Source organism: Micromonospora sp. CPCC 205558 (genome assembly GCF_036902955.1).
Classification (GTDB): domain Bacteria; phylum Actinomycetota; class Actinomycetes; order Mycobacteriales; family Micromonosporaceae; genus Micromonospora.
Map to the genome: position 1 here is coordinate 56,348 of NZ_JBAKHR010000009.1, position 113,031 is coordinate 169,378.

Annotated in this window: 112 protein-coding genes, 2 tRNA genes and 2 pseudogenes (2 of these 116 only partly in view); 42 read left to right on the top strand and 74 right to left on the bottom strand. The window is 71.5% G+C overall.

Going from position 1 to position 113,031, the window contains the following annotated elements; translation table 11 throughout:
* The 7 genes from V6U86_RS12760 to V6U86_RS12790 all read left to right on the top strand — a co-directional run.
* On the top strand, positions 1–406 hold the 3' portion of the coding sequence (locus tag V6U86_RS12760; protein WP_334502418.1) for a BlaI/MecI/CopY family transcriptional regulator. 68 nt of this gene lie to the left of the window's left edge; the window shows 406 of its 474 coding nt (coding positions 69–474); the start codon falls outside the window, past its left edge; its stop codon occupies positions 404–406.
* 11 nt (positions 407–417) lie between these two features.
* Positions 418–1,323 carry a M56 family metallopeptidase gene (locus tag V6U86_RS12765; RefSeq protein WP_334502421.1) on the top strand — a complete coding sequence of 302 codons (906 nt, stop codon included), beginning with the start codon at positions 418–420 and terminating at the stop codon, positions 1,321–1,323.
* Between the two features lie 256 nt (positions 1,324–1,579).
* Complete coding sequence (locus V6U86_RS12770) at positions 1,580–2,833, top strand: cytochrome ubiquinol oxidase subunit I (RefSeq protein ID WP_334502424.1); 1,254 nt, start codon at positions 1,580–1,582, stop codon at positions 2,831–2,833.
* 10 nt (positions 2,834–2,843) lie between these two features.
* Complete coding sequence (locus V6U86_RS12775; protein WP_334502427.1) at positions 2,844–3,851, top strand: cytochrome d ubiquinol oxidase subunit II; 1,008 nt, start codon at positions 2,844–2,846, stop codon at positions 3,849–3,851.
* Positions 3,848–5,524 carry a thiol reductant ABC exporter subunit CydD gene (gene cydD, locus V6U86_RS12780; protein WP_334502430.1) on the top strand — a complete coding sequence of 559 codons (1,677 nt, stop codon included), beginning with the start codon at positions 3,848–3,850 and terminating at the stop codon, positions 5,522–5,524. The genes V6U86_RS12775 and cydD overlap by 4 nt, the downstream gene beginning before the upstream one ends.
* Positions 5,521–7,296, top strand: coding sequence for a thiol reductant ABC exporter subunit CydC (gene cydC / locus V6U86_RS12785; protein WP_334502434.1), 1,776 nt, complete (start codon positions 5,521–5,523; stop codon positions 7,294–7,296). The genes cydD and cydC overlap by 4 nt, the downstream gene beginning before the upstream one ends.
* A gap of 68 nt (positions 7,297–7,364) precedes the next feature.
* The gene (locus tag V6U86_RS12790) at positions 7,365–8,039 is read left to right on the top strand and encodes a permease prefix domain 1-containing protein (RefSeq protein ID WP_334502436.1); all 675 of its coding nucleotides are present in this window, start codon (positions 7,365–7,367) and stop codon (positions 8,037–8,039) included.
* 22 nt (positions 8,040–8,061) lie between these two features.
* On the opposite strand, the gene V6U86_RS12795 is transcribed toward V6U86_RS12790, so the two are convergent.
* On the bottom strand, positions 8,062–8,400 hold the full coding sequence (locus V6U86_RS12795) for a PadR family transcriptional regulator (protein ID WP_091394524.1): 339 nt from the start codon (positions 8,398–8,400) through the stop codon (positions 8,062–8,064).
* Positions 8,401–8,560: 160 nt separating this feature from the next.
* Here V6U86_RS12795 and V6U86_RS12800 point away from each other — a divergent pair, with 160 nt between their 5' ends.
* Together V6U86_RS12800 and V6U86_RS12805 are read left to right on the top strand one after the other, a co-directional pair.
* The gene (locus tag V6U86_RS12800; RefSeq protein ID WP_334502444.1) at positions 8,561–9,520 is read left to right on the top strand and encodes a DNA primase; all 960 of its coding nucleotides are present in this window, start codon (positions 8,561–8,563) and stop codon (positions 9,518–9,520) included.
* A gap of 39 nt (positions 9,521–9,559) precedes the next feature.
* Positions 9,560–11,995: a transposase gene (locus V6U86_RS12805; RefSeq protein ID WP_334502856.1), complete on the top strand. Its 2,436-nt coding sequence runs from the start codon at positions 9,560–9,562 to the stop codon at positions 11,993–11,995.
* A gap of 244 nt (positions 11,996–12,239) precedes the next feature.
* Here the strand turns inward: V6U86_RS12805 and V6U86_RS12810 are convergent, their stop codons facing one another.
* From V6U86_RS12810 to V6U86_RS12825, 4 genes are all read right to left on the bottom strand, one after another.
* The gene (locus V6U86_RS12810) at positions 12,240–12,833 is read right to left on the bottom strand and encodes a GTP-binding protein (RefSeq protein WP_007455465.1); all 594 of its coding nucleotides are present in this window, start codon (positions 12,831–12,833) and stop codon (positions 12,240–12,242) included.
* Position 12,834: 1 nt separating this feature from the next.
* Positions 12,835–13,212 (bottom strand): DUF742 domain-containing protein, encoded by a 378-nt coding sequence (locus tag V6U86_RS12815; RefSeq protein ID WP_030329021.1) that lies wholly within the window; start codon positions 13,210–13,212, stop codon positions 12,835–12,837.
* 98 nt (positions 13,213–13,310) lie between these two features.
* Entirely contained in the window at positions 13,311–13,715 is a 405-nt protein-coding gene (locus V6U86_RS12820; protein WP_030329023.1) for a roadblock/LC7 domain-containing protein, read from the bottom strand.
* Positions 13,712–17,323: a sensor histidine kinase gene (locus V6U86_RS12825; RefSeq protein WP_334502455.1), complete on the bottom strand. Its 3,612-nt coding sequence runs from the start codon at positions 17,321–17,323 to the stop codon at positions 13,712–13,714. Before V6U86_RS12825 ends, V6U86_RS12820 begins: the two co-directional genes overlap by 4 nt.
* 502 nt (positions 17,324–17,825) lie before the next feature.
* Between V6U86_RS12825 and V6U86_RS12830 the strand changes: the two genes are divergently transcribed.
* Complete coding sequence (locus tag V6U86_RS12830) at positions 17,826–18,119, top strand: hypothetical protein (RefSeq protein ID WP_334502457.1); 294 nt, start codon at positions 17,826–17,828, stop codon at positions 18,117–18,119.
* 2 nt (positions 18,120–18,121) lie between these two features.
* Here V6U86_RS12830 and V6U86_RS12835 read toward each other — a convergent pair whose 3' ends face one another.
* Both V6U86_RS12835 and V6U86_RS12840 read right to left on the bottom strand, forming a co-directional pair.
* Complete coding sequence (locus V6U86_RS12835) at positions 18,122–19,195, bottom strand: adenosine deaminase (protein ID WP_334502460.1); 1,074 nt, start codon at positions 19,193–19,195, stop codon at positions 18,122–18,124.
* Positions 19,196–19,240: 45 nt separating this feature from the next.
* Positions 19,241–19,657 (bottom strand): PPOX class F420-dependent oxidoreductase, encoded by a 417-nt coding sequence (locus tag V6U86_RS12840; protein ID WP_334502462.1) that lies wholly within the window; start codon positions 19,655–19,657, stop codon positions 19,241–19,243.
* Between the two features lie 58 nt (positions 19,658–19,715).
* Between V6U86_RS12840 and V6U86_RS12845 the strand changes: the two genes are divergently transcribed.
* Together V6U86_RS12845 and V6U86_RS12850 are read left to right on the top strand one after the other, a co-directional pair.
* The gene (locus V6U86_RS12845; protein WP_334502465.1) at positions 19,716–20,204 is read left to right on the top strand and encodes a MarR family winged helix-turn-helix transcriptional regulator; all 489 of its coding nucleotides are present in this window, start codon (positions 19,716–19,718) and stop codon (positions 20,202–20,204) included.
* A gap of 3 nt (positions 20,205–20,207) precedes the next feature.
* The gene (locus V6U86_RS12850) at positions 20,208–21,194 is read left to right on the top strand and encodes a putative RNA methyltransferase (RefSeq protein ID WP_334502468.1); all 987 of its coding nucleotides are present in this window, start codon (positions 20,208–20,210) and stop codon (positions 21,192–21,194) included.
* A 2-nt stretch (positions 21,195–21,196) separates the two neighbouring features.
* Here the strand turns inward: V6U86_RS12850 and V6U86_RS12855 are convergent, their stop codons facing one another.
* The 14 genes from V6U86_RS12855 to V6U86_RS12920 form a co-directional block, all read right to left on the bottom strand.
* Positions 21,197–21,877: a DUF4272 domain-containing protein gene (locus V6U86_RS12855; RefSeq protein ID WP_334502470.1), complete on the bottom strand. Its 681-nt coding sequence runs from the start codon at positions 21,875–21,877 to the stop codon at positions 21,197–21,199.
* A 110-nt stretch (positions 21,878–21,987) separates the two neighbouring features.
* Complete coding sequence (locus tag V6U86_RS12860; RefSeq protein ID WP_334502473.1) at positions 21,988–23,268, bottom strand: thymidine phosphorylase; 1,281 nt, start codon at positions 23,266–23,268, stop codon at positions 21,988–21,990.
* A gap of 147 nt (positions 23,269–23,415) precedes the next feature.
* Complete coding sequence (locus tag V6U86_RS12865; protein ID WP_334502476.1) at positions 23,416–24,120, bottom strand: cytidine deaminase; 705 nt, start codon at positions 24,118–24,120, stop codon at positions 23,416–23,418.
* A gap of 139 nt (positions 24,121–24,259) precedes the next feature.
* A complete protein-coding gene (locus V6U86_RS12870) occupies positions 24,260–25,540 on the bottom strand; it encodes an ABC transporter permease (RefSeq protein WP_334502479.1) in 1,281 nt (426 codons plus the stop codon).
* Between the two features lie 3 nt (positions 25,541–25,543).
* Entirely contained in the window at positions 25,544–26,917 is a 1,374-nt protein-coding gene (locus V6U86_RS12875; RefSeq protein WP_334502481.1) for an ABC transporter permease, read from the bottom strand.
* 76 nt (positions 26,918–26,993) lie between these two features.
* Entirely contained in the window at positions 26,994–28,655 is a 1,662-nt protein-coding gene (locus tag V6U86_RS12880) for an ABC transporter ATP-binding protein (protein WP_334502861.1), read from the bottom strand.
* A gap of 192 nt (positions 28,656–28,847) precedes the next feature.
* Positions 28,848–29,915: a BMP family lipoprotein gene (locus V6U86_RS12885; RefSeq protein WP_334502863.1), complete on the bottom strand. Its 1,068-nt coding sequence runs from the start codon at positions 29,913–29,915 to the stop codon at positions 28,848–28,850.
* 278 nt (positions 29,916–30,193) lie between these two features.
* Positions 30,194–30,535: a hypothetical protein gene (locus tag V6U86_RS12890; protein ID WP_334502483.1), complete on the bottom strand. Its 342-nt coding sequence runs from the start codon at positions 30,533–30,535 to the stop codon at positions 30,194–30,196.
* An 18-nt stretch (positions 30,536–30,553) separates the two neighbouring features.
* A complete protein-coding gene (locus V6U86_RS12895; protein ID WP_334502485.1) occupies positions 30,554–31,963 on the bottom strand; it encodes a hypothetical protein in 1,410 nt (469 codons plus the stop codon).
* A 4-nt stretch (positions 31,964–31,967) separates the two neighbouring features.
* On the bottom strand, positions 31,968–32,378 hold the full coding sequence (locus V6U86_RS12900; protein ID WP_334502488.1) for a hypothetical protein: 411 nt from the start codon (positions 32,376–32,378) through the stop codon (positions 31,968–31,970).
* Complete coding sequence (locus V6U86_RS12905) at positions 32,375–33,094, bottom strand: glycosyltransferase family 2 protein (RefSeq protein ID WP_334502490.1); 720 nt, start codon at positions 33,092–33,094, stop codon at positions 32,375–32,377. The genes V6U86_RS12900 and V6U86_RS12905 overlap by 4 nt, the downstream gene beginning before the upstream one ends.
* Before the next feature lie 167 nt (positions 33,095–33,261).
* Positions 33,262–34,155 (bottom strand): sugar ABC transporter permease, encoded by an 894-nt coding sequence (locus V6U86_RS12910; RefSeq protein WP_334502493.1) that lies wholly within the window; start codon positions 34,153–34,155, stop codon positions 33,262–33,264.
* Positions 34,152–35,795 (bottom strand): ABC transporter permease subunit, encoded by a 1,644-nt coding sequence (locus V6U86_RS12915; RefSeq protein WP_334502495.1) that lies wholly within the window; start codon positions 35,793–35,795, stop codon positions 34,152–34,154. Before V6U86_RS12915 ends, V6U86_RS12910 begins: the two co-directional genes overlap by 4 nt.
* Complete coding sequence (locus tag V6U86_RS12920) at positions 35,795–37,042, bottom strand: sugar ABC transporter substrate-binding protein (RefSeq protein WP_334502497.1); 1,248 nt, start codon at positions 37,040–37,042, stop codon at positions 35,795–35,797. The genes V6U86_RS12915 and V6U86_RS12920 overlap by 1 nt, the downstream gene beginning before the upstream one ends.
* A 196-nt stretch (positions 37,043–37,238) precedes the next feature.
* Between V6U86_RS12920 and V6U86_RS12925 the strand changes: the two genes are divergently transcribed.
* Positions 37,239–38,285, top strand: coding sequence for a LacI family DNA-binding transcriptional regulator (locus V6U86_RS12925; RefSeq protein WP_334502499.1), 1,047 nt, complete (start codon positions 37,239–37,241; stop codon positions 38,283–38,285).
* A gap of 32 nt (positions 38,286–38,317) precedes the next feature.
* A complete protein-coding gene (locus V6U86_RS12930) occupies positions 38,318–39,952 on the top strand; it encodes a glycoside hydrolase family 13 protein (RefSeq protein ID WP_334502501.1) in 1,635 nt (544 codons plus the stop codon).
* 193 nt (positions 39,953–40,145) lie between these two features.
* Here the strand turns inward: V6U86_RS12930 and V6U86_RS12935 are convergent, their stop codons facing one another.
* The 6 genes and pseudogenes from V6U86_RS12935 to V6U86_RS12960 all read right to left on the bottom strand — a co-directional run.
* The gene (locus V6U86_RS12935) at positions 40,146–40,583 is read right to left on the bottom strand and encodes a hypothetical protein (protein ID WP_334502504.1); all 438 of its coding nucleotides are present in this window, start codon (positions 40,581–40,583) and stop codon (positions 40,146–40,148) included.
* A gap of 91 nt (positions 40,584–40,674) precedes the next feature.
* The gene (locus V6U86_RS12940) at positions 40,675–41,061 is read right to left on the bottom strand and encodes a GntR family transcriptional regulator (protein WP_334502506.1); all 387 of its coding nucleotides are present in this window, start codon (positions 41,059–41,061) and stop codon (positions 40,675–40,677) included.
* Entirely contained in the window at positions 41,061–41,987 is a 927-nt protein-coding gene (locus V6U86_RS12945) for a YihY/virulence factor BrkB family protein (protein ID WP_334502510.1), read from the bottom strand. Before V6U86_RS12945 ends, V6U86_RS12940 begins: the two co-directional genes overlap by 1 nt.
* Before the next feature lie 139 nt (positions 41,988–42,126).
* A complete protein-coding gene (locus V6U86_RS12950; RefSeq protein WP_442934930.1) occupies positions 42,127–42,708 on the bottom strand; it encodes a 2'-5' RNA ligase family protein in 582 nt (193 codons plus the stop codon).
* 13 nt (positions 42,709–42,721) lie between these two features.
* Positions 42,722–43,747 carry a tryptophan--tRNA ligase gene (gene trpS, locus V6U86_RS12955; RefSeq protein ID WP_334502514.1) on the bottom strand — a complete coding sequence of 342 codons (1,026 nt, stop codon included), beginning with the start codon at positions 43,745–43,747 and terminating at the stop codon, positions 42,722–42,724.
* A gap of 228 nt (positions 43,748–43,975) precedes the next feature.
* Positions 43,976–44,944, bottom strand: a pseudogene (locus tag V6U86_RS12960) (hemolysin family protein); the annotation flags it as partial.
* 196 nt (positions 44,945–45,140) lie between these two features.
* On the opposite strand from V6U86_RS12960, the gene galE reads away from it, so the two are divergent.
* Both galE and galK read left to right on the top strand, forming a co-directional pair.
* Positions 45,141–46,124, top strand: a complete 984-nt coding sequence (gene galE / locus V6U86_RS12965) for a UDP-glucose 4-epimerase GalE (protein ID WP_442934931.1) — start codon at positions 45,141–45,143, stop codon at positions 46,122–46,124.
* Positions 46,121–47,290, top strand: coding sequence for a galactokinase (gene galK, locus V6U86_RS12970; protein ID WP_334502516.1), 1,170 nt, complete (start codon positions 46,121–46,123; stop codon positions 47,288–47,290). The genes galE and galK overlap by 4 nt, the downstream gene beginning before the upstream one ends.
* A 270-nt stretch (positions 47,291–47,560) precedes the next feature.
* On the opposite strand, the gene V6U86_RS12975 is transcribed toward galK, so the two are convergent.
* From V6U86_RS12975 to V6U86_RS13010, 8 genes are all read right to left on the bottom strand, one after another.
* Entirely contained in the window at positions 47,561–48,889 is a 1,329-nt protein-coding gene (locus V6U86_RS12975) for a sulfate adenylyltransferase subunit 1 (RefSeq protein ID WP_334502519.1), read from the bottom strand.
* A complete protein-coding gene (gene cysD / locus V6U86_RS12980) occupies positions 48,889–49,800 on the bottom strand; it encodes a sulfate adenylyltransferase subunit CysD (protein ID WP_334502521.1) in 912 nt (303 codons plus the stop codon). Before cysD ends, V6U86_RS12975 begins: the two co-directional genes overlap by 1 nt.
* Positions 49,801–49,875: 75 nt before the next feature.
* Positions 49,876–50,706: an inositol monophosphatase family protein gene (locus V6U86_RS12985; RefSeq protein ID WP_334502524.1), complete on the bottom strand. Its 831-nt coding sequence runs from the start codon at positions 50,704–50,706 to the stop codon at positions 49,876–49,878.
* 131 nt (positions 50,707–50,837) lie between these two features.
* Positions 50,838–51,428 carry an aminoacyl-tRNA hydrolase gene (pth, locus tag V6U86_RS12990; protein WP_334502526.1) on the bottom strand — a complete coding sequence of 197 codons (591 nt, stop codon included), beginning with the start codon at positions 51,426–51,428 and terminating at the stop codon, positions 50,838–50,840.
* A gap of 94 nt (positions 51,429–51,522) precedes the next feature.
* Positions 51,523–52,221 (bottom strand): 50S ribosomal protein L25/general stress protein Ctc, encoded by a 699-nt coding sequence (locus V6U86_RS12995; protein WP_334502529.1) that lies wholly within the window; start codon positions 52,219–52,221, stop codon positions 51,523–51,525.
* A 333-nt stretch (positions 52,222–52,554) separates the two neighbouring features.
* Complete coding sequence (locus tag V6U86_RS13000; protein WP_030329105.1) at positions 52,555–53,535, bottom strand: ribose-phosphate diphosphokinase; 981 nt, start codon at positions 53,533–53,535, stop codon at positions 52,555–52,557.
* A 58-nt stretch (positions 53,536–53,593) separates the two neighbouring features.
* Positions 53,594–55,129, bottom strand: a complete 1,536-nt coding sequence (gene glmU / locus V6U86_RS13005; RefSeq protein ID WP_442934932.1) for a bifunctional UDP-N-acetylglucosamine diphosphorylase/glucosamine-1-phosphate N-acetyltransferase GlmU — start codon at positions 55,127–55,129, stop codon at positions 53,594–53,596.
* 110 nt (positions 55,130–55,239) lie between these two features.
* Positions 55,240–55,311 (bottom strand) — tRNA-Gln (locus tag V6U86_RS13010).
* A 313-nt stretch (positions 55,312–55,624) separates the two neighbouring features.
* On the opposite strand from V6U86_RS13010, the gene V6U86_RS13015 reads away from it, so the two are divergent.
* Together V6U86_RS13015 and V6U86_RS13020 are read left to right on the top strand one after the other, a co-directional pair.
* Positions 55,625–56,590, top strand: a complete 966-nt coding sequence (locus V6U86_RS13015; RefSeq protein WP_334502534.1) for an acyl-CoA desaturase — start codon at positions 55,625–55,627, stop codon at positions 56,588–56,590.
* 225 nt (positions 56,591–56,815) lie between these two features.
* Entirely contained in the window at positions 56,816–57,514 is a 699-nt protein-coding gene (locus V6U86_RS13020; protein ID WP_334502536.1) for a TetR/AcrR family transcriptional regulator, read from the top strand.
* Between the two features lie 6 nt (positions 57,515–57,520).
* Here the strand turns inward: V6U86_RS13020 and V6U86_RS13025 are convergent, their stop codons facing one another.
* The 6 genes from V6U86_RS13025 to V6U86_RS13050 all read right to left on the bottom strand — a co-directional run bounded on the left by V6U86_RS13025 (position 57,521) and on the right by V6U86_RS13050 (position 63,555).
* The gene (locus tag V6U86_RS13025; RefSeq protein WP_334502538.1) at positions 57,521–57,997 is read right to left on the bottom strand and encodes a DUF4383 domain-containing protein; all 477 of its coding nucleotides are present in this window, start codon (positions 57,995–57,997) and stop codon (positions 57,521–57,523) included.
* Between the two features lie 223 nt (positions 57,998–58,220).
* On the bottom strand, positions 58,221–58,676 hold the full coding sequence (locus V6U86_RS13030) for a DUF4383 domain-containing protein (protein ID WP_334502540.1): 456 nt from the start codon (positions 58,674–58,676) through the stop codon (positions 58,221–58,223).
* Between the two features lie 100 nt (positions 58,677–58,776).
* A complete protein-coding gene (locus V6U86_RS13035) occupies positions 58,777–60,582 on the bottom strand; it encodes an ABC-F family ATP-binding cassette domain-containing protein (RefSeq protein WP_334502542.1) in 1,806 nt (601 codons plus the stop codon).
* 120 nt (positions 60,583–60,702) lie between these two features.
* Positions 60,703–61,653, bottom strand: a complete 951-nt coding sequence (locus V6U86_RS13040) for a 4-(cytidine 5'-diphospho)-2-C-methyl-D-erythritol kinase (protein ID WP_334502544.1) — start codon at positions 61,651–61,653, stop codon at positions 60,703–60,705.
* Between the two features lie 86 nt (positions 61,654–61,739).
* A complete protein-coding gene (gene rsmA / locus V6U86_RS13045; RefSeq protein WP_334502546.1) occupies positions 61,740–62,609 on the bottom strand; it encodes a 16S rRNA (adenine(1518)-N(6)/adenine(1519)-N(6))-dimethyltransferase RsmA in 870 nt (289 codons plus the stop codon).
* 46 nt (positions 62,610–62,655) lie between these two features.
* Entirely contained in the window at positions 62,656–63,555 is a 900-nt protein-coding gene (locus V6U86_RS13050) for a TatD family hydrolase (protein WP_334502870.1), read from the bottom strand.
* Between the two features lie 128 nt (positions 63,556–63,683).
* On the opposite strand from V6U86_RS13050, the gene V6U86_RS13055 reads away from it, so the two are divergent.
* Complete coding sequence (locus V6U86_RS13055; protein WP_334502548.1) at positions 63,684–64,931, top strand: hypothetical protein; 1,248 nt, start codon at positions 63,684–63,686, stop codon at positions 64,929–64,931.
* Between the two features lie 43 nt (positions 64,932–64,974).
* Here V6U86_RS13055 and metG read toward each other — a convergent pair whose 3' ends face one another.
* Positions 64,975–66,777 carry a methionine--tRNA ligase gene (gene metG, locus V6U86_RS13060; protein ID WP_334502550.1) on the bottom strand — a complete coding sequence of 601 codons (1,803 nt, stop codon included), beginning with the start codon at positions 66,775–66,777 and terminating at the stop codon, positions 64,975–64,977.
* Between the two features lie 149 nt (positions 66,778–66,926).
* On the opposite strand from metG, the gene V6U86_RS13065 reads away from it, so the two are divergent.
* Complete coding sequence (locus tag V6U86_RS13065) at positions 66,927–67,826, top strand: hypothetical protein (protein WP_334502552.1); 900 nt, start codon at positions 66,927–66,929, stop codon at positions 67,824–67,826.
* Positions 67,827–67,857: 31 nt separating this feature from the next.
* On the opposite strand, the gene rsmI is transcribed toward V6U86_RS13065, so the two are convergent.
* Positions 67,858–68,697 carry a 16S rRNA (cytidine(1402)-2'-O)-methyltransferase gene (gene rsmI / locus V6U86_RS13070; protein WP_442934936.1) on the bottom strand — a complete coding sequence of 280 codons (840 nt, stop codon included), beginning with the start codon at positions 68,695–68,697 and terminating at the stop codon, positions 67,858–67,860.
* Positions 68,698–68,905: 208 nt separating this feature from the next.
* Here rsmI and V6U86_RS13075 point away from each other — a divergent pair, with 208 nt between their 5' ends.
* The 3 genes from V6U86_RS13075 (at position 68,906) to V6U86_RS13085 (ending at position 72,937) form a co-directional block, all read left to right on the top strand.
* Entirely contained in the window at positions 68,906–70,504 is a 1,599-nt protein-coding gene (locus V6U86_RS13075) for a dolichyl-phosphate-mannose--protein mannosyltransferase (RefSeq protein WP_442934937.1), read from the top strand.
* A 367-nt stretch (positions 70,505–70,871) separates the two neighbouring features.
* Complete coding sequence (locus V6U86_RS13080; RefSeq protein WP_334502558.1) at positions 70,872–72,155, top strand: VWA domain-containing protein; 1,284 nt, start codon at positions 70,872–70,874, stop codon at positions 72,153–72,155.
* Entirely contained in the window at positions 72,155–72,937 is a 783-nt protein-coding gene (locus V6U86_RS13085) for a peptidase (RefSeq protein ID WP_442934933.1), read from the top strand. The genes V6U86_RS13080 and V6U86_RS13085 overlap by 1 nt, the downstream gene beginning before the upstream one ends.
* A gap of 44 nt (positions 72,938–72,981) precedes the next feature.
* Here V6U86_RS13085 and V6U86_RS13090 read toward each other — a convergent pair whose 3' ends face one another.
* Complete coding sequence (locus tag V6U86_RS13090; protein WP_334502560.1) at positions 72,982–73,251, bottom strand: hypothetical protein; 270 nt, start codon at positions 73,249–73,251, stop codon at positions 72,982–72,984.
* A 192-nt stretch (positions 73,252–73,443) separates the two neighbouring features.
* Between V6U86_RS13090 and V6U86_RS13095 the strand changes: the two genes are divergently transcribed.
* Positions 73,444–74,100, top strand: coding sequence for a 4'-phosphopantetheinyl transferase family protein (locus V6U86_RS13095; RefSeq protein WP_334502875.1), 657 nt, complete (start codon positions 73,444–73,446; stop codon positions 74,098–74,100).
* Between the two features lie 45 nt (positions 74,101–74,145).
* Here the strand turns inward: V6U86_RS13095 and V6U86_RS13100 are convergent, their stop codons facing one another.
* Positions 74,146–75,231 carry a Gfo/Idh/MocA family protein gene (locus V6U86_RS13100; RefSeq protein WP_334502562.1) on the bottom strand — a complete coding sequence of 362 codons (1,086 nt, stop codon included), beginning with the start codon at positions 75,229–75,231 and terminating at the stop codon, positions 74,146–74,148.
* 69 nt (positions 75,232–75,300) lie between these two features.
* Here V6U86_RS13100 and V6U86_RS13105 point away from each other — a divergent pair, with 69 nt between their 5' ends.
* Complete coding sequence (locus tag V6U86_RS13105) at positions 75,301–76,050, top strand: hypothetical protein (protein WP_334502564.1); 750 nt, start codon at positions 75,301–75,303, stop codon at positions 76,048–76,050.
* 119 nt (positions 76,051–76,169) lie between these two features.
* Positions 76,170–76,769: a hypothetical protein gene (locus tag V6U86_RS13110; protein WP_334502567.1), complete on the top strand. Its 600-nt coding sequence runs from the start codon at positions 76,170–76,172 to the stop codon at positions 76,767–76,769.
* Between the two features lie 71 nt (positions 76,770–76,840).
* Here V6U86_RS13110 and V6U86_RS13115 read toward each other — a convergent pair.
* The 6 genes from V6U86_RS13115 to V6U86_RS13140 all read right to left on the bottom strand — a co-directional run bounded on the left by V6U86_RS13115 (position 76,841) and on the right by V6U86_RS13140 (position 83,552).
* A tRNA-Ala gene (locus V6U86_RS13115) sits at positions 76,841–76,914 on the bottom strand.
* A 315-nt stretch (positions 76,915–77,229) separates the two neighbouring features.
* Complete coding sequence (gene sepX / locus V6U86_RS13120; protein ID WP_334502877.1) at positions 77,230–78,012, bottom strand: divisome protein SepX/GlpR; 783 nt, start codon at positions 78,010–78,012, stop codon at positions 77,230–77,232.
* Between the two features lie 177 nt (positions 78,013–78,189).
* Complete coding sequence (locus tag V6U86_RS13125; RefSeq protein ID WP_334502570.1) at positions 78,190–78,840, bottom strand: GNAT family N-acetyltransferase; 651 nt, start codon at positions 78,838–78,840, stop codon at positions 78,190–78,192.
* 102 nt (positions 78,841–78,942) lie between these two features.
* Complete coding sequence (locus V6U86_RS13130; protein WP_030329151.1) at positions 78,943–80,256, bottom strand: molybdopterin molybdotransferase MoeA; 1,314 nt, start codon at positions 80,254–80,256, stop codon at positions 78,943–78,945.
* A complete protein-coding gene (locus V6U86_RS13135) occupies positions 80,253–81,215 on the bottom strand; it encodes a UTP--glucose-1-phosphate uridylyltransferase (protein ID WP_334502575.1) in 963 nt (320 codons plus the stop codon). Before V6U86_RS13135 ends, V6U86_RS13130 begins: the two co-directional genes overlap by 4 nt.
* A 9-nt stretch (positions 81,216–81,224) precedes the next feature.
* Positions 81,225–83,552 (bottom strand): diguanylate cyclase, encoded by a 2,328-nt coding sequence (locus V6U86_RS13140; protein ID WP_334502577.1) that lies wholly within the window; start codon positions 83,550–83,552, stop codon positions 81,225–81,227.
* Positions 83,553–83,637: 85 nt separating this feature from the next.
* Here V6U86_RS13140 and V6U86_RS13145 point away from each other — a divergent pair, with 85 nt between their 5' ends.
* Together V6U86_RS13145 and V6U86_RS13150 are read left to right on the top strand one after the other, a co-directional pair.
* Positions 83,638–84,315 carry a 5-formyltetrahydrofolate cyclo-ligase gene (locus tag V6U86_RS13145; protein ID WP_334502580.1) on the top strand — a complete coding sequence of 226 codons (678 nt, stop codon included), beginning with the start codon at positions 83,638–83,640 and terminating at the stop codon, positions 84,313–84,315.
* A pseudogene (locus tag V6U86_RS13150) lies at positions 84,312–84,518 on the top strand (FmdB family zinc ribbon protein); the annotation flags it as partial. The gene V6U86_RS13145 and the pseudogene V6U86_RS13150, both read left to right, overlap by 4 nt.
* A 14-nt stretch (positions 84,519–84,532) precedes the next feature.
* On the opposite strand, the gene V6U86_RS13155 reads toward V6U86_RS13150, so the two are convergent.
* Positions 84,533–84,739, bottom strand: coding sequence for a hypothetical protein (locus V6U86_RS13155; protein WP_334502894.1), 207 nt, complete (start codon positions 84,737–84,739; stop codon positions 84,533–84,535).
* A gap of 529 nt (positions 84,740–85,268) precedes the next feature.
* A complete protein-coding gene (locus V6U86_RS13160) occupies positions 85,269–85,451 on the bottom strand; it encodes a hypothetical protein (RefSeq protein ID WP_334502582.1) in 183 nt (60 codons plus the stop codon).
* A 141-nt stretch (positions 85,452–85,592) separates the two neighbouring features.
* On the opposite strand from V6U86_RS13160, the gene V6U86_RS13165 reads away from it, so the two are divergent.
* Positions 85,593–86,036, top strand: coding sequence for a hypothetical protein (locus V6U86_RS13165; RefSeq protein WP_334502584.1), 444 nt, complete (start codon positions 85,593–85,595; stop codon positions 86,034–86,036).
* Between the two features lie 22 nt (positions 86,037–86,058).
* Here the strand turns inward: V6U86_RS13165 and V6U86_RS13170 are convergent, their stop codons facing one another.
* A complete protein-coding gene (locus V6U86_RS13170; protein ID WP_334502879.1) occupies positions 86,059–86,541 on the bottom strand; it encodes a DUF2231 domain-containing protein in 483 nt (160 codons plus the stop codon).
* 201 nt (positions 86,542–86,742) lie between these two features.
* On the opposite strand from V6U86_RS13170, the gene V6U86_RS13175 reads away from it, so the two are divergent.
* Together V6U86_RS13175 and V6U86_RS13180 are read left to right on the top strand one after the other, a co-directional pair.
* Positions 86,743–87,171 (top strand): Fur family transcriptional regulator, encoded by a 429-nt coding sequence (locus V6U86_RS13175; RefSeq protein ID WP_334502586.1) that lies wholly within the window; start codon positions 86,743–86,745, stop codon positions 87,169–87,171.
* A 69-nt stretch (positions 87,172–87,240) separates the two neighbouring features.
* The gene (locus tag V6U86_RS13180; RefSeq protein ID WP_334502588.1) at positions 87,241–88,104 is read left to right on the top strand and encodes an oxygenase MpaB family protein; all 864 of its coding nucleotides are present in this window, start codon (positions 87,241–87,243) and stop codon (positions 88,102–88,104) included.
* 21 nt (positions 88,105–88,125) lie between these two features.
* Here the strand turns inward: V6U86_RS13180 and V6U86_RS13185 are convergent, their stop codons facing one another.
* The 11 genes from V6U86_RS13185 to V6U86_RS13235 form a co-directional block, all read right to left on the bottom strand.
* Entirely contained in the window at positions 88,126–89,076 is a 951-nt protein-coding gene (locus tag V6U86_RS13185) for a RecB family exonuclease (protein WP_442934934.1), read from the bottom strand.
* Positions 89,077–89,089: 13 nt separating this feature from the next.
* The gene (locus V6U86_RS13190; protein WP_130407029.1) at positions 89,090–89,704 is read right to left on the bottom strand and encodes a MarC family protein; all 615 of its coding nucleotides are present in this window, start codon (positions 89,702–89,704) and stop codon (positions 89,090–89,092) included.
* A 41-nt stretch (positions 89,705–89,745) separates the two neighbouring features.
* Positions 89,746–90,618, bottom strand: coding sequence for a PHP domain-containing protein (locus V6U86_RS13195; protein ID WP_334502597.1), 873 nt, complete (start codon positions 90,616–90,618; stop codon positions 89,746–89,748).
* A gap of 62 nt (positions 90,619–90,680) precedes the next feature.
* Positions 90,681–91,931, bottom strand: coding sequence for a hypothetical protein (locus tag V6U86_RS13200; RefSeq protein ID WP_334502600.1), 1,251 nt, complete (start codon positions 91,929–91,931; stop codon positions 90,681–90,683).
* Entirely contained in the window at positions 91,928–92,701 is a 774-nt protein-coding gene (locus V6U86_RS13205; protein ID WP_334502602.1) for a SigE family RNA polymerase sigma factor, read from the bottom strand. The genes V6U86_RS13200 and V6U86_RS13205 overlap by 4 nt, the downstream gene beginning before the upstream one ends.
* 103 nt (positions 92,702–92,804) lie before the next feature.
* The gene (locus V6U86_RS13210; RefSeq protein WP_334502605.1) at positions 92,805–93,680 is read right to left on the bottom strand and encodes a PH domain-containing protein; all 876 of its coding nucleotides are present in this window, start codon (positions 93,678–93,680) and stop codon (positions 92,805–92,807) included.
* Positions 93,681–93,686: 6 nt separating this feature from the next.
* The gene (locus V6U86_RS13215; protein WP_007455302.1) at positions 93,687–93,845 is read right to left on the bottom strand and encodes a hypothetical protein; all 159 of its coding nucleotides are present in this window, start codon (positions 93,843–93,845) and stop codon (positions 93,687–93,689) included.
* 116 nt (positions 93,846–93,961) lie between these two features.
* Entirely contained in the window at positions 93,962–94,708 is a 747-nt protein-coding gene (locus V6U86_RS13220; RefSeq protein WP_334502612.1) for a DUF6758 family protein, read from the bottom strand.
* 10 nt (positions 94,709–94,718) lie between these two features.
* On the bottom strand, positions 94,719–95,342 hold the full coding sequence (locus V6U86_RS13225; RefSeq protein ID WP_334502614.1) for a TrmH family RNA methyltransferase: 624 nt from the start codon (positions 95,340–95,342) through the stop codon (positions 94,719–94,721).
* Between the two features lie 51 nt (positions 95,343–95,393).
* Positions 95,394–95,930: a hypothetical protein gene (locus V6U86_RS13230; protein ID WP_334502616.1), complete on the bottom strand. Its 537-nt coding sequence runs from the start codon at positions 95,928–95,930 to the stop codon at positions 95,394–95,396.
* Between the two features lie 92 nt (positions 95,931–96,022).
* Positions 96,023–96,538, bottom strand: a complete 516-nt coding sequence (locus V6U86_RS13235) for a MaoC family dehydratase (RefSeq protein WP_334502619.1) — start codon at positions 96,536–96,538, stop codon at positions 96,023–96,025.
* Between the two features lie 548 nt (positions 96,539–97,086).
* Here V6U86_RS13235 and trxA point away from each other — a divergent pair.
* A complete protein-coding gene (gene trxA / locus V6U86_RS13240; RefSeq protein WP_030329190.1) occupies positions 97,087–97,449 on the top strand; it encodes a thioredoxin in 363 nt (120 codons plus the stop codon).
* A 97-nt stretch (positions 97,450–97,546) separates the two neighbouring features.
* Here the strand turns inward: trxA and V6U86_RS13245 are convergent, their stop codons facing one another.
* Positions 97,547–97,966, bottom strand: coding sequence for a thiol-disulfide oxidoreductase DCC family protein (locus tag V6U86_RS13245; protein ID WP_334502622.1), 420 nt, complete (start codon positions 97,964–97,966; stop codon positions 97,547–97,549).
* 83 nt (positions 97,967–98,049) lie between these two features.
* On the opposite strand from V6U86_RS13245, the gene V6U86_RS13250 reads away from it, so the two are divergent.
* Together V6U86_RS13250 and V6U86_RS13255 are read left to right on the top strand one after the other, a co-directional pair.
* A complete protein-coding gene (locus tag V6U86_RS13250; RefSeq protein WP_334502624.1) occupies positions 98,050–99,096 on the top strand; it encodes an Rv2578c family radical SAM protein in 1,047 nt (348 codons plus the stop codon).
* Positions 99,097–99,115: 19 nt separating this feature from the next.
* Positions 99,116–99,523: a CoA-binding protein gene (locus tag V6U86_RS13255; RefSeq protein ID WP_334502626.1), complete on the top strand. Its 408-nt coding sequence runs from the start codon at positions 99,116–99,118 to the stop codon at positions 99,521–99,523.
* Positions 99,524–99,534: 11 nt separating this feature from the next.
* Here V6U86_RS13255 and V6U86_RS13260 read toward each other — a convergent pair whose 3' ends face one another.
* A complete protein-coding gene (locus V6U86_RS13260) occupies positions 99,535–100,731 on the bottom strand; it encodes an acyl-CoA dehydrogenase family protein (RefSeq protein WP_334502628.1) in 1,197 nt (398 codons plus the stop codon).
* Between the two features lie 177 nt (positions 100,732–100,908).
* Between V6U86_RS13260 and V6U86_RS13265 the strand changes: the two genes are divergently transcribed.
* A complete protein-coding gene (locus tag V6U86_RS13265) occupies positions 100,909–101,445 on the top strand; it encodes a DUF4190 domain-containing protein (protein WP_334502630.1) in 537 nt (178 codons plus the stop codon).
* Between the two features lie 27 nt (positions 101,446–101,472).
* Here the strand turns inward: V6U86_RS13265 and V6U86_RS13270 are convergent, their stop codons facing one another.
* Positions 101,473–102,378, bottom strand: a complete 906-nt coding sequence (locus V6U86_RS13270) for an SDR family NAD(P)-dependent oxidoreductase (protein WP_334502632.1) — start codon at positions 102,376–102,378, stop codon at positions 101,473–101,475.
* Between the two features lie 118 nt (positions 102,379–102,496).
* Between V6U86_RS13270 and V6U86_RS13275 the strand changes: the two genes are divergently transcribed.
* A complete protein-coding gene (locus V6U86_RS13275; protein WP_334502635.1) occupies positions 102,497–103,051 on the top strand; it encodes a DUF4190 domain-containing protein in 555 nt (184 codons plus the stop codon).
* A gap of 37 nt (positions 103,052–103,088) precedes the next feature.
* On the opposite strand, the gene V6U86_RS13280 is transcribed toward V6U86_RS13275, so the two are convergent.
* Positions 103,089–104,045: an HpcH/HpaI aldolase/citrate lyase family protein gene (locus V6U86_RS13280; protein ID WP_334502638.1), complete on the bottom strand. Its 957-nt coding sequence runs from the start codon at positions 104,043–104,045 to the stop codon at positions 103,089–103,091.
* A gap of 127 nt (positions 104,046–104,172) precedes the next feature.
* Here V6U86_RS13280 and V6U86_RS13285 point away from each other — a divergent pair, with 127 nt between their 5' ends.
* The gene (locus V6U86_RS13285) at positions 104,173–104,997 is read left to right on the top strand and encodes an SDR family NAD(P)-dependent oxidoreductase (protein WP_334502882.1); all 825 of its coding nucleotides are present in this window, start codon (positions 104,173–104,175) and stop codon (positions 104,995–104,997) included.
* Positions 104,990–105,283, top strand: coding sequence for a hypothetical protein (locus V6U86_RS13290; RefSeq protein ID WP_334502640.1), 294 nt, complete (start codon positions 104,990–104,992; stop codon positions 105,281–105,283). Before V6U86_RS13285 ends, V6U86_RS13290 begins: the two co-directional genes overlap by 8 nt.
* On the opposite strand, the gene V6U86_RS13295 is transcribed toward V6U86_RS13290, so the two are convergent.
* Positions 105,280–106,668 carry a hypothetical protein gene (locus V6U86_RS13295; RefSeq protein ID WP_334502642.1) on the bottom strand — a complete coding sequence of 463 codons (1,389 nt, stop codon included), beginning with the start codon at positions 106,666–106,668 and terminating at the stop codon, positions 105,280–105,282. The two genes, V6U86_RS13290 and V6U86_RS13295, sit on opposite strands and share 4 nt — an antisense overlap.
* The gene (locus V6U86_RS13300; protein WP_279515046.1) at positions 106,665–107,189 is read right to left on the bottom strand and encodes a SigE family RNA polymerase sigma factor; all 525 of its coding nucleotides are present in this window, start codon (positions 107,187–107,189) and stop codon (positions 106,665–106,667) included. The genes V6U86_RS13295 and V6U86_RS13300 overlap by 4 nt, the downstream gene beginning before the upstream one ends.
* A gap of 236 nt (positions 107,190–107,425) precedes the next feature.
* On the opposite strand from V6U86_RS13300, the gene V6U86_RS13305 reads away from it, so the two are divergent.
* Positions 107,426–108,070: a hypothetical protein gene (locus tag V6U86_RS13305; RefSeq protein ID WP_334502647.1), complete on the top strand. Its 645-nt coding sequence runs from the start codon at positions 107,426–107,428 to the stop codon at positions 108,068–108,070.
* 7 nt (positions 108,071–108,077) lie between these two features.
* On the opposite strand, the gene V6U86_RS13310 is transcribed toward V6U86_RS13305, so the two are convergent.
* Positions 108,078–109,034, bottom strand: coding sequence for a DMT family transporter (locus V6U86_RS13310; RefSeq protein WP_334502650.1), 957 nt, complete (start codon positions 109,032–109,034; stop codon positions 108,078–108,080).
* Positions 109,035–109,139: 105 nt separating this feature from the next.
* Between V6U86_RS13310 and V6U86_RS13315 the strand changes: the two genes are divergently transcribed.
* Positions 109,140–109,859, top strand: a complete 720-nt coding sequence (locus V6U86_RS13315) for an HAD family hydrolase (RefSeq protein ID WP_334502652.1) — start codon at positions 109,140–109,142, stop codon at positions 109,857–109,859.
* Here the strand turns inward: V6U86_RS13315 and V6U86_RS13320 are convergent, their stop codons facing one another.
* Positions 109,860–110,390, bottom strand: coding sequence for a hypothetical protein (locus tag V6U86_RS13320; RefSeq protein WP_334502654.1), 531 nt, complete (start codon positions 110,388–110,390; stop codon positions 109,860–109,862).
* Positions 110,391–110,402: 12 nt separating this feature from the next.
* Positions 110,403–111,272 (bottom strand): PhzF family phenazine biosynthesis protein, encoded by an 870-nt coding sequence (locus tag V6U86_RS13325; RefSeq protein ID WP_334502656.1) that lies wholly within the window; start codon positions 111,270–111,272, stop codon positions 110,403–110,405.
* Positions 111,273–111,305: 33 nt separating this feature from the next.
* On the opposite strand from V6U86_RS13325, the gene V6U86_RS13330 reads away from it, so the two are divergent.
* Together V6U86_RS13330 and V6U86_RS13335 are read left to right on the top strand one after the other, a co-directional pair.
* Positions 111,306–112,592: a magnesium transporter MgtE N-terminal domain-containing protein gene (locus V6U86_RS13330; RefSeq protein ID WP_334502658.1), complete on the top strand. Its 1,287-nt coding sequence runs from the start codon at positions 111,306–111,308 to the stop codon at positions 112,590–112,592.
* Positions 112,585–113,031 carry the 5' portion of a DUF1003 domain-containing protein gene (locus V6U86_RS13335; protein WP_334502660.1) on the top strand. 204 nt of this gene lie beyond the right edge of the window, so the window shows 447 of its 651 coding nt (coding positions 1–447); its start codon is at positions 112,585–112,587; its stop codon lies off the right edge, out of view. The genes V6U86_RS13330 and V6U86_RS13335 overlap by 8 nt, the downstream gene beginning before the upstream one ends.

Genomic DNA, 113,031 nt, shown 5'->3' on the forward strand with positions numbered 1-113,031 from the left:
GGACGGGGTGACCGTGCGCGAGGTGGCCGACGCACTCGACGGCCGCGAGCTGGCGTACACCACGGTGATGACCGTGCTGGACCGGCTCGCCGGCAAGGGCATGGTGCAGCGGGAGCGGGAGGGTCGGGCCTGGCGGTACCGGCCGGCCGCCAGCCGCGAGGCGCACATCGCCCAGCTCATGCTCGACGCTCTCGACCTGGGTGGCAGCCGGGACGCCGCGCTGGTGCGGTTCGCCCGCTCGGTGACCGGCACCGAGGCCGAGGTGCTGCGAGCAGCCCTGGGCAGCGAGGCCGGCCTGACCGGGCCGGGCACCACCGGCGACGACGCGGGTGGCACCGACGCGTTGACCGATCGACTGGACGGGCCGGCGGGCCGACGACCCGCTGGCGAGGCAGCGGAGCGGTAGGAGCGCCCGCCATGGCCTACGCCGTGCACTTCGCCGCCACGATGCTGGCGTGCTATCTGACCGCGCAGGTGTTGGCCCGTTCCACCTGGACGTGGCGCAGCCCTCGGGTGGCGATCGTCTGCTGGCAGGCCGTCGGGCTGGCGTTGGGCCTCTCGGCGATGGGCCTGCCGATGGCGCTCGGGTTGAGCGCGTACGACCGGCCGACCGGCAGCGCACTGCTCGCCCTGGCCAACGACCTCGCCCACGGCGCCCTGCCAATCGGAGTGGGCACGTTCCACCTGGCCGGCGTCGGTGTGGGCTTCGGCATCGGGGCGGTGCTGGTCACCACGACCGTGCGCAGCATCCACGGCACCGTACGCGCCCAGCGTCGCCACCGGGATCTGCTCTCCCTGGTCGCCCGGAACGACCCGGCCGCGCCGGGTGCGCTGGTGCTGGATCATCCGAGCGCCGCCGCGTACTGCCTGCCGGGGGTGAAACCGCAGGTGGTGGTCAGCGCCGGCACGCTGAGCCTGTTGGACCGGGCCGAGCTCGCCGCGGTGCTCAGCCACGAGCGTGCCCACGCCAACGAGCGGCACGACCTGGTGCTGCTGCCGTTCACCGCGCTGTGCCGGGCGCTGCCGTGGTTCGGCTGGGTGCGCGACGCGCACGAGCGGGTCGCCCTGCTGGTCGAGATGCGCGCCGACGACAAGGCCCGCGAGTTGCACGCCGAGGCTCCCCTGGCGGGGGCGCTTCGCCAGTTCGCCGCCGCCGGGCACCGGATCACCCCGGCCGGCGCGCTGGGCATGGGCGATCGGGACCTCGACGTACGGATGCAGCGCCTGCTGGTCAGTGACCGGCCGCCCCGGGTGCTCGGTGCCACCGCTCTCGCGGTCGCCACCATGCTGGTCGCTCTCCCGGTGACGCTCTTCCTGAGCTGACACCCACCGGGCCCCCCACGTCAGGCTGACGCCCGCAGAGCCCACCCATCTCAAGATCGTGCTCGAACCAGGATCGAGTGGCATCTGAGGTGCCACGAAGCCACTACAACCAGGTTCAAGCGCGACCTTCTCTCGAGACCACAACTACTACGCCTTGTCGTAGAATTCCTACGACAAGGCGTAGTAGTACTTACATGTAGGCAGGCTACGTGTAGGGTAGCTACGACAAGGGAGCCAACGCTTTGGAGGGCTGGTCATGGACACCCTGCTCCTCGCCCGCCTGCAGTTCGCCACCACCACCTCGATCCACTTCCTGTTCGTCGTCGTCACGCTCGGGCTGGTCACCCTGCTGGTCGGCATGCAGACCGCCTGGGTGCTCACCGGCAACCCGAAGTGGGAGCGGCTGACGCGCTACTGGGGCCAGCTCTACGTGATCAACTACGTGCTCGGCATCGCCACCGGGATCGTGATGGAGTTCCAGTTCGGGCTGAACTGGAGCGGCCTGTCGCGCTACGTCGGCAACGTCTTCGGGGCGCCCCTGGCCATCGAGACGCTGGTGGCGTTCTTCCTGGAGTCCACCTTCCTCGGGATGTGGATCTTCGGCTGGCACCGGCTCCGCAAGAGCGTCCACCTCGCGTTGCTCTGGGGCGTGGCGATCACCGCGTACGCCTCGGCCTTCTGGATCATGGTGGCCAACTCCTGGCTGCAGAACCCGGTCGGATACGAGGTCCGCGACGGGATCGCCCACCTCACCGACTTCGGCGCGCTGCTCACCAACCCCAGCCTCAGCATGGCCCTCGGGCACGTGGTCTCGGCGGCGCTGCTGGTCGGCGGGATGCTGATGGCGGCGGTCAGCGCCGGGCACCTGATCCGGCGTACCCCGGACTTCGAGTTCTTCCGCACCTCGCTCCGGATCGGCCTGGTCACCGCGGCGCTGGCCATCTCGATGGTGCAGAGCTTCGGTTTCGCCCAGTTCGATCCGGTCGGCTCGGTGCAGCCGACCAAGTTCGGCGGCAACGGGCCGGAGAGTCAGGCGCTGATCGCCGAGTGGACCACCCGGTTCGGCCCCGGCGACTACACCCCGCCGGTGCTCGCCAGCGTCGGGTTGGGCTTCATGATTTTGATCGGCTTCACCCTGGGCTGCGTCTGGCTCCTGCTGCCCCTGCTCTTCCGGGACTGGATCATCCGACTGCGCTTTCCGCTCTGGCTGATCCTGTTCGCCCTGCCGCTGCCCTTCGTCGCGGTGATCCTCGGCTGGATCGCCCGGGAGGTCGGCCGTCAGCCCTGGGTGGCGTACGGGCTGCTCCCCACCGAGCAGGCCGTCTCCCCGGTCGGCGCACCGCTGATGCTGGCCTCGCTGATCGGGTTCAGCCTGCTGCTGGGCACCCTCGCCGTCACCAACTGGGTGCTGCTCGCCCGGCACGCCATGCGCGGCGCGGCCGACCCGGCGCTCGGGCGTCCACCGGCGGCGCCCAGCGAACCGGCCCACCCCGAACCCGCCCTCCTCTGAGGAGTAGACCGTGGACCTCGCCTGGTACGCCCTGCTCGGGCTCTTCTTCGCCGGCTACCTGGTGCTCGCCGGTTACGACTACGGCGTCGGGCTGCTGCTCGCCCGCGGCGTCGGCCCGGCCGGGCGACGCGAGACGCTCACCGCGCTCGGCCCGTTCTTCCTCGGCAACGAGGTCTGGCTGGTGGCCGCCATGGGCATCCTCTTCGGCGCGTTCCCCCTCCTGGAGGGTGAGTTGCTCGCCGGCTGCTATCCGGCCGTGGTCGGCGCCCTGGTCGGCGTCATCCTGGTCACCGTCGGGGTGCAGCTGCGCAGTCGGCCCAGTGACGAACGGATCCGCGCCCGCTGGGACCGCGTCGTGATGATCGGCAGCGCCCTCGCCGCGCTGGGCTGGGGTGTGGTGCTCGCCGCGATGTGGCAGGGCGTACCCCTGGGTGCCGACGGGCACGTCGCCGGGGTGACGCACCTGGCCACCCCGTTCGCGGCAGCCGCCGGGCTGGCCATGGTCACCCTGGTCGCGGTCCACGGGGCGGCCTTCCTCGCCCTGCGCCTCTCCGCCGAGGCCGCCGCCGAGGCCGCCCGTACGGCCCGCCGGCTGGTGCCGGTGGCGCTCACCACGGTCGCCGTGGCCACCGTCGTGGGCCTGCTCTCCGCCCGGGTACGCGACACCGTGCAGCGGCCGGCGCTGGCCGTACTCCTGCCGGTGTTGCTCGTGGCGGCGCTGCTGGCGGCCCGCGCGGCGCTGACCCGGCGGCGGCCGGGGTTGGCTCTGGTCGCGACCGGTGCGGCCCTGGCGCTGCCGGTTGTGCTGGTGGGTGCGGCGCTCTGGCCCTACGTGCTGGTGTCCACGACCGACCCGGACGCCTCGCTGGCGGTGGCCGACGCCGCCGCGAGCACACCGACGTTGCGGCTGCTGGGCTGGGTGGCGCTGCCGCTGCTGCCGGCCCTACTAGGCTTCCAGGCGATGTGCTGGTGGGTTTTCCGAGGACGGACCGACGGCAGGGCACCGGTGTACTGGTGAGGCGCCGTCCGTTCGACCCGCGTCTGCTGCGCCGGGTCCCCGCGGCCCGGCGCGATCTTGCTGTGCTCGCGCTCCTGGGCGTGCTGGCCGCCGGGTTGATCGTGGCGCAGGCCACCGCGCTCGCGTCGTTGCTGGCCACCGCGATCGACGGCCGACTTGATCGACCGGCGCTGGCCGGCTTCGTGGTCGCGGTCGCCGCCCGCTCGGCAGTGCTCTGGGCGCAGGGCACGGTCTCGGCACGGGTCGCCGCGACGGTCAAGGCCACCTTGCGCGCCGACCTGCTCGGCGCGGTGGGCCGGCACGGGCCGGGCTGGGTGGCCGGGCAGCGGGCCGGTGAGATCGCCACCCTGGCCGGGCGCGGGTTGGATGCCCTGGACGCGTACTTCACCGGCTACCTGCCGCAGCTGGTGCTCAGCGTGACGGTGCCCCTGGCGGTGCTGGCCCGGGTCGTCTTCGCCGACTGGAGCTCGGCGGTGATCATCGCGCTGACCCTGCCGCTGATCCCGGTCTTCGGGGCGCTGCTCGGCTGGCAGGCGCAGGCCGCCACCGAACGGCAGTGGCGGCGACTCGCGCTGCTCGGCGGGCACTTCCTGGACATGGTGGCCGGGCTGCCCACCCTGCGCGCGTTCGGACGGGCCAGGGCACAGACCGACGTGGTGCGCCGGATGGCCGACGGTCACCGCGTCGCCACCATGAAGACGCTGCGGATCGCGTTCCTCTCCGCGCTGGTGCTGGAGCTTGTCGCCACCCTCTCGGTGGCGCTGGTCGCGGTGCCGGTCGGCATCCGGTTGCTCGGCGGCGGGCTGGCCCTGCAGACCGCGCTGCTGGTGCTGCTGCTGACCCCGGAGGCGTACCTGCCGCTGCGCGCCGCCGGCAGCCGCTTCCACGCCAGCATGGAGGGGCTGGCCGCGCTGGACGAGGCGTTGACCGTCTCCGCCGCACCCGCCGCGCCCCGGGCCGCCGAGGGGGCTTCCACCCCGGACGCGCGGGCCGAGATCCGGTTCGAGGGTGTGACAGTGGCGTACGAGCGGACCACAGCGCTGCGCGACGTGACAGTGACCATCCGGCCCGGCGAGCGGGTTGCCATCATCGGGCCCAGCGGCGCCGGCAAGAGCACCCTGCTCGGCCTGTTGCTCGGCTTCGTGACGCCGACCAGCGGCCGGATCACCGTGGACGGGGTCGACCTCGCCACCGCCGACCCGGACGCCTGGCGTCGGCAACTCGCCTGGGTGCCGCAGCGCGCGCACCTCTTCGCCGCCTCGCTGGCCGACAACATCCGGCTCGGCGCGCCGGACACCCCCGCCGACGCACTCGCCGCCGCGGTGCACGACGCCGCCCTGGACGACGTGGTGGACGGCCTCCCCGACGGCCTGGACACCCTGCTCGGCGAGCGGGGTCACGGGTTGTCCAGCGGCCAGCGGCAACGGGTTGCGCTGGCCCGGGCGTTCCTCCGCGCCGCCCCGGTGGTGCTGCTCGACGAACCCACCGCCCGGCTCGACACGGCGGCCGAGGCGGTGGTGCTCGACGCCACCCGTCGCCTGGTCGCCGGACGGACCGCGCTCCTGGTCGCGCACCGGCCGGCGTTGCTGGCCGACGCCGACCGGATCCTGCGCATCGAGGATGGTCGGGTCACCGAGTTGACGCCCGAGCCGACCGGGGAGGCCACCCGATGAGCGGGGACCGCGAGCCGGAGGCGATGACCGGCCGGGCCGCCGCCGAGCGGGCCGTGCTGCGACTGGCCCGGCCATATCTGGGCCGACTCGTCGGAGCTGGGCTGCTGGCGGCCGCCACCGAGTTCGCCGGGCTCGCCCTGATGGCCACCGCCACCTGGCTGCTGATGAGCGCCGCCGGTCAGCCTCCACTGGACCGCCTCACCGTGGCGATCGTCGCGGTCCGGGCGCTGGCCATCAGCCGGGGCGTGTTCCGCTACACCGAGCGGCTCGCCGGGCACGACGCGGTACTCCGCATGATCACCGATGTCCGGGCCCGGGTCTTCGCCACCCTGGCGGCCCGCCGAGGTGCCACGCACCGCTCGGGGGACGTGCTGAGCCGCCTGGTGTCCGACGTGGAGGCCGTCCAGGACCTGTTGCTGCGGGTGTTGGTGCCCGGTTCGGCGGCGGCCCTGGTCGGTGTGCTGGCGGTCGCCGTGGCGGCGCTGATCTCACCACCGGCCGCCGGCGTGCTGGCCGCCGGGCTGCTGGTTGCCGGGGTGGTGTTGCCCGCGTTGGCCACCGCGGTCACCCGCCGCAGCGCGGCCGAGGTGGCCCCGCTGCGGGGCGCGCTGGCCACCGACGCGATCGACCTCACCCACGGCGCCGCCGACCTGGCCGCTTTCGGGGCGACCGAGCTCACGCTGCGCGCCGCCGAGCAGCGCGCCCACCGGCTGGCCCGGCTGGAACGTCGGCTGGCCGCCACCGGGTTCGCGGTGGACGCGGCCGGCGTGCTGACCGCCGGCGGGACCGCCGCGGCGGTGGTGCTGGTCGCGCTCGCCGCCGACGTGTCGGGGGTGCTGGTGGGTGTGCTGGCCGTCGGCGCACTGGCCGCCGTCGAGGTGACGTTGGCGCTGGTCGCGGCGGCCCGACAGTGGACGCAGCTGCGGCCCGGCCTGACCCGGGTGGCCGACCTGCTCGACACGGACCCGCCGACCCCGCCGCCCGCGACCGGTCCGACGGATCTGACCGGCCCACACGAGCTGCGCTTCGTCGACGTGACAGTGCGGTACCGGGCCGGCGCGGCGCCCGCCCTGGACGGGGTCAGCCTGGACCTGCCAGCGGGACGCCGGATTGCGGTCGTCGGCCCGAGTGGCGCCGGCAAGAGCACCCTGGCCGCCGTGCTGACCGGCACCGTCCGGCCCGCGTCCGGCCGGGTCACCCTGGACGGTGACGACCTCTCGGCGTACGCCGAGGAGGCGCTGCCCCGCGCGGTCGGCGGGCTGCTGGCCGAGGCGTACGTCTTCCATGCCACGGTGCGGGAGAACCTGCTGCTCGGGCGTGCCGGAGCGGACGAGGAGGAGCTGACCCGGGCCACCGCCGCCGCCGGCCTGCTGGACTGGGTACGCGCCCAGCCTGCGGGCTGGGACACGCTGGTCGGCGAGGAGGGCGGGCAGCTCTCCGGCGGGCAGCGGCAGCGGCTGGCGCTCGCCCGGGCCCTGCTCGCCGCGCCGCCGGTGCTGGTGCTCGACGAGCCCACCGAAGGGCTGGACCCGGCCGCCGCGGACGCGGTGCTCGCGTCCGCCCTCGCCGCCACCCCCGCCGGCCACTCGGTGCTGCTGATCACCCACCGGCTCAGTGGGCTGGCCGAGCTGGACGAGATCGTGGTCCTGGACGGCGGCCGGGTGATCCAGCGCGGTCGACACGCGGAGCTGGTCGCCGCCCCGGGCTGGTACCAGGACCAGTGGCTGCTCCAGGCCGCGGCCGAACGGGGTTACCTGGCGCTCGCCCCCTGACCCGACTCGGGGGCGGACCAGGGTTCTCCCGGACGTCGACCCGCCGGAGTCCGTGACAGGGTGGTGCCATGGCGTGCGGTGAGGACGTGATGGTCGACGAGCACCTGCGGGAGCTGGCCGCTCGGTTGCAGGGGCCGGCGCGCCTCAAGTCCGACCTGCTGACCGAGGCCCGGCACGGGCTGCTGGACGCCGTCGAGGCGTACCGCGAGAGCGGGGTGCCACCCACCGAGGCGCAGCGCCGGGCGGTGGCCGAGTTCGGCTCACCGGCGCAGTTGCTCCCCTCCTGGCAGGCCGAGCTGGCGGTGGGCGCCCTGCGCGGGCTCTCCCTGCGGATGCTGGCGGTCGCCGGGGTGGGGGTGGTCGCCGGCGATCTGACCTGGCAGGGGTCGAGCTGGAGTGGCGGCCCGAGGCCCCCGGCCGGCTACCTGCTGCTGTCCAACTCGGTCGACTGGATCTGGATGAGCGCGCTGCTGCTCTCGGCGGCCGGCCTGCTGGTCGTCTGGGCGAGCGCGCGGGCGCCCCGACCGGGCCTGGCCCTGGCACAGCGTGCGGTGGGCACCGGGCTGACCGGCATCCTGATCCTCGGCATAGTGGCCGGCTCCGCCCTCTTCGCCTGGTCACTCAATCTCTGGGACGCGGCGCTGCACTGGCCCCCGATGATCATCGGGGCGGTGTTGGTGGGCGGCGGATACTTCTCGCTGACCCGCGCGGCACGCGGCTGGCTGCTGGCCACCACCCGCTGATCGACGACCAGACCGGAGAGGGTCAGGCTGGGGTGGGCGGGCTGCCGGGGTCGAGAAACCGGCCCACGGTCAGTTGAAACTCGCGCCAACCGGCACGCTCGCCGGCCAGCGCCCGCCGGCCCGAGTCGGTGAGCTGGTACGTCCGGCGTTCCCGGCCGCTGACCGTGCTCCAGGTGCTCGCCACGTGGCCGGCGCGTTCCAGGCGGCGCAGCGCCGGATAGATGGTGCCGGTGGGTAGGTCCAGACTGCCATCGCTGCGGGCACGCAGCGCCTCGATGATCGCGTAGCCGTGCAGCGCGCCCTGTTCGAGCACGGCGAGCAGCAGAGCGTCGAGATGGCCGTGCAGCGCCTGGGCCTTCATGCGTAGCTACGCTACTTGTCAGACGGCCGCTTCGCCACCGGTGACCACCAGCAGGTCGGACCCGTGCGCCAACCGGCCACCGGGGTGCGGGCATCGGTCACCCAGGGCCGCCGACTAGGGTATGTGCCCAGAGTCACTCGCCGGTCAGAGACCCCGGTGGGTGGGCAACCCGAAGCACACGGAGGTCAGCGTGGCCCGCCAGTCGCCCCAACGGCCCGACGCCGACGAGCCCGAGCTCGACGACACCACCGGCGCGGCCGAGCCAGATGAGACCGAGGAGACCGACCGCCCTGCGGCGTCGATCGACCGTTCACTCTGGGACGAGCTGCGTATCGACCCAGTGGAGATCGCCCTGCCCGCCGGCACCGGCTTCACGCTGCGGGCGTACCGGCCGGCCAGCTCGCTGACCCCGACCGACGTGACCGAGCGCGACCAGGACGACCCGTTCCTCGCCCGCCGCCAGGCGATCGAAGAGGAGGAGGACGACGAGACCGTCGTCATCCTCGACGAGGAGCTGGCCGAGGAGTTCGCCGCCGAGGACGAGGACGACGAGTCCACGCGCCGCCGCCGGGACGGCGCTGCCGCAGACACCGACGACGACTCGGACGAGGCCGACACGGACGAGGCGGGCGACGAGGAGGTGCCGGTCTTCCTCAGCAACCAGGGCAAGCTGCTGCTGTTCAAGACCCCCGAATCGCTTGTCAGTTTCATCCGATCCGGTGCGCCCAACGATCTGTCCCAACTGGACAGCTGGAATGAATTGTCCGAACGGCTGGAGCCGGCAGATATCGTTCCGCTCGACGAGGACACGTACGAGCTCGACCTGGTCGTGGAGAACCTGCGCGGCGGGCACGACACGTGGGATTCGACCCTGCTGATCGAGGCCGGCGAGGTCGCACGTGACCTCTCGTACGCATTGCGGCTGCCTGCGGTACTCGACATGCTCTCGGCCGGCTCCAGCCTCGACGACCTGGACGAGGCGCTGCGTGCCACCGCCAACGGTGGGATCGGCGCGTTCATGGGTCGGCGGCGGCTGAAGAAGATCGGTGCGCAGACCGCAAGTTTGGGTTGGCGCACCATTGTCGGCAAGATCTCTGCGGTGGTGGACTGGCGCGACTGACCCGTACCGGGGAGCATCAGTTGCTGGCAGAGGAAAGACCTGTCCCGGGAGGAGGACGACGCCGTGGCGCTCGTGCGCGTTTACTGCGGTCTGGCCTCGGCGGATCCGGCTGACCGACCGGCCTCCGCCGGTTCGACGCTGACGTCCGCTGTGGTCGACGACGCAGGCCGTCTGCTGCATGTCTGCGAGATCAGCGACGACGCCGCTGGCTACGCCCAGCTCGTCGCGCTGCTCGTGGAGCGGTCGGGCGGGCCGAGTGGCGCGGCCATCGCCGCCGACAGCGACGACCACACGGTCACCTCGCTGCTGAGCGCGGCGGGGCGGCCCCTGGCGATCGCCGACGACGACTCGGTGGACGACTTCGCCGAGCGGTTCGCCGACGACGACTCCCTTGAGGAGATGCAGTCACCGCCTGCCGAACGACGGGCGGTCGGCCTGGCCCGCGCGTTGCAGGCGGGCGCGCTCTCCGCCGTCACCCTGCCGGCACCCCGGGACCTCGCCGGCTACAAGCAGGTGCTCTCGGCGCACGCCGCTCTGGCCAGCGGTCGCCACTCCGCCGCCGTGGCGCTACGCGAGGTTCTGCGGGAGCTCTACCCGGCAGCCCTGCGCGCCTACCCGGACCCGGCCGAGCCGGTCTCGCTGGCCGTGCTGGACGCGCTGCCCGAGCCGGGCATGCTCGGCGGCACCGTGGCGCGGGGCCGCGAGGTGTCGGTCGCGGCGGATGCCATCGCCGCACACCTCGCCGCGGACGGGGTCGCCGACGCTGAGGAGATCAACGAGGCGGTCACCGCCCTGCGGGTCGCCATCTCCGAGACCCCCCGACGCGCTGCGGTCAACCGGGCGCTCACGTCCGCGGTGGCCGAGACGGTCCGCCAGGCCGTCGCCTCCGTACGGGCCTGCGACGCCGGGTGCGAGGCGTTGGTCAGCGCCCTCAGCTCACGGGTCAGCACGCCGGTTCAGGCACCCGGGCGCCGTGCCGCTGCCCGCCGTGGCGAGTCCGTCGGTGAGCTGACCGGCCTGGTCGGCGTCGCCGCCGGGTTGGCCGGAGCCAACGCCGGGTTGCGGTCGGTCCGACCGACCCCGCCCGCCGTCGACCCGGCACCCGCCGGCGGGCGGCGCAGCCGTCCCGAGCCGGTCCCCGGCAACGCGCCGCTGGCATCGCCCCGCCCGCTCGGGCCACCACCGGTCGCCCCGGCACCGGTCACGCCGCCTCCGGTCGCGCCCGCGCCGATGACTCCGGCGGCGATGGCTGGTTCGCCATCGTCCACGCTGCCCAGCCGCACCGATCCGGCCTCCAGCCGGATCGACGGCCCGACCAACCGGCCGGTCTCCGCACCGCCGCCTCCGCCGCCCGGGATCACCCCGATCGCGCCGGCCCAGCGCGGCATGGTGCCTCCGGCCGAGGCCGGTGAGCCGTTCCGGCCGACGTTGACCACCGCCGCGATCAACAACGCGCGGGCCGAACGGCAGCGCACGGTCATTCCGCCCCGCCCCAAGACCAACGGCGAGCCCCGGCCGAGCCACCAGCAACGCCCGGTCGACGAGCCACCCACCGGCGGGTTCAGCGCCACCGACCTCAGCATTCCGGTGCCGACCCCCCGGCCTGGTCAGGAGACCGCCCCGCCCGGCTCCCGGGCCAACTGGCCGCTGGTCAACAACCCGGAGGACCCGTCCGACAGTTCACCGAACAACCCGGTGGCCTACCCGTACGGCGGCAGCCGCGGTGTGGACGCTCCGACCGACCCAGGCCGGGCCGACGGTCGGGTCACCCCGCCCTGGTTGGCGGACGACCTGCCACCGGAGCCACCGATGCTGCGGCTGGTGGAGCCGCCGCCGCTGGCCGACCGGGCGCTGCGCGAAGGGCTCAGCCCTCAGCCGGACCAGCACCTGGAGACGCCCCCGCTGCGTTTGGTCGACCGTGAGCAGGCCGCTCGCAACGGTCGGGCGCCAGCCCGCACCGAGCGCGCCGCCGAGCACCGGCCACCGCCCCCGGTCGAGCACCGGCCATCGCCCATGGAGCACCGGCCGCCGCCGGTCGCCGACGAGGGCGACGGCGATCTGCTGATCTTCGCGCAGGCCAAGTCGGCCTGGTTCGTCGGGCAGGCCGAGGAGTCCGACCTGGACTGGTCGACCACGGCCGACACCGGCTGGCAGGCCGCGGAGCAGGCCGCACGCCCGGCGGTGGGCGCCGAGACCAACGCCGGGTTGCCGAAGCGCGTGCCGCAGGCCAACCTGGTGCCGGGTTCCCCGCTGCGCGAGGAGCGTCCATTGCGGATAGTGCGTGATGCGGCAAGCCTCGCGGAGAACACGACCGGCTACTTCCGTGGCTGGCGTCGTGGTCAGGAGATCGGCGGTTTCGCGGTGGGTGGTCGGCCCGGCCGCGAGGCGGCCGGCGGTTGGGACTTCAGCCGCGACCACGGTGACCGCGACGATGACCGGGAGTACGAGTACCGCTCGGCGGGCTACCAGTCCTGATCCTTGGCAGATACGTGAGAGCGCCCTCAGTCAACTGACTGGGGGCGCTCTCACGTATGCCGAAAAACCCCGGACACAACGACGCCGCCTCCTGGCCGATCCCGAAGAGCCACGGCCCCGACATGCGGGGGCCGCGAGCTTCCACGATCGTCCAAGAGGCGGCGTAGCGGACGCGGTAGCGCGGCGGGCAGGGTGCAACGCCCGGTGGCGGCCGGAGCCACCACCGGGGCGTGCAGCGCCGCGATCAGGCCGGGGCGACGGCGCGCGTACGACGCATGGTCAGCACGTACTCGACCAGCGAGATCAGCACGTGCTTCGTCGACTCCCGGTTACGGGCGTCGCAGGCCACCACCGGCACGTCGCTCGAGATCGCCAAGGCGTCCCGAACGTCCTGCGGGTCGTGGTACTGCATCCCGTCGAAGCAGTTGATCGCCACCAGGTACGGCAGGCGTCGGTGCTCGAAGAAGTCGATCGCCGCGAAGCAGTCGGCCAGCCGGCGGGTGTCCACCAGCACGACCGCACCGATCGCACCCCGCACCAGTTCGTCCCACATGAACCAGAAACGGGTCTGACCCGGCGTACCGAACAGGTACAGGATCAGGTCACGGTCGATCGAGATCCGGCCGAAGTCCATGGCCACCGTGGTCGTCGTCTTGCCCGGCACCTGCCGGGTGTCGTCGACGCCCACGCCAGCGGAGGTCATGATGGCCTCGGTGGTCAGCGGCGTGATCTCCGAGACCGAGCCGACCAGCGTCGTCTTACCGACGCCGAATCCACCAGCGATAACGATCTTCGCCGACGTCACGCGGCCGCTCGGGTTCGGCGGGCGGTGCGACATGTCAGAGCCTGCGAAGTCCACTCAGCACCCTCTCCAGCAGTTCAGTGCCCACCGCGTCATCGGAGTCGTCCAAAATGGTCGGCTCATGGACCGCGACCAGGCCGTCCGTCGCCATGTCGGCGATGAGCACCCGGGCCACACCGAGCGGGAGCTGCATCCGCGCCGCGATCTCCGCGAGCGATTGCACGCGTCCGTCACACAGCGCGGCGATGTACTGGTGTTCGCGACCCTGGCCGCCGTTGCCATTGGCAGCGGCCCGGCCGCGCACCGTCGTCTCGACGAGCGCCTCCAGCGCGATGTCGAGCCGAGGACGGGTGCGACCACGGGTCACGGCGTATGGACGGACCAACGCTCCGGTCGGTTCGTCACGATCGGCCATCTCGCCGCTCACCTCCTTCGCACCCGTTACCGGCTCCCACCGGTGAAACCCGTCGTTGTCGTTGTTGCAGTCGTGCCGACCTCACGATCGGCGGAACGTCAACCCAGCATGCCCGCAGCCGCACGCGGCTGCGGGGTCAACGCGTCGCCAACCCGGTCGACCAGCAGCGCCATCTCGTAGCCAACCTGGCCCACGTCGGAGCTGCGAGCCGCCAGCACGGCGAAGGACGAGCCGTCCGAGATGGACATCAGGAACAGGAAGCCATTGTCCATCTCCACGACAGTCTGCAACACCGCGCCTCCCTCGAAGCAGCGTGCTGCCCCCTGGGTCAGGCTGACCAGACCCGATGAGATCGCGGCGAGCTGGTCTGCCCGGTCGCGCGGCAGATCCCGTGACGACGCGAGGAGTAGGCCGTCCGCCGATACGGCGACCGCATGCGCGACGCCGGGCACCCGGTCGGCGAAGTTGGCCAGCAGCCAACCAAGATCCTGCGTAGTTGTCATCCTTCTTGCTCCTTCTGCCCGCTCCCGGCCACCGGGCCTGAGCCAGACTGCGAGGATTGCCCTCCCGGAGTCGCCTCCGGGCTGGTCGGGTTGTCCGAGGTGCTACGCCCTCGCTGCACGCCCCGGTGGTAGGCGGAGAGCAGGCCACGGACCGCCTCCGGGGAGCGCCGCTGGACCGAGGTGGTGGGCTTCTCCACCGCGCCGGGCACCAGCTGCGCCATCGGCTTACGTTTCGGCAGACCGGTCGTGGTGGTCTCGCTGACCGGCACCGCGCCGGCCGCCGCGGAGGCAGCACGCCAACCGTCGTCGGCAGCGGTCTGCCAGCCGTTGCTCTGCGGTTGGGGCCGGCGGTTCGGCAGGCTCTCGGCGAGGCTGGGGCGGGTGCCCTCGTTCGCTGTGGAGCCGTTGTCCCGCGGCGCTCCTCCGGCCGTCGGAGTGTCTGCCATCGGTGTGTTACCTGTCGTCCCGGGTGCTGTCGTGTGGCCTGCCCGACCGGTGGCCTCGACCGTGGCGAACTGCTGGGTCGCGGAGTCGCCGTTCGTCGCCGGCTGGCCGCCGGCTGCGGTCTCCTCGGAGCCCGGGCGACGGGTGCGGAACCAGGCCGACTCAAGCTCCCGGAAGATCGGCAGCTCCATCGTCTCGTCCGCGTACCGCTGGCGGTTCTGCGCCGGTGGTTGCTGCGGCGCCGGCCGAGTCTGCGCAGCCGGAGCCGGAGCCGCAGTCGGGGTCGGCGCTGGAGCCGGCGGCTGGGCTGCGGCCGGCTGCTCGCCGGGCCGCGGCACCCGCGGCAGCTCCGTGGTCATGTCCAGCGCGGCGGCGAGCCGCTCGGGCACCGGCGGGGTGGCCGTGTCCCGCTCGCTGGCCGGCACCGGCGGCCAGGCCGGCGGCGCCGGGGCGCTGGCTGCCTGCGCGGGCGGCGCGGATCGGGGCTCGAACCCGCTGAACGACTGGCCGGAGGCGGGCGGCGCCGAGTACGGCTGACCCGAGTACGGCTGCCCGGACGCCGGCGAGGCCGAGACCGGCGACGCCGACACCGGCGGACCGGCGTACGGCTGCCCGGAGGCCGGCACGGCGGACACCGGGGCGCCGCTGTACGGCGCACCCGAGTAGGGCTGGCCGGAGGCCGGCGCGGCGGACACCGGGGCACCGCCGTACGGCGCACCCGAGTAGGGCTGCGCGGAGACCGGCGGCGCCGAGTACGGCTGCGTTTCGGGGCTGCTCGGCAGCTGACGCGGAATGGTGGGCTGCTGGCCGGTGGTCGGGGGCTCGTCCCCGGCCCGGCGCTGCGGCAGCGGGTCGATCCCCTGGCCGTTGGCCGACCTGGGGGTGAACCCGTCGCCGCCGTTCGTCCCGGCCGCACCGGTCAGATCGGACCAGGCCGGCATCGAGCGGTACGCACCACCGTTGGCGGGAGTGCCGGCACCGTTGCGCGACGCGGGGTCGAATGGACGACCCCCCAGGGTGACCTGGTTGCCTGACGATTCGCTCGGGCGAGGGCCGTTGCCCAGGGCGGGCAGCGCGCCGAAGACCGGCGCGGGCCCACCAGACTGCGGACCACCGAACTGGGGAGCACCGGCCGCCGGCAGCGCCGGAGGCTGCTGCACCCGACCGGACAGCGCCCGGGGCACCAGCACCGAAGTGGGCAGTGTGACGTCGGCGACGGTGCCGCGATCGTTGCCGGGGCGCAGCTCGACCCGGACCCCGTGCCGGGACGCCAGCCGGGCGACCACGACCAGGCCCATCATCCGGGACACGGCCACATCCACCTGCGGCGGCGTCGCAAGCCGCTCGTTGAGGTCGTGCAACTGCTCGGCGCTGATGCCGATGCCGCGGTCCTCGACGTACAGCGAGGAGCGGTCGCCGACCCGGCGAGCCTCGACCATGACCTGCGAGTCGGGCGGTGAGAACGCGGTGGCGTTGTCGAACAGCTCCGCGACGAGGTGCACCAGGTCGTTGACCGCGTGCGCGGCGACCTCGATGTCGCGATCGATGACACCGAACTCGATCCGGGTGTAGTGCTCGACCTCGGACTGCGCGGCGCGCAGCACGTCGATGAGGGCGGCCGGCTCACGCTGCACACGGGTGGAGTCGGCACCGGCGAGCACCAGCAGGTTCTCGTCGTTACGGCGCATCCGGGTGGCAAGGTGGTCCAGCTGGAACAGCTCGGCCAGCCGGTCCGGGTCCTCCTCGCCGCGCTCCAGCCGGTCGAGGTGCCCGATGAGGCGGTCGACCAGGATCTGTGAACGGCGGGCCAGGTTGACGAACATGGTCGCGACGGAGGCGCGCAGTGCGGCCTGCTCGGCGGCGGTGCGGACGGCTTCCAGGTGGACGGCGTTGAACGCCTCGGTCACCTGGCCGAACTCGTCCTTGCTGCGCACCGGTAGCGGTTCGGCGATCTGGTTGGCCAGCTGCACCGGAGAGAGCTGCCCGACGACCTGTGGGTCGCGCAGGCGGGCCACCGCCTGCGGCAGACCGTACTGGGCGACGGAGAGCGCGCCCTGCCGCAGCTCACGCAGTGAGCGGGCCATCGAGCGGGCTACCAGGTAGGCGAAGAGGATGGCCAGCAGCAGCATGCTGAGCAGCAGGCCGGTCTCCAGGAAGACCTGGCGCTGGACGTCCGAGCGGAGGACGTCCGCCTGGTCGACCACTTCACCGTCGAGCCTCTTCTCGACGGTACGGATCAGCTTGGCGTTGGCCGTCATGGCGGCTTCCCACTGGTCCGGCCCGAACGGCGCACCGCGCATGTCACCGGTGGTGTTGCCGTCGATCCAGCCGGTGTAGTTCTGGGCCTGCCGGCGGTCGCCGCCCGCGATCGTCTGGTCGTGGAACTTGGCGTCTTCCTCGGTGGCGACGGCCTTGAAGCTCTGCAGAGCCTGCTGCTGGCCGGTGTCGCTGGCGATGTAGTCCCTGCGCAGTGCCGGGGTCAGTCGCTTGCCGCCCTTCACGCCCAGCGCGCGGTGCACCACGACGCGGCGTGCGGCGAGGAACTCCTTCTCCCGGGCGACCGCCGCGGCGGCGCGCATCCGGTCGCTCAGCTGGTTGTCACCAGCGAGCTGGGTGGACGAGTCGCGGATGGCGAGCAGGTCACTGATCAGACCCTCGTACGCCTGCACGGTCTCGGTGAGCGCGAGCTTCCCGTTGTACACCTGGCTGCGGATGCCCGACAGGTCCTGCAGGTTCTGGTCGATGTTGTCGAGCAGAGCCTCAAGGCTGTTCGGGAGGTCCTCGATCTCGGCCCGCTGCTGCCGGTAGGGGATCGCGTCCTGATCCACCAGGGAGTTGACCCGGTTGTAGGCCTCCTGGTACTGCGCCGTCGGCTGCGTCCCGTCCGCGCCCAGCAGCAGCACGGCGGCGGTCCGCTCGTCCTGCAGGGTGTTGACCAGGTCACCTGAATAGCTCGACAGGTTCGCCAGATCGCCAGCTCGGTTGGCATTGTTGAGCGTCTCCACGTGGTCGACAAGACCACTGGTGCCCACCACGACCGTGGCGATGGTCGGCACGATCATGATGAGACCGAGCTTGGACCAGATCGGCATGTCCCGGAGCCGGCTGGCCGGCCGGCGCAGCCGCGACAGGAAGGAGCCCGCCGTCTTTGGCCGTTTGCTCACGTCACCGCCCTCGCGATTACAGCATCAACGCGTTGCCCCGGGCAACGCCCAGCGACCGACCCGGCGGGTCGGACCCCCGAGATTCCATCACGCCGGTCGACAAGAAGAAAGCCCAGGTTGTCCCCAACCGAAGGTGTGATGAGATGTTGATGCGATTTGATAGCAGTCTGTCTGGCCGGAGTAACTGAAGGTAATGGAACATCCGCACCGAGTGGTCTTGCTCGCCGGCCCTTCTGGGTCCGGAAAGTCGTACATAGCGCAGCAAACCGGCTTGCCGGTGCTCTGCTTGGACGACTTCTACAAAGACGGCGATGACCCTACGTTGCCGCAACGAAACGGCCAGGTGGATTGGGAATCGCCACAGTCGTGGGATGCCCTCGGCGCGGTGGAAATCATCGCCCGACTTGCCCGCGACGGTCGAGCCGATGTGCCGGTTTATGCGATCGGCGTCGATCGCCGGGTAGCCACCCGGCCATTTGATGTCGCCGGATCGCCAATTTTCGTGGCCGAAGGGATCTTCGCCGCCGAGATCGTCGAGGAGTGCCGCCGCCGTGGCCTGCTCGCCGGGGCGTACGCGCTGCGCCGCCCGCGTGGGGCAACCTTCCTGCGCCGACTCGCCCGCGACCTGGCCGAACAGCGCAAGGCACCCCGGGTGCTGGTTCGACGCGGGGTGGCGTTGCTGCGGGCCGAGCCCGCGGTGCTGCGTCGGCAGATGGGTCTGGGCGCGGAAGCCGCCCGAGCCCGGGAGGTGCTGCGACGGGTGGCCAGCCTGCTTGCCGGCCACCCACACGGCTGAGCTCAGGCCAGCAACTTCGCGTACGCCGGCTTGATCACCTCATCGATGATCCGCAGCCGCTCGTCGAACGGGATGAAGGCGCTCTTCATCGCGTTGATGGTGAACCACTGCAGCTCCTTCCAGCCGTAGCCGAACGTCTCCACCAGCAGCGACATCTCCCGTGACATGGAGGTGCCGCTCATCAGCCGGTTGTCGGTGTTGACCGTCACCCGGAAGCGCAGGTCCCGCAGCAGGCCGATCGGGTGATCCGCGATCGAGTCCACCGCACCGGTCTGCACGTTCGACGAGGGGCACAGCTCCAGCGGGATCCGCTTGTCCCGGACGTACGCGGCCAGCCGGCCGAGCGAGCCGTCGGAGGCGATGTCGTCGACGATCCGCACGCCGTGGCCGAGCCGGTCCGCTCCGCACCACTGGATCGCCTGCCAGATCGACGGCAGACCGAACGCCTCGCCAGCGTGGATGGTGAAGTGGAAGTTCTCCCGCTGGAGGTATTCGAAGGCGTCCAGGTGCCGGGTGGGCGGGAAGCCCGCCTCGGCGCCGGCGATGTCGAAGCCGACCACCCCGGCGTCCCGGTGCCGCACGGCCAACTCGGCGATCTCCTGCGAGCGGGCGGCGTGCCGCATCGCGGTCAGCAGGGTGCCCACCCGGATCGTCAGCCCTGCCTCGACCGCCTGAGCGGTGCCCTCGGCGAACCCGGCCAGCACCGCCTCAACCACCTCGTCCAGGCTCAGGTCACGCTCCAGGTGCTGCTCCGGGGCGAAGCGCACCTCGGCGTAGACCACCCCGTCGGCGGCCAGGTCGAGGGCGCACTCGCGGGCCACCCGACGCAGCGCGGGCGCGGTCTGCATGACCGCCACGGTGTGCGCGAACGTCTCGAGGTAGCGCTCCAGGGAGCCGGAGTCCGCCGCGTCGGCGAACCAGCGTCCGAGCGCTTCGGGGTCGGTGGTGGGCAGTTCGTGGCCCACCTCGGCGGCGAGGTCGACGATCGTCGCCGGCCGCAGCCCGCCGTCGAGGTGGTCGTGCAGCAGCGCCTTCGGGACCTTGACGATGTCCTCGTACCGAATAGTTGCGACCATGCTCAGACCCTAGTCAGCCAACCCGGCGGGACCGAGCCGGCCCAGTCAGGGGCGCCAGCCGTAGATGCGCGTGACCAGGAGTCGGATCACCAGCCGACCGTCGGCGACCATCACCGACCGGTACTCCGCCCAGTCGGGGTGCTCGCCGCGGATGCGTCGGTAGACCTCAACCAACTCCTGCACGGTGTCGTCGTCCTCGGTTGCGGCGGGCGGCGTGAGGGTGGCGACGCCCTCGGCGACGGCGTACGCCCCACCGTCCGGGGTCGTGACGTGGAAGCTCGCTCGCGGATCGCGGCTCAGGTTGCGCGCCTTTGCCCGGCTGCTGACGGTCGAGCACCTGATCAGGTCGGGCTCGGCCAGGTAGTCGAGGTTGGAGAGTTGGGGTCGACCGTCACGGCGCACCGTCACCAGCACTCCGCGCCCGCGCTCACCGAAGAGCTCCCAGAGTCGTTTCGTTGACATGTCATCGACCTTAGGCACCCGATCGATGACATGTCAACGAAACGGCTAGACTCGGAGCATGGGCGCCCCACGATGGCTCGACGAACGGGAGGACCGCGCGTGGCGCGGCTACCGCCGAATGCGTCGGCTGCTCGACCTGGAGCTGGCCCGGCAGCTCACCCAGGACGCCGGCCTCTCCGAGGCCGACTACGACGTGCTCTCCGACCTCTCCGAGACACCGCAGGGGCGGCTGCGGCTGCGGGAGCTGGCAGATCGCATGCTCTGGTCGCGCAGCCGGCTCTCCCACCACCTGACCCGCATGCAGCAACGCGGCCTGGTCACCCGTGAGGAGTGCGCCGACGACGCCCGTGGCTCGGTCGTCGTCCTCACCCCCGCCGGGCGGCAGGCCATCGGGTCCGCCGCCCCCGGCCACGTGGCCGCCGTCCGCCGGCACCTGATCGACCTGCTCACGCCGGCGGAGATCGAGGCGCTCGGCGCGCTCACCCACCGGGTGGTCGACCACCTCGGCGGACGGGCGCCCCACCCACGGCACGATCCGGAGGCCTGACGCGTGGACCCCCGTATCCTCGACCGACTGCGCTGCCCGGTCTGCGGCGAGCCGCTGGAGCAGGCCACCGACACGAAGGCCCTGCGCTGCCCGCGCCGGCACAGCTTCGACATCGCCCGTCAGGGTTACGTCAACCTGCTCACCGGCCGGGCCCCGCACGTCGGCGACACCGCCGAGATGGTCGCGGCCCGCGCGGACTTCCTCGCCGCCGGGCACTACGACGTCATCTCCGCCGCCCTCGCCGCTGCCGCGACGGACGCCGTCGGGCGTCTCGGCGCGACGGACGCCCCCCGCCCCCGTTGCCCCGCTTCCACCGGGGCAACGGCTTCCGACGAAGGGTGTCGCCTGGAGATAAACAGAGCAAAGGACCAAGCAGCAGAGGTACGGCCCGAGCCCTCGGCGCCCGACGTCGGCGCGTACCCCCTGGTGGTGGATGCCGGCGCCGGCACCGGCCGGTACCTCGGCGCGGTGCTGGCGGCGCTGCCGCACGCCGTGGGTCTGGCCCTGGACGTGTCCAAACCGGCGCTGCGCCGCGCGGCCCGTGCGCATCCCCGGGCCGCCGCCGCGCTCGCCGACACCTGGCAACGACTGCCGCTGGCGGACGCCTCGACCGCCGTGCTGCTGAACGTCTTCGCCCCGCGTAACGGCGCCGAGTTCCACCGGGTGCTCGATCCGGCCGGGACGCTGTTGGTGGTCACGCCCGACACCGACCATCTCACCGAGTTGGTGGCTGCCCTCGGCCTGCTGCGGGTGGCCCCGGACAAGGCTGGCCGGGTGACCGACAGCCTGGGCGGGCACTTCACGCCGGTCAGCTCGGTCGTGCACCGGGCGGAGCTGACGCTGACCCGGCCGGAGGCCGCCAGCCTGGTCGGGATGGGCCCGAGCGCCTGGCACACCGACCCGGAGGCGCTCGCCGCCCGACTGGCCGCCCTGCCCGAGCCGGTCCGGGTGACTGTGGCAGTCCGGGTGGACGCGTACCGGCCCCACTGACCTCAGGTGGAGAGGTCGACCTCTTCCCAACCGGGCGGCTCGTCGTGGTACGGCCCCCGCAGGATCACCGCCCACTCCAGCGCCCAGCGCCGCTGCCCGATGGCGTTCGCGTCGACCAGGCCCGGCGCGCGCCGGCCGCCGCGTTCGGTCTCCAGGTACGCCCAGTCCAGGCAGTAGTGCAGGTCGAGCAGGGCTGCCGCGTCGGCCGGGTGCTGCGGCGCCGTGAGGATCCGGGAACGCCAGTGCGGAAAGGTCTCCCCCTCGGCGATGTGCGGCAGCCGCTCGACCAGCCGCTCGTCGACGGCCAGGGTGGGGTCGAGCTGCTTGCTCAACCCGAGCACCCAGGCCAGCGCGAAGAGCGCGTCGTGGTGCAGCACGAACGACCGGTGGTCGCCCTTGCCGCCCATCACGAACTGCCACTCCGGCGGGGTGACCATGTCGACCAGGTGCGAGCCGAGCAGCCAGCTCATCGCCGCCTGCGGAGGCATCCCGAAGCAGCGGGCCAGGATCAGGTGCAGCACCGCGATCCGCGCCTCGATCTCCGCGGTCGGGCGCAGGTCGATCCGGTCACCCGGCTCCCAGACGAGGGGAAACTGGGCCGGCGGCAACGGCAGGCCGAGCCGGGACAACTCGTCCAGGCTCGCCTCGCGCACCTCACGAGGGTCGGGGGCAGCAACGGTCACGGCGGATCTTCCTGTCTGCTCGCGCCGGCGCAAGGCCGGTTGTCCCCCCTTGGCCTGCGACAATAGCGCTCCCACGGGACCGGCACCATGCCAGGGCGACAGCGGATCGATCAGCCGATGCGTTCGATGACCAACGACGTCGCCGCCGGTGCCGTCGACGCGATCCGCACCGCGTTGGCGGCCTCGGTCAGCGCGGCTGGGATTCGCGTCGGGTCCTCGGCACGCAGTTCGTAGATCGGGTCACCGGCCCGCACCTCGTCACCCGGCCGTTTGTGCAACACCACACCGGCCGGCACGCTGACCGGGTCCTCTTTGCGCGCCCGACCCGCGCCGAGCCGCCACGCCGCAACCCCCATCGCGTACGCGTCGATGGCCGCGACGTACCCGTCCCGCTCGGCGCGGACCACCTCCACCTCGGCCGCCGCCGGCATCGGCGCGTCCGGGTCGCCGCCCTGCGCCCGGATCATCGCCCGCCAGGAGTCCATGGCCCGGCCGTCGCGCAACGCCGCCGCCGGATCGGCGTCCGGCAGGCCGGCGGCGTCGAGCATCTCCCGGGCCAGCGCGAGGGTCAGCTCCACCACGTCGGCAGGCCCACCACCGGCCAGCACCTCGACCGACTCGGTCACCTCGACCGCGTTGCCGATCGCCAGGCCGAGCGGGGTGGACATGTCGGTGAGCAGGGCGACGGTCCGCACACCGTGCGCACCACCCAGCTCGACCATCGTGCGCGCCAACTCGCGGGCCTGGTCGACGGACTTCATGAAGGCGCCCGAGCCGACCTTGACGTCGAGGACCAGCGCACCGGTGCCCTCGGCGATCTTCTTGCTCATGATCGAGCTGGCGATCAGCGGGATCGCCTCCACCGTGCCGGTGACGTCGCGCAGCGCGTACAGCTTGCGGTCGGCGGGCGCGAGCCCGGCACCGGCCGCGCAGATCACCGCACCCACCTCGTCGAGCTGGGCGATGAACTCGTCGTTACTCACCGTGGCCCGCCAGCCCGGGATGGACTCCAACTTGTCCAGCGTGCCGCCGGTGTGCCCGAGACCCCGGCCGCTCAGCTGCGGCACCGCCGCGCCACAAGCGGCGACCAACGGGGTGAGCGGCAGAGTGATCTTGTCGCCGACGCCGCCGGTGGAGTGCTTGTCGACAGTCGGCCGGCGTACCGCCGACAGGTCCAACCGCTCACCGCTGGCGATCATCGCGGCGGTCCACCGGGCGATCTCCGGCCCGGTCATGCCGTTGAGCAGGATCGCCATCGCCAACGCGGACATCTGCTCGTCGGCGACAACCCCCCGGGTGTACGCGTCGACCACCCAGTCGATCTGCGCGTCCGACAGCACTCCCCCGTCCCGCTTGACCCGAATAACATCAACAGCAGCAAAACCACTCATCAGAAGATCTTCCCTCGTCTGTTGCAGATCCCGACCGACGGCGGTCGACCACGTCGGGGGCGGGGGCCGACCGTGCCCGGCGGAGGGATCAAGCCTGACCGCCCGGAGCCGGGCACGGTCGGCCCCCGCCCCAAACAGCAACCACACTCAAGACCAGCGCACCGGTATCTCCACAGGCGGCTCACCCTCACCAGCCCAGAAGATCGTGCCGGTGGCGTCCACCACGACCACCCGGGGCGTCCGGGCCAGGCCCCAGGTGATCGCCTCGGCCGGCTCGTCCCAGCTCGGCGCCTCCTCCAGCACCCCCGTCTCGGCGCCGGCGTCGTCTCCGGCCGACCGCTCCCAGTACGCCGTCCAGACCTGCTGACCAGCGGACATGTCCGGGTGCACGAAGACGGTGCCGCGCCCGCGCCAGGCAGCGAGCCGCTCCGGGACCACCGGCACCGGCGTCTCACCGGTGACGGCCTCCAGGTCTTCCACACCGAAGGCGTGCGGCAGCAGCTCGGCCATCCGCAGTGGCCGGGTCTTGCTCTCGATCAGGCACTCCGGCCCGCCGTGCTCCCAGAGCAGTTGCCGGCAGCGACCGCACGGCATCAGTGGCTCGCCGGTCGCGTCGACGCAGGAGAGCGCGACGAGCCGACCGCCGCCGGTGGCGTGCAGGCTGGACACGACCCCGCACTCGGCGCAGAGCGTCACCCCGTACGCGGCGTTCTCCACGTTGCAGCCGACCACGACCCGGCCGTCGTCGACCAGCGCTGCCGCGCCGACTGGGAACGTCGAGTACGGCGCGTACGCGTGCCGCATCGCCTCGGTGGCGGCGGCGCGCAACCGCGCCCAGTCAATGTCGGTCATGGCATCATTCTGCCCAGGTAGCCCAGGTCACGCGCGGGCAGGGCCGAGTCCCACACCCCACCGTGTCGATCAAGAAGTTTGCGTCAGGATCGACGATTCTCCTGACCGAAACCTCTTGATCGACACGGGGACGGGGCGGTCAGCCCTTGATGTACGGCTTGCCGTCGGCGGCCGGCGCCCGGACCCGGCCGACCAGCCCGGCGACGGCCAGGATGGTCGCCAGGTAGGGCAGCATGGCCAGGAACTGGCTGGGGATCGAGCTGCTGATCGCACCCAGGTAGGTGGCGAGCTGGTCGGCGAAGCCGAAGAAGAGCGCTGCGAGCAGCGCGCCGGTCGGGTTCCACCGGCCGAAGATCAGCGCGGCCAGGGCGATGAAGCCCTTACCGCCGATCATGTTCTTGGTGAACGAGTAGAGCGCCAGCGTGTAGGACGCGCCGCCGATGCCGGCGACCACGCCGGCCAGCAGCACGTTGCGGTAGCGCACCCGCAGCACCTTGACGCCGAGCGTGTCGGCGGCGATCGGGTGCTCGCCGACCGACCGGGTGCGCAGGCCCCACCGGGTACGGAACAACCCGATGTGGATCACCAGCACCAGGAGCAGCCCGAGGTAGAGGAAGATGTTGCCCCGGAACAACGCCGGCCCGAGCACCGGGATGTCCTTCAGCAGCGGGATCTCCCAGTTGTTGAAGCGGGGCGCGCTGTTGTACTTCTCGGCGTCGGTCTGCATCAGCCGCTCGTAGAGGAAGCCGGTGACACCGACCGCCAGCAGGTTCAGCACGATGCCCATGACGACCTGGTCGACCAGGTAGCGGATGGCGAAGACGGCGAGCAGCAGCGAGATGAACGCGCCTCCGATCGCGGCGGCGACCAGGCCCACCCAGACGCTGCCGGAGATGCTGCCGAACAGGGCGCCGCTGAACGCGCCCATCAGCAGCTGGCCCTCGATTGCCACGTTGACCACGCCGGAGCGTTCGCAGAGCACCCCGGCGAGCGCGCCGAAGATCAGCGGCAGGGCCAGGATGAAGGTGCCCCGGATGATGTTGACCAACGGCATGAAGTTCTGCCCGACCGGCGCGGCGGAGACCTGCCAGCAGAGGAACGACAGCACGAAGCCGACCAGCCCGACGCCGAGCACGGGAAGGAACCACCGCTTCGGCACACCGGCCAGGAGCGCCGCGCCGGCGGCGATCGTGATGATCCCGAACAGGATCGCCCCGATCGTGCCGTTGATCTCCAATGCGGTGCCGGCCGCGTCGTCGCTGAGGGTGAACCGGGCCTGCTGGTCGGTGGCGAGCGCGCCGAAGAGCACCGCGGACAGCAGGCCGAGCCCCAGCAGCGTGAGGCCGACCTTGCGGCTGCGGGTCCAGAAGCCCTCGTCGACCGGGGCGACGGCGATGTCGGGGACAGCCATGGTGGACATGAGTTACCAGCCCTTCGCCAGGCTCGTCTGCAACCGGGCGGCGCGTGCGGCCCGGAGCTGGAAGATCGCCTTCACCAGGGCCGGCGCGGCGATGAAGATGACGATCAGCGCCTGGAGCACTGTCACCAGCTCCAGCGAGATCCCGGAGTACGACTGCATCCGGTTACCACCGGCCTGCAGCGCCCCGAACAGCAGCGCGGCGAGCAACACGCCCCAGGGCTTCACCCGCCCGAGCAGCGCCACCAGGATGCCGTCGAAGCCGATCTGCGCGACCACCAGCGGGGTCAACGCGCTGGCGGTGGAGCCGAGCACCATGTTCGAGCCGCCGAGACCCGCCAGGATGCCGGCGAAGACCATGATCAGGATGTACGTCCGGGTGACGCTGATGCCGGCGGTCCGGGCGGCGTCCGGGTTGGCCCCGACCGCGCGCAGCTCGAAGCCGAGCGTCGAGCGGTTGAGCAGCCAGGCGACCGCCCAGGTTGCCAACACTGCGAGCAGGATGCCGGCGTGCACCCGCAGGTTGTCGCCGAGCAGTCGGGGCAGCTGGGCGGAGCTGTCCACCGCCTTGCTGATCGCGTCGGTGCGGTTCGGGTCCTGCACGCCGTTCTGCACGATCAACCAGGTGAGGAAGTACGTGGCGACGTAGTTGAGCATGATCGTGTTGATCACCTCGTGCGCGCCGGCGCGGGCCTTGAGGATGCCGGGGATGAAACCCCAGATCGCTCCGCCCAGCGCACCGGCCAGCACTGCCACCAGCAGGTGCAGGCCGGGCGGCAGCGGCAGCAGGAAGCCGGCCAGCGCCGCCATGATCACGCCGATGGTGGCCTGGCCCTGGGCACCGATGTTGAACAGACCGCCGCGGAAGGCCAGCGCCACCGACAGGCCGGTGAAGACCAGCGGCGCCGCGTAGGTGAGCGTCTCGGAGATCGGCGCGAGCACGGCCTGCCAGCCGTTGGCGCCGTCCAACCAGCCGGAGAACGCCTCGGGGTCGAAGATCGAGCCCTTGAACAGGTTCGCGTACGCCTCGCTGACCAGCGTCCAACTGGAGTTGATCGCGTCGGACGGACGGGAGGTGATGTACGAGTAGGTGGAGAGCACCGCCGGATCAGAAATGATCATCAGCACCGCGCCGACCACGATCGCCAGCACCAACGACAGCAGCGTCACCGTGAAGGTGTTGGCCGCCCAGAGGTTGTCCAGGAACAACCGGCCCAGGCTCGGCTTCGACTCCGGCTGGGGGTCGGGCTTCGCCACCGAGCGGTCCGGCTCGGTGGCCACCTCGGCCCGTTCGGTGTTGCCGAGCGCGTTCTGCGCGGCCTGCGCCTCGCTCGCCGGCTCCTTGTCCGGCGAGCCGGACTGCGGATTGGGGTTGCTCATGCCGTCACTCCGCTTCGCTGCGCGACGCCATGAGGCACCAACGCCCTGCAACTCCGATTCACTCGCTGCCGCTCGCTCATGCCTCGTCCTCGCTCGCGGAGCCTGCGTCGCGCGCCGGGCTCCCGTCTGCCACGCCGGGCTTGTCGGCGCCGGTCGCCGCACCGGGCTTGTCGGCGGCGGTCGCCGCACCGGGCTTGTCGGCGGCGGTCGCTGCGATGGCGTCGTGGGCCGCGTCCGGGCTGATGCCGGCCATCAGCAGGCCGATCTCCTCACGGGGGGTGTCCGGGCCGACGATGCCGATGATCCGGCCGCGGTACATCACCGCGATCCGGTCGGCCAACCCGATCACCTCGTCGAGTTCGCTGGAGACCACCATGACGGCGGTGCCGACGTCCCGCTCGTGAATGATCTGGCTGTGGATGAACTCGATCGACCCGACGTCGACGCCACGGGTCGGCTGGGCGGCGATGAGGAGCTTCAGCGGCCGGGACAGCTCCCGGGCCACGATCACCTTCTGCTGGTTGCCGCCGGAGAGGGTGCCCACCGCCGCGTCGGCCGATGAGGTGCGGACGTCGAACTGCTCGATCCGCTCCTTCGCGGAGGCCGCGATCGCGTCCGGCTTCAACGCGAGCCCGGCGCCGAACGGTGGCCGGTCGTAGATGTCCAGCACCAGGTTCTCCGCGACGCTGAACTCCTTGACCAGGCCGTCCACGCTGCGGTCCTCGGGCACGTAGCCGACGCCCGCCCGGAGCACCTTCTTGGGCTTCCAGCCGTCGATCCGGTCGCCGGCCAGGCTGACCGTGCCGGCGAGCACCGGGCGCAAGCCCATGATCGCTTCGATCAGCTCGGTCTGACCGTTGCCCTGTACGCCCGCCACGCCGAGCACTTCGCCCGCGCGCACGGTCAGGTCGACGCCGTCGACCGCGCGGATCTGCCGGTCGTCGTCGACGACCAGACCGGCCACCTCCAGGACCGGCTCGCCCGGCGTGGCCGGGGACTTGTCGACGGTGAGCCGGACGTTACGCCCGACCATCAGGGCCGCCAGCTCGTCCCGGCTGGCCTCCGGCGAGGCGGTGCCGACGGTCTTACCGCGTCGGATCACCGTGATCCGGTCGGCGATGGCCTTGACCTCGCCGAGCTTGTGGGTGATGAAGACGATCGACTTGCCGGCCGCCTTGAGCGACCGCATGACCGTCAGCAGTTCCTCGGTCTCCTGGGGGGTGAGCACCGCCGTCGGCTCGTCCAGGATGAGCAGGTCGACGTCGCGGGTGAGCGCCTTCACGATCTCGACCCGCTGCTGGACGCCGACCGGCAGGTCCTCGATCACCGCGTCCGGGTCGACCCGCAGGTTGTAGCGCTCGGACACCTCGGTGACCTCGCGGCGGGCGCGCCGCCGGTCCAGGAAACCGCCGATGCCGCCCCGGGTCTGCTCGGCGCCGAGCATGATGTTCTCGGCGACGGTGAAGACCGGCACCAGCATGAAGTGCTGGTGCACCATGCCGATCCCGGCACCGATCGCGTCGGATGGGCCCTTCAGCTTCAGCGGCTTGCCGTCGACCAGGATCTCGCCCTCGTCGGGCTGGTAGAGCCCGTAGAGCACGTTCATCAGGGTCGACTTGCCCGCGCCGTTCTCGCCGAGCAGGGCGTGAATCTCTCCAGGCTCCACCGTCAGGTCGATGTGGTCGTTGGCGACCAGATCACCGAATCGCTTGGTGATGCCGCGCAGTTCGAGTCTCAGCGCAACCTCCTGGAGTGCGAGCGATGGTGCAGCCTAGCTGCCGTCAACCCGGCCGGACCGGTCCGGTTGCGTGGTGCGCGATCGGCCGCTCCGACCCCACGGGGTGTACCCGCAGTGCCGGAGCGGCCGATCGGTCGTACCTGTCTCCCGCCGACCCCTTCCGATGATCTCACCGGACGGGCCGGGCGGTTGTCACTTGGTCGGCTGGGCCTTCGAGGTGACGGTGATGGTGCCAGCGGCGATGTCCGCCTTGATCTTGTCCAGCTCGGTCTTCAGCTCAGCCGGGACCTTGCTGTCGAATTCGTGGTACGGGGCGAGCGAGACGCCGTTGTTGGCCAGGGTGCCGACGAAGCCCGGCTTGGCCGGCAGCTTGTCGCCGGCGGCGGCCTTGACCACGGCCTCCTTGACGGCGTCCGGGATGTTCTTGACCACGGTGGTGATGATCGCGGAGCAGTCCGGGGTGCTCTCGCAGCCGTCGACGTCCACCCAGATGGTGCTGTACTTGCCGCCCGAGGCCTTGGCCGCGGCGGTGGTGCCGAGGCCGGAGCCGCCGGCGACCGGCATGATGATGTCCGCGCCCTGGGCGACCAGCGCGTCGGAGACCTTCTTGCCCTCGTCCTGCTTGTCGAAGGCGTTGGAGAAGGAGCCCTTCTGGGTCTCCTTGTTCCAACCCAGCGCCTTGACGTCCTTCTTCTTGGTGGTGTTGTAGTACGCCACACCGTCGACGAAGCCATCCATGAAGATGGTCACCGGCGGGATCGGTACCGCACCGTAGGTGGCCACAACGCCGGACTTGCTCATCCCGGCGGCCAGGTAACCGGCCTGGAACGCGGCCTGCGCGGTGTCGAACTGCATCGGGTAGATGTTGTCCAACTCCGGGTTGGCGTCGACGATGCCGAACTCCTGGTTCGGGTTCGCCGCCGCGATCTTCTTGGTGGCGTCGCCCATCAGGCCACCGACCGCCAGGATGAAGTTGCACTTCTGGTTGACGAACTGCGTCAGGTTCGGCTCGTAGTCGGCCTCGGACTTCGACGCGACGTACTTGATGTCGATGGCGTCGTTGGCGGCCTTGGCCTCCTGCAAGCCCTTCCAGGCCGAGGCGTTGAACGACTTGTCGTCGATGCCGCCGACGTCGGTCACCATGCAGGCGCTGAACTTCTTGGCGCCACTGCCGGCGTTGTTGTCATCCTTGGGGGCCTCGCCGCAAGCGGCGGCGGTGAGCGCGAGCCCACCCACCGCGACGATCGAGGCGATCCGCATCCCACGCACCGAGCGCAAGACGTCTCCTTCCCATTGCTCACCGCGCCTTGTGCGGTGGCAGCCCATCAGCCGACCTGCGGGTGTGCCGCCGGCTGTCCCACGTTACGGACGGGAGCGTACGCCCGCGTCCACCCACCGGCCGACAATCGTGCACGACTGTTGAGCGCCTGTTACCCGGGTGTAACCCTTGCGTGGGGCAGGTCACTCTTCGTGCTGGCAACTGAGCGCCGGGGCGTCCTCAACGTCCGTTTTCTGGGAGGCGTTCCCCTCCCCGGACGTTACCGCCAAAAGACCGCCACCGCCGCGTTGACCAGGGTCAGGCCGACGATCGCGAGGAAGTGACCGCGGTTGACCGCGTCCCGCTTCCGGGAGAAGAAGACCATGACGAAGATCAGTAGCGCGATCACCAACTTCGTCACAAGTTTCGCCGGTGCCGGCTCGTCGCCGTCGCGCAGGGGCGCGGAGAGGCCCAGCCCGGTCAGCAACTGGATCACCGAACCCCAGAGCATGGCCTGGTTGATCCGCAGCCGCCCGCTGGCGTACTGGGCGATCGAGCCGCCGAGCAGCAGGGCGAACCCGATCAGATGGACGTAGAGGAGGATGAGTCTGAGAGCTTCCACGGTCGCCATCCTTCCCTATTAACGACGAATCGTAGTAGTGGGAACTGCCGGCGGGCGCGGATCAGGCCGGTCACCCGATCGCTGTCGGGGCGCAACGAAAAGAGCCGGCTCGCGCGCCGGTGGCGACTCCGCCCGGCTGTCACCGCCGAACGCGACGGCGACCCAGCCGGCGATGCTGACCGCAGCCAGGAGCACCACCGGCAGCGTCACCCGGTGAACCGAGGTCGCCAGCCACCATGCGATCTCGTTCGGGCCGGACAGGTAGGTGCCGACCAGAACAGCCAGGTAGTAGCCGATGGCCGCCCACACCCAGCCGTCGGCCGCCAGCCCGGCGGCACGTCGTCGCCCCCGCAGGAACAGGGTGCCGACCAGCGCCACCACCGCGGCACCCACCAGCACCAGACCAAGCACGTCCCACAACGCCGCGATGGTCACCTGGAACCGCTCCACCCCCTCCGCGCCCCGGTCACCCGGCTTGCCGTTGGTGATGTCCGACTGGGCATCCAACAGGCGGGCCAGCACCGCCCAGGCACCCCCGGCCAGCACCGGCAGCCACACCAGCGCCGCTCGCCGCAGGTCGGCGCGGGCCCGCACGGTGACCAGCACGGTCAGGCCCGCGGCGGCGATCAGCCCCTCGTTCTTGCTCAGCGCGGCAACGGTCAGCAGCAACAGCGGCAACATGGGTCGGCGCAGCGGATCCGTACCGAGCAGCAGGGCCACCGCCGCGCCGGCGAAGGCCGCGGACCAGAGCGCGTCGGCGAGCCCGCCGGTCACCGCGTACGGGACGTTCGACCAGGTTGCCAGGCCCACCGCGATGGCCAGCGCCCAGGCCACCCGCGCGGACACCCGGCCCAGCGCCCGCCTGACCAGGTAGACCAGCATCGCGACCGCCGAGACGGTGACCACCGCGCCGACGAGCTGTGCGGTACGGAAGTCCGGCTCGACGACGCTCCACAGGGCCGCGACGGGCGCGGAGGCGAGTGGCGGGTAGTCGGTGTGCGAGAAGACGAAGGCAGGGCTGCCGATGGCCGCTCGCGCGTACTCGCTCCCGTTGGCGAAGTAGCCGGCGTGCAACCACCAGATGGAGTGCGCGTCCCACTGGACGGCCGGTTCGAAGATCATGAGGCACGGCGGGAGCAGCGGCAGCGCGATCAGCAGCGCGTGCGACCACCCTCCGTAGGGCGCCGACTCGCCAGGGCGGCGCAACAGCCACCAGGCCCCGGCCGCCCCGGCGGCCAGCACCAGGGCGACCCAGAGCAGCAACGGACCACCGACGACCAGCATCAGGACCACCGCGACCGTGCTCAGGAGCGCCGCCGTCAGGGGCGCGAGGAGCAGGGCGAGGAAGGGACTGCGCAGTATCGCGAAGGCCAGTGGGAAACCTGCGACGAGGAGGGCGAGTACGGCGAGAATCGGGGTGAGATCCATGTCGTCAGCCGACCTTCCGTACGACCAGCCGCACACCCGGGCTGGTCGGCCGCTTCCGCTGCACCGCAGTGACGCCGACCGAGTAGTCGTGCGGACCCGCCTGGGCGACCACACATCCACGCAGCACGGCAAGCTCACTCAACCGCTGTCGCCACAGGTCCTTGTTGGTCCGGGCCTGGGTGAGCGAGATCCGGCTGCCCGGGGGCACCTGCTCGACGAACTGCTGCCAGAGCGTCTCCAGGTCCACCTGGTGCTGGAGTGCGGGGAGGTCGTGTTCCCGGTCAATCATCATTGCGGCGCCACGGTCGGTGGCCTGCACGGCGCCCTGAACGGTCAGGAGTAGGCAGCCCACCCCGACGAGTGCCACGACGACCCGGGCGATCGTGGTCGGGTCCCGGCGTTTCGTGATCGTCATCGGTCGGCAAGCGTCTTGGCGGGGACGCCGGGACGACGCCGGGCCCGTTCCCGGCCCAGGATCCACAACGCCTCTATTCCGTCCCGCCAGGTGATTTTCTTGCCCTCGTCGCGGCCCCGCGCCCGGTAGGTGATCGGCACGTCGTAGGGACGGATCTGCCGCCGCAGCAGTTTGCCGGTCACCTCGGCCTCCATGCCGAACCCGCGGGACCGGATGTTCAGCGATCGATACAGCTCCACCGGCATCAGTTTGAAGCACGTCTCCACATCGCCGATGTAGGAATTGAAAAGTACGTTCGCCGCAGTGGTGACTCCCCGGTTGCCGACCACGTACCAGAAGCTGTAGGCGCTGTGGCTACCGAAGGTGCGGTTGCCGTAGACGACCGTCGCGTGCCCCTCCAGCACCGGCGCCAACAGCTTCGGAATGTCCTGCGGGTCGTACTCCAGGTCGGCGTCCAGGATCACCATGTACTCACCCCGGGCGCTGTCCACGGCCGTCTTGATCGCCGCGCCCTTGCCCGCGTTGCGTCGGTGCGTGACGACCCGCAGCCGCGCGTCATCCATCCGACCGAGGATCTCCGCGGTCTCGTCCGTGCTGCCGTCGTCGACCACCACGATCTCGATCTCGCACGGGTACTGCACGGCGAGGGCCTGCTTCAGGGCCTCCGCGACGCGTTCCGCTTCGTTGTAGACCGGCATCAAGATCGACAGTTGCACGAGAGTCTCCCCGGGAACAGCACCGGACGGCGGATGAAGGGCGGCGGGCCACCAGCGGCCAGTGAAGCAAACCCGCCACACGTTCGCTGGCCCGCTCTCGCTGAACAACGTCGGCGCGACGCCGCAGCACGATACCTCGCGCCACCGGAGATCGACCGCCCCCGGTCTCAACCCTTGACGGCGCCCGAGGTCAGCCCGGAGACGATGTACCGCTGGAGGAACTGGAAGACCAGCACCGTCGGGATCGCGGTCAGCAGGGTGCCGGCCGCGAAGATGCCGAAGTTGTTGTTGCGCTCGTTGCCCTCCAACAGGCCGTACATCCCCACCGCCAGGGTCTTGGAGTCGGTGCTGGTGAGAAAGACGTTGGCCATCAGGAACTCGTTGACGGTGCCGATGAAGGCCAGCAGCCCGGCGACCGCCAGGATCGGCGCCACCAGCGGCAGCATGATGCGGAAGAAGACCTGGGCGTGTGAGGCGCCGTCCATGGTCGCCGACTCGTCCAGCTCCCGGGGCAGCGTGTCGAAGAAACCCTTCATCAGCCAGGTGTTCACCCCGAGTGCGCCACCCAGGTAGAGCAGCAGCAGACCCCAGGGGGTGTTGAAGCCGATCGACGGCCACAGGTCGGTGATCGTGCCGAAGATCAGGTAGATCGCCACGATCGCCAGGAACTGCGGAAACATCTGGATCAGGAGCAGCGAGAGCAACCCCACCCGGCGGCCGCGGAACCGCATCCGGGAGAAGGCGTACGCGGCGAGCGCCGAGAGGAACACCGACGCGAACGACGCCACCCCGGCGATCAGCAGCGAGTTGAGGAACCATCGCCCGAAGGCGGTTCGCTCGAACAGCCCACCGAAGTTGCCGAGGGACACCCCGCCGGTCGGCACCAGGTCGGTGGTGGACAACGTGCCGAGCGGGTTGAGCGCGGCGGAGAGCACGAACACGATCGGAAACAGACTGAACAGCACGCCGAGCAGGGCGACCAGGTGCCGCCAGCCGACCTGGGCGAACCAGCGACCACGCCGCCGGCCGGCCCGGTTGAGGTCGCGGGTGACGGTCTTCACGCGTACACCTCTTCCTGTTTGCGGGTCCGCCGGAAGCTGACCGCGGAGACCACCGCGACGATGGAGAAGATGAACAGTGAGATCGCGGCGGCGAAGCCGAACTGCGCGCCCTGCCCGCCGAAGGCCAGCCGATAGGTGTACGTGATGAGCAGGTCGGTAGCGCCGTTGGCCGGGTTGTCGGCGGGGAAGGGCGCGCCCTCCGTGGTCAGGTAGATCGCGTTGAAGTTGTTGAAGTTGAACGCGAACGACGAGATCAGCAGCGGGGAGAGCGCGACCAGCAGCAGCGGCAGGGTGACCGCGCGGAAGGACTGCCAGGGCGAGGCCCCGTCGACCGAGGTGGCCTCGGTCAGCTCGCGCGGGATGGCCTGCAACGCGCCGGTGGCGACCAGGAACATGTACGGGTAGCCGAGCCAGAGCTGCACCAGGATGACCGCGAAGCGGGCCGTCCACGCCTGCCCGAACCAGTCCACATTCACCCCCAACAGGCTGTTGATCAGCCCGAAGTCGGCGTTGAACATGTCCCGCCAGGCCAGCAGCATCGCGAACGACGGCATGGCGTACGGCAGGACGAGCACCACCCGGTAGAAATTGGTGCCCCGCATCCGGGGCGAATGCAGCACCAGGGCGATCAGCATGCCGAGCAGGAACGTCCCGCCGGTGGAGCCGATGGCGAAGGCGAAGTTCCAGACCAGACTGCCCAGGAACGGGCCGGAGATGTTCTCGTCGGTGAGCACGCGGGTGAAGTTGGTCAGCCCGACGTTGACCTTCCAGCCCTGGGCCAACCGCTCACCGTCGGCGGCGACGAACGCGCCCGCCTCGTCGTCGGCGGTCCAGGTCCGGCCGGCCTCGGCGTCCCGGACGCAGTCGCAGCCAGCGTCGTACGCCCGCACCGCCCTACCCTCGTACGCGCGGGACAGTCCGCTGGAGCGCAGCGCGCCACCGGGGGTGGGCACCACCAGGTCGGTGATCTCCTTGCTGCGGGAGCTGGCCTGGCCGATGGTCAGCACGGTGTACCCGTCGGCGGCGGTGACCCTGCCACCGGGGGCGACCGTGACGTCGGCGGGGTCGAGTCGACGCAGCCCGTCGGTGTCGCCGGCGGATACCGCACCGGTGCCCGGGTCAGTGACCAGGAAGACCAGCGCACCGGTGGTCGGGTCGCCCTCCGTGGCGATCGACAGGGCGTACTCGGCGGATCCGGGCACCTGGGTGACCGACGAGGACTCGATGGCGACGATCGCGTCGTCCTTGCTGCCCCGGTGCCCGTCGCCGAAGTTGGTGAAGGCGGTGCTGGCGGTGTAGAGCACCGGGAAGACCTGGAAGGCGATCAGGAACAGGGTTCCCGGGACCAGGTACTTGGCCGGGATGTGCCGGCGGCTGAGGTACAGGTAGAACAGCCCGGCGGTGGCCGCCGCCAGCAGCGCCAGGCCGGCCCACATCCCGGCGGCGATGAGCGGGAACGCCGCCCAGACGGCGACACCGGTGGTCAGGCCGAGCAGGAGCACCTTGCCGGCGAGTCCGGTCAGTGTGATCGGCGCGTCGTCGCGGGTGCGCGACGGACGTGAGCGTGAGACGTGGGAGCCGGCGGGCTCCCGGCCCGGAGCCTGCGTGGCAGACCCCGGGCCGGACAGCGGCGTACTCATTACTTGATCTGGCCGGAGATGGTCTTGCCGGCGGCGGTGATGGTGCTGGTCGGGTCTGCCCCGCCGATGACGGCGGCCTCGGCCTTGCCGAACGGGTCCCAGATCGCGGCCATCGCCGGGATGGCCGGCAGCACCTGCCCGTTCCTGCCCGCCTCCTGGAACTTGGCCAGGTCCGGGTCGGTGCCCTTGACCTGGTCGAGGGCGGCGGTCAGCGCCGGCGGCCGGGGCTCGGCGTTGTACAGCGCGACGGCCAGCTCGGGCGTGGTGGTGTAGTTGGCCACGAACTCCTGGGCCAGCGCCTTGTTCCTGCCCTTGGCGGCGACGTAGAACGCCTGCACACCCACGAACGGCTGGGCCTCCTTGCCGCCGGCGAAGCCGGGGATCGCCGAGATGTCGTACGCGATGTTGGCCTTCTTGACGTCGGCCACGGCCCACGGTCCGGAGACCAGGTACGCGCACTTCTTGCCGGTGAAGGTGGCGATCGAGTTGGTGTCGGCGATGGCGCGCTTGAGCACACCCGCACCCTTCTCGCCGAGCGCGCCGATCTTCTTGAAGGCCTCAATGGACTCGGGCTTGCCCACGCCCAGGTCCTTCGGGTCGTAGTCGCCGTTCGCGCTGGTGCCGAAGAGGTAGCCGCCGGCCGAGGTGTACAGCGGGTAGACGTGGTAGGCGTCGCCGTTCTGACCGACCTGGAGGCAGAGCGTCTCGGTGGCCTTCTTCGAGGCCTTGAGCTGCTTGCCCTTGGCGACCAGGTCCTCGATGGTCTTCGGCGCCTCGGGGGCCAGGTCGGTGTTGCGGATCAGCGCCAGGTTCTCCTGCGCGTACGGCACGCCGTAGAGCTGACCGTTGAAGGTGACCGCCTTGATGGCTGTCTCGTTGAACGCGCTCTTCTGCTCGGCGGCGAGCTGCACTGGGTCGATGGCGCCGTTCTGCACCAGGTTGCCGATCCAGTCGTGTGCGCCGACCACCACGTCCGGGCCGCTGCCCTGCTGGGACGCGGTGACGAAGTTGGTCTGCAGGTCCTTGCTGACGGCCTGGACCTCGACGGCGACGCCGTTCTCCTGGCCGAACTTCTCGGCGAACGGCTTGAGGGCGGCGGTCCGCTTGTCGTCCGCCCAGATCACCAGTTTGCCGCCGGCGGCCTTGGGGGTGTCCTTCGCGGCCGGCTCGCCGCTGTCGCCACCGCAGCCCGAGGCGGCGAGCGCCAGGGCGAAGAGGGCGACCACACCCGCGGTACGGATGCGCATCGGTGCTCCTGTCGTCATGGCGGGTCCGCCGGGGGAGGGCAGCCGGCCAGTGGAAACGCTGGAAGTTTTTGCAACCGGCGCATGGAAGCTGCGCCGCTGCGCTCGTATGTTGCGGGGACGTTAGCAAGACGTTGCAGATTATGGAAGGGCTTGCAGAGGACCTCGCAAGAACTTGCCGGTGGGCTAAAGTGCCGCCATGCGCGCTCGACTGTCCGACATCGCCCAGCAGGCCGAAGTCAGCGAGGCCACGGTGTCGCGGGTGCTCAACGACCGCCCCGGCGTGGCCGCGGACACCCGGCAGGCCGTCCTCACCGCCCTCGACGTGCTCGGCTACGAGCGCCCGGCGCGGCTGCGCAAGCGCAGCGCCGGGCTGGTCGGCCTGGTGGTGCCGGAGCTGGACAACCCGATCTTCCCCGCCTTCGCCCAGGTCATCGAGTCCACCCTGGCGCAGAGTGGGTTCACCCCGGTGCTCTGCACCCAGACCGCCGGCGGCGTGACCGAGGACGAGTACGTGGAGATGCTACTGGACCGGCAGGTCTCCGGGATCGTCTTCGTTTCCGGCCTGCACGCCGACACCGCCGCCAACCACGACCGCTACCGGGCGCTGCTCGCCCGGCCGCTGCCGGTCGTGATGATCAACGGATACGTGCCCGGCATCGGCGCTCCCTTCGTCTCCTGCGACGACCGGGAGGCGGCCGAGCTTGCGGTCGCCCACCTGGTCGCGCTCGGGCACCGGCGGATCGGCCTGATCACCGGCCCGGACCGGTTCGTCCCGGTGCAGCGCAAGGTCACCGGCTGGCGCTCCGCGATGACCAGGCTGGCCGGCGTCGCCGAAGCCGACCTGGACGCCCTGGCCGAGCTGTCACTGTTCGGAGTGGAGGGTGGCGAGGCGGCGGCCGGTCGACTGCTGGACCGCGGCGTCACCGGCGTGGTCTGCGGCTCCGACCTGATGGCGCTCGGCGCGGTCCGGGCCGCCCGCCAACGCGGCCTCAACGTGCCCGACGGTCTCTCCGTCGTGGGTTACGACGACTCACCGCTGATGGCCTTCACCGACCCGCCGCTGACCACCATGCGGCAGCCGGTCACCGCGATGGCGGTGGCCGCCGTCCGCGCCCTGGTGGACGAGATCAACGGGCACGGCGCCCCGCACTCGGAGTACCTGTTCCGCCCGGAGCTTGTGGTGCGCGGCTCCACCGCGGTCGCGCCGAGTTCCGCCCGCCTCTCTTACGCAAGATCTGCTTGACTCTTGCAGCAGCGGGCCGGCATATTGCTCGAATGATCAGCGCCGCCACCCCGCCGCCAGCCACCGACGACGACTGGTGGCGTTCCGCGGTCGTCTACCAGGTGTACGTCCGCAGCTTCGCCGACAGCGACGGCGACGGCATCGGCGACCTCCAGGGCATCCGGCAGCGCCTGCCGTACCTGCGCGACCTCGGGGTGGATGCGCTCTGGCTGACCCCCTTCTACACCTCGCCCATGATCGACGGTGGGTACGACGTGGCCGACTACCGGGACGTCGACCCGATGTTCGGCACCCTCGACGACTTCGACGCGATGATCACCGACGCGCACGCCCACGGCCTGCGGATCATCGTCGACCTGGTTCCCAACCACACCTCCAGCGCGCACCAGTGGTTCACCGCCGCGCTCGCCGCCGGCCCCGGCTCACCGGAGCGGGCCCGCTACCTCTTCGCCGACGGCCGGGGCGCGCACGGCGAGTTGCCCCCGAACGACTGGGAGAGCATCTTCGGCGGCCCCGCCTGGACCCGGATCCCCGACGGTCAGTGGTATCTGCACCTGTTCGACCCGTCGCAGCCCGACCTGAACTGGCGCCACCCGGAGGTCCGCGCCGAGTTCGAGGACGTGCTGCGGTTCTGGCTGGACCGCGGCGTCGACGGATTCCGCGTCGATGTGGCACACGGGATGATCAAGGCCGAAGGGCTGCCGGACGTCGGCTTCAGCTCGATGACCACCGGCCAGCGTCAGGTCGAACTGCTCGGCAAGGGCCGGCTGCCGTACTTCGACCAGGACGAGGTGCACGACATCTACCGGGCCTGGCGGCCCATCCTGGACAGCTACCCGGGCGGGCGCATGGCGGTCGCCGAGGCGTGGGCCGAAACCCCGCAGAGGCTGGCCCGCTACATCGGCCCCGACGAGTTGCACCAGGCGTTCAGCTTCGACTTCCTCGACGCCACCTGGTCGGCCGACTCGTTCCGCAAGGTGATCGACACCGCGTTGGCCGAGGCGACCGTGGTCGGGGCGCCGACCACCTGGGTGCTCTCCAACCACGACAAGCAGAGGCACGTCACCCGGTACGGCGACGGTGCCGAAGGGCTGCGCCGAGCCCGCGCCGCCAGCCTGCTGATGCTCGCCCTGCCCGGCTGCGCCTACCTTTACCAGGGCGAGGAGCTGGGCCTGCCGGAGGTCCTCGACCTCCCCGACGAGCTGCGCCAGGATCCGGCGTTCCTGCGCACGGGCGAGAGCCGTGACGGCTGCCGGGTGCCCATCCCGTGGAGCGGCGAGCTGGCCCCGTACGGCTTCGGCCCGGCCGGCAGTGAGCTGAGCTGGCTACCCGCCCCGGCTCTCTGGCGGACGCTCTCGGTCGCGGCGCAGACCGACGTGCCCGGCTCCACCCTGGAGCTGTACCGGGCGGCGCTGCGGATCCGTCGCGACAATCCCGCGCTCGCCCTCGACGCCGACGGGGTCACCTGGCAGGAAAGCGAACCGGGCGTGCTGGCCTTCTCCCGCACCGCCGGCGCAACCGTGCTGACCTGCGCGGTCAATCTCAGCGGCGCGCCGGTCCTGATCCACGGGTACGGCCGGCCGCTCGTCGCCAGCGACGAGCTCACCGAGCAGGGCTCCGGCCATCTGTTGCCAATTGACGCCGCAGTTTGGTTGGAACAGCGCTGAACGGGTAACTCGTTCTCGACCTGGTCGTTCGTCGTGCCCCGCGCCGACGGGCGACTGGGCTACCGACCCCTTGTGGTGGGGGGTGAGGTGCCACCGGCGCCATGCGGAGTTCGCTCCGCGTGGCGCCGGTGTCCGTAGCCGGCCGGTGGTGTGGCCCGCGGGTGTCACGGGTACCCCATTGGGCTCATCGGTCTCACTTCGCCGTGAGCAACGCCGCGATCCGGGTGAAGCCGGCGCGTACCTCGGCCTCGTCCGGCGGTTCTGCGGGCTCACCGTGGCCCGCCTCGTCGGCTGCCGCGTCCAACTCCTCGTCGATCACGTCGTCGAAGTCCCCGTACAGATCGGCCCCCTCCACCCGACGGGCCTCGTCCTCGGCGGCGACCTGCGCGGCGGCGATCTCGCTGCGGATCTCGTCGGCGGACAGCGCCGGCAGCAGCGGCTCCACCACCGCCACCAACTGCTCGTCGGCCACCACCGCCTCGGCCAGGGCCAACGCGTGCGGTCGCTCGTACGGCCCGCAGACCACCGGCTCCCACTCGTCGAGATCACCGAGCGGACCGAAGGTGATGATCCACGGCAGGCCGAGGAGCGGCGAGTCCGCCGGCAGGTCCAGTGTCATGAGTGCGCCCACCGGCTCATCATGGTCCGCGAACGCGAGCGCCGACGCCGTTCTGCTCAGTTGTCGCCCGTCCGGCGGTCGTCGGCGGCCGGTCGGCGGGCGGTCAACCGGGACGGACCGCGTCCAGAGCGGCGCGGACCAGGGCGAGCGCGGTGGCCGGCGGCACGCCGAGCCGGGCCGCCTCCGCCGCGTAGCCGGCTGCCGCCCGCTGCAACCGGTCGACGGCGTCGTCCCGCCCGGGGGCGACGAAGGTGCCGTTGCGCCCCCGGGTCTCCAGCAGCCCGGCCGCTTCCAGCTCCCGGTAGGCGCGGGCCACCGTGTTCGCTGCCAACCGCAGGTCGGCGGCGAGCTGCCGGACGGTGGGCAGCCGGCTGCCCACCGGCAACCGGCCGTCGCCGATCAGCTCGGCGAGTTGCCCTCGCACCTGCTCGTACGGGGGCACCGACGAATCCGGGTCGACCGAGATCAGCACCTGCGCGCCTTCCGTCATCAGCCCGCACCGCCCGGCGTACCGGGATCGATGCCCTCGTCGACATCCTTCGCTGGCGCGGTGGTTCCGGCCAGGTCCACCACTCGGCCGTTGGTGCTGGTCGCGAGGAGCGCCGCGCCGAACAGCACCAACTGGTTGAGCAGGTAGAGGTAGAGCAGCAGCCCGACGGCGCCGGCCACCACCGTGTACGCCGGGTTCCGCTCGGTCCGCACCACGTAGTACCGCCCGACGGTGTTCAGCAGCGTGATCCCGACAGCCACCAGCACCACCACCGGGCGCAGCCGGGACCGGCTCATCCGCAGCCGGGGCACGGCGAGCAGCAACGCGGTGGCGAGCACGGTGTTGACCAGCACACTGAGCACCGCGCTGATCGTGGTCAGACCGACCGAGCCGGTGCTGCGCAGCAGGAAGCGCAGCAGCGACTCCAACGCGTCCACCGCCGCGACCGAGACACCGAGCAGCACGAAGACGCCGATCATCACGCCCAGGTCGACGAGCCGCCGCACCACCAGGTTGCCCGGCTGCTGGTTGAGCCCGTACATCAGCCGTTGCGAGGACCGGATGGCCTCCACCCAGCCGATCCCGGTGAAGACCAGGATGACCAGGCCGACCACACCGACGGTGCCGCTGGAGTTGGCGATCTGCTCGGCGTCCAGGAACGGCAGATTCTCCTTGAGGAAGTCGGCCGCCGCCGCGCTGACGTCGTCGTTGTCCTCCAGGATCGCGCCGAAGATGGAGAACGCGACCAGGGCGAGGGCGAACACCGCGAAGAAGCCGTAGTAGGCGATGGCGGCGGCCAAGCGGCCGGCCAGCACCTCGCCGTACAGCACGCCGGCCCGCCACACGTGATCGAAGAGGCTCGACCGGTGGCGCGCGCCGCTCACCCAGCGGTCGATACCCGCCTCGATCCGGCCGATCACGTTCACGCGATCATCCTCGCCGATTCGCCGCCGCTGTAGTGGCAACCGGCTTCCGGTGCTCGCCGGCCGGCGCGTCGCCGACGCATCAGGTGCCGACACTTCGGGTGCCGACACTTCAGTCGCCGACGCTTCAGTCACAGCTGCTTCAGGTGCCGAGGCAGAAGTCCCGGCGCGGCTGCCACCTGGCCTGCCCGCTGTGCGAGAAGAGGGTGAACGCTCCGACCTCGAACATCGCGGAGAAGTCGGCCAGATCCTCGTACACCTTGTCCAGGGCCTCGGGTGCCACATCCTGAGCCACTGTGACGTGCGGATGGTATGGGAAGCGCAGCTCGCGGTGCAGGCCCGGTGTCGCTGCGATGGCCGCGGCCAGCAACTCGCACTCGCTGATCCCGGCGGCCACCGCGACGAACACCACCTGGGTGACCGGACGGAACGTGCCGGTGCCCCGCAGGTGCAGCGTGAACGGCAGGTGCGCGGCGGCGACGGCGGCCAGGTGCCGCTCGACCGCGGGCAGGTTGGCCGTCCGGATCTCGGTGGGACCGAGCAACGTCACGTGCGCGGGCACCGCCAACGGATCACCGGCCTCGACCCGCCGCCGGGTGAGCTGGGCACCCCACGGCTCGGGGATGTCCACCGCGATGCCGATCTGGATGGTGTCGCCGGTGGGCGGCACCCCGCCACTGCGATCCACGCTTCGCGCCGCCCCTCCGACCACCGACCCGTCCACCTGTACCGCGGACCTACTCGCCGCGCACGGGCGGGAAGAACCCGACCCGCTCGTACGCCGACCGCAGGGTCGTCGCGGCCACCGCACGGGCCTTCTCCGCGCCGGCCGCGAGCAGCTTGTCCAGCTGCGCCGGATCGTCGAGGTAGGTGCGGGTGCGCTCCTGGATCGGGCGGACGAAGTCCGTCACCACCTCGGCCAGCTCCTTCTTCAGATCGCCGTAGCCGCGGCCGGCGAACGCGGCAACCAACTCGTCGATGCTGCGACCACTGAGCGCCGAGTGGATGGTCAACAGGTTGGACACACCGGGCTTGGTCTCGGCGTCGAAGACGATCTCCCGACCGGTGTCGGTCACCGCCGAACGGATCTTCTTCGCGGACCGGGCCGGATCTTCGAGCAGGTCGATGATGCCGGCCGGCGAGGACGACGACTTCGACATCTTCGCGGTCGGGTCCTGCAAATCGGTGATCTTGGCGGTGTCCTTGACGATGTGCGGCGCGGGCACCGTGAACGTCGCGCCGAACAGCGAGTTGAACCGCTGGGCCAGATCCCGGGAAAGCTCCAGGTGCTGGCGCTGGTCCTCGCCGACCGGCACCGCGTTGGCCTGGTAGAGCAGGATGTCGGCGGCCTGGAGGATCGGGTAGGTGAACAGCCCGACGCTGGCCCGCTCGTTGCCCTGCTTCTGTGACTTGTCCTTGAACTGGGTCATCCGGCTGGCTTCGCCGAAGCCGGTGATGCACCCGAGCACCCAGGCCAACTGCGGGTGCTCGGGCACCTGCGACTGGACGAACAGGGTGCTGCGTTCCGGGTCGAGCCCGACCGCGAAGAGCTGGGCCGCGGCCACCCGGGTCCGCTGGCGCAGCAGCGCCGGGTCGTGCCCCGCGGTGATGGCGTGCAGGTCCACGACGCAGTAGAAGGCGTCGTGCGTGTCCTGTAGTGCCACCCAGTGCCGCACCGCGCCCAGATAATTGCCGAGATGGAACGAGTCGGCTGTCGGCTGGATGCCGGAGAAGACGCGGGGCCGGGCGGGAACGTCGGACATGGCGATAATTCTGTCAGCAAGCAAGCCGGTCCGTCATGACGGGCCGGCGGGTCGGCTCCGGCCCGCCGGTGCCGGGGTGCTGACCTCGCGTGGTTCGCCCGCGCCGACCCGGCGCGTCGGCCCGACCGCGACCCGGCGATGCTGCCCCGCCACCGTCTCCCCGGCCTGCCCCGGGCCGCCCGCCAGGGCCGCTGCGGCGTCGTATTCGCGACGCTGCTGGGTGCGCTGTTCGCGGCGCTGCTCGGTGCGCGCCGCGACGGCGAGTTGGGCCACCCGACGGCCGTCCAACGTGAGCACCCGCAGCAGCCAGCCGGCCGGCAGCTCGGCCTGATCGGGCCCGCCGACGTCGGCGGGCTCAGCGGGCACCGACACCTCGTCGCCGGTCACCGGAAGCCGGCCCAGCGCGGCCATGACGAACCCGCCAACCGTCTCGTACGGGCCGGCGGGTAGCGCCACCCCGGTCCGTTCGGCGAAGTCAGCGAGGTTGAGGCGACCGTCCACAACCGCGGGCAGGCCGGCGTGCACCGGGTCCGGGGTGGCGTCGTACTCGTCGTGGATCTCACCGACCAGCTCCTCGATGAGGTCCTCCAGGGTGACGATCCCGGCCGTGCCGCCGTACTCGTCGACCACCACCGCGAGATGCTGGCCCTCCCGGCGCATCTCGGTCAACGCGGCGAGCACCCGTTTGCTGCCGGGGAGCCGCTTCACCTCCCGGGCCAACTCACCGACGGTGACGCACGGGTCGGCGTCCGGGCGCAGCAGTACGTCCCGGAGGTGCACGAAGCCGACCACGTCGTCGTGGGTGCCGTCGGTGACCGGGTAGCGGGTGTGTGTTTCGGCGCGGACCAGTCGGGCGGCTTCGGCGATGGTCAGCCGCGCCGGCAGGAAGACCACCTCGGTACGGGGCATCATCACCTCGCGGATCAGACTGGCACCGGCCACCAGGACCTCGTCGATGATCCGCCGCTCGTCGGGGTCGAGCACCGTGTTCGCCGCGACCAGGTCCCGCAGATCGGCCTCCGAGATGCGCTCCCGGCCGGCCGTCGGACCGGTCCCCAACAGATCGGTGACGAGCCGGGTGGCACCGTCCGCGGCGCGGACCAGCACCCGGGCGACGGCTCGGGCGAGCGGACCGGGGTCGCGGCGGGGGTGTGCCCGCGCGCGTCGCCGGAGCCCGGTACGGGCCACTTCCCGCATGACAGAGATGGTAGACACCGAGGGCCCGCCGCACCGGTCATCACGCGGAGCGCACCAACAGATGTTCGGCTCTGTTTAATCGTGAAAGATTATGATGGAATGGGGTTGCCGGTGGTGTCGGCGAGGATGCCGACCACCGCCCTAGTGTGATCACCCAAAGGGCCACGCCCGGGCGGGCCAGGCAGGAGGCAACGACGTGAAACTGCTCGTCACCGGGGGCGCCGGCTTCATCGGGAGCGTGGTGACCCGGATGCTGCTCGACGCGGGCCACCAGGTGGTCATCCTGGACGACCTACGCACCGGCCACCGCGAGGCCCTCGCCCCGGACGCCACCCACGTCGAGGCGTCCATCCACGACGCCGCCCGCGTCATCACCGCGGACGCCGGGTTCGACGGGGTGCTGCACTTCGCCGCCCTGATCGCCGCCGGTGAGTCGATGGTCAAGCCGGAGCTGTACTGGCAGAACAACACCGTCGGCACGCTCGCCCTGATCGACGCGGTCCGGGCAGCAGGGGTCCCCCGGATGGTCTTCTCCTCCACCGCTGCGGTCTACGGCAATCCCACCGAGCTGCCCATCACCGAAAACGCGGTCAAGGCGCCCACCAACACGTACGGCGCCACCAAACTCGCCGTCGACATGGCACTCACCTCCGAGGCGATCGCGCACGGGCTGGCCGCCGTGTCGCTGCGCTACTTCAACGTGGCCGGCGCCCACCTCGACGGTGACGTCATGCTCGGCGAGCGGCACGACCCGGAGACGCATCTGATCCCGATCGCGCTGGACGTCGCCGCCGGCCGGCGGGAGAAACTCCAGCTCTTCGGGGACGACTACCCCACCGTCGACGGCACCTGCGTCCGCGACTACATCCACGTCGCCGACCTGGCCCGCGCGCATCTGCTGGCGCTGGACGCGGCCACCGCCGGGCAGCACAGGATCTACAACCTGGGCAACGGCAACGGCTTCACCAACCGCCAGGTCGTCGACGTGGTCCGCGAGGTCACCGGGCACCAACTGCCCGTCGAGGTCGCCCCGCGCCGCGAGGGCGACCCGGCCGAGTTGGTCGCGTCGTCCGCGCTGGCCCGCGACGAGCTGGGCTGGGTGCCGCAGAAGCCGACCCTGCACGACATGGTCGGGGACGCCTGGGCGTTCTACCGCACGCACATCCTGGGGCAGTCATGACCCGCCCGGCCGATGATGTCGCCGAGCGGGCAGCGGCCGGCTTCTCCGCGCAGTTCGGCGGCCAGGCGGCCGGCCGCTGGGCGGCCCCGGGTCGGGTCAACCTGATCGGCGAGCACACCGACTACAACGAAGGCTTCGTGCTGCCGTTCGCGCTGCCGATGCGCACCGTCGTCGCGGCCGACCGGCAGGACGGGGAGCACTGGACGGTCTGGTCCGAGCTCTCCGGTGAGACGATCACCTTCGGCGCGGACGACGTCGCCGAGCCGGGCCGGGTCACCGGCTGGGGCGCGTACGTCGCGGGTGTGGTCTGGGCACTGCGCGAGGCGGGTCATCAGGTGCCGGTCGCCCGACTGGCGATCGCCTCCGACGTGCCGCTGGGTTCCGGGCTCTCCTCCTCGGCCGCGCTGGAGTCAGCCGTGCTGGCTGCCCTGCTCGACCTCGGCGGGCTGGAGCTTGCCCCGGCACTGCAACCCCGGTTGGCGCAGCGGGCGGAGAACGTCTACGTGGGTGCGCCGACCGGCATCATGGACCAGTCGGCGTCGATCCGCTGCCGCGCTGGGTACGCCCTCTTCCTCGACTGCCGCGACGAGTCGATCGAGCACATCCCGTTCGACCTGGGCACGGCCGGGCTGGCCGTGTTGGTCATCGACAGCCGGGCGCCGCACCGCCACGCCGACGGGGAGTACGCGGCCCGCCGCCGCTCCTGCGAGGCCGGCGCCAAAGCCCTCGGCGTCGCCGCGCTGCGAGACGTGAGCATCAACCAGCTCGACGCCGCGTTGGCGCAGCTCGACGACGAGGAGACCCGGCGGCGGGTCCGGCACGTGGTGACCGAGGACCAGCGCGTGCTGGACGTGGTCGGGCTGCTCCGCGCTGCCCGGGTGCGCGACATCGGCCCGCTGCTGACGGCCTCCCACGTCTCGATGCGGGACGATTTCGAGATCACCGTGCCGGAGATCGACACGGCGGTCGAGGCGGCGTTGGCGGCCGGTGCGTTGGGTGCCCGGATGACCGGCGGCGGCTTCGGCGGATGCGTGCTCGCGCTGGTCGAGGCCGACCGGGCCGATGCCGTAGCCGCCGCCGTGACCCACGCGTACGCGGAGCGAGGTTTCACCGCCCCCACAACGGTGACCGTCCTCCCGGCCCCCGGCGCCACCCGCCTGGACTAACCCCCCCACCCCCCAGGTTGATCAAGAAGTTTGCGTCACTTTCAGCCCGCATCCTGACGCAAACTTCTTGATCACCGAGCGGGGCCGGGGGGCGGGGTGGGCCGGAGGGATCGAGATCGTGCTTGTTCAGGGAAGTAGTGGCCTCGCCCGCTGGGCGAGGCCACTACTTCATGGATCGAGCGCGATCATGGCGCGGGTGCGCGGGTGCGCGGGTGCGCGGGTGGGTGTTCGGGTCCCGTTGGTGGGGTGGGTGGGGTGGGTGGGGTGGGGTTAGGTGGCTTCGACGATCATGGCGGCGCCTACCGTACGGTTGGTCGCCTCGTCGATGATGACGAAGCCGCCGGTGGTGCGGTTGCGGCGGTACTCGTCGGCCAGCAACGGCACAGTGGTGCGCAGTCGCACCCGGCCGATCTCGTTGAGCCGCAGCTCGTCGGCCGACTCGTCGCGGTGCAGCGAGTTGATGTCCAGCCGGTAGTGCAGCCCGCGCACGATCGCCCGAGCCGACCGGGTGGTGTGCTTGATCGCGTACCGGCCGCCGACCCGCAGGGGGGCAGTCTCGTCCATCCAGCAGACCATGGCCTCGATGTCCTGGGCCACCGCCGGCGCGTTGTTCGGACGGCAGATCAGGTCGCCCCGGGAGATGTCGATCTCGTCGGCCAATCGTACCGTCACCGACATCGGCGGGAACGCCTCCGGGACCGGCCCGTCGGCGGTCTCCACGGCGGCGATCCGGCTGGTGAAGCCCGACGGCAGCACCATCACCTCGTCACCGGGCTTCAGCACGCCGGAGGCGACCTGACCGGCGTAGCCGCGGTAGTCGGTGACCGTGGTGGACTGCGGACGGATCACGTACTGCACCGGGAACCGGACGTCGACCAGGTTGCGGTCGCTCGCGATGTGCACCCGCTCCAGGTGGTGCAGCAGCGACGGGCCTTCGTACCAGGGCATGTTGTCCGACCGGCTGACGATGTTGTCGCCGCGCAACGCGGAGACCGGCACCACGGTCAGGTCCGGCACGTCGAGCTTCGCCGCGAACGCGGTGAACTCGTCGGCGATCCGCTCGTAGACCTCCTGCGACCAGTCGACCAGGTCCATCTTGTTGACACAGAGGACCAGGTGCGGCACCCGTAGCAGGGAGCAGAGAAACGCGTGCCGACGGGACTGCTCGACCAGGCCCTTGCGCGCGTCCACGAGGATCAACGCCAGGTCCGCTGTCGACGCTCCGGTGACCATGTTGCGGGTGTACTGGATGTGGCCGGGGGTGTCGGCGATGATGAACTTGCGCCGGGGGGTGGCGAAGTACCGGTACGCCACGTCGATGGTGATGCCCTGCTCCCGCTCGGCACGCAGGCCGTCGGTGAGCAACGCCAGGTTGGTGTATTCGTCACCCCGGGCGGCGCTGACCGCCTCCACGGCCGCCAACTGGTCGGTGAAGAGCGACTTGGTGTCGTAGAGCAGCCGACCGATCAGGGTCGACTTCCCGTCGTCCACGCTGCCGGCGGTGGCGAACCGCAGCAGGTCCATCGCCCGGGGCTCCGGCCCGGCCCCGGTGACAGCCGACGCGTCCGCGTTCGCGGAGGCCACGATCTCGGTGCTCATCAGAAGTAGCCCTCCCGCTTGCGGTCTTCCATGGCGGCCTCACTGACCCGGTCGTCACCACGGGTGGCGCCGCGCTCGGTGATCCGGGTGGCCGCCACCTCCTCGATGACCTTCTCCACGGTGTCCGCGTCGGAACGGACCGCGGCGGTGCAGGAGGCGTCGCCGACGGTGCGGTAGCGCACCTGCGCCTTGAACCGCTCCTCACCCGCGCGGGGGCGGAAGAACTCGTTGACGGCGTAGAACATGCCGTCCCGTTCGATCACCTCGCGCTCGTGCGCGTAGTAGATCGACGGCAGCGGGATGCGTTCCCTGGCGATGTAGTGCCAGACGTCCAGCTCGGTCCAGTTGGACAGCGGGAAGACCCGGATCGACTCGCCCGGGTGGTGCCGGCCGTTGTACAGCGACCACAGCTCCGGCCGCTGGTTCTTCGGGTCCCACTGACCGAACTCGTCGCGGAAGCTGAACACCCGCTCCTTCGCCCGGGCCTTCTCCTCGTCCCGGCGGGCGCCACCGAACAGCGCGTCGAAGCGGTGCTTCTCCACCGCCTCCAGCAGCACCGGCGTCTGGATCCTGTTGCGCATGCCGTCGGCGGACTCCCGGACCATGCCGCTGGCCAGGGCGTCCGGCACGCTCGCCACCACGAGCTGCAACCCCAACTCGGCGACGCGCTGGTCGCGGTATTCCAGAACCTCGGGGAAGTTGTGCCCGGTGTCGACGTGCATGACCGGGAAGGGGACGTTGGCCGGGGCGAACGCCTTCTGCGCCAGCCGCAGCATGACGATCGAGTCCTTGCCACCGGAGAAGAGCAGCACCGGGCGTTCCATCTCGGCGACGACCTCGCGCATCACGAAGATGCTCTCCGCTTCCAGCGCGTCCAGGTGGGAGACCTGGTAGGCCGCGGGGGTGGTCATGACACCGGCTCGATTCGCTCGCTCATCCGATTTCCAGACCTTTCCGGTCGGGCATGTCAAGAAAGTTCGCTCAGGCTACCCGGAATGTTTCTGCAGCGCTGCAAGCAACCGGGTGGCAAGATCCTTGCGACAGACCAGTAGGTCGGGCAGGCGCGGATCCGCCTCGTTGTATTTCAGCGCAGAACCGTCGATCCGGGAAGCGTGCAGTCCGGTGGCCGTCGCCACAGCGACCGGGGCCGCCGAGTCCCACTCGTACTGCCCACCTGCATGGATGTACGCGTCCACCTCGCCGGTGACCACGGCGGCGATTTTCGCTCCGGCCGAGCCCATCGGCACCAGGTGCGCCCCGACGTCCTCAGCCAGATCCGTCAGGAAGACCGGCGGCCGGCTCCGGCTCGCCGCCAGTCGGATCTTCCGCTCGCCGGCCGTCGCCGCCTCCACAGTCATCGGCGGGTACGCCGGCGGGTAGTCCGTGCCCAGCACCCGATGCTGCGCCGGCAGACCCACCGCCCCAGCGACCAGCCCGTGCGGACTCGGCGCGTTGCGCGCCCAGAGCGCCACGTGCACCGCCCAGTCCGAGCGGCCCTCCTCGGAGAACTCCCGGGTGCCGTCCAACGGGTCGACGATCCACACCCGATCCGCGTTCAACCGCGACACCGCTCCGGTGTTCACCTCTGCGGCCCAGGCCAACCGCGACCCCTCGTCCTCCTCGGAGAGCACGGCGTCACCCGGACGCCACTTCGCCAACTCCGTGCGGATCAGGTCGTGCGACACCTTGTCCCCGGCCGACTTCAGCGCGCCGGTGTCGGCGAAACCCATCTCCGCACGCAGGTCGAGCAGCGCCTGCCCGGCCCGGGACGCCAACCATCGGGCGAACGCGCCATCGATCATCGGAGGACTGCTCATCTGCCCGCTCCCGTCGCCTCACCGCGCTGCCCGCACGGGCCGATCCGCCGCGACTCGCGTCGCCGGTCGCGGCACGCCGAAAGGCGCAGACTACCGGCCCAGCGTTTCCGAGTCGGTACGCCCCGCCCGGCTCAGCTGCCGTGGTAGAGGTTCTGCGTCGGCTCCACGCCCTTGATGATCACCGACTCCACCACGTCCGCAGCCCGGTCCACCAGGAAATCCAGCTCCTTGCGCTCGGCCGCGCCAAAATCCGACAGCACATAATCCGCCGGATCCTGCCGCCCCGGCGGTCGGCCGACGCCGAACCGCACCCGGGCGTAGTCCTTCGTCCCCAACGACTTCGACATCGAGCGCAGGCCGTTGTGCCCGCCCTCGCCGCCGCCGAACTTGACCCGCACCTGGCCAAAACCGATGTCCAGTTCGTCGTGCACAGCGATCACCTGGGTCGTCGGCACCTTGTAGAACTGCGCCAGCGCCGCGACCGGCCCGCCGGAGAGGTTCATGTACGTCAGTGGCTTCACCAGCACCAGCTTCGGCCCACCGAACCCCAGTCGCGCCTCGGCCACCTCGGCCACCGCCCGCTTGTGTCGGCCGAAACGGGCGCCCACCCGCCCGGCCAGTAGGTCGGCCACCATGAAACCGACGTTGTGCCGGTTGCCGGCGTACTCCCGACCCGGGTTGCCCAGGCCGACCACCAGCCACGGCCCCGCCTCGTCCGTCACGACCCGTCCCTTCCGACGCCCATCTCACCGACTCCTGATACGCCGACAGGCGCCCCCGAACATCCGGGGACGCCTGTCGCACAGTACGAACCGATCAGGCCTCGGTGCGCGCCTCGGCCGTCTCGTCGCCCTCGGCGGCCGGGGCGGCGTCCGCGCCCTCGGAGCCCTCGGTGGTCTCGCCGACCTCGGCCTCGGCCTCGTCGGTCGCAACCTCGATCTCGGGCAGCGTCGCCTCGAGCTGCTCGGCGGTCGGGGCGGCGGTCACCGACGCGACGGTCAGCTCCGCGTCGACGGCCAGCTCGACGCCGGCCGGCAGCGTGACATCGCTGGCGGACACCTGGGTGCCCGCCTCCATGCCCTCGATCGACGCCTCGAGGTGGTCCGGCACCTTGGTGGCGTCCGCGGTCACCGAGAGGGTGTCGTGGTCGTGCACGATCAGGGTGTCCTTCGCGGCCTCGCCGGTCAGCTGGACCGGGACCTCGACGGTGACCTTCTCGCCCCGACGGACCAGGATCAGGTCGACGTGCTCGAAGGTGTCGCGGATCGGGTCACGCTGGATCGCCTTCGGCAGCGCCAGCACCTGGGTGCCGTCGGTGATGTCGATCGCGAAGAGCTGGTTGGCGCCGCCCTTACGGATCGCGGCGGCGAACTCCCGCGACGGCAGCGCGATGTGCTTGGGCTTCTCGCCGTGGCCGTACAGCACGGCGGGCACCTTGCCGGCCCGGCGGGTACGGCGGGCACCACCCTTGCCGAACTCGGTACGGGGCTCGGCGCTGATCTTTACCTCGGACACGGGGAAACTCCTGATGCTTTTCGCTGCGGCGGCTTGTCGTCTGGCGGTGCTGGGGCGAGGGGCTCGCTGGGGCTCATGCGTCATGAACGACTGCCCGGAGCACCGCGTCGATGACGGTGCCTCCGTGCGGCGCTTTTCAGCGGCCCGCCGGGCACCCTCGCCGTGGCAACCGCACCAGTCTACCCGAGCTGTTTCCAGGGTTTCCGGCAGTCCCCGATCACAGCCCACGACCGGCGCGCCGGTGGTGCTCCCACCAGCGCGCCAGCCCCTTTTCCGCCAGTTTGCCAGCCCCGCCCCCGCCAGCGTGTCAAGTGGCGGAAACGGGGCTCAGGCTCAGCTCAGGCCACCGAACAGGGTGGTCACCGAGCCGTCGTCGAAGACCTCCCGGATCGCCCGCGCCAGCAGCGGCGCGATCGACAACACGGTGAGCTTGTCCAACTGCTTCTCGGGCGGGAGCGGCAGCGTGTTCGTCACCACGATCTCGCTGATCGAGCTGTTCTTCAGCCGCTCGGTGGCCGGGTCGGACAGCAGCGCGTGGGTGGACGCGACCACGATCTCCGCCGCGCCCGACTCCTTGAGGATGTCGGCCGCCTTGGCGATCGTGCCGCCGGTGTCGATCATGTCGTCGACGATCAGGCAGACCCGGCCCTCGACCTCACCGACCACCCGGTTCGCCACGACCTGGTTCGGCTTCATCGGGTCGCGGGTCTTGTGGATGAACGCCAGCGGGCAACCGCCCAGCCGGTCGGTCCACCGCTCGGCCACCCGCACCCGGCCCGAATCCGGTGCGACCACGGTCATCGGCCGGCCCGCGTACTTGTGCTCCACGTACTCGGCCAGGATGTCCATCGCGAAGAGGTGGTCCACCGGCCCGTCGAAGAAGCCCTGGATCTGCGCGGTGTGCAGGTCGACGGTGAGGATGCGGTTGGCACCGGCGGTCTTCAGCAGGTCCGCCACCAGACGGGCCGAGATCGGCTCCCGACCGCGGTGCTTCTTGTCCTGGCGGGCGTACGGGTAGAACGGCAGCACCACGGTGATCCGCTTGGCCGACCCCCGCTTCAGCGCGTCGACCATGATCAGGGTTTCCATGACCCAGGTGTTCACCCCGTGCGTGACGGACTGCACCACGAAGGCGTCCGAACCACGCACCGAATCCTTGAAACGTACGAAGATCTCGCCGTTGGCGAACTCGTAGGCGTCGGCCGGGGTCGGCGCGACGCCGAGCACCTCGCCGATCTCCTTGGCCAACTCCGGAAAGCCACGTCCGGAAAAGAGCATCAGGCTTTTGCGGTTTTCGGCGACGATGCTGCCCATGGGCCCGTCTGCTCCCGTTTTGTCGGCGGTACCCGACCCGGTGGTGGTGGGTCAGGGACTATTCGGTTGCAGTATCTCCCGGGCCGGATGCGCCGCCCACCGTCTTGGCTCCCCCGTGCATTGCCTCACTGTCGCTTGCGGCACCGGCCACACCCGACGCACCCTCGGCGGCGCGTTGCGCCCGCTCGGCCGCCGCCGCGGAGACCGTGCCGGGGCGCTTGCGCTGCACCCAGCCCTCAATGTTGCGCTGCGGCGCCCGGGTGACCCCGAGCGCGCCCGGCGGCACGTCCTGGGCGATGGCGCTGCCCGCCGCCACGTAGGCGCCGGCACCCACCTCGACCGGCGCGATCAAGCTCGTGTCGCAGCCGACGAAGGCACCCTCACCCACGACCGTGCGGTGCTTGTTCACCCCGTCGTAGTTCACGAAGATCGTCGCCGCGCCGATGTTGGCCTTCGCGCCGATCGTCGCGTCACCCACGTAGCTGAGGTGCGGAACCTTCGCGCCCGGGCCGATCTCGGTGTTCTTCACCTCGACGAACGTGCCGACCTTCGCCTTCTCGGCCAGCCGGGCGGCCGGCCGCAGGTACGCGTACGGCCCGACGGTTGCGCCCGCGCCCACCTCGGCGCCGTCGGCGTGGCTGCGGATCACCGAGGCGGCCGGGCCGACGACCGTGTCGATCAGAGTGACGTCCGGCCCGATCAGCGCGCCGGCGCCGACCACGGTGCTGCCGCGCAACTGGGTGTTCTGGTCGACGACCGCGTCCCGGTCCAGCGCAACGGTCACGTCGATCCAGGTGGTGACGGGGTCGAGCAGGCTCACGCCGGTGCGCATCCACGCCTCGTTGATCCGGTCGCGCAGGAGCCGGCGCAGTGCCGCCAGCTCCACCCGGTCGTTGCAGCCCAACGTCTCGACGTGGTCCACGGCGACGTGCACCGCCACCGGCTCACCGGCCGAGCGGAGCAGGCCGAAGACGTCGGTCAGGTACTCCTCGCCCTGGTCGTTGTCCGTGGAGAGCTTGCCCAGCGCCTCACGCAGCCGCACCGCGTCGAACGCGTAGATGCCGGCGTTGATCTCCCGAATCGCGCGCTGCGCCGGGTCGGCGTCACGTTCCTCGACGATCTGTTCCAGGTTGCCGTCGGCATCCCGGACGATCCGGCCGAGGCCGGTCGGGTCGGGCACCTCGGCGGCCAGCACGGTGGCCGCAGCGGCGGCCTCCTCGTGGGCGGTCACCAGCGCGCCCACCGTCTCGGGTCGCAGCAGCGGCACGTCCCCGTTGATCACCACGACCGTGCCGGCACCGTCCGGTACGGCGTCCAGCGCGATGCGCACGGCGTGCCCGGTCCCGAGCTGCTCGGCCTGGAGCACCGGCGCGGCGTCCGGGGCGATCTCGGACAGGTGCGCCCGGACCTGGTCGGCGCCGTGCCCCACAACGACGACGGTGCGGTCCGCGCCCAGCGGGGCGGCGGCGCTCAGCACGTGGCCGAGGAGCGTCCGACCGAGCAGGGGGTGCAGCACCTTGGGAAGTGTCGACTTCATCCGCTTGCCCTCACCGGCGGCGAGTACGACGACGGTACGGAGGTGGGGCTGGGGCACGATGTGGCTCCCGTCGGGACGGCGGACACTCTCGCGGCCATGCTAGCCGCGCGGCCCGGCACGTTCCCCTCTTACCCCCACCGGGCCCCAAAACGGACCTAGGTGAGCAGCTCGGCCGCCAGGGTTCGAACCTGAAATACGGGTACCAAAGACCCGGGTGTTGCCAATTACACCACGGCCGATCAGCGACGCGAGCACGTCGCTTGTGGGATGGACATCCCGCCGCTACACCTTAGCGCCCCGGGCGCCGGGCGCCATCGCTCATCCCGTCGCACGGCGAGCGATCGACGCCGCCGATGTCCGGGGGGTGGCCGACCCGCACCCGGGCCGCCCGTTTCCCGCAGCGGTCAGGCTCTCGCTGTGGTGCCTGCTGACCTGCGGATTTGAGCAGTCACGCGAAGGCGATTCGAAAGTTCCCCGTGCGATCTACGGTGCCGTAAGTTACGGTGACGTAGGCGTAGCTTCGTGATCGTTACCATCCCCCTGCGAGGTCCCATGTCCACTGCTCTACTCGATCCCAACACCGCCGGACCCGGCCCCAAACCACTCACCGACGGCAGCCAGTCCCCCGGCATCCTGGCCGCCCTCTGGGCATTCGTGGTGATCCCCTTCGTCGCCCTACTGGTCGCCGTGCCGGTGGCCTGGGGCGGCTGGCTGGGCTGGACCGACGTGATCATCGGCCTGGTCTGGTACGTCGTCTCCGGGCTCGGCATCACCGTCGGCTTCCACCGCTACTTCACCCACGGCTCGTTCAAGGCCAAGCGGTGGCTGCGGGTGACTCTGGCCGTCGCGGGTTCGCTGGCGGTGCAGGGCGAGATCATTCAGTGGGTCGCCGACCACCGTCGGCACCACGCCTTCTCCGACCTGGAGGGTGACCCGCACTCGCCGTGGCGCTTCGGCACCAGCTTCTGGGCGTTGACCCGAGGCCTGTTCCACGCACACGTGGGCTGGCTGTTCCGCCGGGAGCTGTCCAACCGGGAGCGTTTCGCACCGGACCTCATCGCCGACCGGGACATCAGCCGGGTCGATCGGCTCTTCCCCGCGCTGGTGGCCATCTCGCTCCTCGGCCCAGCACTGATCGGCGGCCTGGTGACCTGGTCCTGGCAGGGTGCGCTGACCGCGTTCTTCTGGGCCGGACTGGTCCGGATCGGCCTCCTGCACCACGTCACCTGGGCGATCAACTCGGTGTGCCACGTCTACGGCGAGCGTCCGTTCGCGATGCGCCAGGGCGACCGCGCTTCGAACTTCTGGCCGCTGGCGATCCTGTCGTTCGGCGAGAGCTGGCACAACCTGCACCACGCCGACCCGACCAGCGCCCGGCACGGCGTACTGCGTGGTCAGGTGGACATCTCCGCCCGCGTGATCTGGTTGTTCGAGAAGGTCGGCGCGGCAACGCAGGTGCGCTGGCCAAAGCCGGAGCGCCTCGCCGCAAAGCTCGTGAAGCCGGTCGCACCGCGCTGAAACCGGGCGGTACACGGGGAGGCCGCCTGGCAGGATGGCCGGATGACCGAGCCAGGCCGGGGGGACCGGACGGCTCGGCAGGCGAGGTGCCGGGCCCGATCCGGGTACGGTCGAACGGCGCGGCAGGGTGGTCGGACCGCCCGCCAGTGAGGCGACGACGTGAACGGGCACAGCGGAGGAACCATCCCACGGCAGGGCGTCACCGAGCGCCAGCAAGGCGGCGACATGCCTGAGGTCAGCGGCGACGCGGGGGCCGTCGTCGGCGGCCGACGGGCGACACCGACGGCGGCACCGAAAGCCAAAGCCCCGTCCCGGGTCCGCATGTCGGCGGCCCAACGACGGGAGCAGTTGATCGCGACCGGCCGGCAGCTCTTCGCCGAGCGTGGTTTCGACGCCACCTCCATCGAGGAGGTGGCGGCCCGCGCCAAGGTCTCCAAGCCGGTGGTGTACGAGCACTTCGGAGGCAAGGAAGGGCTCTACGCGGTGGTGGTGGACCGGGAGGTCCGGGCCCTGTTGGACCGGATCACCACGGCGTTGACCGCCGGGCATCCGCGGGAGTTGCTGGAACAGGCGGCGCTGGCCCTGCTGGGCTACATCGAGGAGGAGACCAGCGGTTTCCGGGTGCTGGTCCGCGAGTCGCCGCTGATGTCCGGCACGGCCACCTTCAGCAGCGTCATGAACGACGTGGCGCACCAGGTCGAGCACATCCTGGGTGCCGAGTTCAAGAGCCGCGGGTACGACCCGAAGCTCGCCGAGCTGTACTCGCAGGCGCTGGTCGGCATGGTGGCGCTGACCGGCCGCTGGTGGTTGGAGGTGCGCAAGCCGCGCAAGGAGACGGTGGCGGCGCACCTCGTCAACCTGGCCTGGAACGGGTTGTCGCACCTGGAGGCGAAGCCGACGCTGATCACCGCACGGCGCCACTGACCCCGATCAGCGGCGGTGCGCGTCGGCCACCGGGTGCTTGCGGTGCTCCAACTCCGCCTCGGCGGATTCCGGTGGGCCGACCTTGTCGTACAAACCGGTGCCGAGCAGGATCAGGCCGAACAGCATCGACACGACAACTGTCGACATCGAGAAGTTGAGGAAGTTCGCCCGGGTCTGCAGCACCGACATCATCAGGATGCTGGTCACCAGGAACACCACCCCGGCGGTGAGGTTCATGTAGTGGCCGAGGTTGGTGCGCCGCGAGGCCCCGATGATCAGGAAGACCCCGAAGATCACCGAGGCCAGCGAGAAGGCCAGGTTGGTCCGGAGCCCGAGCGCCCAGGTGCTGTTGCGGGCAAAGAGTGGATCACCGATCGTCTCGGCGACGCCCCAGACGCCGAAGACCAGGATGTAGACGCCGATCAGCCCGGAGAGGACCCGGTAGAGCGGCCGTGCCGGATGGTTCACCGGAAAATGCGGCATACCCCTGACCTCCTGATCTGACCGTTTCAGGGGAATTGTCGCCCAGCCGAGACCCAACTGTCCGAAGAACCACAAAGCCGAAGAGGTCCGCCAAAGGCTGGACAGGGTCAGGTTTTCGCCGGAGCCCGAGCTGCGCAGGGATCAAGCCTGACCGCCCGGAGCAGATCGGGCTCCGGCGAAAACCCACGGCCGCAACCAAGGCAACCGCAACCAACGAAAAAGATCAGAGAACGAGACGAGCCTTCTGGAACGCCTCCGCCTCGTCCTCCGTGCCGACCTTGCCGTACATGCCGACCATCAGCAGCACCAGCGCGGCCGTCATCACCACGATCACGGTGCTGATGCTGAAGTTGAAGATGTTGGCGTCGGTCCGGATGAACGCGAGACCGGCCAGGCTGATCACCATCAGGCCGTACGCCAGCCACTGGTTGATCGCCACGTCGATGTTGCGGCCGAGCGCGGTGCCGACCAGCACGACGATCCCGAGCAGCACGCTGAGCAGCGAGAAGCCGAGGTTGGTGCCCTGGCCGAGGACCCGGGTGTCGTCCTGGGCGAGGATCTCGTTGCCGGTGCTCGCGATGATGCCGAGCACACCGAAGACGACCAGGTACAGACCGGTGAGCCCGCCGATCGCCCGGTAGATCGGCCGCGCGGGGTGGTTGACGGGGGTGTGGGCCATGTCTGTGTCTCCAACGCCGTGAGGTGAGGTGTCGCCGACGATTGTCTCGCACGTGGTGGTGTGACGCCGCACACGGGGGCCGGGCGGCGTGCCCGGCCGCTCAGCTTTCGGGCAGGTCCTCGGCGAGGGTCATCCAGCTCTCCTCGATCCGCTCCCGCTCGGCCCGCAGATCCTTGAGCTGGGTGTCCAACTCGGCGACCCGGGCGTAGTCGGTGGCGTCCGCGGCGAGCTGATCGAGCAGCGTGGTCTCGCGCTGGTCGAGCTTGCCGAGTTGCCGCTCCAGCCGGGTCAGCTCCTTGCGGGCCTGACGGACCTCGGCGGCGGACATGCCGCTCGCGGTCGGGCCGGTGGGCGCGGCGGTCGGGGTGGCCCCGGCGCGGCTGGTCCCGGCCCGCTCGGCAGTCCGTGCGAGATATTCGTCCACCCCGCCCGGCAGGTGCACCAACCGACCGTCGCCGAACATCCCGTACGCGGTGTCGGTGACCCGCTCGATCAGGTACCGGTCGTGGCTGGCCACGATGATCGTGCCGGGCCACGAGTCGAGCAGGTCCTCCAGCGCGGCGAGGGTGTCGGTGTCCAGGTCGTTGGTGGGCTCGTCAAAGAGCAGCACGTTGGGCTCGCCGGCCAGCAGCCGCAGCATCTGCAACCGGCGACGTTCGCCACCGGAGAGGTCACTGACCGGGGTCCAGAGTCGGCGGTCGTCGAAGCCGAACACCTCGGCGAGCTGGGACGCGGAGACCTCCCGGTCACCGAGCTGGACCCGGCGGGCGACCTCCTCGACGGCTTCCAGCACCCGCAGGTGCCCAGGCAGCTCGGTGAGCTCCTGGGACAGGAAGGCGGGCCGCACGGTGGAGCCGGTGCCGAGACGGCCACCGTCGGGGCGGGTGATGCCGGCGAGCATCCGCAGCAGGGTGGTCTTGCCGGCGCCGTTGGCGCCGAGGATGGCGATCCGGTCGCCGGGGCCCACCAGCCAGGTGACGTCGCGCAGGATCTCCTTCGGCCCGGCGTGCAGCTCGACGTTCTCCAGCTCGTACACCTGCTTGCCGAGCCGGGAGACGGCCATCCGCTGCAACGACATGGTGTCGCGGGCCGGCGGCACGTCGGCGATCAACGCGTTCGCGGCGTCGATGCGGAACTGGGGCTTGGAGGTCCGGGCGGGCGGGCCACGGCGCAGCCAGGCGATCTCCTTGCGGAGCAGGTTCTGCCGGCGGGCCTCGGTGGCGGCGGCGACCCGCTCGCGCTCGACGCGGGCGAGGGTCCAGGCGGCGAAGCCGCCCTCGTAGGCGCGGACGGTCTGGTCGGCGACCTCCCACGTGGTGGTGCAGACCGCGTCCAGGAACCACCGGTCGTGGGTGACCACGACCAGGGCGCCCTTGCGGCCGACCAGGTGCCGGGCCAGCCAGTCGACACCGCCGACGTCCAGGTGGTTGGTGGGCTCGTCGAGGATGAGCAGGTCGGAGTCGCGGACGAGCAGCGCGGCGAGCGCCACCCGGCGTCGTTCGCCACCGGACATCGGGCCGACCGGCTGGTCGAGGCCGAGGTGCGGCATGCCGAGGCCGTCGAGGATGGCCCGCACCCCGGCGTCGCCGGCCCACTCGTGCTCGGCGCCCATGCCCTCGCCGAGCCAGGCGGTGCCGAGCACCACGTCCCGGACGGTGGCCTCGGGAGCGAGGGTGAGTTGCTGCGGCAGCCAGAGCACCCGCAGGTCGCGGCGGTGGGTCACCCGGCCGTCGTCCGGGTCCTCCTGCTTGGTGAGCAGCCGCAGCAGGGTGGACTTGCCGGCACCGTTGAGGCCGACCACACCGATCCGGTCGGCGTCGTCCAGGCCGAGCGAGACGTCCGTGAGCAGCCGCCCGGCGGCGCCGTACCCCTTGGACACCCGGTCCAGATTGACGATGTTCGCCACGTTCCACCCTTCAATGTCAAGGCGTCCCGATGCCGGCGGGCACCTGGACGCCTCTCCCAAGGGTACGCGGACGCCCCGAACGCCCGCGCCGCGTGCCGGCCGCCCCGGCGGGACCCGTGGTCAGCCGACGCGGGCGCCGGCCACCGGGCCGTGCGCGACCCGCGCCTCCCGGCAGACGCCCGCGGCGGTCAACTCGGCGGCGATCCGCTCCGCGGCGGCCCCGTCGGCGGCGAGGAAGACGCAGGTCGGGCCGGAGCCGGAGACGATGCCGGTGAGCGCGCCGGCCGCCTCGCCGGCCTTGAGAGTGTCGGCCAGCGCCGGGCGCATGGCCAGCGCGGCGTCCTGGAGGTCGTTGCCGAGCGTCCGGGCGAGCACGCGGGGGTCGCGCTGACGGAGCGCGCCGAGCAGGGCGTCGGTGCTGCCCAGCGGGGCGCCAGCGGCACCGGACTCGCGGAGCCGGTCCAACTCCCGGTACGCGGTCGGGGTGGACAGGCCGACGTCGGCGATCGCCACCACCCAGTGCCAGGAGGTGGGGCGGGCCAGCACCGGGCTGATCGCCTCACCCCGGCCGGTGCCCAGCGCGGTGCCGCCGTAGATCAGGAACGGCACGTCGGAGCCGAGGTCGGCGGCGATCCCGGCCAACTCGTCGCGGGACAGCCCGGTGCCCCAGAGCGCGTCGCAGGCCACCAGCGCGGCGGCCGCGTCGGCGCTGCCCCCGGCCAGCCCACCGGCGAGCGGGATCTGCTTGCGCAGGTGCAGGCGGGCGTGCGGCAGCACCCCCGCGTACCCGGCGAGGGCGTGCGCGGCGCGGATCGCCAGGTTGGTGTCGTCCAGGGCCAGCTCGCCGGTGCCCTCACCCTCCATGGTCAGGGCGAGGGTGTCGCCCCGGCGGGCCGTCAGCTCGTCGTAGATCGAGATGGCGTGGTAGATCGTGTTCAGCTCGTGGTAGCCGTCCCGACGCAGCGGGCCCACCCCGAGGTGCAGGTTGATTTTCGCGGGCACCCGCACCCGCACCGGGCCGACGGCCCCGCGTCGCTCGTCCTCGTCATCCGGTCGCCAGGCCTCGGTCACGGGGTGATGTCCCGCAGGTGCAGGCGGATGTCGAACGGCTTGGCCACGGTCAGCTCCTCGGCGTCCTGGGCGGGCACGGCGTCAGCCTACTTCGCGGCCGTCGTACCGACCGGAGCCGACGCGGCGATGGCGGCGAACTGCTCGACGGTCAGTGACTCGCCACGGGCGCCGGGGTCGACGCCGGCGGCGGTGAGCGCCGCGGCCGCCCGGTCCGCGCCACCAGCCCAGCCGGCCAAGGCGGCGCGCAGCGTCTTACGGCGCTGCGCGAACGCAGCGTCCACCACGGCGAAGACCCGCTCCCGGGGTACGTCGGCGCGGGGCGGCTCGTGACAGGTGAAGGCGACCAGGCCGGAGTCGACGTTGGGTACCGGCCAGAACACGTTCGGCGGCACCTTGCCGGCGCTTCGGGCCTGGGCGTACCAGGCGAGCTTGACCGACGGGATGCCGTACACCTTGGAGCCGGGACCGGCGACGAGCCGGTCGGCGACCTCCTTCTGCACCATCACCAGGCCGTGTCGCAGGGTGGGCAGCACGGCGAGCAGGTGCAACACCACGGGTACGGCGACGTTGTAGGGCAGGTTCGCCACCAGCGCGGTCGGTGGTGGGTCGGCCAGTTCGGTGGCGGCGATGCGCAGCGCGTCGGCGCGGTGCACGGTGAGCCGGGAGGCGTCGGCCCCGGCGTGCCGCGCGACCGTCTCCGGCAGCGCCCCGGCGAGCACCGGGTCGATCTCCACGGCGTGCACGTGCCCGGCGACCGGCAGCAGCCCCAGGGTCAGCGAGCCGAGCCCGGGCCCCACCTCCAGGGCCACGTCGTCGGGGGTCAGGCCGGCTGCGGTGACGATCCGACGCACGGTGTTCGGGTCGTGCACGAAGTTCTGGCCCAGCTTCTTGGTGGGCGCGACGCCCAACCGGGCGGCGAGTTCCCGGATCTCCGCCGGGCCGAGGAGACCGGTCATGGCTGGCAGCGTAGCGACGGGGCCGGTGCCGACCATCGGGCCGGGCTCACCACGGGCCGAAAGCCCGGTCGCCGGTGGCGGAGATGGCCGCGCACAACTCGTCCAGGTCGCTGCCGGTGGTCGCGGCGAGCGCGCGGACGGTCAGCGGAATCAGGTACGACGCGTTCGGCCGGCCGCGGTACGGCATCGGTGTGAGGTACGGGGCGTCGGTCTCCACCAGCATCTGATCCGCCGGGGTGAGCGCGGCTGCCTCGCGCAGCGCCGTCGCGCTGCCGAAGGTGACGGTGCCGGCGAAGCTCAGCAGATAGCCCCGGCGGACACACTCGCTGGCGAAGTCGGCGTCGCCGGAGAAGCAGTGCAGCACCACCCGGTCCGGAGCGCCCTCGTCGTCGAGGATCCGCAGCACGTCGGCGTGCGCGTCCCGGTCGTGGATGACCAACGTCTTGTCGTACCGCTTGGCGATGGCGATGTGCGCCCGGAAACTCTCCTCCTGCGCGGCCCGGCCCTCATCGCCGGTCCGGAAGAAGTCCATTCCGGTCTCGCCGATGCCCCGGACCCGGTCGCGGGCGGCGAGTGACTCGATCTCCCGCAACGCCTCGTCGAGGTCGACCAGCCGAGGCGCCTCGTTGGGGTGCAGCGCCACCGTGGCCAGCACGGCGGGATAGCGGTCGGCGATGTCCGCGCCCCATCGGGAGGAGGCGACGTCGACGCCCACCTGGACCAGCCGGTCCACGCCGACCTTCGTGGCCAACGCGATGGCCACGGCGACCGGGTCGTCGGACGGCCCGCCGCCGGGCACACCGGCCTCGCTGACCGTGATGTCCAGGTGGGTGTGGCTGTCCAGCACCGCCCGGGGCAGCGGCTCGGGGGCAGGCGGAAACTCTCCGGCCCGCCGGGCGGCACGGTCGCGGCGGGATTCAGTGGGCTCGCTCATCAGCCACAGCATCACACACCGGGGCTGTCCATCTGCCCGCCACCCGACGTTCACCGCGGCTACGCCGCGCGACTCTACGGTCGCCAACGAGCGGACGCGACAGCGTGCGGACCCCACCCACCGAACAGGGAGGCGACGGTATGAGCGTCACCCCCCAGGCCGACGGCACGGCCAGCGAGCGGACCGGACTGCACGTGGCGTTCGGCGGCGCCGTGTACCCGGCCGAGGAGATCGCCCGAGGTGCCGCGTACGAGTTGTTCAGCGCCGACGAGGTGGCCGGCTTCGAGTGGGCGCCCCGCTCGGGTAGCGCCCTGCCGTGGCGCCGTTTCGTGCACGTCACCGAGGTGACAGCGGTGCACGGGGCCACCGACCCGGCCGAGGAGCCGGAGGCGCCGCTGCTGATGCCCGCGCACCGCGAGCGGGGTTGGGCGTACCTGCACCAGCTCAGCCAGCAGCCCTCGTCGGCGGGTGACCCGATGCTGGCGATGGCGCGCGCGTCGGCGGTGGTCCGGCGGGGCACCCGGATGATGAAGGTGCTCTCGGCCCAGCAGGTCGCCGGTTACCTACGGGGTTGGCTGCCGCACGGCTTCTGCTACCGCGAGCACGATGTGGCGCACCTGCGGACGCCGGCGACGACGAGAGTGCTGCGTACCGATGGGGACGCAGGCCGCGACGGCCCGGACGTGGCGTACGCGTTGCGCTGGCGCGCGTCCGACCCGGGCGACTACGACGTGCCGGTAGGCCCGGCGCACCTCGGCCTGACCGCGCTGCCCTCCCGGGACCGGCTCGGCGCCCCGGTGCTGGGCACCGGCTTCGTGCCCAGCAACGGTCAGCTCATCCCGGAGTTCGTCACCCGGGACTTCGCCGACCTGCCGATGCCGGCGAACGCCGCCCTCATCGCCTACCCGGCGGAGGGGGTGGAGGTGGTGCTGTACACCTACCAGGCCGAGCAGCGCGGGTGGCTGCGGATGGTGGGCCCGCAGTGGCGGCATCTGCTGGCTGCGGTGCCGGACCTCTCCCCGGACCAGGAGTACGTGCCGAACGCCGACGTGCCCCGCTCGACCCAACTGGTCGGCACGTACGGCGACAACGAGTACGAGGCGGTCGCCGACCTGCCCGGCGGGTTCCGGGTGCTGGCGATGACGCGGGCGGCCCGTTACCCGGTGGACGCGGTGGCCCGTCGGGTCCGGTTCGCCCAGTGGCGGGGAGTGCCGTGTCTGGTGCTGCGGGAGGAGGCCGGCTGGCTGCGGATGCGGCTGCGCTACCCGAACCCGGACACCGTGGTCGCCACCGGCGCCCAGTGTCAGGAACGTGGCGTCTACGAGGCCTGGGCCCCGATCGCCGAGGTGACCGACGACCATGTGATGGACACCCGGTACGCGATGTGACGGCGCGCGGCGGCAGGGGTGCCTGCCGCCGCGCGCCGTGCGTTCAGTCGGCCAGCCGGGCCAGTTCCTCGTCGACGATCGACGGGTCGAGCTTGCGGAACACCGGCTTCGGCGCGGCCAACGGGCGACCCGCCTCGATCGACACCGACTCCCAGCGCGCGCCGACGGTGTAGTCCCCGGTGAGCACCGGGTACGCCGGCCCGCCGTCGAGGTCGTCGACCTGCTCGATCACCGGCATCGGCGCGTGCACGCCGGTGCCCCCGAGCAGCTCGTGCACCTGCTGCGCGGAGTGCGGCAGGAACGGGGTGAGCAGCGTGTTGGCGTCACTGATCACCTGGAGCGCGACGTGCAGGATGGTGCCCATCCGGGGCTTGTCCGCCTCGTCCTTGAGCTTCCACGGGGCCTGCTCGGAGAGGTACTTGTTGGCCTCGGCGACCACCTTCATGGCCTCGCCGATGGCCTGCTTCTGCCGGTGCCGGCCGATCAGGTCGCCGACCGTGGCGAAACCGGCCCGGGCCACCGCGAGCAGCGTCTCGTCGGCCTCGGTGAGCCCGGCCGGGTCGACCGGCGGGATCGCGCCGAAGTTCTTCGCCGCCATCGAGACACACCGGTTGACCAGGTTGCCCCAGCCGGCGACCAACTCGTCGTTGTTGCGGCGGAGGAACTCGGCCCAGGTGAAGTCGGTGTCGTTGCTCTCCGGGCCGGCGGCGGCGATGAAGTAGCGCAGCGCGTCGGCGTCGTAGCGCTCCAGGAAGTCACGAACGTAGATGACCACCTTGCGGGACGACGAGAACTTCCGCCCCTCCATGGTCAGGTACTCGCTCGAGACCACCTCGGTGGGCAGGTTGAGCCGACCCAGCTCGCCCGGCTCACCGTCGCGGGAGCCCTCGCCGGAGTATCCGGAGAGCAGCGCCGGCCAGATCACCGAGTGGAAGACGATGTTGTCCTTGCCCATGAAGTAGTAGGACTGGCTGTCCTTCCCCGCGCCGTCGGTGGACCACCACTTCCGCCACGCCTCGGGGTCGCCGGAGCGGCGGGCCCACTCGATCGAGGCGGACAGGTAGCCGATCACGGCGTCGAACCACACGTAGATCCGCTTGTCCGGCCGGTCGCGCCAGCCGTCCAGCGGGATCGGTACGCCCCACTCCAGGTCACGGGTGATCGCCCGGGGCTGGAGGTCGTCGAGCAGGTTGCGGGAGAACCGCAGCACGTTGGGCCGCCACCCCTCGCGGGTGTCCAGCCACTGCCGCAGCACCTCGGCCAGGGCCGGCAGGTCCAGGAAGAAGTGCTCGGTCTCGACGAACTTCGGAGTCTCCCCGTTGATCCGCGACTTCGGGTCGATCAGGTCGATCGGGTCGAGCTGGTTGCCGCAGTTGTCGCACTGGTCGCCACGGGCGCTGTCGTAACCGCAGATCGGGCAGGTGCCCTCGATGTAGCGGTCGGGCAGGGTGCGCCCGGTGGACGGGGAGATCGCGCCCATGGTGGTCTTCGGCACGATGTAGCCGTTGCGGTACATCCCCTCGAACAGCTCCTGCACCACCGCGTAGTGGTTGCGGGTGGTGGTGCGGGTGAACAGGTCGTAGGAGAGACCGAGGCCGTGCAGGTCCTCGACGATCACCCTGTTGTACCGGTCGGCCAGCTCACGCGGGGTCACCCCGTCGGCGTCGGCCTGCACCTGGATCGGGGTGCCGTGCTCGTCGGTGCCGGAGACCATGAGCACGTCGTGGCCTGCCATCCGCATGTACCGGGCGAAGACGTCGGAGGGAACGCCGAAACCGGAGACGTGGCCGATGTGGCGCGGGCCGTTGGCGTACGGCCAGGCCACTGCCGCGAGAACGTGACTCATGAGCAGTGAGCCTAGTGACCTGTCCGGGGCGTCCGCGAACCAATGGGGGGTGCCCGACCGGCGGACCGGGCCGACCACCTCGCCCATTGGTCCGATTTGTCGTCGACACGCGGCTCAGCTGCCCGTTTCGCCCACTGGGGCGGTGTGCAATGAACCTCGTGACGGGCAGAGGAGCGGCGCGGGACCACGAGGACCGTCCCACCGGAGCGGCGGTCGGCGACGACCCGGGGCGCGAGCCCGCCGCGCCGCGGGTCACCGGCGTCGCGCCCCAGCCCCGGCCGGTGCCCGGCGTCGACCCGGTGCCGGCCAGCGGGGAGTCCGTCGAGGTGGAGCCGACCACCGGTGCGCCGGTGGACGCGGTGCCGCGTCGGGTGCCGGTCCGCCGGCAGCGCGACCGCCGGCCCGACGGCGACCCGCCGAACGACGACGGCGGCGCCTTCTGGGCACCGATCGAGCAGGTGCACTGGGATGGCACCCCGGTCCGCAAGGACCCGGCGCCGGAGCGGTTTCGCGGCTTTCGGCTGGCGCGACGCCGGGCACCGAGCCGCACGTCCCCACCGCCGGATCCGCTGCCCGGGCTCGCCGCGCTGGTGGTGCTGAGCCTGTTCGCGGCCTTCTTCGCCTGGGTCAGCGCCGGCCCGTTCTGGCTCGCGGTCGGGCACGCCCGGACGGGCACGGTGGTAATCGACTACTGCTCCGGCAGCGGGCTCACCCAGCGGTGCCGGGGGATCTTCACGGCCGACGACGGTCGGTTCATCGCCCATGGTGTCCGGGTCAGCGGCGTGCCCGTCGACGGGCGCGCGGCCGGCACCCCGCTGCCGGCGCGGATGATCGGCCCGGACAGCGGCACCGCGTACGCGGACGTCGGCGTGGGCCGGCACCTGCGGTGGCTGCCCGGCCTGCTGGTGGTGCTGGGCTGCACCGCCGGCATCGTCCGGTGGACCGGATCGGCCCGAGTGCCCGGCCGCCGGCACCGCCGCTGGGCGGTGGCCGCCGCCGTCGCCGGCCCCACGCTGATCACCGTCGGCTTCCTGGTCGCCGCGTGGTGACCCCGCTGTCGGGGAAGCCGGATCACCCCGGTCAGCTGTGCACGATCGTGTAGACGTCCCGGCGGCGCAGCGCGTACTCGGTGGCGACGTCGGTGATGGCGTCCCGGCGGGACCGGCCGGCGGCCTCCCGCTCGGCGACGGCGGCGCGCAGGGTGTCGTCGTCGGGGCGTTCGGCGGCGGTCACCGGAGCCCCGGCCACGACCAAGGTGATCTCTCCGCGCGGGTCCCCCTCGGTGGCCCACCGGGCCAGTTCGCCGAGGGGGCGGCGGAGCACCTCCTCGTAGGTCTTGGTGAGTTCGCGGCAGAGCGCGGCCGGCCGGTCCGCCCCGAACGTGTCGGCCAGGTCGGTGAGTGTCGCCCCGATCCGGTGCGGCGCCTCGAAGAAGACCAGGGTGCGCTCCTCGGCGGCGAGCGCGCGCAGCCGGGATCGACGCCCGCCGGGGGTGCGGGGCAGGAAGCCCTCGAAGCAGAACCGGTCGCAGGGCAGCCCGGAGACGGCCAGCGCGGTGGTGACCGCGCTGGGCCCGGGGGCGACGGTGACCGGCGCCCCGACGTCCAACGTGGCGCGGACCAGCCGGTAGCCGGGGTCGGAGACGCTCGGCATTCCGCCGTCGGTGACCAGCGCCACCACATATCCGCCGAGGATGGCCTCGACCAGCTCGGGGGTACGCCGCTCCTCGTTGCCCTCGAAGTAGGAGACGATTCGACCGCCGACGGTGAGGTCGAGGTCACGGGCCAGCCGGGTGAGCCGGCGAGTGTCCTCGGCGGCGACCACGTCGGCGGTGATCAGCACCTCCCGGAGCCGGGCCGAGGCGTCGGCGGGGTTGCCGAGCGGAGCACCGAGCAGAATCAGGCGCCCAACTTCGGACATTTCACCCACGAATTCGTCTCCTTCATTGCTGGAATACCGGTATCAGGGACGACGGACGCCACCGGACACCTTGGCAGCCTACGATCGCCGGGTGACGAGTGCGTCGACAGCGCAGAGCCCGAGCGCCGACCCGGACAAGTTGATCCAGGTGTCGGGCGAGCCCAGTGCCCCCCAGGAGCCGACCGCTCCGAGCGCCGAGGGCGGCGGGGTGGCCGCCACGGTCCGGCGACGGTTCGCCACCGTCGACAGCCAGGTGGACCGGTTCTCCTGGCTGGCCACGGCGGTGGTGGTGGCCATCGCGGCGATCCTGCGCTTCGTCGGGCTGTCCAGCCCCAAGGGCAAGATCTTCGACGAGACGTACTACGCCAAGGACGCCTACGGGCTGATCTCCCGTGGCGTGGAGTGGAACTACAAGGACAACGTCCCGTCGTACGTGGTGCACCCGCCGCTGGGCAAGTGGCTGATCGGCGTCGGCGAGTGGGCCTTCGGCTATCAAGACGCCGATTCCAAGGTCTCCGTCCCCGGGCACCTGATGACCACCGCACCGGAGTTCGGCTGGCGATTCTCGGCGGCGGTGATCGGCACGCTGTCGGTGCTGCTGCTGGTTCGCATCGGTAGGCGGATGTTCCGTTCGACGGTGCTCGGCTGCGCGGCGGGCCTGCTGCTCGCCCTGGACGGTTTCCACCTGGTGCTGTCCCGTGCGGCCCTGCTCGACATCTTCCTGCTCTTCTTCGTGCTGGCCGCGTTCGGCGCGCTGGTGCTCGATCGGGACGCCCGCCGCCGGCGCTGGGCACGGGCCCTGGACGACGGGCTCGATCCGAGCCAGCCGGGCCGTGCCGGCCGGCCGCCGACCGGTTGGCGCACCTGGCCGTGGTGGCGGCTGGCAGCCGGGGTGCTGATCGGCTGCGCGTGCGCGGTGAAGTGGAGCGCTCTGTACTTCGTGCCGGCCTTCGTGCTGCTGGTGTTCATCTGGGAGGTCGGCGTCCGCCGCTCGGCGGGGGTTCGCCGGCCCTGGCGGGACACGATCGTCGACGAGGTGCCCTGGCTGGCGCTCGCCGGCGTGCTCATGGTCGGCACCTACCTCGCCACCTGGTCGGGTTGGCTGCTGACCGACGACGGTTACTACCGGCTCGCATCGTCGGCGGCCTACCGGACCGACTCGCTCAGCGACCGCCCGGTGATCGGCCCGCTGATCAACCTTTACGAATACCACCGCGCGGCGTACGGCTTCCACGCCCAGCTCGACGACGCGCACAAGTACCAGTCGTGGCCATGGCAGTGGTTGCTGCTGGGTCGGCCGGTGGCGTTCCACTACGCCGGCGACGGCGTCTGCGGCGCACCGACCTGCGCCTCGGAGATTCTGCTGCTCGGCACCCCACTGCTCTGGTGGTCGTTCCTGCCCGCCCTGGTGGCGCTGGTCTGGCTGGGTGTGGCCCGTCGGGACTGGCGGGCCGGCGCGATCCTGCTCACCGTGGCCGCCGGGCTGCTGCCGTGGTTCTGGTTCGCCCTTCAGAGCCGGACGATGTTCTCGTTCTACGCCGCACCGGCGGTGCCGTTCCTGGTGCTGGCCGTGGTGTATGTGCTGGGCGCGCTGATCGCACCCGCCGGGGGCGACGTGGGTGCCGTGGCGCCGTTGGTGCCCGGTGACCCGAGTTACGAACGCCGACTGGTGGGCAGCATCGCGGCGGGGGCGTACGTGCTGCTGGTGGCGCTCTGCTTCGCGTACTTCTATCCGATTTTCGTCGGCCGGGTGATTCCGTACTCGGACTGGTTGTCCCGGATGTGGCTCGACGGTCGGTGGATATAAGCATCGACAGGCGACGCGCCGCACAGCGCGACGGAAGAAGGGCCCGCACGCCGAAGCGTGCGGGCCCTTCTTCACAAAGACGCGCGCCCCGATCGCCTGCCACGGGGGAAGCGGGCGATTGGGGCGCGCAAGAAGAGCTTAACCACCGGGCACCACCGGCACAACGGGTCGACTTGGGTCAGATTTCCGACGGATGGTGGCCAGACCGACACCCTTCCTTGAACAGTTGACCGAGGGTGACCCGGCGTGGACCCAGCGCGCGGGCGCGGCCGGTCAGCGGCGTCCCCTGACCAGGGCCTGCGGCGTCAGGGCTCGAACGCCGCGACCCAAATGATCATCCAAAGTGGATCTCACTACACTGCGGGCCGTGATCAACTTCAGACGATCGACGGCCGTCCTTATCGGACTGCTGGCGACCACCGCACTGGCCGGGCCCGCCCCGGCGCAGGCCGACGAGGAGCCGGCGCCCGAGCCGCCCCGGGTCGAGCTGGTGCTCGACGTCAGTGGGTCGATGCGCGCCGCCGACATCGACGGACGCACCCGGATCGCGGTCGCCCAGCAGGCCTTCAACGAGGTGGTGGACGCGCTACCCGAACAGACACAGCTCGGCATCCGGGTGCTCGGCGCCACCTACCGTGGCAAGGACAAGAAGGTCGGTTGCCAGGACACGCAACAGATCGTGCCGGTCGGCCCGGTGGACCGGTCCGCCGCCAAGGCCGCGGTGGCGACACTTCGGCCGACCGGGTTCACCCCGGTCGGGCTGGCGCTACGCTCCGCCGCACAGGACCTGGGCACCGGAAACACCACCCGGCGGATCGTGCTGATCACCGACGGCGAGGACACCTGCGCACCACCGGACCCGTGCGAGGTGGCCCGGGAACTGGCCGCCCAGGGCACCAGCCTGGTCGTCGACACCCTCGGCCTGGCCCCGGACGAGAAGGTCCGCCGGCAACTGCTCTGCATCGCCAGCGCGACCGGCGGGACCTACACCGCCGCGCAGAGCGCTGAGGAGCTGACCGACCGGATCAAACAGCTCGTGGAACGGGCCGGCGACACGCACACCCGGGCACCGACCGTGGTCGGCGGCACGAACGCCTGCGACTCCGCGCCACTGCTCGCCCCCGGCGTGTACGCCGACCGGGAATCGTTCTCCGAGCATCGCTACTACCGGGTGCCGATCCGCCCCGGGCAGGAGCTGCGGGCTTCGGTGAGCATGGCGTTGGACCGAGCCGTCAACCGGGACTACGGGGTGCTGCTGCGGGCCACCGCGGCCGACGGCCGGGAGCTCGTCCGAGGCGCGGACGCCGGCAGCGGACGAGCGGACGTGCTCTCCGCCGGGCTGCGCTGGTCGGCCACCGCCGACGACGAGGATGCCGCGGACACCGAGGAAAGTCCCGCGCCGGTCGCCGAGCCCACCACCGTCTGCCTGGTGGTGAGCAACTCGTTCGCCCCGCGTCCCGGCACCGCGGCGACCCCGGGCATGCCGGTGGAGCTGACAATCGACGTGGTCGCCGCCGCACCCGCGCCGGACGGACCGGACCTCGGCCGAGGCTGGGTGCTGCTCGCCCTGCTCACCATCGCCGGGCTGATCACCGGTCTGCTCGCCGGCCTGCTCACCCGCTGCTGGGTCGCCACCTGGAGGGAGAACTGATGCGTAAGGCACTGTTCCGGTCGATGGCGGCGATGCTCACCGTCGGCGGGGCCGCCCTGCTCCCCGCAGCGGCCGCCGCCGCACCGACCCCCTCCCCGGGTGCCACGCCGGTGAACCGGGCCGGCACGTCGTTCCTCACCGCCACCCCGATCACCGCCGGACAACCGGTACGGGTGGACGCCTCGATCGGCGACCACCTCTACTGGTCGTTCCCGGCGACGGCCGGCCAGGTGCACGAGATCAACGCCACCGTCACCTTCCCGAAGGGACGCGACGGCGCCTCCACCTGGACGGTGGACGTCTTCGACGGGCTACGCCGACGCCAGGCGTGCACGGCGGGGGCACAGACCCCGACCGTGGACGCGAAGGCGTCGAACGTGGTGCTGGGCTGCACGCTGCGCGAGGTGCGGCCGTGGGCGGAGCCCTGGTCGGCCGATCCACTGCCCGGCACGTACGTCATCCGGCTCTCCGTGATCGACCTGCCGGAGCCGGATCTGGGTGCGCCGATCGACGTCGACCTGCTGGTCGGCACCATCGCCGACCGGGGCGCGTCGGCTGACGACGGCGAGTTGGCCGCCCCGCTGGTGCCGAACACCAAGGCCGGCACGGTGCTCAACGGCGTACCCCCGGTGGACGCGGAGGCCGACGACGAGAGCGACTCGCTCGCGGACTGGTTGCCGGATCTCGGCTCGCGTTGGGTCTGGACCGGCATCGGCGGTGCGCTCGCCGCGGTGGCGGGCGTGTTCGGCTTCGCGGTGACCCGGCGGCCTCGACGTCGCTGAACGCCCCTCTGGTGGCCCCGCCGTTGAGCGGGGCCACCAGAGGTTCAGCTACGCCGGGAGCCGCGCGGCAACCAGCCGATGAACCGATCCTGGAGCGACATCACCGGGGCGGCGCGCAGATCCTCCGTGGCAGCGGCGAGGCAGGAGCCCAGATAGACGCTGAGCATGGCGCGATCACTCCCGTACTCCGCCAGCAGCCGGGTGCGCTTCGTCGCGCATGGCCATTCGTCACCGCAGGAGCCGCAGCTCCAGCAGGGCGTCTTCGGGGCGTGGTCGTCAGCCGACACCCCCGGCCGTTCCGGACCATCGGTCATCGCACGTCCTTCCAGATGTCCACGGGGCTGGCCGCGCCGGCCAGCTTTGATGGTGGTCCCCCCGGAGCCATCAGGGAGAGCGCTGCGCGTCCCTCCGGTGTTACATCTTTGCGGTACTTTCAGCGGTCGTGGGAGTCGGAAAGTTGACGGTTGACCGGATGCGGCATTCCTACCGACCAGTAGGTCATGACGATGCGTGACCTGCTGCCATCGACGGTCGCGGTCGCCATCGCCGGGCCCGACGACTGGACGGGCGAGTTGCTCCCCGCTGAGCAGGCATGTCTCGGCGAACGGGCAGTGCAGACCCGTCGGCGGGACTTTGCCGCAGGCAGGATGTGCGCCCGCAGGGCGTTACGCGACCTCGGCCTGCCGAAGACCGCCGTGTCATCCACCGCCGACCGCGCGCCGGTCTGGCCGGCCGGCGTGGTCGGCAGCATCACCCACACCACCGGCTACTGCGCCGCCGCCGCGGCGCACACCACCGACATCCGGTCCGTCGGAATGGATGCCGAGCAACACCGCGAGATCAATCCGGGAGTACGCAGACTCGTGCTGCTGCCCGAGGAGGAGGCCGCCTGCGCGCGGCTACCCAGCGGCACCTGGTGGCCAATCGTGCTGTTCAGTGCGAAGGAGACCGTCTACAAGGTGTGGCACCCGGTGGTCCGCGGCTGGTTGGACTTCCACGACGCCCGACTCGACCTCGATCCGGATGCCGGCACCTTCACCGCCCGGATCGCACCGGCCCGGGTGGACGCGGCGGGTGTCGACGACCCGCCGGCATCGATCACCGGCCGCTTCGTCATCGCCGACGGGCTGGTCCGCACCGCCGCCGTGCTTCCGCTGCGCTGACCCGGGCAAGCCCCGCCCCGGGCGTCGTTCTTGCCCGATGTCGGGCTACCGCGCCCACGCCTCGGCGTCGGTGACGACCGGCTGGCCGGTGCGCACCGATTCTTCGATGGCGAGGCTGATCAGGTGGTCCTGGCAGGCTTCGGCGAGGGAGTACGGAGCCGGGCCCTCCTCCCGTGCCCACGCCCCGGCGCGGGCGACGATGTCGGCCACCGCGATGTCGTCGTCGGACATCCCGCTGCCGACGAAGGGATTGCGGTACACCACGTCGCCGTCGAAGCTGATGTGTTTCAGGTCGAGCCCCTCCAGGTTGAGGTCGAGACCCGTCTGGCGTCGCACCAGGGATGACTCCACCGGCGTGGTTGGGTCGACCAGACGCACCACCCGGTCGTCGACCAGCTCACCGCGCGAGCCCCGCACCACCAACCGGCGGGTACGCAGCGGGTTCCACCACTGGTTGTCGGTGAAGTCGTACAACCCCATCCGCCCGCCGAAGTCGATCGTCGCGAGGGTGGTGGAGAGCTGCTGCGGGGTGTCGTCACCGCTCCAGCCCGCCGGCGAGAGCGGGTTGGCCAGCGGCGCGACGAAGGCACGCGCGTTGACCTCCGCGCTCTCGTGACCGACGTTGAGCAGGCCACGGATCAGCGACACCGCGTGGTACAGGTGGGTCGAGGAGATCTGGACCGAGGTCGGCTCGCCGAGCACCCCGGCACGGACCAACGCCAGCCGGGCCGCGTGCCCGGGCATCAGCAGGTACTGCTCGGCGACCTGCACCAGACCGCTGTCGCCGACGTCGGCCCAGAGCGAACGCAGACCCGCCAGATCGGCGGCGGGCGGCGTCTCCGCGAGCACCGGCACGTCGGCCGCGACCAACTCCCGGGTGACCTCGGGCGTCACCGGCCACGGCACCGACACGATGACGAAGTCCGGCCGCTCGTGGGCGAGCAACTCCGCCGTCGTGCGGAAGGTCCGCACGCCCCAGCCGGCCGTCACCGCAGCTCCCCGCGACTCGGTACGCGTCACCACCCCGGTCACCCGGAACCGCTCGGGGAGCAGCCGGGCCAGACGAAGGAAGAACTCACCTCGCCAGCCGCTTCCGACGATGCCGAACCGGGTCTGGGCCATCGCAGTCATCTGCGCTCCTCACGTAGAGGTCCGGATGCTAACCGTTTCCGGGCCGCCTCTTTCGCTACGGTTGCGCTGATGACCATCGACTCGTTACCCGCTGAACCCGCGCCAGCGACCGTCGAGATGACCGACGCACTGCCGCACCTGGACTATTACCTGGTTGGCGCCCGCGACTCGGACACCACTGTGGAGGGCGTCGTCGTCGAGGAGTTCACCCGTGACGGCGACTTCACCACGACAGGGCTCGACAGCGCGGGTTGGACGCCCCAGTCCGGCTGGTGGAGTTCCGCCGCGCTGAGCCGCGACATCCGCACGGACCCCGAGGTGCTGGCGCGGGTGGTCCCCACGACCCGGCGGGAGGCCGAGGACGTCTACCGCGCGCTCGGCGGTGGGCGGCTGCCAGACGAGACGCTGCTCCGTACACACTCTCTCGACCATCAACCGATCGCCACCGCCCCACCGCTGCGGCTCGGCCCCGCACAGCCGCCGGCCGGCTTCCACGAGCGGCGGGTGTACCGCGTCCTCTTCGCCAAGGATCTCCGCACCGAACAGGTGGCGAGCCTCCGGACGGCCTGGCGGACACCGGCGGGTGGCACGGGGGCGTCCGCCACAGGCGCGTCCGCCGCGAGCGGTCGTCTTGACATGCACGGCGACCAGTTCACCTGGGATCTGCGCCGCGTCGGTCACACCCTCGCCTGGGGTCTCGACGTGACCGCACTGCTGGCGACCGACGCCACCGCGGCGCTCGGCTCGACCCTGTCCGAGCTGACGAACGTGCTGCGGCAGCACGGCCTGATACCCGTGACGACCGAACGCTTCTCCTAGACGGGTAAGTCCTCACCTGGCTGAGGCTGTGGGCGCAGCCGTAAGCCCCAGAGTGAGGACTTACCCGTCCAGGCACTGGCACCGACCACGGGACTACCCCGACGAGACTGGAGGCTCGGTTGTCAGTCGACCTCGAGGCAACCCTGGCCCGGCCCATCTCGCTCGCCGAGCTGGTGACCGCCGCGCGGGCCACCCTGGCCGAACTGCTCGGCGCGAACACGACGCCAGAGCTGAGCGTCGTCACCAACCGACGGTACGAACAGGGACGCCGCGTCGCTTTCGGCCGCCGCCTCGATCCGGCGGAACTGCGGTCCACCACAATCGGCGACCACATCGAACGCATGCCCAACGGAATGCCGGGCTCGATCCACCTCGAGATCGATGTCTCGGGCCTCGAGGACGGTGTCTGGCTCCTGGTCATCGACCACGAGCCGGAGGCCGGCGGCGACCCGGAGGCAGTCTTCAGCCCGTACCGGACGTGTGTGGGTGTCGTCGTGGCGCTGGCTCTGGCGCTTGCCGTCGCCGACCTCACTGGCGGGCAGTTCATCGACGACCAGATCCGACTGCTGCGGCCAGGCCACACTGACCCGCGTCAGGTGGTCACGGCGACTCGGCTGCCGCCCGAGACGGGGGATTTCACCGAGAGATGCGAACGCTATCTTCGCCAGTTCGCGCACCTCGGCGGGTGGCCGCGCGACGTGTCGATGGGGCGACCGTGACGGCTTCGTCCGCCACCCCGAAGATCGGAAAAGGCCGTCTCCGACTAGCGGAAACGGCCTTTGACCTGGGGTGGAGCTGAGGGGATTTGAACCCCTGACCCCCTCGATGCGAACGAGGTGCGCTACCAGTCTGCGCCACAGCCCCCCGCCGGCGAGCCGGCTTCGGTCCCACCCGGCTTACACCGGGCGGGCCGGCAGCAAGGCTAACAGGTCGCTGGCCCCCACCGCGAATCCGCCCCCGGTGCGGCGCTCTGGCCCTCCCGGAGATCGAACCGGGTTCCTGAAAATCGGGGCATCCCGGACGCCCGGACACCGCGACTTGCAGGAACCCGAGTCGATCAAGCCGGATGGGGGCGCGACCGGGGCCAGGACCGCCAGCCCGGCAAACGGACAGCCAAGGCCAAGGCACGGCCACGGTCAACGCACGGCCACGGCCAACGCACGGCCAGAGACGGGCGCGTCAGGCGCCTCGACCAGCCTCGTACGGGCGACCGCGGAGGCCGCCCGACCGCCGGTACGAGACCGATCCACCGTTGACCGCCGCTGGCAGGTCTCCCGGTCGGTCCAGGCCCATGGCGGCGCGGCGTACCCCCTCGCGCTGGGCTGCCAGACGGCGCTGCGCCTCCCGGCGGGCTGCGGCCCGGCGGGCCTGCTCCCGGCGCACCTCGGCCTGGCGGGCGGCAAGCCAGGCGGCCTCCCGCGCCCGGGCGCGGCGGCGACGCCGACCGGCGAGGGCCCGGCCCCGCAGGTGAACGACGTACAGGGCCAGGAGCAGGAAGGTGACCCCGAAGCCGACCCAGAAGCCGGGACTGACGAAGAGCACGCCGATCAGCTCGACGACGTTGAGGAGCAGCAGGGCGGCGAGCACCCGGCGACGCCGGTACACGGCGGGGGTGTGCTGTCGGCGCGGCGGCGGGCGGCGTCGGGACCGCTTCGGCGCGGCGGGCACGGCGCGCAGCCGCCCGGAGCGACGGGCGGCCGGCGGTGCGGAGACCGGCGTACCCAACGCTCCAGTAGTCGCATCCTCACTGAGGGTGACGATCAGTGAGCGCGGCGGGTGGACGGGTCGCCGTCCCGGCACAGTGCGGCGCCGTCGGCGGCGCTGGAGCACCCGCGCCGTCGACTGCGCCCGCTCCGCCACCAGCCGCTCGGTGGCGTCGTACCGGCGAACCAGCGCCGGGGCCAGGGCGAGCAGGCCGGCGGCGGCGAGGACGGCGAGGAGCACCGAGGTCGGCACCCTCACCCCTCCCGTCACCGAATTCGAAGCAACCGCGATCCGACCGCAGGATCTTCCACCGATCGCGCCTGGGTGCGTGGATCGTCCGGCCGGGGAGCGCTTGCCGCAGCTTGCAGTTACTTGAGGTTACGGCGCACCGACCGGGATGCCACCGCGCCGCGCCGATCCCGTCCGTGGGACGGCTCACCGAGTGGCAGCGCGCACCCGGTGCCAGCGGGCCAGCAGGCCACCCTCGGGGGCGATCTCCTCACTCGTCATCGCGTACCCGATGTGGTCCCGCCACGCGCCGTCGATGTGCATGTAGCGCACGTGGTACGACTCCTCGCGGAAACCCAACTTCTCCACCACCCGCCGGGACGGCTTGTTCTCCGGACGGATGTTGACCTCCACCCGGTGCAGCCCGCCGGGGCCGAACGCGTGGTCCACGGCGAGCGCGAGCGCCGTCGGGATCACCCCCCGGCCGGCGACCCGCGCGTCCACCCAGTAGCCGACGTAGCCGGAGCAGAGCGCCCGCCGCACGATGCTGCCCACGTTGATGTGCCCGACCAGCCGATCCCGGTCGGCCTCGCGCAGGCAGACCGCGAACGGCATGCCCTCACCCTCACGGGCCGAACGCTGCTGGTCACGGTGCACCCAACGGAACGCGGCCGGCGAGTTCATCTCGTCCCAACCGCCGGGCAGCGATGACTCCCAGGGCGCCAGCCAGGCCCGGTTGGCCCGCCGCACCTCCGACCACGCCGCCGCGTCGGAGCGCCGGTAGGGCCGCAACAGCACTGGGCCGTCGGCCAACTCCACCGGCCAGCCCGGCGACCGCGCGGGTCCGAAGAGACTCACCCGCACAGTCTCCCGCGCGGGACCGTGTCGCGCGCAAGTGGCCTCGCCGCGTTCACCCGACGATCACCCGACGCGGACCACGAGCGGACCGGCCGGGACACCTCACCGGCGGCGGTCCAGCAGCAGGACGTCCACGGTGGAGCCGGCCGCGGCCGTGGTGACCCGCTCACCGAGCACCAGCAGCCCGTTGGCCTCGGCCAACCCGGAGAGGGTGAACGGCCCGCCGCTGAGCGGCTGGACCGTGTAGCCGCCACCGCGCCGTTCGGCGACGTGCGCCGGCCGGAACTCGCGCAACCCCGCCGGGGACGACACCGTCTCCAGCAGGTGTGCCCGCACGCTGGGCCGGAACACCGGCTCGGCGCCGGCGAGCAGTTGGATGGCGGGGCGGGCCAGCACCTCGAAGCCGATCAACGCGGCGCCCGGGTCGCCGGGCAGGCAGACCACCGGCACCTCCTCCGCGCCGACCGTGCCGAAGCCGAGCGCGGTGCCGGGATAGAGCGCCACGTCGGTGAAGGTGACCGGCCCGGCGCGACCACCCTCACGGCGGGACAGGATCCGGCGCACCATGTCCCCGGGGCCGGTGCCGGTGCCTCCGGTGGTGATGATCAGATCGGCGCGCAGCGTCTGGTCCTCCAACAGCCCGCGCAGCCCCTCCGGGTCGTCGTCGCAGATTCCCACCCGGTACGCCAGCGCGCCCACCTCGGCCGCCGCCGCGGTCAACGCGTGCGAGTTCGCGTCCACCACCTGGCCGGGCTGACTGCCCCGGCCCACGTCGACGAGTTCGTCACCGGTGGCCACGATGACCACCCGTGGACTGGGCCGGACCACCACGTGCCCGATGCCGGTCGCCGCGAACACGGCGACCAGGGCCGGGGACACGTAGGTGCCGGCCCGGGCGAGCAGGGTGCCGGCGGGCAGCTCCTCACCCGCCCGGCGTACCCCGTACCCCCGTTTGGGGGTGCGGAAGATCTCCACCGCGGCCATGCCCTGGTCGGTCCACTCCACCGGGACCACGACGTCGGCAGCCACCGGCAGTGGCGCCCCGGCGGCCACCGAGAAGCACGAGCCGGGGGTGAGCCGGACCGGCCGCCAACTCGCGGCGCCGAGGTCGCCGACCACGTTGAGCCGGATCGTGCGGCCACCGGGCGTGCCGGAGGGGGCCGGGACGTAGCTCGGCCCCCGGCCCCCTCCGGAAATGTCCTCCCAGCGCGCGGCGTAGCCGTCCACGGCCGCCTGGTCGAAGGCCGGGAAGGCGTGCGGCGCGACGACGTCCTCGGCGAGGACGTTGCCGTGCGCCTGGGTGAGGTCGAGGTCGAGTGGTGGCAGCGCGCGCAACCTGCGCAGCACGCTGCCCAGGTAGTCGGCGAGCGGCGTCAACTCGTTCGCGGCCGCCTCGGCGTCGGCCGTCGCGGTCATGTACCAGTTCCGCCTGCCGCGTCGGCCTTGACGAAGTCGGCCAGCCAGGACCGGAACTCGGTGCCCAGGTCCTCGCGCTCGGCGGCGATCTGCACCACCGTCTGGAGGTACCCCAGCGGCATGCCGGTGTCGTAGCGGGTGCCCCGGTAGACGATCGCGTGCACCGGGGTGCCCTCGGTACGCAGCAGCTCCATCGCGTCGGTCAGCTGGATCTCGCCGCCGCTGCCCGGCTTGGTCCGTCGGATCGCGTCGAAGATCTTGCCCGGCAACACGTAGCGGCCGAGCACCGCGAGGTTGCTCGGGGCGTCCTCCGGCTGCGGCTTCTCCACCATCCCGGTCACCTTGACGACCTCGCCGATGTCGGTCAGCTCCGACTCGGCCGGTTCGACGGAGGCGATCCCGTACCGCTTGGTCTCGGCCGGGTCGACCTCGAAGAACGCGAGCACCACACCGCCGGTGCGGGCCTGCAACTCAAGCATCGCCGGCAGCAGCGGCTCCGACGGCTTGACGAACTCGTCGCCGAGCAACACCGCGAAGGGCTGGTCGCCGACGTGCGACTCGGCATAGCCGACGGCGTGGCCGAGCCCGAGCTGCTCGGGCTGCCGCACTGTGTAGATCTCGGCCAGCTCGCTGGGCCGACGCACGGCGGCCAGCCGCTCGGAGTCGCCCTTCTCCTCCAGCCTGGCCTCCAGGTCCGGACGACGGTCGAAGTGGTCCACCATCGACGTCTTACCCCGACCGGTGATCAGCAACACGTCGTCGATGCCGGCCTGCGTGGCCTCCTCGACGATGTACTGCAACACCGGCCGATCCACCACCGGCAGCAGTTCCTTGGGCACCGCCTTCGTGGCCGGCAGGAACCGGGTGGCCAGTCCGGCGGCCGGGATGACGGCCTTGACCGCCAGGGGACGGCCAGTTGCGGCGACCGTCGACGAGGGATTCGCTGAGTGCTCCGACATGCCGCGAGACTATCGGCCACGGCTCTGCCGCGGCGGGTGTGGCCCAGAAGACGCGCCGCCACCCGACCCCGGCCGCGCCACGTCCGGGCCGGCCCGCGCCCCACCCGGCGTGTCGTCGGCCGAATCCGGTCGGGGGTGCGCCGGGCCCGCAAGCGATTCCGGTACGCCCACCGCCGGGTCGGACCGGGCGGGCCCGCCCGGCTCCCGGATGACCTGCACCGGCTGGCCGGCGCGCGGCAGCCCGTCGGGTGGGCTCACCGCACACGCGAGCACCGGGATCTCCCGGGTCGGCAGATCCGAGCGTGCCTCGGCGACCCGGTACGTGTCGCGGCCCGCCGCCTTGGCCGCGTAGAGCGCGTCGTCGGCGGCCTCCAACACCTCCCGCCCGGTGCTGCCGTGGTCCGGGAAGACGGCGATGCCCACCGACACGGTCACCAGGACCGGCCCGGCGTACGCCTCGACGGCGATGGGCGTGTCGCGTACCGCCGCGCCGAGCCGCTCGGCCACGATCGCCGCGCCCCGCGCGTCGGTCTCCGGCAGCAGCAGCACGAACTCCTCACCACCCTGGCGGAAGGCCAGGTCGACCTCACGGATCTCCCCGCGCACCCGACGGGCGAACTCGGCCAGCACGGTGTCCCCCGCGGCGTGCCCGTAGGTGTCGTTGACGTCCTTGAACCGGTCCAGGTCCAACGCGAGGACGCTGAGCATCCGCCCGAAGCGGCTGGCCCGTTCCACCTCCCGCCGGATCGACTCGCGCAGGTAGCGGTAGTTCCACAGGCCGGTGAGCGGGTCGGTGAGGGAGAGCCGCTGCGCCTCCTCGTGCACCCGGACGTTGTCCACCGCCACGGCCGCGTGGCCGGCGAAGGTGCGCAGGGTGGCCAGGTCGTCGTCGTCGAACTCGTCTGCGCCGAGCCGGTCGTAGAGGGCCAGCACGCCCAGCGCGGCCGCCGCGCCGGCCTCGTCGGTCGACCCCGAGGGCACGCCGGGGGTGGCGGTGGCACCGCCGCCCGGGGCAGCGAACGGAACCGCGACGTAGGTGCGGCAGCGTGGCTCACCCGCCGGCGCCTCGGTCGGCTCCGCCCTCCCCCGCTGCGGTTCCCCGGTGGCGGCCACCGCACCGACGATGCCGACGCCGACCGGCACCCGGAGCGTCTGTGCCCCGTCCACCTCGTCGTCCGGCCAGCGCCCGTCCAGCCCTTCGGTGCACTGGGCGACGAGCACCCCGCCGGTCTCCACCAGCAGCACGGCACCGGCACGCGCGCCGGTGGCCCCGATGGCACTGCGCAGGATCACCCGCAGGATGCGTTGCAGGTCGTGTGTGCTGGCCAGGGTGTCGCCGAGCACCGCGAGGTGCCCTCGCAGCTGGTCCCGGTTGCTGGTGAGCGCCGCGACGTAGGAGCCGGTCTCCCGGGTCATCCGGTTGAACGCGGCGGCCAACCGCCCCAACTCGTCGCTACTGCGTACCGGCACCCGGGCGGTCAGGTCGCCCTGGGCCACCCGGTCGACCGCGCCGGCCAACTCGGCCAGCGGCCGGGTGGTCACCCGGGCCAGCCGCCAGGCGGTCAGCACGGCGAGCAGCCCGGCCAGCACGACCACCCCGGCCAGCGTGGCGTGCAGCCCCGGTGGCCGTTCACTGGGCACGGAGAGCACCAGCGGCAGCGGCTGCGCGTCGGAGGGCCCGAGCCGGCGCACGTAGCGGCCCTCGTTGGTCTCGGTGACCTGCTCGCCCCGGACGGCGACGGCGGCGGCCAGCACCTCGTCGCGTACGTCACGGGATTCGGTCGTGTGGGTGACCCGCGCGGCGCGCGCACCACTGTCGAGCAGGGTGACCGCCACCCCGGTCACCGCCGCCAGTCGGGCCACGAAGGCCGGGTCGACCAGTTGCGCGGCGGTCACCGTGCCCAGCCGGGCACCGGCTCGATCGTGCAGGTCGACCTGGGCGGCCAGCGCACGGACCGAGCCGCCTGAAACCTCGGTCGCGCCCCCGGTCGTGCCGGCGCATTCCTGCCACGGGGTCGACGGCGCACCGGGCGAGACGTAGCTGACCTGGCCGGCCACGTCGGTGATCAGCACCGCGGCGGCCAGACCCCGGCCGACCAGCTGCGCGGCGGCGACGGCCGGATCGGCGGTGAGCGCCACCGCGTCGGCGGTGGCGCGTAGCTGCTGGCAGAGCGCGTCGACCGAGGTACGCACGGCGGACGCCGCCACGGCCAGGCGCTCGGTCGAGCGGCTGCGGTCGACCGCCGCGACGGTGGAGGCGACGAAGAGCGCGCCGAGCAGGACCGGCCCGAGCACCACCACGAGGAAGGCTGCTGTCAACCGCCCGCGTAGCGTCACTCGGTCCCCCCGGAAGTTCCGCCTCCGTTGCTTGCGATGCTGACACAGTGCAACCGTGGGAGAGGCGTTGCGTCAGGAGTGTTGCGTGCCGGAATTTTCTGATGAAGCGGAAGTGACCCGGGTGGCGAAGCGGAACACCCGCGTCGAGCTGCTCGCCCGCCGCCGGTCGCTGCCCGCCGCGACCCGGGCAGCCGCCGCCGGGCGCGTGCAGGCCGAGCTGGTCGCCCTGGTACGTCGGCTGCGCCCGCACCGGATCACGGCGTACGTGCCGGTCGGCTCCGAACCGGGCGGCGCCGACCTGCCCGAGGTGCTGCGGGCCGCCCTGCCGCCGGACGCCGAGTTGCTGCTGCCGGTGCTCCTCGACGACCTGGATCTGGACTGGGCGGCGTATACCGGGCCGGCTGCCTTGATCGCGGCGGGTCGGGGTATCCGAGAACCAGCCGGTGCTCGTCTCGGGGTGGCCGCCGTGGCGCACGCGGAACTGGTGGTCGTACCGGCTCTCGCTGTCGACCACCACGGTCGGCGGCTCGGGCGCGGCGGCGGCTCGTACGACCGCGCACTCGCCCGGGCGCCCGAGGCCGCCCTGACGGTGGTGCCCCTGCACGACGGTGAGCTGGTCGAGGCGCTGCCGGCAGAGTCACACGACCGTCGGGTGCGCGCGGTCGTCACTCCCGCCGACGGGGTGCGTACGCTTGACGGCGGCCCGGGTGCGGCGCACGGTGTCGCGCCCCACACGTCCGCTGGACGAACCCGGGGCGAATGACGCACCATTGGCACTCGAATACGTCGAGTGCCAACTGGCTGAGCCCAGATCCGGAGGAGAACGTGCCCACGTACCAGTACGCCTGCACCACGTGCGGTCACCAGCTCGAGGCGGTGCAGTCCTTCTCTGACGACCCGCTGACCGAGTGCCCGGCGTGTGAGGGGCGGCTGCGCAAGGTCTTCAACTCGGTCGGCATCGTCTTCAAGGGTTCGGGTTTCTACCGCACCGACTCCCGGGCGTCGGGCTCCGAGACGACGGCCGGTGGCACGGCGAGCAAGCCGGCGAAGTCCGAGTCGTCCTCCAGCGACAGCTCGTCCTCGTCGTCCTCTTCGGGGTCCTCGTCCTCTTCGGGGTCGTCCTCGGGCTCGTCGTCCTCCTCGGGGTCGTCTTCGGCCTCGTCCTCGGGCGGATCGAGCGGCGGCAAGGCGGCGGCGGCAAGCTCCGCGTCCTGATCGTCGAAGGCCCGACCCCACGGGTCGGGCCAACCCTTGATCCCGAGTCGATCCCGTCGCCATAGCAGATCGAACCGACGGCTGGACGTTGTCCACAGGCCGGTCGGTTGTCCACAGGCGTCGACATCGGGCCGACCGAGGTAGCGCGAAAGCGCCTAGCCTGCCGTCCACGGGTGCCGCTGCGGCACTCGGGGGACGGGAGGCAGCAGAGGCGATGGAAGATCCGGATTCCGCGCGGGCTCTGCGCCCGCTGCGTCAGTTTTCTCTGCCCGGCGGGCCTACGCTGCTCCGGGCCGGTCTGGTCGCCGCGCTGCTCGGCCTGGCCGCCGCCGTCCTGCAACCCCCGGCCGGATGCCCGCCGACCGCCGTGCCCTCCGACGCACCGTTGGAGCCGGCCAGCACCGCCCGGCAGGTCGACGAAGGCCGATCGGCCGAGTCCAGCACAGGCTTCCCCGACACCCCCGGGTCACGCGCCGACCCGGACCGGCCGAGCCGCCAGGGTCAGTCCCAGTGCGGCGGGCGCTCGGCGAGCAGCCAGTCGTCGTTGCCGCTCGACCGCTCGCCCCAACCACGGTCGGTGTCGTCAGAGGTCTGCTCGGGCAGCACCACGAAGTCGTCGCTCAGGTCGACGGCGCGGTCATCGTCTCCGCGCGCGCCGGGCGTACCAGGGTCTTCGGTGCTCACGAGCGGCAAGACTAGCGCAGCCGACGGCGGCGGCCGAGCCGCCGAGCGCGGCATCCCGGCCAGGAAGGGCCGGGTCGACGACCGTGGGCACGCCGGCCAGAAACGACCGGGCAGCCGGCGGCGTTGGTAGCGTCGGACGGCGTGACGACCCCCAGCGGTGGCAGCACCCCGGACGACTACTGGCGACGGCCCGACACCGGCGACGACGCGGTGGCGGACCAGCCTCCCGCCGCGCCCGCGACGACACCGCCAACCGGGCACGCCAACCCGCCGCAAAGCGGGCACGCCGGCCCACCACCGGCCGGGCCCACCAACCTGCCGCCAACCGGGCACGCCAGGCCAGCATCGACGGGGCACCCGCCCAGCGGATACTCGGGCCCGCCGCCGAGCGTGCCGCCGCCGGCGGGTTGGCGTCCACCCGTACACCTGCAGCCGGCGCCGCCGCGACAGCTGCCGCCGCAGGACATGGCCGACCTGGACGCGGCCGAGCAGCGCTCGCAGCGGGTCACCTACGGCTTCGGCGCGGCGGCCGGCGTGGTGCTGCTGGTCCTGCTCTGTCTGCTCTGCTCGCGAGTCATCTTCTGATGCGCGGCCCCGAACCAGCTACTCAGAGGGTGTTGCCCCAGACGGTCTCGGCACCGGAGTGGCCCGTCAGGTAGACGTAGACCAGGGCGGCGATGGCAAGCGCCACGGCCGCTACCGCCAGCACCGGGGTGACCACCGCGGGCAGCTGCGGCACCCGGGGGTGCTCACTTGTCGCCACGAGCAGCAGGATGGCCACGATCCCGAGCGGCACCACGATGCGGAACAGGATGTCGCCGTAGCGGGAGTGCTCGAAGATCTGATCGAGGATCGGTCCCTGGAAGCCGCGGGCTACCAGTGCGTCGGTGAGCGCCTCACCCGACTTGACCGCGACGTAGGCGGTCACCGGCGCGGCCACCGCGAGGAGGCCCAGGGCCCAGTCCAGCCGGTGTCGCCACCGCGGCAGCCCCGCGTACGCGACGGCCAGCACCGCGAGCAGCGGCACGAACACGACGACCGCGTGGATCACCAGGACGTGTACCGGTAGACCCAGGATCTCCTCGAACATCGAACCCTCCAGGTGGATCATGGTCAGGGGTGATCAGCCTATGGTCCGCCGATCGTCCCCAGGCTCTCGACCGGAGACACGCGCGCCGGGTCGTTCGGGTTCATCCGGTGGGCCGTACTCCCGATCTTGCCTGGCTGTGTCGGTGGCCACCCGGGGCACGCGACGGTTGTCGATGCCGAGCGGGCGTGCTGTCATTGGCGGATGTCCGGTGCCGAGGAGCTGCTGCGGTCGAGGGGCCTGCGTGTCACGCGGCCACGCCTCGCGGTGCTCGACGTGCTGGCCGGCGGTGGCCACCTGGAGGTCGACGAGATCACCCGGCAGGTCCGTGAACGCCTCGACTCGGTCTCCACCCAGGCGGTCTACGACGTGCTGGGCGCGCTGTCCCGGGCCGGGTTGTCGCGCCGGATCGAGCCGGCAGGCAGCCCTGCCCGTTATGAGGCACGAGTGGGTGACAACCACCACCACGTGGTCTGCCGGGGCTGCGGTGAGATCGCCGACATCGACTGCGCGGTCGGCAGCGCCCCGTGCCTGGAGCCGAACGCCGCGCACGGGTTCGAGGTGGACGAGGCCGAGGTGACCTTCTGGGGCCTCTGCCCGGGCTGCCGGGCACGCCGCTCCGCCGACGTCTGACCGGCGGTCCAGGCGTCGCACCGGCGGCACGTGACCGGCGACGCCGACCGACCGTGGCAGTCTTGAGCGGTGGACTCCGATGACCTCGGCCTCTTCGGTCCGGGTTCGGTCACGTGGAAGGTGCACGAGGAGCCGATCCTGATCGTCGCCGGCCTGCGCTCGCTCTACCTCCAGGCGTTGCACCCACGGGCCATGGCCGGGGTCGCACAGAACAGCAACTACCGCACCGACGCCTGGGGCCGACTGGTCCGGACCGCCACCTACGTGGCGACCACCGTCTACGGGACCACAGCAGAGGCGCAGGCCGCCGGGGCCCGGCTGCGCCGCCTGCACGACCGGCTACGGGCCACCGACGAGCGCACCGGTGAGGAGTTCCGGATCGACGAACCGGACCTGCTGCGCTGGGTGCACGTGACCGAGGTCGAGTCGTTCCTGAGCACGGCCCGGCGCGCCGGGCTGCCGCTGAGCGACGACGAGGTGGACGGCTACTACACCGAGCAGCGGCGCGCCGCCGCCCTGGTCGGTCTGGACCCGGCCACCGTCCCGGGCACCGCCGCCGAGGTCGCGGACTACTACGAGGCGGTACGGCCACAGTTGCGGATGACCCGGGAGGCCGCCGAGACGGCGGTGTTCCTCACCGCCCCGCCGCTGCCGTGGAAGCTCAGCCTGCCGGTCCGGTTGGGGCTCACGCTGGGTCCGCCGCGCTGGGCGTACCTGGGGATCGCCGGCACCGCGTTCGCGCTGCTGCCGACGTGGGCGCGCCGAATGTACGGCGGTCTGGGTCTACCGACCACCGCGCTGTCGGCGGACCTCACCGTGCGGGCGCTGCGGCTGGCCTTGGCCGCCGTGCCCCGTCGCTATCTGGAGGGGCCGTTGATGCAGGCAGCCAAGGAGCGGGCCGCGCGGCACGCCGCCGCCTCGCTGACCGGCTGACCCGGCCCTCATTACGGGACGTCAACCGTCGGCGGGCCGGTCCATGGCCGCCCACGGCTCCTTGCCCGGGACCTGCGCGCCCGTCGGGCAGTGCCGCCGGAAGTCGCACCAGCCACAGCGCGGGCTGGGCGTCACCGGGAAAGCCTCGTCCGCGTCGGCGCCGTCGGCGACTGCCCGTTCAGCGGCCATGATGTCGCGGGCTGTCTCTTCCGCGCGGGTCAGTTGTCGGGCCAGCGACTCGACGGTGTGGTCGTGGCCGGCGACGGTGCCGGTCGGTAGGTGGTGCAGCTCCACCCGGCGGCACGGCCGACGGAACACCCGCTCGGCGGCGTACGCGTAGAGCGCCAGCGCCTGAGAGCCCCGGGCGTCGTCCGTGTCGAGGCCGGTGCGACCGGTCTTGTAGTCGACGATGACCAGCTCCGGCCCTTCCGGCCCGGGCCGCGAGTCGATCCGGTCGGCTCGGCCGTTGAACGCCAACACGGCGGTCTTGACCGCCACCACCCGCTCCACGCCGAGCGGGTCGGAATCCGGCTCCAGCGTCTCGACGTACGCCTCCAGCCAGCCCAACGCCCGCCGGTAGGCGGCCCGCTCCTGCTCGTCGTCGCGGTAGCCCTCGCGCACCCAGGTGCCCTTGAGCAGCGTGGCCAGCGCCTCGGGGCGCCGCCGGTCGGCGGGCAGCGCATACCAGTTTTTCAGGGCGGTGTGCACGCTGGCGCCGAGCGAGTTGTGCGCCCACGGCGGGCCCTTGGGTGGGGCGGGTCGGTCGACGTAGGAGTAGCGGTAGCGACGCGGGCAGTCCGCGTACGCGCCGAGCTTGCTCGGGGTGCAGACGAACAGCCGCTCCGGCATGCCCTCGAAGCCGAGCTGCTCGGCGTCGCCGGCCCGCTGCCGAGGGGCCCGACCGCCGGCGGCCGGCCGCCCCGCTGATGAGGATCGTCGCACGCCTGCGATCCTGCCATCCGCCCCCGACATCGCGCGCGTGCCGTCAGGTCATGTTCACGTAGTGCGTGACGAAGGCGGCCACCGCGTCGGCGATGAGCTGCACGGCGATCGCGGCCAGCAGCAGGCCGGCGATCCGGGTCAGCACCTCGATCCCGCCCGGCCGGAGGATCTTCACGATGCCGCCGGAGAACCGCAGGACGATCCAGACGGCGACCATCACGGCGAGGATCGCCACGGCGATGGCGCTGAACTCTCCCAGCCCGTCGGCCTGCTGGACGAAGAGCATGGTGGCCACGATGGCGCCCGGGCCGGCCAGCAGCGGCGTGCCCAGCGGCACCAGCGCGATGTTGGAGGTGACCTGCTGGCTCGGGTCGTCGGCCTTGCCGGTCAGCAGTTCCAGGGCGACGAGCACGAGCAGCAGCCCACCGGCCGCCTGCAACGCCGGCAGGTCCACGTGCAGATAGTCGAGCAGGGTCTGCCCCGCCACCGCGAAGACCACGATGACGCCGAGCGCCAACGCGACGGCCTGCCAGGCCGCCCGGTTGCGGTCGCGGGCTGGCAGGGGGCCGGTCAACGCCAGGAAGATCGGCATCATGCCCGGCGGGTCGGTGATCACCAGCAGGGTCACGAAAACCTCGCCGAACAGCTTCAGATCCACGTGATCAACCTAGCCTCGTCGAGATGGGCGAAATACCCGGATCAGCCCGAAGCGACCTCGGTCACCCCGTCGGCGACGATCCGCTCGTACGCCTCGGCGCTGGTGCTGAACGCGCCGAGCTGAACCGTCTTGTGGGTGCCGTGAAAGTCCGAGGAGCCGGTGACGAACAGACCCAGCTCGGCGGCGAGCGCCCGCACGTGTTCCCGCTCGGCCGGGCTGTGGTCCTCGTGGTCGGCCTCGAGCCCGGCGAGCCCGGCGGCAGCCAGTTCGACGATCAGCTCGTCGGGCACCACCCGGCCGCGTCGGGTGGCGCGCGGGTGGGCGAAGACCGGCACACCTCCCGCCGCCCGGACCAGTCGAACCGCCCGGAACACGTCGATGTCCTCCTTGGGCAGCCGGTACCGCTCGCCCAGCCAGCTCGGGCCGAACGCCTCCCGGACGCTGCCGACCAGACCGGCGCGGATGAGCGCCTGCGCAAGGTGCGGGCGGCCCACGGTGCCACCACCCGCGCCGGCCAGGATGTCCGGCCAGTTCACGTCGATGCCGTCGGCCCGCAGCAGAGCGACCATCCGTTCGCCGCGCTCTTCCCGGGCGGCCCGAACCCGGGCCAGCTCGGCCACCAGCTCCGGGTGCTCCGGGTCGAACAGGTACGCGAGCAGGTGCAGCGGCACCGCCGGCTGCGCGCCGGACCAGCGACACGACAACTCCGCACCCCGGACCAGACGCAGGCCTGGCGGCAGTGCGCCCACGGCCGGCGCCCAGCCGGCGGTGGTGTCGTGGTCGGTGATCGCCAGCACGTCCAGCCCGGCGTCGAAGGCAGCGCCGACCAGCTCGGCCGGGGTCAGCGTGCCGTCGCTGGCCGTCGAGTGGGTGTGCAGGTCGATCCGGGGGGCGGAGCCGGTACGCGAGGTCACCGCCCGACGCTACCGAGGAAACAGCGAGCCCGGCTCACATGGGTTGGTCGGGTCACCCGCGGTCAGAGACGCTCCACCAGGATCGGCCGCTCTCCGGCGGGCATCCCGGGCACCGCAGCGGGGCTGGCGGGCTTTCCCGCCCGCACCTGGCTGACGTCGACCTCGACCAGATCGCCGGCGGCGTCGAGGTAGGAGGCGTGGGTCTCGTCGCTCCAGACGATCGACCCGGTCATCGGCGGCCCGGCCGTCACAGCGGTCGCGGCCGGCCCGAGCCGTTGCAGGTCGACCAGCAGAGAACGGTCGGCCTCGCCGGTCCCTCCGTTCACCAGCAGCCACCGCCCGTCCGGTGAGAGCCCGCCGACGCCATCGTGACTGACGTCTGGACCACAACCGGTGCGTACCGGGTCCAGGTGCCGGGTCGGGGCAAGCACGGCGAGGCAGATTCGGCCAGAATCGCTCGTGGCGACCTGGCCGACGAGCCGCCCGTCGGGTAGCAGCCCGTAGACATTGAGGCTCTTGTGGTCGGGGGCCTTGGGCAACGGCCCCGCACCGGGCCGCCAGAGGGTGTGACCGCCGTCGGCCGGGTCGAGTCGGACCAGCACGCTGTCAGCGACGAACCGGACGGGTTCCGCCGCCGCAGGAACCGGGGTGCGTACCGCCCCGATGAGCTGGGTGCCGACCACGCCCGCCACCAGCAGGTCGCCTCCGTCGCGCCAGGCGACCTGGAGGCTGTCCGGGGCCAGCACGATCGCGCCTGCCCCGGCCAGCAGCACCTGCACCAGGCCGTCGTCCCGCACCACCCACAGAGAGCGCCCTGCGGTGCTCGGCGCGCCGACCACCAGCCAACCGTCACCGCCGGGCAGGGGCTGCGCGCGTTCGGCTGGCCCGACGTCCTGCAGCACCATCCGCCGTCCGTCGGTGCTGAGCAGCGTCTGGCCGACCACGGGAGCGGGCGACGGCGCGGGGCCGGGAATGGTGACGGTCGGGAGCGGTCGGTTGGCCGGGTCCGGGTCGCCGATCACCACGATGGGTGACCCGTCCCGCCTGGTCTCGGCACCGAGCTGAGTCATGCCGACGCTGAGCAGCACGGCGGTGACCGCCCCGAGGGCGAGGCCGACAGTGGTACGTCGACGCCGGATCCGGTTCGCGCGGCGGATGGCCTTGCCCGCGGGATCGACGCTCAGGGGGCGGGTACGAGCCACCTGGCGCGAGAGGGTCTCCCGCACCGCACCTTCCAGCTCGTCAGGCCGCACCTGGTATGAACGCGCCGGGCCGTCCGTCAGGTTGTCGTGCTGACCGCGTAGTTCGCTCACTGCTGCTCCCCGGAGCCCGTGCCGACGGGCACGGCCGCCGGGGCGGTGGGCAGCACGACCGGTGGGGCGATCGAACGCGGCACGGCGGTGCGCGGAGCGGCCGGGCGGGGCACGGGTCGGCCAGCCGACCGCCCCGGCCTGGGTGTGGCAGCGGCGTCGGTGACCGGGAGCCCTCCGGTTCGGGAGTTCGAGCCCGTCGTCCGGCCGGCGGCACCCCTCGCGCCCGATCGACTCTCGGTAGCGGTCGGCTGGCCGGCGACGCCGGCCAGTTCCGGTGCGTTCGCACCCAGTCGCCGACGCAGCGTGGCCAGCGCCCGCGACGTCTGGCTCTTCACCGTGCCCGGCGAGATGTCCAGCATCGCGGCGGTCTGCGCCTCCGACATGTCCTCGTAGTAGCGCAGCACCAGCACTGCCCGCTGCCGGTTGGGCAGCTCCCGTAGATGACGCCAGAGCAGGTCACGGTCGAGCTGCTGCTCGATCTCGTCGACACCGGCCTGTTCGGGCAGCACCTCGGTCGGGCGTTCGCCGTGCCAGCGCCGCCGCCACCAGCTGGTCGATGTGTTGACCATCACACGCCTGGCGTACGGCTCGACCGCCTCGATCCCGCCGAGCCGCTTCCACGCGAGGTAGGTCTTGGTCAGCGCAGTCTGGAGCAGATCTTCGGCCGTGGCCCAGTCTCCGGTGAGCAGGTAAGCGGTGCGCAGGAGCGCGGCGGAGCGTGCCGCGACGAACTCGCGGAACTGCTCCTCCAACGAGTCCTTGCTCGCCACCACCCACCTCCACACCCCTGCTGTCCTGGCAGAGTGCCACGTCAGAGGCGCTTTGGTCCATGACGAAAGGTGCGCACTTGCTCCGATGTTCGGTCAAAAACCTTCACGCACCGTCGTCGGCCTTGGCCTCGTCGGCCTCCTTGCCGAGCCGCGCCTCGACCGCCTGCGGCTCGTACATCTCCTCAACGACGCGCAGGTAGAGCTCGTTCGGGTTGGGCAGGTTCTTGATCTCGCGGAGCGCCTGCTCCTGGCCGGCGGACTCCAGCACGAAGGTGCCGTAGTTGAGCGCCCGGCCGGTCGGGGTCTGCTCGTACTTCATGTCGGTGACCCGGACCAGCGGCATCATGGCGACCCGGCGGGTGATGATGCCGTTGACCACCATGACCCGCTTGTTGGTCAGGATGAAACGGTCATACCACCAGTCGGCGACCTTCCACGCCACCCAACCCATGACCGCGAACCAGATCAGCACGGCGATGGTGGTCAGCGCACCCACGTTCTGCCCAGCGAGGAAGCCGGAGAGGTAGCCGAGCACGAAGGTCGCCGCGATGCCGATCAGCAGCGGGGTGGTGAGGTGGATCCAGTGCCGCTTCCACTCGCCCCGGTAGCGCTCGGTGGGGAAGAGGTATCGAGCCACCAACGAGCTGGGCTCGTCTTCCAGAGGCAGCACCCGCCGAGGGGTCGAGCCGGTCGCGTCGGCGCGCAACCCGGCCAGCTCGTCCTCGGAGATCTGCGGCGGCTGGTAGCTGGCCTCCGGATCACGGATCCATCCCCGACCGGAACGACCCTGGCCGGCGTAGCCGGGCCCGTCGCCGTAGCCGACGTCGTCCGAAAGGGACGGACCGTCGGACAGGCCGGCACCGGACCCGTAGCCCGGGCCGTCATCGGGCCCGACCCGCGGAATCGGCTCGGTGTCACGCTCGCGGCGTTCCCGGTCGGGGTCGTCCGGGTCGAAGGGTGGACCGGAGGGGCTGCCCATCGGCGGCTAGGCGACGAGGCTGGTGAAGAAGTCGCCAAACCCCTGGGCGATATCCATGATCCCGCCGCCGAGCGACTTGAACACGTCCGCCGCAGAGTTTGGCCGATAGGCGACGAAGAAGATCAAGAATGCGATTCCGGCCCAGGTGAGGACCTTCTTGACCATGGCGGGCCATCCTCTCGCGCGGCGCCGGGTCCCATTACCGCAGCGGCACCCAGAGTATCAGTGTGGTGTCGTACAGTGAATATCTGCGTCCGTTCTCCGTCAATCCTGGAGAGTTGTCAAGCCCTCCCGGGTAAGTACGGGGACGGTGCGCCGTACACGAGCTCGGGCGGCATCCACTCGGTCAGGTCGTGTAGCACGACGTCTTCCGCGAGCAGGTGACCCGCACTCGCCGGCCAGGCTATCGCATGGAGCCACATTCCCCGAGCTTCGCCCGCGTACGCGCTTCGATCTGTCGGCGAATTCACCAACCACAGTGGAGTCGGATGCCCGCCGACCTTGATCTTCGCCTGTCCGACGTGGTCAGGATGACCCGACCCCGGGTCGGTCAGCGCGTCGACCAACTCCGGCCCTGGATCAGGGCCGGTCAGGCCGGCGAGCCGGGTGCCCAGGCCCACACCGGGTTCCTCGGCCACGAAGACCAGATCGGCAGGACCGCCGCCGAGCGGCGCCGGACCCGCGCAGGCCAACGCGGTCGCCCTTACTCCCGTCCGTTCGTCCCCGGCGTACGCCACGCCGGTGAGCGTCCAACCGGGCGGCAGCGGCCACGGGCACCACAAGGGCGTCACCGGCGGATCGGCGGTCGCGGCGATGCGGTCCACCACGCTCGCCACGATCTCCGCTCCGATGTGCTCGGGCACGTGCAACGGCGGCACCGGGCCGCAGTGCACACACCTCGAGTCGGTGTTCATCAGATCCGGCGCCCGTACCGGGCCCCCGCATCTCGGACAACTCACCGCGACACTCACATCCCCACCGTCTCCCCGGGCCGCCGGCACGTCAAGCCGGAACGTCCGATTCGGCACCGTACGGGGGTCAGTCCGGCGGCGTGCCCGCGTGCGCACGGATCCAGGCGTGCATCGCGATTCCGCTGGCCACGCCCGCGTTGATCGACCTCGTCGAGCCGTACTGGGCGATCGAGTAGAGCTGGTCGCACGCCGCGCGGGCCGGCGCGGAGAGCCCGGGCCCCTCCTGGCCGAACAGCAGGACGCAGTCGCGCGGCAGGGTGCCGGTCTCCAGCGGACGCGACCCGGGCAGGTTGTCGATGCCGAACACCGGCAGACGCCGCCCGGCCGCCCAGGCGACGAATTCCTCGATCGTCTCGTGGTACCGCACGTGCTGGTACCGATCGGTCACCATCGCGCCGCGCCGGTTCCACCGTCGCCGTCCGACGATGTGCACCTCGGCGGCGTTGAACGCGTTGGCGTTGCGCACCACCGTGCCGATGTTGAAGTCGTGCTGCCAGTTCTCGATCGCGACGTGAAAGCCGTGCCGGTGCCGGTCCAGGTCGGCCACGATCGCCTCGTGCCGCCAGTAGCGGTAGCGGTCGACGACATTGCGCCGATCCCCCTCCGCGAGCAACTGCGGGTCGTAACGGCTGTCGTCCGGTGGGTCCCCCGGCCAGGGGCCCACGCCCACCTCAAGCTGGTCGTCGGTCACGGTCATCAGAGGGTACGGACCGCGTCCGCGCCCGGTGCGACGACCTGCCGGTCAACCCAGGTCGAGGGCGGCGCCGAGCCGGTCCAGGAAGCGTCGGTCCGCCGGGCTGGCCGGTGGGTCCACCCGGCGCGCGCCGACGCCGGGCACCGCGCGACAGACCCGGGCCGCGACCGACTGCACCCACTGGCGGTACGCGGCCGAGTCGGCGGGGTCGGCCCGCCGCCGTAGGACCCGGCTCGCCGCCCGGCAGGCCGCCAGCAGGTCCACCAGATCGGTGAGGCGCTCGGCGGGTGGCGCGGCGCCGTCGTGGCGGGCGTAGATCGCGGCGACCACCGCGCGGACCAGGTCGCTGTCGGAGGCTCGACCGGCGGCCACGGCATCCAGGCCGGCCAGGCCCGCCTTGACCCCACGCTCCATCCGGCCGGGACCGGGCGCGGCGGCGGCGACGAGGACGCGACCGGGCAGACCGGTGAGCAGATCCCACTCGGCGGCGGAGTAGACAGCAGTGGTCAAGGGTGCGGCTCGGCGGCCGGCAGAGGGCGGCTCTCCCGCGACGGAGTGGCTCATCGGAACCTCCGGCGTCAGCATATGCCCCGAGGCGGGAACAGGGCCCCTTCCCCAGCAGACCCGCAGCGGGGAAGGAGCCCGGTGTGCGGCGACGGTCGAGCCGGCCGCGACGGTCAGCGCGGCTCGGGGAAGCTGGGCCGTTCGGGATCCACTCCGTCGGGCGCCGCAGCTTCCGCGTACTCCCGCTTGGGGACCATCACCTTGCGCCGGAAGACGCAGACCATGGTGCCGTCCTGGTTGTAGCCGCGAGTCTCCACGGACACCACGCCCCGGTCGGGTTTCGAGCCGGACTCACGCTTGTCCAGCACCGTGGTCTCGCCGTAGATGGTGTCGCCGTGGAAGGTCGGCGCTACGTGCCGCAGCGACTCGACCTCCAGGTTGGCGATCGCCTTTCCACTCACATCGGGCACCGACATGCCGAGCAGCAGCGAGTAGATGTAGTTGCCGACCACGACATTGCGCTTGAACTGGCTGGCCGTCGCGGCGTAGTGCGCGTCCATGTGCAGCGGGTGGTGGTTCATGGTGAGCAGGCAGAAGAGGTGGTCGTCGTACTCGGTCACGGTCTTGCCCGGCCAGTGCCGGTAGACCGCGCCGACCTCGAACTCCTCGTAGTAGCGACCGAACTGCATGCTGGTCCCTTCGACGGGCGGCGATGGAGTTCGGCACAGCATGCCTTACCGATGGTTAAGGCGACCGGCGGGGCGCGACGGCGGCGGAAATGTCACACCGGTCACTCACCAGGGGGGAGACGCAATGAGCGGCGGGGCCCTCCCCGGCACCCGCCGCCCACGCTCTGATGTGAGGAATTCTGCCCTACGCCTGCGTAGGTTCAACAGAGATCGCGGTCACATTTATCTTTTTGTAACATTACTCTCAGTGACGAGTCGGAGGTTGATCAGCGATCTCCGCAGGCCGGATACCTCCTTGTCAAGGCCCAAGTTACCGATTCGTAGAGCTCAATCGGGTGGATCTCCCTGGAAACGCTCCCATTACCGCAGGTCACGCAAGTGCACGACGCACTTGCGTTCCGCAGGTCGGGTGTTAACAGACGCGTGTCGATGACCCGCAGCGCCCCCCGGCAGCCCCGAGCACGTTTCGTGCCCCGCCGCCCGGGAATTCGATACGGTCAGCCCTGGTTCTACGGGACGTAGATAAACCGCGGTGATCGGAGAGTGCAATGGCAACCGTTGAGCTGACCTCGGCGAACTTCGACGAGGTGACCGGCAACGACGGCATCGTCCTGGTCGACTTCTGGGCCGACTGGTGTGGTCCGTGCAAGCGGTTCGCCCCGGTCTACGAGCGTTCCTCGGAGAAGCACCAGAACATCGTCTTCGGCAAGGTCGACACTGAGGCGCAGCAGGAGTTGGGCGCCAAGTTCGACATCCGGTCGATCCCGACGATCATGGCGATCCGTGACGGCGTCATCGTCTTCGCCCAGCCGGGCGCCCTGCCCGAGTCCGCCCTGGAGAACCTGATCGAGCAGGTCGAGGCGCTGGACATGGATGACGTCCGCAAGCAGTTGGCCGAGCACAACCACTGAGTCGCTTCCTGAGCCGGCCGGTTCCGACGCGCGGAGCCGGCCGGCACTGCGTCCGCGACCTCCGGAGCGATTCCGGCGCGGAGCGGGCTCTTGACGATCAGGCTCCGGTGGTCGGGCGACCGGCCGGGCCGTAGAGCCCATCCCGAGCCTCCTGGGGCAGGGAGCAGGCAGCTGTGCCGCCCGGCAGGCGGTGCCGGTTGCGCGCCACCCAGCGGTACACCGGCCAGGCCGTGGCGCGTACCGGAGGAATCCGCAGGCCTGCACCGGCGACCCGCCAGAGCGGACCGCTCGCGGCGAGAAGCTTCGCGATGGCGTCCGGGCCTGCGGCCCGCGAGCCGTCCGCACCCACCCACTGCACGGCTTCCTCGCACGCGGCCACGGTGAGGCCGAGCGCGTCCAGGTCGGCGAACTGCCAGTGCACCACCCGGGCGGCGGTGGGGATGCGGCGCTCGATGAACTGCGCACAGCTCGTGCAGAACGCACAGTCCCCGTCGTAGACGAAGGTCGACGTCTCCATGGCCTACATCCTCCGCTCTCCGACCACCCCGGTGCACGGCAAGTCACTTGCGCTCACCTCGTACACGTGTTCGAATAGTGCCCATGCGCTGGGACAACCTCACCGCTCCCCCGGTCGAGGGAGACCCCGAGCGGGCAGCGCCAGCGACGCCACCCCTGCCGCTGGCGCTGCCCGGCGCCGTCGCCCGCACCTTCGACACCCCCGAGTTCGCCGGGATGACCTTCTACGAGGTGCAGGCCAAGTCCATCCTCAACAGGGTGCCCGGGCAGTCCCGCGTTCCGTTCGAGTGGACGATCAACCCATACCGTGGCTGTTCTCATGCATGCCGATACTGTTTCGCGAGAAATACTCACACTTATCTCGACCTTGACGCCGGTGCCGACTTCGACCGGAAGGTGATCGTCAAGGTCAACGCCGGCGAGCTGGTCCGGCGGGAGCTGGCCGCGCCGCGCTGGCGGGGCGCACACGTGGCGATGGGCACCAACGTCGACTGCTACCAACGCGCCGAGGGTCGTTACCGGCTGATGCCGCAGATCATCGGTGCCTTGCGCGACTTCGCCAACCCGTTCTCGATCCTCACCAAGGGCACGCTGATCCTGCGCGACCTGCCGCTGCTGCGCCAGGCCGCCGAGGTGACCACGGTGGGCATCTCCTTCTCGGTGGGGTTCGTCGACGAGCACCTCTGGCGCACCGTCGAGCCGGGCACCCCACACCCCCGCCGCCGGCTGGACGCGGTGCGGGCACTCGCCGACGCGGGCTTCTCCGTCGGCGTGCTGATGGCCCCGATCCTGCCCGGCCTCAGCGACAGCGACGAGTCGATCGAGGCCACCGTGTCGGCGATCGCCGCCGCCGGTGCGACCAGCGTGACCGCCCTGCCCCTGCACCTGCGCCCCGGCGCCCGGGAGTGGTACGCGCACTGGCTCGCCCGCGAGCACCCGCAGCTCGTGCCCCGCTACCGCGAGCTCTACCGGGCCGGCGCGTACGCCCCGCAGGCGTACCAGCGGGAGTTGACCGCGCGGGTGCGGATCGCCGCCCGCCGGCACGGGCTGCACCGCGCTGAGCGAGGCGACAACCGCAACCTGCCCGAGCCGCCGCCACCGTCGGCAGCCGAGCAGCTGACACTGCTGTAGTCGGAGCTACAGTCGGCGGGTGCGTACCGCTCAGCAGATCCTCGCCGACTCCGCCGTGATCGCCGTCGTGGGCGCGTCCCGCGACCCCAACAAGGCCGCGCACAGCGTGCCGTTGCAGATGCAGCGACACGGCTGGCGGATCATCCCGGTCAACCCGATGGTCGATGAACTCTTCGGGGAGCGGGCGTACAAGACTCTTGCGGACATCCCGCACCCGGTCGACCTGGTGAACGTGTTCCGGCCGGCGGCCGACGCCGTGCAGGTCGTCCGCGATGCGGCGACGATCGGCGCCCCAGCGGTCTGGCTGCAGCTGGGCATCATCTCGGCCGAAGCGCGGCAGATCGCCGAAGAGGCCGGCATGGACTACGTGGAAGACCGCTGCCTGGCCGTAGAACGCGCCGTGAACGCGCTAACCCGCCTCACCTAACGGCGGGGCGGTTAGAGCTTGTATTCCTTGAGGAGGCCTCGGCTGATGATGGTCTTCTGGATCTCCGAGGTGCCCTCGCCGATGAGCAGGAACGGGGCCTCGCGCATCAGCCGCTCAATCTCGTACTCCTTGGAGTAGCCGTAGCCGCCGTGGATGCGGAACGCCTCCTGGACGACCTCGGCGCAGTATTCCGAGGCGAGCAGCTTGGCCATTCCGGCCTCGACGTCGTTGCGCTGACCGGCGTCCTTGAGCCGGGCGGCGTTGACCATGAGGGCGTGCGCGGCCTCGATCTTCGTGCCCATCTCGGCGAGCTTGAACGCGATCGCCTGGTGCTTGGCGAGGGGCTGGCCGAAGGTCTTGCGCTGCTGGGCGTAGCTCACCGCCAACTCGAAGGCGCGGATGGAGATGCCGCAGGCGCGAGCGGCCACGTTGACCCGCCCCACCTCGATGCCGTCCATCATCTGGTAGAAGCCACGGCCCACCTGGTCGGCGCCACCGAGGATCGCCGAGTCGGGCACTGTCACGCCGTCGAGCACCATCTCGGTGGTCTCGACGCCCTTGTAACCCATCTTCTCGATCTTGCCGGGGATGGTGAGGCCGGGAGCTGTCTCACCGAAGCCCGGCTCCTTCTCCAGCAGGAAGGTGCTCATGTTGCCGTAGACGGACTCCGCGCCGGTGTCGGTCTTGACCAGGGTGGCCACCACCGAGGAGTACGCCCCGTTGGTGAGCCACATCTTCTGCCCGTTGAGCACGTAGCGGTCACCCTCCCGTACGGCGCGGGACCCGATCGCCGCGACGTCCGAACCGCAACCCGGTTCTGACATGGAGAACGCTCCGCGCACCTCGCCGGTGGCCATCTTCGGCAGCAGGTGGGCCTTCTGCTCGGCAGAGCCGTGCTGGGAGATCAGGTACGCCACGATGAAGTGGGTGTTGACGATGCCGGAGATCGACATCCAACCTCGGGACAGTTGCTCCACCACCAGCGCGTAGGTGAGCAGTGATTCGCCGAGCCCGCCGTACTCCTCGTCGATGGTGAGGCCGAAGAGCCCCATCTCGCGCATCCCGTCGAGGATGTCGGTGGGGTACTCGTCGGCGTGCTCCAGCCGCTGCGCGTGCGGAATGATCTCCTTGTCGGCGAAGTCCCGAACGGTCTCCAGGATCGACTGTTGCACATCGGTCAGGCCGGGCGTCTGGGCGAGTCGGGCCATCTCAGCCTCCGGGGATCCGCGCACTACTCATGGGTAACTGAACGCTGGGTCAGTATCGGCCTCTCGGGTCGGCGAGGCCAAGGTGACCAGTCCACACAACCGCTGTGAAAAGGTTCACCGCTGCGGGTAGCGTCCGGCAAGAGGGACTTTTCCGGCACCGGCAGGAGGAGGACAGCTGTGAGCTACCCGCCGCCGTCGGGACCGCCCGCGGACGAGCAACCGCCGTCACCCTACGAGCCACCCAGGGACCAGTCGCCGTACGCGCCACCGCCGGCCGGCCAACCGCCGTACGCGCCACAGCCGGACCAGCCGGCGTACGAGCTACCGGCGGAACGCTCACCGTACGGGCCACCCGGTGACCAGCCGTCGTACGGCCACCAGGGGCCGCAGCAGTCGGCGCACTGGAGCCAGCAGCCGCCGTACCCCCCGCAGGGCCCCTACGGTCAGTACGGCCCACCGCCGTCCGGGACGGGTCGGGGCACCAACGTGCTGGCGATCCTGTCGCTGGTGTTCGCCTTCGTGTTTCCGCCGGCCGGCGCCGTCCTCGGGCACGTGGCCAAGCGGCAGATCCGCACCAGCGGCGAGGACGGCGACCAGCTCGCGACCTGGGGGCTGATCCTGGGCTACGTCTTCACCGGGCTCACCGTGCTGGCCTGCTGTGGCTGGCTGGCGCTGGTGGCCTTCAGCAACACCGGCGACAGCGGAAGCTACTGAACAGACGGCCGGCGCGGACCGTCACGCTCAGCGGAAACGGGCCTCCCGGACGCTGTTGCCGCCGTCCACCACCAGCATCTGCCCGGTGATGTACGAGGCGGCCGGCGAGCAGAGGAAGCTGATCGCCGCAGCGACCTCGTCCGGCGTGCCCGGTCGCCCCACCGGGGTGCCCAGCCCCTGCTTGATTTCCGCCATTGTGGATGCCGCGGTGTAGATGGTGCCGGGTGCCACAGCGTTCACAGTCACGCCGTCGGCGATCATCTCCATGGCCAGGGCCCGGGTCAGCCCGACGACCCCGGCCTTCGCGGCGGCGTACGCGGCCTCGGTGGGCAGGGCGTTGACCGGGCCGGCCGTGGCCGACAGGTTGACGATCCGACCCCAGCCCCGCTCGGCCATCCCCCCGATGAACGCCCGGCTGCACAGGAACGCGGTGGAGAGGTTGCGGTCGATCTCACCACGCCACTCGTCGTAGCTCAGCTGCGCTACCGGCCGCAGCACGCCCTGGCTGGCCCGACTGGCCAGGCCGGCGTTGTTGACCAGCACCTCGACGTCGCCCAACTGCTCGGCGACCGCGTCGGCCAGCGCGCCGACCTCGGACTCGTCGGTCAGGTCAGCGACGAAGCCGGTCACCCCCAACTCGGTCGCCCGCTCGTGGATGCGTCGGGTGGTGGAGACGATGGCCACCCGAGCGCCCAGGTCGGCGAGCCGCCGGGCGGTGGCGTACCCGATGCCGTCCGGGCTGCCCGCCCCGGTGACCAGGGCGACCCGCCCGTCGAGACGCATGGTGACCGGGTCGGCGAGCGCGACCGGCTCGTCGGGGCCGGGGCTGCCCGCCGGGGCGGCCGTCCGGGCCCGCCGGGCCGCGCCCGGACGGCTGACGTCCCGTCGGGGTCGACTGCCGGAGCGGTCCGCGGCGCGCGCGTCGAATGCCATGCCAGGGATCCTGCCCGTTACGACCGGCCCGAGCAACGCGGCACCCGGAAGCAGGGGCATCGGGTTTGGGTGGCGCTGGCTACCCTGTCTCCGCACCCCGACCTGACGGAGAGTCCGCATGACCAATCCCCCGCCGCCCGGCAACTGGAACGATCCGACCTGGTCGGCCCAGCCGTCGAGCCCCGCACCGGACCCGACCCTTGTGGCCGGTCAGCCGGTGCCTCCACAACCTGGCCCGGTCGACCCGTACGCCCCGGTCGCCCCGTACGCCCCGATCGACCCGTACGCCCCGGTCGACCCGTACGCCGGAGCGCAGCCGCCGGCCGCCCAGCCGATGCCCTCGTACGCCCCGGCCGGGTACGCCCCCGCCGGCTACCCGCCGCAGTACCCCGGCTACGGCTACCCGCAGCCGCCGAAGACCAACGGGTTGGCCATCGCGGCGTTCGTGCTGGCCATGATCGGCTTCACGTCCTGCATCACCGCGCCGATCGGCGCGATCCTCGGGCACGTCGCCCAGAAGCAGATCCGGCTCAGCGGTGAGGGCGGTGCGGGGATCGCGAAGGCCGCCATCATCGTCGGCTGGATTCTCACCGGGCTCCTGGTGCTGGTGCTCGCCGTCTACGCTGCCGCGATCGCCTACGCGATCGCGACGAGCGACAACAGCAGCTTCTGACCGGCGGGCGGGCCGGCTGTCGTCCCGGCCCGGCCCGTCACTGCGCTGGTGGGGTGAACGACGACGTGCGGCTCATCCCGGCGGCCCGGCCCTTGGCGGCGACCACCAGCGCCATCTTGCGGGACGCTTCGTCGATCATCTCGTCGCCGAGCATCACCGCGCCCAGCCGGCCGCCGGCCTCCGAGGTGTAGTGCTCGTAAGCGTCGAGGATCAGCTCGGCGTGGTCGTAGTCGGACTGCGCCGGCTGGTAGACCTCGTTGGCGGCGTCGATCTGCCCCGGGTGCAGCACCCACTTGCCGTCGAAACCGAGCGCGGCCGAGCGCTTCGCCACCTCGCGGAACGCGTCGACGTCGCGGATCTGCAGGAAGGGGCCGTCGATGGCCTGCTTGTCGTGCATCCGCGCGGCCATCAGGATCCGCATCAGAATGTAGTGGTACGGGTCGCCCGGGTAGTCCGGGATCAAGCCGCCGACCACCATCGACTTCATGTTGATCGACGCCATGAAGTCGGCCGGTCCGAAGATGATGGTCTCCACGCGCGGCGAGGCGGCGGCGATCGCGTCCACGTTGACCAGACCGGCGGCGTTCTCGATCTGCGCCTCGATGCCGATCCGGCCGACCTCCAGGCCGATCGTCTTCTCGATCTGGGTGAGCGTCAGGTCCAGCCACTGCACCTGGGCGGCGTTCTGCACCTTCGGCAGCATGATGCAGTCCAGGTTGGCGCCGGCCCCCTCGACGACCTCGATGACATCCCGGTAGGTCCACGGGGTGGTCAGGTCGTTGACCCGGACCACCCGGGTCTTGCCGGCCCAGTCACCCTCGTTGAGGACGGCCACGATGTTCTTGCGCGCGTCCGGCTTGGCCAACGGGGCGACGGCGTCCTCCAGGTCGAGGAAGACCTGGTCAGCCGGGATCCCCTGGGCCTTGCCGAGCATCTTCACGCTGGAACCCGGCACGGCGAGGCAGGACCTGCGGGGGCGACCGACTACGGCCATGGATGCGCTCCTTCCGGCGTCCAGCGGGCACGCCGGCGCCACCTGACGACAGATCGAAACCTTAACGATCCCAAAGGGCGTTGTGACGCCACGGTAACCTCGCGCCATGACCGGGGTGAATGGACCTGTGGAAGATCTCACTGGGCGTCGACTGGTGGTCGTGACCGGGGCCAGTTCCGGCATCGGGCTGGCAGCCGCCGTGCACCTCGCCTGCCGTGGCGACCAGGTGGTGCTGGTCGGGCGGGACCCGGCCCGTCTCCAGGCCGCGGCCGCTCGGGTCCGGGAGACCTCTGGTGAGCGGCCGGAACTGTTCCGAGCCGACTTCGCGATCCTCGACGACGTACGCCGACTGGCCGAGCAACTCCGGGCCGCGTACGACCGGATCGACGTGCTCGCCAACAACGCCGGCGCGATCGCGCTGCAACCACTGAGCACCGTCGACGGCTTCGAGATGTCGATCCAGGCCAACCACCTGGCGCCGTTCCTGCTGACCAACCTGCTCGCCGACCGGGTGGGCCGGGTCGTGGTGACCGCCTCCGGCGCGCACCGCTTCGGCGCACTCGACCCGGACGACCTGAACAAGCCCCTGCGGAACTACCGGCCGCTGGGCGCGTACGGCACCAGCAAGCAGGCGAACGTCCTGTTCACCGCCGAGGCCGCCCGGCGCTGGCCGGACATCTCCGCGTACAGCTTCCACCCCGGGGTGGTCCGCACCCGGTTCGCCAACGACAGCAGACTCGTCGCGTTCGGCATGCGGTTCATGCCGTTCCGCAGCCCGGAGAAGGGCGCCGAGACCCTGGTGTGGTTGGCCAAGCAGGAGCGCTCCCGGCTGATCAACGGGGGTTACTACGTCGACCGTCGGCCGCGTCGACCGCTCCGCAAGGCGGCCGATCCGCAGCTCGCCGCCCGGCTGTGGGCGGCGAGCGCCAAGGCCGTCGGTCTCGATGACTGAGCGGGCCGGTGTGCTGACACTCGTCGCGATCGTCGAGTTCGCCGTCGGGGCCGAGGCCGCCGGGCAGCGCTACGAGGACGCCGTGCTGGCCCTGCTCGAACGGCACGGCGGCCGGCTGGAGCGGCGACTGCGCGGCACCGACGGGCAGACCGAGGTGCACGTGATCCGGTTCGCCGGACGGGCCGGCTACGAGTCGTTCCTCGCCGACCCGGACCGGGCGGCCCTACGTGCCGCGCTCGGCGAGGCCGCCCCGACGACCCGGGTCATCGAGGTGCACGGAGGTTAGCCTCTGCGGAGGAGTCGGTCTGACCGTCGAGCGCGCCGGCGTCGCAGCCACGACAGCACGGGCAGCGCAACCAGGACCGCCAGGATGAACCCCACAGCGAGCGCCCAGAACGGCGGTGGCCCGTAGTGAGGGCGGCCGGATTCGCGCACCGCCCCGTCGATCGCGAGGTCGGCGGCGACCGACAGGTCGGTGATGCCCTCCGGCGTCCGGAAGAGCACCTCCGGCGCGGTCGCCCCCCGACGTAGCACCACGAGTTCCACCGCCTCCGTGCCGACCTCGTGATAGGGCCCCCAGGCGACGTCGTGCTCCTCCGGGCTGTCCACCGCCGCCGGGCCCGGTACGCCGACCAACGCGACCGCCTCGTCCGCCGAGCGCCAGCCGAGCAGTTGCACGAACGAGCGGGAGCGCAACGGCGGGAACGCCGCGCCGGCCAGCGGAGTGCCGTCGACTGTGGACCGGGGGACCAGTGTCCAGGTGCGTCGGTAGGACGGAACCGGGCAGTCGGTGCAGGTGGACCGGCCGAGGACAGCAACCGAACGGCCGTCCGGCAGCCAGGACCCGGCCCCGGCGAGCCGCCCGCCCGCCAACGGCAGCTTCCGGTACGGCTCGGCCACCCGATCCGCGCCCGCGTCGTCCACCCGGGCCAGCCAGACCTCGTCGCGGAGCTGAAGGGCGAGGTCGCCGCCGTCCGGCGACAGCGCCGCCGTGCGCCCCGGCGGAACCCAGGTGGTGCCGACCCGCACCCGCAGCACGTCGGTTCCGCGATCCCGGTCGTAGACCCCCACGTACGGGGTGGAGTAGGTGTTCGGGGACGTGAACGTGGTGTCGTCGTCGGCGTAGACCAGGCGTTTCCCGTTGGGCGCGAAGGCGAGTGGATAGCCGTCCGGGCGATTCGTAGTGGTCCTTCCGGACTTGAGATCGAGCAGCGACGCGCCCACCCAGACAACCCGGCCGTCCGGGGAGAGCATCGCCTCGAAGCCCGCGACGGCCGGATCGCCGTCCAGCACGCGGTAGCGGTCGTCGTCGGCCGCCACCACGGCCATCCGGGTCTCGAACCAGTTGGTGCGCACGGCGGGACCGCCGAAGAGCATCGCGGCGGCACCCGGCGCCGACGCCCGCACCGAGGCGGTCCGCAGCGGCGGGTCGACGAGCCGGGTGGGCAGGCCCGGGGCGTCGTGCCGAGGGCTGGCGGGCAGCGGCAGGGCGACCGGGTGCAGCGCGTACCCGGTGCCCAGGAGCAGGACCAGGACGGCGAGCGCGCCGGCGACGACGGCCCGGCGACGACGGTGCCGGGTCCGCGCCGCGTCGAAGAGCCCCGCCGGTACGCGCGCGGGCGGCACGTCGTCCGCGAGGCGACGCAGCGCTTCGGAGAGCCGAGCGGTCACCGGGCCACCTCCTGCGGGTCACGGCCGACAAGTTCGGCCAACTCGGGGGCGAGGACACGGAGTCGACCGAGGGCGTGGCGGGTCTGACTCTTCACGGTGCCGACCCGACAGCCGAGCAGTTCCGCCGTCTCCGTCTCGGTACGGTCCTCGTAGTAGCGCAGCACGAGGACCGCGCGCTGCCGCGCGGTCAGCCGAGCCAGCGCCGCCGACAGCACCAGCCGCAGATCGGTGTCGTCACCCGGCCCGGGGCGTTCTGGCAACGCCCCGTCGAGCCGCTCCGGTGGGCGGGCCCGCCGCCAGCGCCACCAACTGGCCGCCTGCGTGCAGAGCACCCGGCGCAGGTAGGCGCGCGGGTCAGCGATCCGCTCCCATCGCACCGCGACCCGGGCTAGTGCCACCTGGACCAGGTCCTCGGCATGGTGTCGGTCACCGGTCAGCAGGTACGCGAGCCGGGTCAGCCCGGCGGTCTCGGCCCGGACGAAGTCGGCGAAGCCGTCCCGGGTGCGGTCCTCAGTCGTCAACGGATCGCCCTCCTCACCCGGACAGACGCCGGGCGGGCCCTTCGCGGAGGGAACCAGCGTTGATGTTGTGTTCCTCGCCGACGGGGAACGGGGCAAGCTGCGAGCCACTCTCGGCGGCTCCGTGCCGACCACCCGGGTCATCGAGGTGCAGGGCGTGCCTTCTACCTTCACTTCATCATCCCCGACCCTCGGGAACAAGACTTGATCTTGGCTCAGACCGCGGTCAGGGTGAGTCCATGGATTTCGATGCGACAGCCACCGCGCGACGGGCCCTGTGGATCGGTGGCGGGCAGTGGGCCGGCAAGTCCACGGTCGCCGTCAACCTGGCGCTGAGGCACGGGCTGACTGCCTACCTCTACGACCGGCACGACGCTCGCGGCCACGACGACCGACGCGTGGCCGACCGCATCCGACGTGGTGAGCTGCCGGCTGGCCCCGACCCGGACGCCGCCTGGGTGCACACCGACCCGGCGCGGATGGCGGCCGAGACACTGGACAGCTTCCCCCGTCGCTTCGAATGGGTTCTCGACGACCTCAGCGCACTGGTTTCCGGGCGGCGGGTGGTGGCCGAGGGCTGGGGGCTGCGACCGGAACTCGTCGCGCCGGTCGTCGAGTCGGTACGGCAGATGGTGGTGCTGGTGCCGACCCCCGGCTTTCGGGCCCACCAGATCACCCGGCTACCCCGGGCCAACAGTGCGGTAGCCGGGGTGAGCGACCCGATTCTTGCGAACCGTCACCGGTGGGAACGCGACGAGTTGGTGGCGGCGGACGCGGTCGTGCAGGCCGAGCGACTGGAGATTCGTGTGATCCGGGTCGACGGCAGCCTGGACGGCGACGGACTGACCGACCTGGTGGCAGAGCACTTCGACGCGTACCTGTGAATCCCCGTCAGGACAGCGGCGTCGGGTCGGCGGGCAGGGCGGTGGGTGCGGCCGCACGGCGGCCGACGCGGGCACCTCCGAGCACCACCACCGCCACCCCGGCCAGCAGCATCGCCATCCCGAGCAGCGCGTACGGGCGGGGAACCTGACCCAGCCAGGCCCAGCCGAGCAGGGCCGCGCCGGGCGCCTCCAGCAGGATCAGCACGCTCACCGTGGTCGCCGGGATCTTCCGCAGGACGTAGTTGAACATCGAGTGCCCGAGCAGTTGGGCGCCGGCCACCAGGGCCAGGATGGCCAGCCAGGTACGCCCGTCGAACCCGGTCAGTCGTACGCCGCCGACCAGGCACAGGGCCAGCAGGATCAGCGCGCAGATCCCGTAGCAGATGGTGGTGTAGGTAGTGGTGCTGATGCTGGTCCGCGCCCGTTCCCCGAAGGCGGTGTAGACGGCGGCGAACATGGCGCCGGTCAGCGCCAGCACGTCGCCGAGGACGGCCCGGCCGGACACGCCCACGTCCACTCCGGTGGCGACCGCCGCGCCGCCGACCGCGACCGCGATGCCGATCCACACCACCCGGGGCAGCGGACGCCCCTGCGCGCGGGCGATCAGCCCCTGCCAGACCGGTTGGGTGGCGACCAGAGCGGTGGACGTGGCGACCGTGGTGAGCTGGGCGCTCGGCACCCAGGTCGCGAAGTGCCCGGCCAACGCGACACCGGACAGGACGCAGAACAGCCCCTCCCGCCGCCCGACGCCCACGATCAGCCTGCGGAGTTCGGCGCGACGCCGGACCAGCGCGAAGGGGCTCAGTACGGCCACCGCGAGCAGGTTGCGCCAGAACGCGATGGCCAGCGCGGGGGCAGCGGCGTACGCGATCAGCGGCGCGGACGACGACACGGCGACCACGGCCAGTCCGACCGCGCCAGTGGTCAGCGGATCCACTGTCGGCCGAGGTGAAGGTGGGGGCACGAGACGTAATCCTCACACGTATGACGGTGGACACGGTGGGTCATCACTCCGTTACGATCACGCGGTTCCGCGCCGGCGACCCTCGACCGCCCGGAGGCGTTCCCCATGCCCAGCTACCAGGCGGTGCTGTTCGACTTCTTCGGCACCCTGACCCATTCGGTGCAACGCGGTGCCGCGCACGCCGGCACCGCCGAGCTGCTCGGATGTCACACCGATGTGTTGTCCGAGGTGCTGAACCGCACCTACTACGAGCGGGCCAGCGGCCGGTTCGGCAACGCGGAGGCGACCCTGCGCTGGGTGTGCGCCCAGGTCGGCGTACACCCCAGCGACCACGCGGTACGGGCAGCGGTGGCGTCCCGGCACCTGGCGGTCCGCGCCGACACCTGGCTGCGGGCCGACGCGGTGCCGGTGCTGGCGGCTCTGCGCCAGCGCGGCCTGCGCACCGGCGTGATCAGCGACTGTACGCACGAACTGCCGGCCTTCCTGCCGCAACTCGCGGTCGCCCCCCTGCTCGACGTGCAGGTCTTCTCGATACAGGTCGGGCGGTGCAAACCGGATCCGACGCTCTACCTGACGGCCTGCCAGCGGCTCGGGCTCACCCCGGGCGATTGTCTCTACGTCGGCGACGGCGGCAGCCAGGAGTTGACCGGCGCCGAACGGGCCGGGATGACCGCCGTCCGGCTCGCCGCACCGGATCTGGCCACCCACATGGTGTTCAACGCGGACCGGGGCTGGTGCGGCCCGACGCTCGGCACCCTCGGCGAGGTGCTCGCCCTCGTCGACACCGACGCGACGGTCGCGGGCGTCGGCGGCCGGGCCGACTGATCAGCGGCGGCGGACCCGGTGAAGGCGGAACGGCTTGCGGGTGGCCCGAACCGCCGGAGTCGCCCGGGGTGGCTCGGCCTGCGCGTCGGCCGGCAACTCCGCTCCGGCCAGCGGCGTACCGGCCGGGGCGAGGCGGTTCACGGCGCATTCGTCGGCGGCCCACCGGGCCACCAGGTCGGCGGTCGGGCCGGGCGCGTTGAGGCGCTTCGCCGCCACCAGCGGCGCGGTGACGTCCCACGCCTCGGTGCCCGGCTGCAACCGGCTCACCCGGGCCGGCCAGGTGACGATCCGACCGCCGTGGTCGCCGCGCAGCGTGACCTGGGCCTCGGTCGCGTCGGCCAGACCCGGCGCGGCCTGCTCGCCCGGCCCGCTGACCACCAGCAGCGCGCCCTCCAGCGGGGCGCACCAGAGCGCGAGCGCCGGCCCACCGGCAACGCTGATCCAGGCCACGGCGGCCTTCTTCATCGCCTCGTCGACCAGTGGGGTGCCCCCGGGGGCGTCCTCGTCCGTCACACCCGCATCCTCCCGCATCGGCCCCTCCGCTCAGCCCACGAACGGCGGCACGGCGATCTCGCCTCGGGCCACCGGCATCACCTGACCGGCGACCGTCGCGCCGACCGCCGCGCCGTCCGCCGCGGTGACCGTGCAGGCCAACGCCGACGGTCGGTTCATCTCCACGCCCTGACGGACCGCGTACTCCGAGCGCCCCTCGCCGGGCAGCAGACCACTCGCCACCAGCCAGACACCGAGGCCGAGCGCCGCCGAACCGGTCGCCGGGTCCTCCGGAACGCCCATCCCCGGCACGAAGACCCGGGCGTGCGCGGTTTGCGCGGCCGCGTCCCAGGAGAAGACGCTGACGTGCGACACCCCGTACCGCTGCGCCGCCGCCGGATTCACCCGGGCGCGGGCCACCGACTCCGGCCGCACCGGCAGGTACGGGAACTCCAGCCCGCAGCCGGCAACACGTGGGGCGGGCCCGATGTGGTCGTCGGCGGCCAGCCCGGCGATCTCCAGCAGCGGCTCCGGATCCAGCTCCGGCCCGAGGGTCGGGGTGCCACCGGTCAGCGTCGCCCCGGACGCGGTCACCTCGATCGGCAGCACCCCGGCCTGGCACTCCTGGGTGACCTGCCCCACACCGAACATCCCCCGCCGGCACGCGGTGACCGCCGCGCCGACGCTGGGGTGCCCGGCGAACGGCAACTCCTCCACCGGAGTGAAGATCCTGGCCCGATAGGTGATGCCGACCTGGGTCGGCGGCAGCACGAACACCGTCTCGGAGAGGTTGAATTCCAGCGCGAGCGCCTGCATCTGCTCGGTGGCCAGCGCCTCGGCGCCGAACACCACCGCCAGCGGGTTGCCGGCGAAGGGGCGATCGGTGAAGACGTCCACGATCTCGTAGGCCAAGGTCGACATGTTGATAAACACTAGGCGCTTAGGCTGGTGCCCGTGAGCACGCCGACCCGGATCTACATCGCCCGTCTCGCCGGAGTCGCCGTCTTCGACCCGAACGGCGACCAGGTGGGCCGGGTTCGTGACGCCGTGGCACGGCTCCGGGCGACCAAGCGTCCGCCGGAGGTGGTGGGCCTCGTCGCCGAGATGCCGATGCGTCGTCGGATCTTCCTGTCCATCAACCGGATCACCTCCGTCGACGCGGATGCCGTCGTGCTCGGCTCCGGCACCCTCAACCTGCGCCGCTTCGAGAAACGCCCGAACGAGCTGCTGGTGCTGCAGGAACTGCTCGACCGGCGGGTGCAACTCGACCCGGGCGGCCAGCCCGGCGCGGTCGTGGACGTCGCGATGGAATGCACCCGGGGTGGCGAGTGGTCGCTGACCCGGGTCGCCGTACGCGAGCAGACCGGTCGGCTCAGCCGCCGCGGGCACCTGCACCAGGTCGAGTGGGACCGGGTACGCGGGCTCAGCGGCATCGCCGACAACCGGGGTACGGCGAACCTGCTTGCCGTGCTGGAGGACATGCGCCCCGCCGATCTGGCCAACGCGTTGCAGGATCTGCCCGACACACGGCGCAACGAGGTCGCTGCCGCGTTGGACGACGAGCGACTGGCCGACGTGCTCAGCGAGTTGCCGGAGCACGACCAGGTGGAGATCCTCGCGGCCCTCGACCGGGAACGGGCCGCCGACGTCCTGGAGGAGATGGACCCGGACGACGCAGCGGACCTGCTCAACGAGCTGCCCCTACCCGAGCAGGACGTGCTGCTGGACCTGATGGAGCCGGACGAGGCCGACCCCGTACGTCAGCTGCTGAAGTACACCCCCGGCACGGCGGGCAGTGTGATGACCTCGGAGCCGGTCATCCTGCCGCCGGACGCCACAGTCGCCGAGGCACTGGCCCGGATCCGGGAGCCCCAGCTCTCCCCCGCCGTCGCCGCGCAGGTCTTCGTGACCCGGGCACCACAGAACACGCCCACCGGCCGCTACCTGGGCATGGTGCACTTCCAGGCGCTGCTGCGCGAACCCCCGGCCGATCTGCTGGGCAAGGTGGTGGTCAACGACATCGACCCGCTGCGTCCCACCACGCCGCTGCCGGAGATCACCCGCCGGATGGCCACCTACGACCTGGTCGCCATGCCGGTGATCGACCGGAGCAACCGGCTGGTCGGCGCCGTGACGGTGGACGACGTGCTGGACCACTCGCTACCTCGGGACTGGCGCGACCGTGACGCCCTGACCGCCTCGGGGAGCACCGACACCGCGCCGGACGGCGCGGATGGCTGACCAGCGGCGGACGGAGCGTCTCGACCAGCCACGCGAGCCCCGGGGTGTCAAGCTGCCCCGGTTCGACGCGGAGGCGTTCGGTAGGTGGTCCGAGGGCATCGCCCGGGGCATGGGCACGGCGAACTTCATCGTCGTCATGACCGTGGTGATCACGATCTGGTTCGTCTGGAACACGTTGGCCCCGGCGGACCTGCGCTTCGACCCGTACACCTTCACGTTCTTGACCCTGGTGCTGTCCCTGCAGGCCAGCTACGCGGCCCCGCTGATCCTGCTGGCCCAGAACCGGCAGGCCGACCGGGACCGGGTGGCTCTGGAGGAGGACCGGCGGCGGGCCACCGCACAGAAGGCGGACACCGAGTATCTGGCCCGGGAGATCGCGGCCCTGCGGATCGCCCTGGGTGAGGTCGCCACCCGTGACTTCCTCCGCTCCGAGCTGGCC

Bases quoted from the DNA above. Each gene is read 5' to 3' on its own strand.
- V6U86_RS12765 (WP_334502421.1), top strand. From the start codon at position 418: ATGGCCTACGCCGTGCACTTCGCCGCCACGATGCTGGCGTGCTATCTG.
- V6U86_RS12770 (WP_334502424.1), top strand. From the start codon at position 1,580: ATGGACACCCTGCTCCTCGCCCGCCTGCAGTTCGCCACCACCACCTCG.
- cydC (WP_334502434.1), top strand. From the start codon at position 5,521: ATGAGCGGGGACCGCGAGCCGGAGGCGATGACCGGCCGGGCCGCCGCC.
- V6U86_RS12790 (WP_334502436.1), top strand. From the start codon at position 7,365: ATGGCGTGCGGTGAGGACGTGATGGTCGACGAGCACCTGCGGGAGCTG.
- V6U86_RS12795 (WP_091394524.1), bottom strand. From the start codon at position 8,400: ATGAAGGCCCAGGCGCTGCACGGCCATCTCGACGCTCTGCTGCTCGCC.
- V6U86_RS12810 (WP_007455465.1), bottom strand. From the start codon at position 12,833: ATGTCGCACCGCCCGCCGAACCCGAGCGGCCGCGTGACGTCGGCGAAG.
- V6U86_RS12815 (WP_030329021.1), bottom strand. From the start codon at position 13,212: ATGGCCGATCGTGACGAACCGACCGGAGCGTTGGTCCGTCCATACGCC.
- V6U86_RS12820 (WP_030329023.1), bottom strand. From the start codon at position 13,715: ATGACAACTACGCAGGATCTTGGTTGGCTGCTGGCCAACTTCGCCGAC.
- V6U86_RS12835 (WP_334502460.1), bottom strand. From the start codon at position 19,195: ATGGTCGCAACTATTCGGTACGAGGACATCGTCAAGGTCCCGAAGGCG.
- V6U86_RS12840 (WP_334502462.1), bottom strand. From the start codon at position 19,657: ATGTCAACGAAACGACTCTGGGAGCTCTTCGGTGAGCGCGGGCGCGGA.
- V6U86_RS12845 (WP_334502465.1), top strand. From the start codon at position 19,716: ATGGGCGCCCCACGATGGCTCGACGAACGGGAGGACCGCGCGTGGCGC.
- V6U86_RS12860 (WP_334502473.1), bottom strand. From the start codon at position 23,268: ATGAGTGGTTTTGCTGCTGTTGATGTTATTCGGGTCAAGCGGGACGGG.
- V6U86_RS12865 (WP_334502476.1), bottom strand. From the start codon at position 24,120: ATGACCGACATTGACTGGGCGCGGTTGCGCGCCGCCGCCACCGAGGCG.
- V6U86_RS12870 (WP_334502479.1), bottom strand. From the start codon at position 25,540: ATGTCCACCATGGCTGTCCCCGACATCGCCGTCGCCCCGGTCGACGAG.
- V6U86_RS12875 (WP_334502481.1), bottom strand. From the start codon at position 26,917: ATGAGCAACCCCAATCCGCAGTCCGGCTCGCCGGACAAGGAGCCGGCG.
- V6U86_RS12885 (WP_334502863.1), bottom strand. From the start codon at position 29,915: ATGCGGATCGCCTCGATCGTCGCGGTGGGTGGGCTCGCGCTCACCGCC.
- V6U86_RS12895 (WP_334502485.1), bottom strand. From the start codon at position 31,963: ATGGATCTCACCCCGATTCTCGCCGTACTCGCCCTCCTCGTCGCAGGT.
- V6U86_RS12900 (WP_334502488.1), bottom strand. From the start codon at position 32,378: ATGACGATCACGAAACGCCGGGACCCGACCACGATCGCCCGGGTCGTC.
- V6U86_RS12915 (WP_334502495.1), bottom strand. From the start codon at position 35,795: ATGAGTACGCCGCTGTCCGGCCCGGGGTCTGCCACGCAGGCTCCGGGC.
- V6U86_RS12920 (WP_334502497.1), bottom strand. From the start codon at position 37,042: ATGCGCATCCGTACCGCGGGTGTGGTCGCCCTCTTCGCCCTGGCGCTC.
- V6U86_RS12925 (WP_334502499.1), top strand. From the start codon at position 37,239: ATGCGCGCTCGACTGTCCGACATCGCCCAGCAGGCCGAAGTCAGCGAG.
- V6U86_RS12930 (WP_334502501.1), top strand. From the start codon at position 38,318: ATGATCAGCGCCGCCACCCCGCCGCCAGCCACCGACGACGACTGGTGG.
- V6U86_RS12940 (WP_334502506.1), bottom strand. From the start codon at position 41,061: ATGACGGAAGGCGCGCAGGTGCTGATCTCGGTCGACCCGGATTCGTCG.
- trpS (WP_334502514.1), bottom strand. From the start codon at position 43,747: ATGTCCGACGTTCCCGCCCGGCCCCGCGTCTTCTCCGGCATCCAGCCG.
- galK (WP_334502516.1), top strand. From the start codon at position 46,121: ATGACCCGCCCGGCCGATGATGTCGCCGAGCGGGCAGCGGCCGGCTTC.
- V6U86_RS12975 (WP_334502519.1), bottom strand. From the start codon at position 48,889: ATGAGCACCGAGATCGTGGCCTCCGCGAACGCGGACGCGTCGGCTGTC.
- cysD (WP_334502521.1), bottom strand. From the start codon at position 49,800: ATGACCACCCCCGCGGCCTACCAGGTCTCCCACCTGGACGCGCTGGAA.
- V6U86_RS12985 (WP_334502524.1), bottom strand. From the start codon at position 50,706: ATGAGCAGTCCTCCGATGATCGATGGCGCGTTCGCCCGATGGTTGGCG.
- V6U86_RS13000 (WP_030329105.1), bottom strand. From the start codon at position 53,535: ATGGGCAGCATCGTCGCCGAAAACCGCAAAAGCCTGATGCTCTTTTCC.
- V6U86_RS13015 (WP_334502534.1), top strand. From the start codon at position 55,625: ATGTCCACTGCTCTACTCGATCCCAACACCGCCGGACCCGGCCCCAAA.
- V6U86_RS13020 (WP_334502536.1), top strand. From the start codon at position 56,816: ATGCCTGAGGTCAGCGGCGACGCGGGGGCCGTCGTCGGCGGCCGACGG.
- V6U86_RS13025 (WP_334502538.1), bottom strand. From the start codon at position 57,997: ATGCCGCATTTTCCGGTGAACCATCCGGCACGGCCGCTCTACCGGGTC.
- V6U86_RS13030 (WP_334502540.1), bottom strand. From the start codon at position 58,676: ATGGCCCACACCCCCGTCAACCACCCCGCGCGGCCGATCTACCGGGCG.
- rsmA (WP_334502546.1), bottom strand. From the start codon at position 62,609: ATGACCGGTCTCCTCGGCCCGGCGGAGATCCGGGAACTCGCCGCCCGG.
- V6U86_RS13050 (WP_334502870.1), bottom strand. From the start codon at position 63,555: ATGCTGTGGCTGATGAGCGAGCCCACTGAATCCCGCCGCGACCGTGCC.
- V6U86_RS13055 (WP_334502548.1), top strand. From the start codon at position 63,684: ATGAGCGTCACCCCCCAGGCCGACGGCACGGCCAGCGAGCGGACCGGA.
- metG (WP_334502550.1), bottom strand. From the start codon at position 66,777: ATGAGTCACGTTCTCGCGGCAGTGGCCTGGCCGTACGCCAACGGCCCG.
- V6U86_RS13065 (WP_334502552.1), top strand. From the start codon at position 66,927: ATGAACCTCGTGACGGGCAGAGGAGCGGCGCGGGACCACGAGGACCGT.
- rsmI (WP_442934936.1), bottom strand. From the start codon at position 68,697: ATGTCCGAAGTTGGGCGCCTGATTCTGCTCGGTGCTCCGCTCGGCAAC.
- V6U86_RS13085 (WP_442934933.1), top strand. From the start codon at position 72,155: ATGCGTAAGGCACTGTTCCGGTCGATGGCGGCGATGCTCACCGTCGGC.
- V6U86_RS13090 (WP_334502560.1), bottom strand. From the start codon at position 73,251: ATGACCGATGGTCCGGAACGGCCGGGGGTGTCGGCTGACGACCACGCC.
- V6U86_RS13095 (WP_334502875.1), top strand. From the start codon at position 73,444: ATGCGTGACCTGCTGCCATCGACGGTCGCGGTCGCCATCGCCGGGCCC.
- V6U86_RS13100 (WP_334502562.1), bottom strand. From the start codon at position 75,231: ATGACTGCGATGGCCCAGACCCGGTTCGGCATCGTCGGAAGCGGCTGG.
- V6U86_RS13105 (WP_334502564.1), top strand. From the start codon at position 75,301: ATGACCATCGACTCGTTACCCGCTGAACCCGCGCCAGCGACCGTCGAG.
- V6U86_RS13130 (WP_030329151.1), bottom strand. From the start codon at position 80,256: ATGACCGCGACGGCCGACGCCGAGGCGGCCGCGAACGAGTTGACGCCG.
- V6U86_RS13135 (WP_334502575.1), bottom strand. From the start codon at position 81,215: ATGTCGGAGCACTCAGCGAATCCCTCGTCGACGGTCGCCGCAACTGGC.
- V6U86_RS13170 (WP_334502879.1), bottom strand. From the start codon at position 86,541: ATGTTCGAGGAGATCCTGGGTCTACCGGTACACGTCCTGGTGATCCAC.
- V6U86_RS13175 (WP_334502586.1), top strand. From the start codon at position 86,743: ATGTCCGGTGCCGAGGAGCTGCTGCGGTCGAGGGGCCTGCGTGTCACG.
- V6U86_RS13185 (WP_442934934.1), bottom strand. From the start codon at position 89,076: ATGTCGGGGGCGGATGGCAGGATCGCAGGCGTGCGACGATCCTCATCA.
- V6U86_RS13210 (WP_334502605.1), bottom strand. From the start codon at position 93,680: ATGGGCAGCCCCTCCGGTCCACCCTTCGACCCGGACGACCCCGACCGG.
- V6U86_RS13215 (WP_007455302.1), bottom strand. From the start codon at position 93,845: ATGGTCAAGAAGGTCCTCACCTGGGCCGGAATCGCATTCTTGATCTTC.
- V6U86_RS13230 (WP_334502616.1), bottom strand. From the start codon at position 95,930: ATGCTGACGCCGGAGGTTCCGATGAGCCACTCCGTCGCGGGAGAGCCG.
- V6U86_RS13235 (WP_334502619.1), bottom strand. From the start codon at position 96,538: ATGCAGTTCGGTCGCTACTACGAGGAGTTCGAGGTCGGCGCGGTCTAC.
- trxA (WP_030329190.1), top strand. From the start codon at position 97,087: ATGGCAACCGTTGAGCTGACCTCGGCGAACTTCGACGAGGTGACCGGC.
- V6U86_RS13245 (WP_334502622.1), bottom strand. From the start codon at position 97,966: ATGGAGACGTCGACCTTCGTCTACGACGGGGACTGTGCGTTCTGCACG.
- V6U86_RS13250 (WP_334502624.1), top strand. From the start codon at position 98,050: ATGCGCTGGGACAACCTCACCGCTCCCCCGGTCGAGGGAGACCCCGAG.
- V6U86_RS13260 (WP_334502628.1), bottom strand. From the start codon at position 100,731: ATGGCCCGACTCGCCCAGACGCCCGGCCTGACCGATGTGCAACAGTCG.
- V6U86_RS13270 (WP_334502632.1), bottom strand. From the start codon at position 102,378: ATGGCATTCGACGCGCGCGCCGCGGACCGCTCCGGCAGTCGACCCCGA.
- V6U86_RS13275 (WP_334502635.1), top strand. From the start codon at position 102,497: ATGACCAATCCCCCGCCGCCCGGCAACTGGAACGATCCGACCTGGTCG.
- V6U86_RS13280 (WP_334502638.1), bottom strand. From the start codon at position 104,045: ATGGCCGTAGTCGGTCGCCCCCGCAGGTCCTGCCTCGCCGTGCCGGGT.
- V6U86_RS13290 (WP_334502640.1), top strand. From the start codon at position 104,990: ATGACTGAGCGGGCCGGTGTGCTGACACTCGTCGCGATCGTCGAGTTC.
- V6U86_RS13305 (WP_334502647.1), top strand. From the start codon at position 107,426: ATGGATTTCGATGCGACAGCCACCGCGCGACGGGCCCTGTGGATCGGT.
- V6U86_RS13315 (WP_334502652.1), top strand. From the start codon at position 109,140: ATGCCCAGCTACCAGGCGGTGCTGTTCGACTTCTTCGGCACCCTGACC.
- V6U86_RS13320 (WP_334502654.1), bottom strand. From the start codon at position 110,390: ATGCGGGAGGATGCGGGTGTGACGGACGAGGACGCCCCCGGGGGCACC.
- V6U86_RS13325 (WP_334502656.1), bottom strand. From the start codon at position 111,272: ATGTCGACCTTGGCCTACGAGATCGTGGACGTCTTCACCGATCGCCCC.